Annotated in this window: 109 protein-coding genes and 2 tRNA genes (2 of these 111 only partly in view); 45 read left to right on the forward strand and 66 right to left on the reverse strand. The window is 66.5% G+C overall.

The annotated features are described in order from the left end of the window. The 8 genes from mbhE to ACTF4R_RS14575 all read left to right on the forward strand — a co-directional run. On the forward strand, window positions 1-395 hold the end of the coding sequence (gene mbhE / locus ACTF4R_RS14540; RefSeq protein WP_440008599.1) for a hydrogen gas-evolving membrane-bound hydrogenase subunit E. The gene continues 1,993 nt to the left of window position 1, outside the view; the window shows 395 of its 2,388 coding nt (coding positions 1,994-2,388); its start codon lies beyond the left edge, outside the window; the stop codon is at window positions 393-395. After that, on the forward strand, window positions 392-856 hold the full coding sequence (locus ACTF4R_RS14545) for an MnhB domain-containing protein (RefSeq protein WP_433633887.1): 465 nt from the start codon (window positions 392-394) through the stop codon (window positions 854-856). The genes mbhE and ACTF4R_RS14545 overlap by 4 nt, the downstream gene beginning before the upstream one ends. Continuing rightward, a complete protein-coding gene (locus tag ACTF4R_RS14550) occupies window positions 853-1,206 on the forward strand; it encodes a sodium:proton antiporter (protein ID WP_440008601.1) in 354 nt (117 codons plus the stop codon). The genes ACTF4R_RS14545 and ACTF4R_RS14550 overlap by 4 nt, the downstream gene beginning before the upstream one ends. Next, window positions 1,203-2,786 (forward strand): complex I subunit 5 family protein, encoded by a 1,584-nt coding sequence (locus ACTF4R_RS14555; RefSeq protein ID WP_440008603.1) that lies wholly within the window; start codon window positions 1,203-1,205, stop codon window positions 2,784-2,786. The genes ACTF4R_RS14550 and ACTF4R_RS14555 overlap by 4 nt, the downstream gene beginning before the upstream one ends. Continuing rightward, complete coding sequence (locus tag ACTF4R_RS14560; RefSeq protein ID WP_440008604.1) at window positions 2,783-3,409, forward strand: Na+/H+ antiporter subunit E; 627 nt, start codon at window positions 2,783-2,785, stop codon at window positions 3,407-3,409. Before ACTF4R_RS14555 ends, ACTF4R_RS14560 begins: the two co-directional genes overlap by 4 nt. A gap of 47 nt (window positions 3,410-3,456) precedes the next feature. Further along, complete coding sequence (locus ACTF4R_RS14565; protein ID WP_440008606.1) at window positions 3,457-3,744, forward strand: MrpF/PhaF family protein; 288 nt, start codon at window positions 3,457-3,459, stop codon at window positions 3,742-3,744. Beyond that, complete coding sequence (gene mnhG, locus ACTF4R_RS14570) at window positions 3,741-4,064, forward strand: monovalent cation/H(+) antiporter subunit G (RefSeq protein WP_440008607.1); 324 nt, start codon at window positions 3,741-3,743, stop codon at window positions 4,062-4,064. The genes ACTF4R_RS14565 and mnhG overlap by 4 nt, the downstream gene beginning before the upstream one ends. An 86-nt stretch (window positions 4,065-4,150) precedes the next feature. Then, window positions 4,151-4,438, forward strand: a complete 288-nt coding sequence (locus tag ACTF4R_RS14575; protein WP_440008608.1) for a hypothetical protein — start codon at window positions 4,151-4,153, stop codon at window positions 4,436-4,438. Here the strand turns inward: ACTF4R_RS14575 and ACTF4R_RS14580 are convergent, their stop codons facing one another. Next, window positions 4,439-4,840 carry an NUDIX hydrolase gene (locus tag ACTF4R_RS14580; protein ID WP_440008610.1) on the reverse strand — a complete coding sequence of 134 codons (402 nt, stop codon included), beginning with the start codon at window positions 4,838-4,840 and terminating at the stop codon, window positions 4,439-4,441. Beyond that, a complete protein-coding gene (gene mutS, locus ACTF4R_RS14585) occupies window positions 4,837-7,560 on the reverse strand; it encodes a DNA mismatch repair protein MutS (protein WP_440008612.1) in 2,724 nt (907 codons plus the stop codon). Before mutS ends, ACTF4R_RS14580 begins: the two co-directional genes overlap by 4 nt. A 323-nt stretch (window positions 7,561-7,883) precedes the next feature. Here mutS and artA point away from each other — a divergent pair, with 323 nt between their 5' ends. Then, window positions 7,884-8,813, forward strand: coding sequence for an archaeosortase A (gene artA / locus ACTF4R_RS14590; protein ID WP_440008613.1), 930 nt, complete (start codon window positions 7,884-7,886; stop codon window positions 8,811-8,813). Then, window positions 8,800-9,525 carry a metallophosphoesterase gene (locus ACTF4R_RS14595; RefSeq protein ID WP_440008614.1) on the forward strand — a complete coding sequence of 242 codons (726 nt, stop codon included), beginning with the start codon at window positions 8,800-8,802 and terminating at the stop codon, window positions 9,523-9,525. Before artA ends, ACTF4R_RS14595 begins: the two co-directional genes overlap by 14 nt. Before the next feature lie 2 nt (window positions 9,526-9,527). Here ACTF4R_RS14595 and ACTF4R_RS14600 read toward each other — a convergent pair whose 3' ends face one another. Next, a complete protein-coding gene (locus ACTF4R_RS14600) occupies window positions 9,528-10,811 on the reverse strand; it encodes an NAD(P)/FAD-dependent oxidoreductase (RefSeq protein ID WP_440008616.1) in 1,284 nt (427 codons plus the stop codon). A 383-nt stretch (window positions 10,812-11,194) separates the two neighbouring features. Then, complete coding sequence (locus ACTF4R_RS14605) at window positions 11,195-12,166, reverse strand: phosphoadenosine phosphosulfate reductase family protein (RefSeq protein ID WP_433633907.1); 972 nt, start codon at window positions 12,164-12,166, stop codon at window positions 11,195-11,197. A gap of 373 nt (window positions 12,167-12,539) precedes the next feature. Here ACTF4R_RS14605 and ACTF4R_RS14610 point away from each other — a divergent pair, with 373 nt between their 5' ends. Beyond that, entirely contained in the window at window positions 12,540-13,046 is a 507-nt protein-coding gene (locus ACTF4R_RS14610) for a DUF5797 family protein (RefSeq protein ID WP_433633926.1), read from the forward strand. Here ACTF4R_RS14610 and ACTF4R_RS14615 read toward each other — a convergent pair. Beyond that, window positions 13,043-14,056, reverse strand: coding sequence for a DUF5787 family protein (locus ACTF4R_RS14615; RefSeq protein ID WP_440008617.1), 1,014 nt, complete (start codon window positions 14,054-14,056; stop codon window positions 13,043-13,045). The genes ACTF4R_RS14610 and ACTF4R_RS14615 overlap by 4 nt on opposite strands. 243 nt (window positions 14,057-14,299) lie before the next feature. On the opposite strand from ACTF4R_RS14615, the gene ACTF4R_RS14620 reads away from it, so the two are divergent. Continuing rightward, window positions 14,300-14,857, forward strand: a complete 558-nt coding sequence (locus ACTF4R_RS14620) for a DUF7827 domain-containing protein (RefSeq protein WP_440008618.1) — start codon at window positions 14,300-14,302, stop codon at window positions 14,855-14,857. A gap of 22 nt (window positions 14,858-14,879) precedes the next feature. Here the strand turns inward: ACTF4R_RS14620 and ACTF4R_RS14625 are convergent, their stop codons facing one another. Further along, the gene (locus ACTF4R_RS14625; protein WP_113277321.1) at window positions 14,880-15,308 is read right to left on the reverse strand and encodes a bis(5'-nucleosyl)-tetraphosphatase; all 429 of its coding nucleotides are present in this window, start codon (window positions 15,306-15,308) and stop codon (window positions 14,880-14,882) included. A 195-nt stretch (window positions 15,309-15,503) separates the two neighbouring features. On the opposite strand from ACTF4R_RS14625, the gene ACTF4R_RS14630 reads away from it, so the two are divergent. Next, window positions 15,504-15,836, forward strand: a complete 333-nt coding sequence (locus ACTF4R_RS14630) for a 30S ribosomal protein S10 (protein WP_440008619.1) — start codon at window positions 15,504-15,506, stop codon at window positions 15,834-15,836. A 104-nt stretch (window positions 15,837-15,940) separates the two neighbouring features. Here ACTF4R_RS14630 and ACTF4R_RS14635 read toward each other — a convergent pair whose 3' ends face one another. The 3 genes from ACTF4R_RS14635 to ACTF4R_RS14645 all read right to left on the reverse strand — a co-directional run bounded on the left by ACTF4R_RS14635 (window position 15,941) and on the right by ACTF4R_RS14645 (window position 18,461). Then, a complete protein-coding gene (locus ACTF4R_RS14635) occupies window positions 15,941-16,429 on the reverse strand; it encodes a twin-arginine translocation signal domain-containing protein (RefSeq protein WP_440008620.1) in 489 nt (162 codons plus the stop codon). Window positions 16,430-16,650: 221 nt separating this feature from the next. Continuing rightward, the gene (locus tag ACTF4R_RS14640; protein WP_440008622.1) at window positions 16,651-16,911 is read right to left on the reverse strand and encodes a DUF7513 family protein; all 261 of its coding nucleotides are present in this window, start codon (window positions 16,909-16,911) and stop codon (window positions 16,651-16,653) included. Further along, on the reverse strand, window positions 16,908-18,461 hold the full coding sequence (locus tag ACTF4R_RS14645; protein WP_440008623.1) for a Na+/H+ antiporter NhaC family protein: 1,554 nt from the start codon (window positions 18,459-18,461) through the stop codon (window positions 16,908-16,910). The genes ACTF4R_RS14640 and ACTF4R_RS14645 overlap by 4 nt, the downstream gene beginning before the upstream one ends. Before the next feature lie 230 nt (window positions 18,462-18,691). On the opposite strand from ACTF4R_RS14645, the gene ACTF4R_RS14650 reads away from it, so the two are divergent. Next, complete coding sequence (locus ACTF4R_RS14650; RefSeq protein WP_440008624.1) at window positions 18,692-19,972, forward strand: amidohydrolase; 1,281 nt, start codon at window positions 18,692-18,694, stop codon at window positions 19,970-19,972. A gap of 205 nt (window positions 19,973-20,177) precedes the next feature. On the opposite strand, the gene rpl12p is transcribed toward ACTF4R_RS14650, so the two are convergent. Genes rpl12p through ACTF4R_RS14665 form a run of 3 tightly spaced genes read right to left on the reverse strand, consistent with a single transcriptional unit; the run spans window position 20,178 to window position 22,227 of the window. Continuing rightward, window positions 20,178-20,525 (reverse strand): 50S ribosomal protein P1, encoded by a 348-nt coding sequence (rpl12p, locus tag ACTF4R_RS14655; protein WP_433628494.1) that lies wholly within the window; start codon window positions 20,523-20,525, stop codon window positions 20,178-20,180. A gap of 15 nt (window positions 20,526-20,540) precedes the next feature. Next, the gene (locus ACTF4R_RS14660) at window positions 20,541-21,587 is read right to left on the reverse strand and encodes a 50S ribosomal protein L10 (protein WP_433628491.1); all 1,047 of its coding nucleotides are present in this window, start codon (window positions 21,585-21,587) and stop codon (window positions 20,541-20,543) included. A gap of 1 nt (window position 21,588) precedes the next feature. Beyond that, on the reverse strand, window positions 21,589-22,227 hold the full coding sequence (locus ACTF4R_RS14665; protein WP_113277329.1) for a 50S ribosomal protein L1: 639 nt from the start codon (window positions 22,225-22,227) through the stop codon (window positions 21,589-21,591). A 194-nt stretch (window positions 22,228-22,421) separates the two neighbouring features. Here ACTF4R_RS14665 and ACTF4R_RS14670 point away from each other — a divergent pair, with 194 nt between their 5' ends. Continuing rightward, window positions 22,422-23,168, forward strand: a complete 747-nt coding sequence (locus ACTF4R_RS14670) for a hypothetical protein (protein WP_440008627.1) — start codon at window positions 22,422-22,424, stop codon at window positions 23,166-23,168. On the opposite strand, the gene ACTF4R_RS14675 is transcribed toward ACTF4R_RS14670, so the two are convergent. Next, window positions 23,165-23,716 carry a CinA family protein gene (locus ACTF4R_RS14675; RefSeq protein ID WP_440008628.1) on the reverse strand — a complete coding sequence of 184 codons (552 nt, stop codon included), beginning with the start codon at window positions 23,714-23,716 and terminating at the stop codon, window positions 23,165-23,167. The genes ACTF4R_RS14670 and ACTF4R_RS14675 overlap by 4 nt on opposite strands. Before the next feature lie 85 nt (window positions 23,717-23,801). Between ACTF4R_RS14675 and ACTF4R_RS14680 the strand changes: the two genes are divergently transcribed. Then, complete coding sequence (locus ACTF4R_RS14680; RefSeq protein ID WP_440008629.1) at window positions 23,802-24,434, forward strand: 2,5-diamino-6-(ribosylamino)-4(3H)-pyrimidinone 5'-phosphate reductase; 633 nt, start codon at window positions 23,802-23,804, stop codon at window positions 24,432-24,434. A 97-nt stretch (window positions 24,435-24,531) separates the two neighbouring features. After that, window positions 24,532-25,767 (forward strand): cytochrome P450, encoded by a 1,236-nt coding sequence (locus tag ACTF4R_RS14685; protein ID WP_440008630.1) that lies wholly within the window; start codon window positions 24,532-24,534, stop codon window positions 25,765-25,767. A 326-nt stretch (window positions 25,768-26,093) separates the two neighbouring features. Here ACTF4R_RS14685 and ACTF4R_RS14690 read toward each other — a convergent pair whose 3' ends face one another. The 6 genes from ACTF4R_RS14690 to ACTF4R_RS14715 all read right to left on the reverse strand — a co-directional run bounded on the left by ACTF4R_RS14690 (window position 26,094) and on the right by ACTF4R_RS14715 (window position 33,716). Further along, entirely contained in the window at window positions 26,094-28,163 is a 2,070-nt protein-coding gene (locus ACTF4R_RS14690) for an oxidoreductase (RefSeq protein ID WP_440008631.1), read from the reverse strand. Between the two features lie 29 nt (window positions 28,164-28,192). Further along, complete coding sequence (locus ACTF4R_RS14695; protein ID WP_440008632.1) at window positions 28,193-29,836, reverse strand: sodium:solute symporter family transporter; 1,644 nt, start codon at window positions 29,834-29,836, stop codon at window positions 28,193-28,195. Between the two features lie 3 nt (window positions 29,837-29,839). Continuing rightward, entirely contained in the window at window positions 29,840-30,022 is a 183-nt protein-coding gene (locus ACTF4R_RS14700) for a hypothetical protein (protein WP_440008633.1), read from the reverse strand. Window positions 30,023-30,346: 324 nt separating this feature from the next. Beyond that, window positions 30,347-31,315, reverse strand: coding sequence for a WD40/YVTN/BNR-like repeat-containing protein (locus tag ACTF4R_RS14705; RefSeq protein WP_440008634.1), 969 nt, complete (start codon window positions 31,313-31,315; stop codon window positions 30,347-30,349). 157 nt (window positions 31,316-31,472) lie between these two features. Continuing rightward, window positions 31,473-32,657: an MFS transporter gene (locus tag ACTF4R_RS14710; protein ID WP_440008636.1), complete on the reverse strand. Its 1,185-nt coding sequence runs from the start codon at window positions 32,655-32,657 to the stop codon at window positions 31,473-31,475. A 72-nt stretch (window positions 32,658-32,729) separates the two neighbouring features. Then, window positions 32,730-33,716, reverse strand: coding sequence for an ArsR/SmtB family transcription factor (locus ACTF4R_RS14715; RefSeq protein ID WP_440008638.1), 987 nt, complete (start codon window positions 33,714-33,716; stop codon window positions 32,730-32,732). A 122-nt stretch (window positions 33,717-33,838) separates the two neighbouring features. On the opposite strand from ACTF4R_RS14715, the gene ACTF4R_RS14720 reads away from it, so the two are divergent. Together ACTF4R_RS14720 and ACTF4R_RS14725 are read left to right on the forward strand one after the other, a co-directional pair. Further along, window positions 33,839-34,480 carry a helix-turn-helix domain-containing protein gene (locus ACTF4R_RS14720; RefSeq protein ID WP_440008640.1) on the forward strand — a complete coding sequence of 214 codons (642 nt, stop codon included), beginning with the start codon at window positions 33,839-33,841 and terminating at the stop codon, window positions 34,478-34,480. Window positions 34,481-34,812: 332 nt separating this feature from the next. Then, complete coding sequence (locus tag ACTF4R_RS14725) at window positions 34,813-35,181, forward strand: DoxX family protein (RefSeq protein ID WP_440008641.1); 369 nt, start codon at window positions 34,813-34,815, stop codon at window positions 35,179-35,181. Window positions 35,182-35,359: 178 nt separating this feature from the next. On the opposite strand, the gene ACTF4R_RS14730 is transcribed toward ACTF4R_RS14725, so the two are convergent. Further along, entirely contained in the window at window positions 35,360-36,025 is a 666-nt protein-coding gene (locus ACTF4R_RS14730; RefSeq protein WP_440008643.1) for an HD domain-containing protein, read from the reverse strand. Between the two features lie 334 nt (window positions 36,026-36,359). On the opposite strand from ACTF4R_RS14730, the gene ACTF4R_RS14735 reads away from it, so the two are divergent. The 3 genes from ACTF4R_RS14735 to ACTF4R_RS14745 all read left to right on the forward strand — a co-directional run bounded on the left by ACTF4R_RS14735 (window position 36,360) and on the right by ACTF4R_RS14745 (window position 40,549). Beyond that, window positions 36,360-37,151 carry an alpha/beta fold hydrolase gene (locus ACTF4R_RS14735; protein WP_440008644.1) on the forward strand — a complete coding sequence of 264 codons (792 nt, stop codon included), beginning with the start codon at window positions 36,360-36,362 and terminating at the stop codon, window positions 37,149-37,151. Between the two features lie 629 nt (window positions 37,152-37,780). Next, complete coding sequence (locus ACTF4R_RS14740) at window positions 37,781-38,863, forward strand: SAM-dependent methyltransferase (protein ID WP_440008646.1); 1,083 nt, start codon at window positions 37,781-37,783, stop codon at window positions 38,861-38,863. 444 nt (window positions 38,864-39,307) lie between these two features. Continuing rightward, window positions 39,308-40,549: an MFS transporter gene (locus tag ACTF4R_RS14745; RefSeq protein WP_440008647.1), complete on the forward strand. Its 1,242-nt coding sequence runs from the start codon at window positions 39,308-39,310 to the stop codon at window positions 40,547-40,549. A gap of 7 nt (window positions 40,550-40,556) precedes the next feature. Here ACTF4R_RS14745 and ACTF4R_RS14750 read toward each other — a convergent pair whose 3' ends face one another. The 7 genes from ACTF4R_RS14750 to ACTF4R_RS14780 form a co-directional block, all read right to left on the reverse strand. Beyond that, entirely contained in the window at window positions 40,557-40,742 is a 186-nt protein-coding gene (locus tag ACTF4R_RS14750; protein ID WP_440008648.1) for a hypothetical protein, read from the reverse strand. A gap of 274 nt (window positions 40,743-41,016) precedes the next feature. Next, window positions 41,017-41,508 (reverse strand): hypothetical protein, encoded by a 492-nt coding sequence (locus tag ACTF4R_RS14755; RefSeq protein WP_440008649.1) that lies wholly within the window; start codon window positions 41,506-41,508, stop codon window positions 41,017-41,019. After that, on the reverse strand, window positions 41,501-42,493 hold the full coding sequence (locus tag ACTF4R_RS14760; protein ID WP_440008651.1) for an ABC transporter ATP-binding protein: 993 nt from the start codon (window positions 42,491-42,493) through the stop codon (window positions 41,501-41,503). Before ACTF4R_RS14760 ends, ACTF4R_RS14755 begins: the two co-directional genes overlap by 8 nt. After that, the gene (locus ACTF4R_RS14765; protein WP_440008652.1) at window positions 42,490-43,554 is read right to left on the reverse strand and encodes an ABC transporter ATP-binding protein; all 1,065 of its coding nucleotides are present in this window, start codon (window positions 43,552-43,554) and stop codon (window positions 42,490-42,492) included. Before ACTF4R_RS14765 ends, ACTF4R_RS14760 begins: the two co-directional genes overlap by 4 nt. Next, window positions 43,551-44,507: a nickel transporter permease gene (nikC, locus tag ACTF4R_RS14770; RefSeq protein WP_440008654.1), complete on the reverse strand. Its 957-nt coding sequence runs from the start codon at window positions 44,505-44,507 to the stop codon at window positions 43,551-43,553. The genes ACTF4R_RS14765 and nikC overlap by 4 nt, the downstream gene beginning before the upstream one ends. After that, window positions 44,504-45,451 (reverse strand): nickel ABC transporter permease, encoded by a 948-nt coding sequence (gene nikB / locus ACTF4R_RS14775; RefSeq protein WP_440008655.1) that lies wholly within the window; start codon window positions 45,449-45,451, stop codon window positions 44,504-44,506. Before nikB ends, nikC begins: the two co-directional genes overlap by 4 nt. 22 nt (window positions 45,452-45,473) lie before the next feature. Further along, window positions 45,474-46,910 (reverse strand): ABC transporter substrate-binding protein, encoded by a 1,437-nt coding sequence (locus ACTF4R_RS14780; protein WP_440008656.1) that lies wholly within the window; start codon window positions 46,908-46,910, stop codon window positions 45,474-45,476. 703 nt (window positions 46,911-47,613) lie between these two features. Between ACTF4R_RS14780 and ACTF4R_RS14785 the strand changes: the two genes are divergently transcribed. Further along, window positions 47,614-47,958: a HesB/IscA family protein gene (locus tag ACTF4R_RS14785; protein WP_440008657.1), complete on the forward strand. Its 345-nt coding sequence runs from the start codon at window positions 47,614-47,616 to the stop codon at window positions 47,956-47,958. A gap of 301 nt (window positions 47,959-48,259) precedes the next feature. Then, window positions 48,260-48,457, forward strand: coding sequence for a heavy-metal-associated domain-containing protein (locus ACTF4R_RS14790; RefSeq protein WP_440008658.1), 198 nt, complete (start codon window positions 48,260-48,262; stop codon window positions 48,455-48,457). A gap of 496 nt (window positions 48,458-48,953) precedes the next feature. Here ACTF4R_RS14790 and ACTF4R_RS14795 read toward each other — a convergent pair. The 3 genes from ACTF4R_RS14795 to ACTF4R_RS14805 all read right to left on the reverse strand — a co-directional run bounded on the left by ACTF4R_RS14795 (window position 48,954) and on the right by ACTF4R_RS14805 (window position 51,539). Continuing rightward, a tRNA-Glu gene (locus ACTF4R_RS14795) sits at window positions 48,954-49,028 on the reverse strand. 132 nt (window positions 49,029-49,160) lie between these two features. Beyond that, a complete protein-coding gene (locus tag ACTF4R_RS14800) occupies window positions 49,161-50,333 on the reverse strand; it encodes a helix-turn-helix transcriptional regulator (protein ID WP_440008659.1) in 1,173 nt (390 codons plus the stop codon). A gap of 51 nt (window positions 50,334-50,384) precedes the next feature. Next, window positions 50,385-51,539: a metal-dependent hydrolase family protein gene (locus ACTF4R_RS14805; RefSeq protein ID WP_440008660.1), complete on the reverse strand. Its 1,155-nt coding sequence runs from the start codon at window positions 51,537-51,539 to the stop codon at window positions 50,385-50,387. 100 nt (window positions 51,540-51,639) lie between these two features. On the opposite strand from ACTF4R_RS14805, the gene ACTF4R_RS14810 reads away from it, so the two are divergent. The 3 genes from ACTF4R_RS14810 (at window position 51,640) to ACTF4R_RS14820 (ending at window position 55,007) form a co-directional block, all read left to right on the forward strand. Then, window positions 51,640-52,830, forward strand: a complete 1,191-nt coding sequence (locus ACTF4R_RS14810) for a cystathionine gamma-synthase (RefSeq protein ID WP_440008661.1) — start codon at window positions 51,640-51,642, stop codon at window positions 52,828-52,830. 67 nt (window positions 52,831-52,897) lie between these two features. Continuing rightward, a complete protein-coding gene (locus ACTF4R_RS14815; RefSeq protein ID WP_440008662.1) occupies window positions 52,898-53,527 on the forward strand; it encodes a VOC family protein in 630 nt (209 codons plus the stop codon). Window positions 53,528-53,570: 43 nt separating this feature from the next. Next, on the forward strand, window positions 53,571-55,007 hold the full coding sequence (locus ACTF4R_RS14820; protein WP_440008663.1) for a hypothetical protein: 1,437 nt from the start codon (window positions 53,571-53,573) through the stop codon (window positions 55,005-55,007). Window positions 55,008-55,016: 9 nt separating this feature from the next. On the opposite strand, the gene ACTF4R_RS14825 is transcribed toward ACTF4R_RS14820, so the two are convergent. From ACTF4R_RS14825 to ACTF4R_RS14835, 3 genes are all read right to left on the reverse strand, one after another. Continuing rightward, on the reverse strand, window positions 55,017-55,283 hold the full coding sequence (locus ACTF4R_RS14825; protein WP_113277355.1) for an elongation factor 1-beta: 267 nt from the start codon (window positions 55,281-55,283) through the stop codon (window positions 55,017-55,019). Window positions 55,284-55,285: 2 nt separating this feature from the next. After that, entirely contained in the window at window positions 55,286-55,462 is a 177-nt protein-coding gene (locus tag ACTF4R_RS14830; RefSeq protein ID WP_113277356.1) for an HVO_2753 family zinc finger protein, read from the reverse strand. A gap of 99 nt (window positions 55,463-55,561) precedes the next feature. Beyond that, entirely contained in the window at window positions 55,562-55,954 is a 393-nt protein-coding gene (locus tag ACTF4R_RS14835) for an OsmC family protein (protein ID WP_440008664.1), read from the reverse strand. A 171-nt stretch (window positions 55,955-56,125) separates the two neighbouring features. Between ACTF4R_RS14835 and nreA the strand changes: the two genes are divergently transcribed. Then, window positions 56,126-57,436 carry a DNA repair protein NreA gene (gene nreA / locus ACTF4R_RS14840; protein ID WP_440008665.1) on the forward strand — a complete coding sequence of 437 codons (1,311 nt, stop codon included), beginning with the start codon at window positions 56,126-56,128 and terminating at the stop codon, window positions 57,434-57,436. Between the two features lie 24 nt (window positions 57,437-57,460). Here nreA and ACTF4R_RS14845 read toward each other — a convergent pair whose 3' ends face one another. Then, window positions 57,461-58,702, reverse strand: coding sequence for a tripartite tricarboxylate transporter permease (locus ACTF4R_RS14845; protein WP_440008666.1), 1,242 nt, complete (start codon window positions 58,700-58,702; stop codon window positions 57,461-57,463). A 119-nt stretch (window positions 58,703-58,821) separates the two neighbouring features. Between ACTF4R_RS14845 and ACTF4R_RS14850 the strand changes: the two genes are divergently transcribed. From ACTF4R_RS14850 to queC, 3 genes are read left to right on the forward strand one after another with little or no spacing between them, the layout of a single operon-like run. Further along, complete coding sequence (locus ACTF4R_RS14850) at window positions 58,822-59,262, forward strand: 6-pyruvoyl trahydropterin synthase family protein (protein ID WP_440008667.1); 441 nt, start codon at window positions 58,822-58,824, stop codon at window positions 59,260-59,262. Window position 59,263: 1 nt separating this feature from the next. Then, complete coding sequence (locus ACTF4R_RS14855) at window positions 59,264-60,040, forward strand: 7-carboxy-7-deazaguanine synthase QueE (RefSeq protein ID WP_440008668.1); 777 nt, start codon at window positions 59,264-59,266, stop codon at window positions 60,038-60,040. Window positions 60,041-60,042: 2 nt separating this feature from the next. Beyond that, window positions 60,043-60,768, forward strand: a complete 726-nt coding sequence (gene queC, locus ACTF4R_RS14860) for a 7-cyano-7-deazaguanine synthase QueC (protein WP_440008669.1) — start codon at window positions 60,043-60,045, stop codon at window positions 60,766-60,768. Between the two features lie 21 nt (window positions 60,769-60,789). On the opposite strand, the gene ACTF4R_RS14865 is transcribed toward queC, so the two are convergent. From ACTF4R_RS14865 to ACTF4R_RS14890, 6 genes are all read right to left on the reverse strand, one after another. Continuing rightward, entirely contained in the window at window positions 60,790-61,788 is a 999-nt protein-coding gene (locus ACTF4R_RS14865; protein ID WP_440008670.1) for a DMT family transporter, read from the reverse strand. A 137-nt stretch (window positions 61,789-61,925) separates the two neighbouring features. Continuing rightward, window positions 61,926-62,936 (reverse strand): presenilin family intramembrane aspartyl protease PSH, encoded by a 1,011-nt coding sequence (locus tag ACTF4R_RS14870; protein ID WP_440008671.1) that lies wholly within the window; start codon window positions 62,934-62,936, stop codon window positions 61,926-61,928. Between the two features lie 93 nt (window positions 62,937-63,029). Then, window positions 63,030-65,402, reverse strand: a complete 2,373-nt coding sequence (gene mutL / locus ACTF4R_RS14875; RefSeq protein WP_440008673.1) for a DNA mismatch repair endonuclease MutL — start codon at window positions 65,400-65,402, stop codon at window positions 63,030-63,032. A gap of 53 nt (window positions 65,403-65,455) precedes the next feature. Next, complete coding sequence (locus ACTF4R_RS14880) at window positions 65,456-65,866, reverse strand: CoA-binding protein (RefSeq protein WP_440008675.1); 411 nt, start codon at window positions 65,864-65,866, stop codon at window positions 65,456-65,458. Window positions 65,867-65,979: 113 nt separating this feature from the next. Next, on the reverse strand, window positions 65,980-66,621 hold the full coding sequence (locus tag ACTF4R_RS14885; RefSeq protein WP_440008677.1) for an RAD55 family ATPase: 642 nt from the start codon (window positions 66,619-66,621) through the stop codon (window positions 65,980-65,982). A gap of 134 nt (window positions 66,622-66,755) precedes the next feature. Beyond that, a complete protein-coding gene (locus ACTF4R_RS14890) occupies window positions 66,756-67,607 on the reverse strand; it encodes a geranylgeranylglycerol-phosphate geranylgeranyltransferase (protein WP_440008679.1) in 852 nt (283 codons plus the stop codon). Between the two features lie 100 nt (window positions 67,608-67,707). Between ACTF4R_RS14890 and ACTF4R_RS14895 the strand changes: the two genes are divergently transcribed. Then, a tRNA-Arg gene (locus ACTF4R_RS14895) sits at window positions 67,708-67,782 on the forward strand. Window positions 67,783-68,459: 677 nt separating this feature from the next. On the opposite strand, the gene ACTF4R_RS14900 is transcribed toward ACTF4R_RS14895, so the two are convergent. Both ACTF4R_RS14900 and ACTF4R_RS14905 read right to left on the reverse strand, forming a co-directional pair. Then, window positions 68,460-69,014 (reverse strand): GNAT family N-acetyltransferase, encoded by a 555-nt coding sequence (locus tag ACTF4R_RS14900; protein WP_440008681.1) that lies wholly within the window; start codon window positions 69,012-69,014, stop codon window positions 68,460-68,462. A 137-nt stretch (window positions 69,015-69,151) separates the two neighbouring features. Beyond that, the gene (locus ACTF4R_RS14905) at window positions 69,152-69,640 is read right to left on the reverse strand and encodes a DUF6789 family protein (protein ID WP_440008682.1); all 489 of its coding nucleotides are present in this window, start codon (window positions 69,638-69,640) and stop codon (window positions 69,152-69,154) included. Between the two features lie 512 nt (window positions 69,641-70,152). Here ACTF4R_RS14905 and ACTF4R_RS14910 point away from each other — a divergent pair. Then, on the forward strand, window positions 70,153-70,821 hold the full coding sequence (locus tag ACTF4R_RS14910; RefSeq protein ID WP_440008683.1) for a DUF998 domain-containing protein: 669 nt from the start codon (window positions 70,153-70,155) through the stop codon (window positions 70,819-70,821). 237 nt (window positions 70,822-71,058) lie between these two features. Continuing rightward, entirely contained in the window at window positions 71,059-71,931 is an 873-nt protein-coding gene (locus ACTF4R_RS14915; protein ID WP_440008684.1) for a CPBP family intramembrane glutamic endopeptidase, read from the forward strand. 78 nt (window positions 71,932-72,009) lie between these two features. On the opposite strand, the gene ACTF4R_RS14920 is transcribed toward ACTF4R_RS14915, so the two are convergent. From ACTF4R_RS14920 to cobT, 3 genes are all read right to left on the reverse strand, one after another. Continuing rightward, window positions 72,010-73,041 carry a PAS domain S-box protein gene (locus ACTF4R_RS14920; RefSeq protein ID WP_440008685.1) on the reverse strand — a complete coding sequence of 344 codons (1,032 nt, stop codon included), beginning with the start codon at window positions 73,039-73,041 and terminating at the stop codon, window positions 72,010-72,012. 546 nt (window positions 73,042-73,587) lie between these two features. Continuing rightward, window positions 73,588-74,886, reverse strand: coding sequence for a cobyrinic acid a,c-diamide synthase (locus tag ACTF4R_RS14925; protein WP_440008686.1), 1,299 nt, complete (start codon window positions 74,884-74,886; stop codon window positions 73,588-73,590). Beyond that, entirely contained in the window at window positions 74,883-75,890 is a 1,008-nt protein-coding gene (cobT, locus tag ACTF4R_RS14930; protein WP_440008687.1) for a nicotinate mononucleotide-dependent phosphoribosyltransferase CobT, read from the reverse strand. The genes ACTF4R_RS14925 and cobT overlap by 4 nt, the downstream gene beginning before the upstream one ends. A 224-nt stretch (window positions 75,891-76,114) precedes the next feature. Between cobT and cobA the strand changes: the two genes are divergently transcribed. Further along, window positions 76,115-77,125 carry a uroporphyrinogen-III C-methyltransferase gene (gene cobA, locus ACTF4R_RS14935; protein WP_440008688.1) on the forward strand — a complete coding sequence of 337 codons (1,011 nt, stop codon included), beginning with the start codon at window positions 76,115-76,117 and terminating at the stop codon, window positions 77,123-77,125. 352 nt (window positions 77,126-77,477) lie between these two features. Next, window positions 77,478-78,263 carry a CbiX/SirB N-terminal domain-containing protein gene (locus ACTF4R_RS14940; RefSeq protein WP_440008689.1) on the forward strand — a complete coding sequence of 262 codons (786 nt, stop codon included), beginning with the start codon at window positions 77,478-77,480 and terminating at the stop codon, window positions 78,261-78,263. Window positions 78,264-78,272: 9 nt separating this feature from the next. On the opposite strand, the gene ACTF4R_RS14945 is transcribed toward ACTF4R_RS14940, so the two are convergent. Genes ACTF4R_RS14945 through ACTF4R_RS14955 form a run of 3 tightly spaced genes read right to left on the reverse strand, consistent with a single transcriptional unit; the run spans window position 78,273 to window position 83,782 of the window. Beyond that, window positions 78,273-79,028 (reverse strand): cobalt-precorrin-7 (C(5))-methyltransferase, encoded by a 756-nt coding sequence (locus ACTF4R_RS14945; RefSeq protein ID WP_440008690.1) that lies wholly within the window; start codon window positions 79,026-79,028, stop codon window positions 78,273-78,275. Window positions 79,029-79,050: 22 nt separating this feature from the next. Continuing rightward, entirely contained in the window at window positions 79,051-79,794 is a 744-nt protein-coding gene (locus ACTF4R_RS14950; protein WP_440008691.1) for a precorrin-8X methylmutase, read from the reverse strand. After that, window positions 79,784-83,782: a cobaltochelatase subunit CobN gene (locus ACTF4R_RS14955; RefSeq protein ID WP_440008692.1), complete on the reverse strand. Its 3,999-nt coding sequence runs from the start codon at window positions 83,780-83,782 to the stop codon at window positions 79,784-79,786. Before ACTF4R_RS14955 ends, ACTF4R_RS14950 begins: the two co-directional genes overlap by 11 nt. A 34-nt stretch (window positions 83,783-83,816) precedes the next feature. On the opposite strand from ACTF4R_RS14955, the gene ACTF4R_RS14960 reads away from it, so the two are divergent. Together ACTF4R_RS14960 and ACTF4R_RS14965 are read left to right on the forward strand one after the other, a co-directional pair. Then, entirely contained in the window at window positions 83,817-85,958 is a 2,142-nt protein-coding gene (locus ACTF4R_RS14960) for an ATP-binding protein (RefSeq protein WP_440008693.1), read from the forward strand. Further along, window positions 85,955-86,659: a hypothetical protein gene (locus ACTF4R_RS14965; RefSeq protein WP_440008694.1), complete on the forward strand. Its 705-nt coding sequence runs from the start codon at window positions 85,955-85,957 to the stop codon at window positions 86,657-86,659. The genes ACTF4R_RS14960 and ACTF4R_RS14965 overlap by 4 nt, the downstream gene beginning before the upstream one ends. Window positions 86,660-86,690: 31 nt before the next feature. Here the strand turns inward: ACTF4R_RS14965 and ACTF4R_RS14970 are convergent, their stop codons facing one another. Genes ACTF4R_RS14970 through cbiT form a run of 11 tightly spaced genes read right to left on the reverse strand, consistent with a single transcriptional unit; the run spans window position 86,691 to window position 95,678 of the window. Then, window positions 86,691-87,941, reverse strand: coding sequence for an outer membrane protein assembly factor BamB family protein (locus tag ACTF4R_RS14970; protein ID WP_440008695.1), 1,251 nt, complete (start codon window positions 87,939-87,941; stop codon window positions 86,691-86,693). Further along, window positions 87,934-88,305, reverse strand: coding sequence for a DUF3209 family protein (locus ACTF4R_RS14975; RefSeq protein WP_440008696.1), 372 nt, complete (start codon window positions 88,303-88,305; stop codon window positions 87,934-87,936). The genes ACTF4R_RS14970 and ACTF4R_RS14975 overlap by 8 nt, the downstream gene beginning before the upstream one ends. Window positions 88,306-88,307: 2 nt before the next feature. Beyond that, on the reverse strand, window positions 88,308-89,573 hold the full coding sequence (locus tag ACTF4R_RS14980; RefSeq protein ID WP_440008697.1) for a CbiX/SirB N-terminal domain-containing protein: 1,266 nt from the start codon (window positions 89,571-89,573) through the stop codon (window positions 88,308-88,310). Beyond that, window positions 89,570-90,274, reverse strand: coding sequence for a cobalamin biosynthesis protein (locus tag ACTF4R_RS14985; RefSeq protein ID WP_440008698.1), 705 nt, complete (start codon window positions 90,272-90,274; stop codon window positions 89,570-89,572). The genes ACTF4R_RS14980 and ACTF4R_RS14985 overlap by 4 nt, the downstream gene beginning before the upstream one ends. Continuing rightward, entirely contained in the window at window positions 90,274-90,543 is a 270-nt protein-coding gene (locus ACTF4R_RS14990; RefSeq protein ID WP_440008699.1) for a ferredoxin, read from the reverse strand. The genes ACTF4R_RS14985 and ACTF4R_RS14990 overlap by 1 nt, the downstream gene beginning before the upstream one ends. Before the next feature lie 3 nt (window positions 90,544-90,546). After that, complete coding sequence (cobJ, locus tag ACTF4R_RS14995) at window positions 90,547-91,488, reverse strand: precorrin-3B C(17)-methyltransferase (RefSeq protein ID WP_440008700.1); 942 nt, start codon at window positions 91,486-91,488, stop codon at window positions 90,547-90,549. A gap of 2 nt (window positions 91,489-91,490) precedes the next feature. Then, window positions 91,491-92,351, reverse strand: a complete 861-nt coding sequence (locus ACTF4R_RS15000) for a precorrin-3B C(17)-methyltransferase (RefSeq protein ID WP_440008701.1) — start codon at window positions 92,349-92,351, stop codon at window positions 91,491-91,493. Window position 92,352: 1 nt separating this feature from the next. Further along, complete coding sequence (cbiG, locus tag ACTF4R_RS15005; RefSeq protein WP_440008702.1) at window positions 92,353-93,333, reverse strand: cobalt-precorrin 5A hydrolase; 981 nt, start codon at window positions 93,331-93,333, stop codon at window positions 92,353-92,355. 2 nt (window positions 93,334-93,335) lie between these two features. Then, window positions 93,336-94,202 carry a cobalt-precorrin-4/precorrin-4 C(11)-methyltransferase gene (locus ACTF4R_RS15010; RefSeq protein WP_440008703.1) on the reverse strand — a complete coding sequence of 289 codons (867 nt, stop codon included), beginning with the start codon at window positions 94,200-94,202 and terminating at the stop codon, window positions 93,336-93,338. Further along, on the reverse strand, window positions 94,195-94,959 hold the full coding sequence (locus ACTF4R_RS15015; RefSeq protein WP_440008704.1) for a cobalt-factor II C(20)-methyltransferase: 765 nt from the start codon (window positions 94,957-94,959) through the stop codon (window positions 94,195-94,197). The genes ACTF4R_RS15010 and ACTF4R_RS15015 overlap by 8 nt, the downstream gene beginning before the upstream one ends. Further along, complete coding sequence (gene cbiT / locus ACTF4R_RS15020) at window positions 94,956-95,678, reverse strand: precorrin-6Y C5,15-methyltransferase (decarboxylating) subunit CbiT (RefSeq protein WP_440008705.1); 723 nt, start codon at window positions 95,676-95,678, stop codon at window positions 94,956-94,958. The genes ACTF4R_RS15015 and cbiT overlap by 4 nt, the downstream gene beginning before the upstream one ends. A 159-nt stretch (window positions 95,679-95,837) precedes the next feature. Between cbiT and ACTF4R_RS15025 the strand changes: the two genes are divergently transcribed. Beyond that, a complete protein-coding gene (locus ACTF4R_RS15025) occupies window positions 95,838-96,638 on the forward strand; it encodes a DUF7839 domain-containing protein (RefSeq protein ID WP_440008706.1) in 801 nt (266 codons plus the stop codon). 236 nt (window positions 96,639-96,874) lie between these two features. Here the strand turns inward: ACTF4R_RS15025 and ACTF4R_RS15030 are convergent, their stop codons facing one another. From ACTF4R_RS15030 to ACTF4R_RS15040, 3 genes are all read right to left on the reverse strand, one after another. Beyond that, a complete protein-coding gene (locus tag ACTF4R_RS15030) occupies window positions 96,875-98,122 on the reverse strand; it encodes a CaiB/BaiF CoA transferase family protein (RefSeq protein WP_440008707.1) in 1,248 nt (415 codons plus the stop codon). 320 nt (window positions 98,123-98,442) lie between these two features. Continuing rightward, a complete protein-coding gene (lhgO, locus tag ACTF4R_RS15035; RefSeq protein ID WP_440008708.1) occupies window positions 98,443-99,648 on the reverse strand; it encodes an L-2-hydroxyglutarate oxidase in 1,206 nt (401 codons plus the stop codon). Window positions 99,649-100,006: 358 nt separating this feature from the next. Then, a complete protein-coding gene (locus ACTF4R_RS15040; RefSeq protein WP_440008709.1) occupies window positions 100,007-100,393 on the reverse strand; it encodes a DUF302 domain-containing protein in 387 nt (128 codons plus the stop codon). Between the two features lie 391 nt (window positions 100,394-100,784). On the opposite strand from ACTF4R_RS15040, the gene ACTF4R_RS15045 reads away from it, so the two are divergent. The 5 genes from ACTF4R_RS15045 to ACTF4R_RS15065 all read left to right on the forward strand — a co-directional run bounded on the left by ACTF4R_RS15045 (window position 100,785) and on the right by ACTF4R_RS15065 (window position 106,998). Continuing rightward, window positions 100,785-103,025, forward strand: a complete 2,241-nt coding sequence (locus ACTF4R_RS15045; protein WP_440008710.1) for a copper-translocating P-type ATPase — start codon at window positions 100,785-100,787, stop codon at window positions 103,023-103,025. 60 nt (window positions 103,026-103,085) lie between these two features. After that, the gene (locus ACTF4R_RS15050; RefSeq protein WP_440008711.1) at window positions 103,086-103,358 is read left to right on the forward strand and encodes a hypothetical protein; all 273 of its coding nucleotides are present in this window, start codon (window positions 103,086-103,088) and stop codon (window positions 103,356-103,358) included. 181 nt (window positions 103,359-103,539) lie between these two features. Further along, a complete protein-coding gene (locus ACTF4R_RS15055; RefSeq protein WP_433628264.1) occupies window positions 103,540-103,686 on the forward strand; it encodes a DUF7550 family protein in 147 nt (48 codons plus the stop codon). Window positions 103,687-103,842: 156 nt separating this feature from the next. Then, a complete protein-coding gene (locus ACTF4R_RS15060; protein ID WP_433628261.1) occupies window positions 103,843-105,084 on the forward strand; it encodes a mandelate racemase/muconate lactonizing enzyme family protein in 1,242 nt (413 codons plus the stop codon). Between the two features lie 219 nt (window positions 105,085-105,303). Beyond that, entirely contained in the window at window positions 105,304-106,998 is a 1,695-nt protein-coding gene (locus tag ACTF4R_RS15065) for an outer membrane protein assembly factor BamB family protein (protein WP_440008712.1), read from the forward strand. Between the two features lie 52 nt (window positions 106,999-107,050). On the opposite strand, the gene ACTF4R_RS15070 is transcribed toward ACTF4R_RS15065, so the two are convergent. The 3 genes from ACTF4R_RS15070 to ACTF4R_RS15080 all read right to left on the reverse strand — a co-directional run bounded on the left by ACTF4R_RS15070 (window position 107,051) and on the right by ACTF4R_RS15080 (window position 109,088). Further along, window positions 107,051-107,668 carry a hypothetical protein gene (locus ACTF4R_RS15070; RefSeq protein WP_440008713.1) on the reverse strand — a complete coding sequence of 206 codons (618 nt, stop codon included), beginning with the start codon at window positions 107,666-107,668 and terminating at the stop codon, window positions 107,051-107,053. Continuing rightward, window positions 107,661-108,788: a DUF3179 domain-containing protein gene (locus ACTF4R_RS15075; protein WP_440008714.1), complete on the reverse strand. Its 1,128-nt coding sequence runs from the start codon at window positions 108,786-108,788 to the stop codon at window positions 107,661-107,663. The genes ACTF4R_RS15070 and ACTF4R_RS15075 overlap by 8 nt, the downstream gene beginning before the upstream one ends. Window positions 108,789-108,881: 93 nt before the next feature. After that, window positions 108,882-109,088 (reverse strand): hypothetical protein, encoded by a 207-nt coding sequence (locus ACTF4R_RS15080; protein ID WP_440008715.1) that lies wholly within the window; start codon window positions 109,086-109,088, stop codon window positions 108,882-108,884. A 143-nt stretch (window positions 109,089-109,231) separates the two neighbouring features. Between ACTF4R_RS15080 and ACTF4R_RS15085 the strand changes: the two genes are divergently transcribed. After that, window positions 109,232-110,014 carry a DUF7839 domain-containing protein gene (locus ACTF4R_RS15085; RefSeq protein ID WP_433628247.1) on the forward strand — a complete coding sequence of 261 codons (783 nt, stop codon included), beginning with the start codon at window positions 109,232-109,234 and terminating at the stop codon, window positions 110,012-110,014. A 1-nt stretch (window position 110,015) separates the two neighbouring features. Here ACTF4R_RS15085 and ACTF4R_RS15090 read toward each other — a convergent pair whose 3' ends face one another. Then, a protein-coding gene (locus ACTF4R_RS15090; RefSeq protein ID WP_440008716.1) for a J domain-containing protein crosses the window boundary here: on the reverse strand, window positions 110,016-110,359 show its 3' portion. The gene runs 223 nt beyond the window's last position; only the last 344 of its 567 coding nucleotides appear in the window; its start codon lies beyond the right edge, outside the window; it ends in the stop codon at window positions 110,016-110,018.

Genomic DNA, 110,359 nt, shown 5'->3' on the forward strand with positions numbered 1-110,359 from the left:
ACGTGCTGGCGGACGCGCCGGACCTCGCGCTCACCCAGCTCGTCGTCGAGACGCTGACGCTGGTCATCTTCCTGCTCGTGCTCGACCGCCTGCCGGCGTTCTACGGCGAACTGAAGCGGTCCAGGGCGGTCAGGGACGGCGCGCTCTCGCTCGCGGTCGGCGCGACGGTGGCCGTCACCGTGCTCGTCTCGACGGCCGCCCAGCCCGACCTCATCGCGTCGTACTTCATCGACTCGCACAACACCGTCGACGTGGCCGGCGGTCACAACATCGTCAACGTCATCCTGGTGGACTACCGAGCGTTCGACACGATGGGCGAGATATCCGTCGTCGCGATGGCCGCTCTCTCTGTACTGACCCTCGTCGCCATGCGGGAGCGAGGTGGGACGCAATGACGACGGTCATCTCGCGCACCGTCACGCGCACGGTGGTACCGATAATCCTCGTCACCGCCATCGCGCTGATGCTCCAGGGACACAACCTCCCCGGCGGCGGCTTCATCGCGGGCGTGCTGACGACGACAGCGTTCGCGCTCATCTACATCGTCTACGGGCTGAACTACCTGGAGGAGGAACTGTTCGAGCGGGTCGTCCGCGGACCCATCGAACACCTACAGTACGGCATCGTCGAGAACTACCGCGCCCTGTTCGCCGTCGGCCTCGCGCTGGCGGCGGGGAGCGGCATCGTCGCCGTCGCGTTCGGCGACGCGTTCCTCTACCAGACGTTCTGGGTGCTGCACCACGTCCCCGTCTACGGCGAACTGCACGTCGCAAGCGCGCTGGCGTTCGACACGGGGGTCTACCTCGTCGTCGTCGGGGCGCTCCTGACCATCCTCTCGGTGGTGGGAGCCGAATGACCCAGCTCGTCCTCGCCGGCGTCATCGGCGCGCTGTTCGCGCTCGGGACGTTCCTCGTCCTGCGCCGGGACGTCGTCCGGGTCGTCTGGGGCGTCGTCATCATCAGCCAGGCGGCGAACGTCTACCTCGTGACCATGGGCGGCCTCGGCGGGGGCGTCCCGTTCCTGCCGGACGCGCACGGCGGCGGTCACGGCGGGGCGGTGAACGTCACCGACCCACTCGTCCAGGCGCTCGTGCTGACCGCCATCGTCATCAGCTTCGGGACGACGGCGTTCGCGCTCGTGCTGTCGTACCGCGTCTACGAGGAACACGGCACCATCGACATGAACGAACTGGGTGATTCGGCATGAACCAACTCGTCGTCGCGCCGCTGGTCGTGGCGCTCGTGACGGCCATCGGAACGTTGCTCGTGCGCAAACTCCCCCGCCTCCAGCGCGGGGTAAGTCTGCTCGGCGGCGTCGGGTACGCCGTCGCGGTCGCGCTGCTGTGGGGCGAGGTCGACCCTCTCGGGGCGGCCGAGACGATACCGTACCAGCTCTCGGGCTGGCCGGCGCCGTACGGCATCTCCATCGTCGCCGACCCGCTGTCGGCGTTCATGCTCGCGCTGGCGGCGACCGTGTCGCTCGCCGCGCTCGTGTTCTCCGTCCAGTACGTCGACGCGTTCGGCCAGCGGCTCTCGTACCATCCGCTGTACCACTTCATGATGGTCGGCGTCACCGGCTCGTTCCTCACCGGCGACGTGTTCAACCTGTTCGTCTGGTTCGAGGTGATGCTGATGTCGAGCTACGTGCTCGTCGTCTTCTACTCCGGGCCGGAACACACCCGCGCCGCGCTCCACTACGTCGTCCTCAACCTCGTCGGGAGCGCCGTCATGCTCCTGGCCATCGGGGGGCTCTACTCCACGGTCGGCACGCTGAACATGGCCGACCTCGCGCGACGACTGGCGGCTCCCGCGCAGTACGGGGTCGACACGCTGCCCGTCCTCGGCCTGTCGGCGCTCCTCTTCGCGGTCTTCGCGCTCAAGGCCGGCCTCGTTCCGTTCCAGTTCTGGGTGCCGGCGGCGTACCGCGCCGCTCCCGCGCCGGTGTCCGCGATGCTCGCGGGCGTCGTGAAGAAGGTCGGCGTCTACGCCATCGTCCGACTGTACTTCACCGTCTTCTCGGCGCTGTCGCTACAGGGCCTCTCGCTGCCCGGACTCACCGACCCGGTGGGGGTCCCCTCGGCGCTCGCGTTCTTCGGTCCCGTCCTGTTCGTCATGGCGGCCGCGAGCATCCTCGTCGGGGGCCTCGGCGCGGTGAGCCGGGCCGACGTGGACGGCCTGCTGGCGTACTCGTCCATCGGCCAGATCGGGTTCATCGTCCTGCCGCTGGCCATCGGCGCGACCGTCCCGGACGTGCGCGTGCTGGCCGTGACGGCGGCGCTCGTCTACGCGCTCAACCACGCGCTGGCCAAGGGCCTGCTCTTCCTCGTCTCCGGGTCGGTGTACTCCGCGGCGGGGACGATACAGTTCGACGAACTCGGGGGACTGACCCGCGAGAACCCCGTGCTCTCCGGCACCTTCTTCGTCGGAGCGCTGTCGCTCATCGGCATCCCGCCGCTGTCGGGCTTCTTCGGAAAGATGCTCGTGTTCGACGTGGCGGGGCAGGCCCGGGCGACGGCGGCGGTCGCGCTGGCGCTCGTCGGTGCGATGCTCACCATCGCGTACTTATCGCTGGCGTGGAACCGCGGCTTCTGGGGGTCGAAGAGCCTGGCGGTCCGACACGGCAACCCGGCGACGGGCGTCGCCGTCGCCGTCGCGATGGCGGCCGTCGTCGTGGTGGTCGGCGTCGGGTTCGACCCGGTCTTCCGCGCGGCCGAGGCGGCGGCGAACGCGGCCATCGACCGCCAGGGCTACGTCCAGGCCGTCGGTCCGGGAGGTGGGCACGCGTGAGAGTCCGCAAGTGGCCGGTCGTCGGCGTCGTTCTCGCCCTGCTGTGGCTGTTCGTCCGCGGCGTCGACGGCCTCGACACCGTGGTCGGCGAGTTCCTCATCGGCCTCGCCGTCGGCCTCCCCATCGCCTTCGCCTTCCGCCGGTTCTACACGCAGGACACCCAACTCGGCCGGAACGTCCGGGCCGCGCCGTACGCCGGACTGTACGTCGCCGTCTTCCTGAAGGAACTCGCGACGGCGAACGTCGACGTGGCGTACCGCGTGCTCGCTCCCGGGATGCCGATTCGCCCCGGCGTCGTCGTCGTCCCGCTGCGCGTCGAGACGGACGGCGCGATAACCACCATCGCCAACAGCATCACGCTCACGCCGGGAACGCTGACCATGGATTACGACGAGGAGACCAACGTGCTCTACGTGCACAGCATCGACGCCCGCGACCGACAGTCCATCGTCGACCCCATCCGGACGTGGGAGGACTACGCCCTCGTCCTGTTCGACGAGGAGAGCAAACCCCGCGACCCGGTGCCGGAGATGCCCGCCCGCTATCGTGGTCAGGGGGCGGACGAGCGCGAGCCACGTCGCGTGGAACGACGAAACGACGGAGGTGAGCGCGATGCGAAGTGAGCGCGAGCCGCGTCGTGCAGGAGCGCGGAACGACGGAGGTGAGAAGCGTGGCGTCTGACCCGGAACTCCTCCGTCTCGCCGTGAACGGCGGCCTGATTCTGGCCAGCGCGCTCACGCTGCTGGCCGGCTACCGGGTCATCCGCGGACCGACGGTCCCCGACCGGGTCGTCGCGCTCGACACCATCGCGACGAACGTCGTCGCCATCGCGGTCCTGTTCGCGCTCCAGACGGGCGAGGGCCTGTTCGTCACGGTGAGCCTCGTGCTCGCTATCATCGGGTTCATCAGCACCATCGCGGTCAGCCAGTACGTCATCGAGGGGGACATCATCAAATGAATCTCCAGCACATCGTCGTCGTCGCGCTCGTCGTCGTCGGGAGCTTCTTCCTCGCGGTCGGTACCATCGGCCTCCTGCGACTCCCCGACGTGTACAACCGGTTGCACGCCACCAGCAAGTCCACCACGCTCGGGGCGGCCTCGCTCTTCCTGGCGGGGTTCGTCTACTACGGCGGTGCGGGGGCGGGCCTGACCTCGCTCGTCGGCATCGCCTTCCTGTTCATCACCGCGCCGACCGGCGCGCACATGATATCGCGGTCCGCCCACCGGATGGGCATCGATTTCCACGGCCAGGACGCCGAGTGGCCCGAGGAGGAGTAGCGACGCGAACGGTCGCCGCCCGGTTCCGACGTGCCGACGGGCGGGGCCAGCACACTTACGCACGCCCGTCGCGTGAGTTCGTGACCATGGCATCGTTCACCGAAACGCTGGACGAACTCCTGCCGGGCCACGACCTCACGATAACGCTCGACGACGGAACGACGATGGAGGGACGCGCCAGTCCGGTCCGCTACGTTCCCGACGACCGGTTCCGCATCGAGATCGACCCTGCGGACGAGTCCATCCGCCGCTGCGAGGTCAGTTCCGAGTACGTCGACGGCGCGTGGGAGCCCCCGCAGGTTCGCCACTACGCCCTCGGGGACGACGACTGGACGGTCGTCGGCGAGGCAGAGAACCTGCAGATAAGCCGGTAGTCAGCGTCCGTCGATCTCGGCCGCGCGCTCGACCCCGATTCGCTGGGCCTCGTTCAGGCGTTCCTCCGTCGCGCCCGGCGAGCACCACACGGCCTCTACGTGCTCGTCGCTGAGCGTCACGACCCGCGATTCGACGTGACACCGGTAGACGACGGAGTATCGCCCGTCGTCGTCGTGATTCTGCCACGCGGCCGTGTACACCGGCCACCCCACCTCCGCGTCCAGCCCCGTCTCCTCCCGTATCTCGCGGCGGAGCGCGTCTTCGGTCACCTCGCCGCGTTCGATGCGACCGCCGGGGAGCTCCCAGCTCTCGTCGTCCGTCCGGAGCACGAGCACGTCGCCCTCCGGTTCGAACAGCGCCGCTTTCTGGCTGATGGTCGCCCGGAGATGCGGGTCGGTCATCGGTCCCCCGCTCCGCGTTCGTCGGCGAGTCGCTCCTGCCACTCGTTGACCCGTTCCATCAGCTCCAGCGGCGACGTGTCGGCAACCTCGACGTCCGCGAGTTCGTCCAGCACGTCCGCGGTGGCCGGGTCGAGCGACGCCGAACCGCTCCCGTCGCCCGCCGTCTCGGCCGTCGCCGGTGCGCTCGCCGTGCGTTCGCCCGCCTCGGGCGACGACGCGTCGGGCGACGCGCCGTTCTGGAAGCTCTCCGACCCGAGGTCGAAGACGGCCTGGACCGTCTCGTCGGACTCAGAACCGCGAGCCTCGATGGCCTTCTCGTCGCGCAGTCGCTCCAGCACCTCGCGCGACCGGTCGACGACAGGGGCGGGCACTCCCGCGAGGTCCGCGACGTGGATGCCGTACGAGCGGTCCGTCGGCCCGTCCCGAACGGTGCGGAGGAAGGTCACGTCGCCGTCCGACTCGTCCGCCGCGACGTGGACGTTCTCGACGCGGGGCAGGTGGTCCGCGAGCGTCGTGAGTTCGTGGTAGTGGGTGGCGAAGAGCGTCTTCGCCCGCACCTCGTTGTGGAGGTACTCCGTGGCGGCCCAGGCGATGGAGATACCGTCGTACGTCGCGGTGCCGCGGCCGACCTCGTCGAGGACGACCAGCGAGTCCTCAGTCGCGGAGTGGAGGATGTTGCTCAGTTCCTGCATCTCGACCATGAAGGTCGAGCGGCCCTGCGCGAGTTCGTCGAGCGCGCCGACGCGGGTGAAGACGGCGTCCACGAGGCCCACCCGCGCCTCGTCGGCGGGGACGAAGCTCCCCACCTGCGCCAGCAGGACGACGAGCGCGGCCTGGCGCATGTACGTCGACTTCCCGCTCATGTTCGGCCCCGTCACGACGAGGAACTCGCGACCGGCGTCGGAACCGGACGTCCCCATCCGCAGGTCGTTCGGCACGAACTCGGTGGTCTGCTCGACGACCGGGTGGCGACCCTGCCGGATTTCGAGCCCGGAGTCCGCGAGTTCGGGGCGCACCCACCCGTTCTCGACGGCGTGGACCGCGAAGCTGGCGAGCACGTCGAGTTCCGCGAGCGCCCGACCGACGTCCTGGAGAAGTTCCGCGCGGGCGGCGACGCGAGCGCGGAGTTCTTCGAACAGTTCGTACTCCAGGTCGCCGCGCCGCTCTTCGAGGCGCAGAATCTCGCGCTCGCGCTCCTGGAGTTCGTCGGTGACGTACCGCTCGGAGTTCTTCAGCGTCTTGATGGCCTCGTACTCCTCGGGCACCTCGTCCGTCTCGGACTGGCCGACCTGGACGTAGTAGCCGTCGGTCTTGTTGCGGTCGACCTGGAGGTGGGTGATGCCGGTGCGGCGCTTCTCTCGCTCCGCCAGGGTGTCTATCCACTCGACGTCCTCCTCGTACTGCTCGACGAGGGCGTCCAGTTCGTCGTCGTACCCCGTCCGGAAGAGGCCGCCCTGCGTGACGGTGCCCGGCGGGTCCTCGGCCAGCGCGTCGGCGAGTTCCGCCCTGAGCGCGTCGGCCGCCTCGCGGTCCGGTCGCTCGACCACGTCGACGAGCGGGGAGTCAGCGAGCGTCGGGTCGGACGCGACGGCGTCGGCGACGTCGGGGAGCACGGCGAGGGCGTCCCGTACCCGGAGCAGGTCGCGGGCGTCGGCGCTTCCGTGGGCCGCCTTGCTCGCCAGCCGTTCGAGGTCGTAGGCGTCGTCCAGGCGCTCCCGCACGCGCTCGCGGGCCAGCGCGGCCTCCGCGAACGCGGCGACGCCGTCCTGGCGCTCGGTGAGCAGGTCCGGCGAGCGACGGGGGCGCTGGAGCCACTCCTTCAGCAGGCGCTTTCCCGGACTGGTGACGGTGTGGTCGACCGTGGCGAACAGCGACCCCTCGCGGTCGCCCTGCATCGTCTCGGTGAGTTCGAGGTTGCGCTGGGTCGTCGCGTCGAGTTCGACGTGGTCCCCCCGCCGGTACTGCTGGAGCCGGGTCATCGACTCCCGCACCCCGGTGCCGGTCGTCTCGACGTAGTCCAGGACCGCGCCCGCCGCCCGGACGGCCGGGGAGTCCCCGGCGTTCGCGTCGAGGCCGACGCTCGACAGCGCCGCTTCGCCGAACTGCTCGCGGGCGACGTGGCGGGCCTTGCCGGGCGCGAAGGCGTTGGCCTCGTGGAGCGACAGCGAGGCGTCCACTCGCTCCCGGAGACGGGAGAGGAACTCGTCGTCGTTGCGCACGTCCGGACCCGGCAGCACCTCCGCGGGCGCGAAGCGGTAGAGTTCCGTCAGCGCGGCGTCCGCGTCCTCGACGTCGGTCACGAGGAACCGACCGGTCGTCACGTCGGCGAACGCGAGGCCGACGTCCTCGTCGCACACGACGGCGGCGAGGTACCGGGCGTCCGTGTCGGTCGTCTCCAGCAGCGTCCCGGGCGTGACCACGCGCGTCACCTCCCGGGCGTGGCCGTCGTCAGTCTCGTGCTGGTCGGCGACGGCGACCCGGTAACCGCGCTCGACGAGGCTCTTGAGATACGGCGTCAGGTCGTCGACGGGAACGCCGGCCATCGGATAGCTGCTCCCGTGGCTCGACTTCTGGGAGACCTTCAGGTCAAGCGCGTCCGCGACGAGTTCCGCGTCCTCGCCGAAGAACTCGTAGAAGTCGCCCACCTGCATCGTCAGCACGTCCGCGTCCGCCTCCTCCTTGAGCGAGAGGAACTCCCCCACGATGCCGCCCTCGCTCACGGTGACATCACCTCGAAGCGGGACCGCAAGCGTGCGAATCGCGTCTGCAGAGTCATACTCTCTTCCAGTCCCGGCGCGACCAAAACGGTGTGGGTTCTCCGCCAACGTCGGCCGATTTCGGGGTTCCGAACAGTTTCCGCGAGCGACGGTTCCGGTGCCGGCGACCCGCCGACCGGGACGGCTCTCTCGGCGTCCGTCTCGCGGCGGTTGCCCCCGGAGTCCGGCGACAGCACCTGACGCTGCTCGCCCGGACGAGGCCGGTGCTTTTTCTGAGCGTGAAAGAGAGCGTCAGGTCTATATTTCGGCGTGCCGAGAGTTAATTCGTGACTGCAGTCGTCCCCGAGTTCCTCCCCGACGTGCTGGCGTGGGTGGTCGTCGCGGCGTTCGTCGCCACGGCGGCCCTCGAACGGTACGACCGCCGGCGGGCCAGGGCCGTCGGTGCGGGCGCGTGGGTCGCCTTCGGCGCGTTCTGGGGCGTCCTCTTCCCGCAGTTCGCCTTCGGCATGAAGAGCTTCGTCGAGGGCGCGCTCAGCCTCGCGGCGGTCCCGCTCTGTCTCTACGCCGGCTACCAGCTGTACGCCGGGCGGGACTCGCTGTTCCTCCTCTCGCGGGCCGTCGGCGCGATGGGACTCATCTACCTTCCGTTCACGACCGTCGAACCCGCCCGGGAGTTCCTCGTGGAGGCGGTGAGCTACCAGACCTACCTCGTCATCGAGGCGCTGGGCTACGACCCCGCGTTCACCGTCGCGAAGGAGAACGGCTACCACAGCGCGTTCATCTTCACCGACGAGACCGGCCACCAGTACTACACCTACCTCGTGCTCGCCTGCACGGGCATCGGGAGCATGAGCATCTTCGGCGGCCTCATCGCCGCGGTCGACGCGTCGCTCGGGCGCAAGCTTCGGGCGTTCGCGCTCGCCGTCGGCGTCATCTGGCTGCTCAACGTCGCCCGGAACGTGTTCATCGCGCTCGCGTTCGGCAACCAGTGGTTCCAGTTCTTCGTCGACCCCATCACGACCCTCGTGGGGTACAGCCAGCCCGGGATGGTCTCCTTCTTCATCGCCGACCGCGTGCTGAGCCAGTTGCTCGCGCTCGTCGCGCTCGTCGGCATCCTGTGGCTCGTCGTCCGCGACGTACCGGAGGTCCTGACCATCGTCGAGGACGTCGCGTACCTCGTCACCGGCAACGAGTACGACCTCCGGCGCACCGTCGTGGCGGACGGCGGAACCAGGCGGGACGATGCCGGTCGGTGACGAGGGGACCGAGGCGCCCGGTCCGGCAGCGAACGCCGAGTTCCGCGACCGGGCGGTCTACCTTCCGGCCGCCGACGCGCTCGTCCTCGCGGACCTCCACGTCGGACGGGACGCCGTCGCGAACGTCGAACTCCCTCTCGGCGAGCGCGCGGACCTGACAGGTCGGCTCGACGCCCTGCTGGACCGGTTCGCCCCCGCCGAAGTCGTCTTCGCCGGCGACGTGCTCCAGGCGTTCGACCACGTTCCGGACGGCGTCGAAGCGACGGTGGCGGCACTCCGTCGACTGGTCGCGGACGCCGGCGCGGACCTCACGGTCGTCCGGGGGAACCACGACGCGATGCTCGGAACGGTCGTCAACCACCGCGACGAGTACCGCCTCGCCGACGACACGCTCGTCTGCCACGGTCACGAGACGCCCGACGGGACGGCGCCGCGCTACGTCGTCGGCCACGACCACCCGGCCATCGAGATAGAGGGCAGGAAGCGGCCGTGCTACCTCTGGGGACCGGACGTCTACGCCGGCAGCGACGTGCTCGTCCTTCCGGCGTTCACCCGCCTCGCCGCCGGCGTGGTCGTGAACCGGCTGTCCGGGAGCGACTTCGACTCGCCGCTCGTCACCCGAACGAACGACTTCCGGCCCATCGTCCGCGACGAGGACGGCGACGAGACGTACCGGTTCCCGCCGCTCGGCGAGTTCCGGCGACTGCTGTAGGGTTACAGGTCCTCGTACACCGCCCGGGCCACCTTTCGACCGCTCTCCATCGCCGCGTTGAGCGACGACGCCTCGGTGTAGTCGCCCGCGAGGTAGACGCCCTCTTCGTCCGGCGCCCGGTTGTCCGGCAGCGCGTCGAAGATGTTGGGTGGCTGGGCAAACTGCGCGAACGGCATCCGGGCGGTGTGCAGGAGTTCGAGGTCCCCGAACCGGCGCTCGGGATACCACGCCGCGAGCGTCTCCCGGACCGACTCGGCGAGGTCGTCGTCGGTCTCGTCCGGCGCGCCGAGGAACGTCGCGCTCAGCAGTTCGCGGTCGTCGGGCGCGTACTCCGGCGCGACGGTCGAGAGGGGGACGACCTCGTTCGGCGCGGTACCGGGTTCGCCGCCCGGCCCGTCCCTCCGGTCGCCCGCGTTCAGCAGGATGCGCTTGCCGGCTCCCAGGGGTTCGTCGACCGCGAAGTACTGGGTGACACAGCCGCGCTCGCCGGTCGGTATCGCGAAGACGTCGGTCAGGTCGCGGGCCGACTTCGGGTCGGTCGCGACGACGACCGCGTCCGCCGACAGCGTCTCGCCGCCGAGCGAGAGTCCGGGGTCGTCGCCGCCCGCGACCGCCGTCACCGTCTCGCCGAGACGGATCTCCGCTCCCGCGTCGCGGGCCGCGTCGGCGAGCTGTTCGGGAATCGCCCCCATCCCGTCGGCCGGCACGGCGATGCGCCCGCGCGTCAGCATCTTGAACGTGAACTCGAACACCTTCTTCGAGGTCGACAGCGTCCGGTCGAGCGTGATGCCGCCGTAGAACGGCGCGGCGAAGTTCTGGACGAACTTCGCGGAGAACCCCAGGTCGTCGAGGTACTCAGCGATGGACGCGTCCTCGCCCGCGAAGATGTCGCGGTTCGGCTTGTCGGCGAGTTCCCGTCGGAGCCTGAGCGTCCGGAGTTTGTCGCCCACCGTCACGTCGCGGTTCGCCGCGGACTCCAGCAGGGCCGTCGGGTCGCGCAGCGGGTCGGCGAGCACGGAGCGGTGGTTCTCCCGGGCGACGACCGCGCCGGGTTTGAAGTACCGCAGGTCGAGGGCGTCGTAGTCGAGTTCTCGTTGCGCCGCGGGGTAGGCGGTGAACAGCACCTGGAATCCGCGGTCGAAGACGAATCCGTCCTCTCGCGTCGAGCGCACGCGACCGCCGACCGCCTCCTCGCGCTCGAACACTGCCACGTCGACGCCCAGGTCGGCGAGACGCCGGGCGGCCACGAGGCCGGCGACACCGGCCCCCACGACGGCGACGGTCACGACCGTCCTCCCGCCGGTCGCCGCGGGTCGCCCGTCGATTCGGCGTCGCTCCCGGAGTCGGCGAGGGCTGACAGCGCTGACTCGGAGTTCATGACCGACAGTTCGGTCGGTAGACATATGAAAGAACGGGGACGGCGAGACCGCCGAGCCTGCTGGTACTCCGTCGCCGGACGCCCCAATCCGGGGCGAGCGGTGCGAGGCGCTACGCGCCGGGAAACGCGCGGACGGTGAAACCGTGAGAGAGGAGAGAGAGAGCGCGCGGCGGCCAAGCGGACCGACGCCCGAACGGAACGAAGTGGTGCGAAAGAGAGATGCTTTCGATGAACCCCTTATAAGGGGTCGTCGTCAGTACGTGCTGACGACCGTGGGCGTCCTAACGGGTTCTACATGTAGCCGAGGTCGCGCAGGCGCTCCATCAGGTCCTCTTTGTCCTGGGCGCGGCCCGCGCGCTCGGTCGTGTTCTCCATGTCCTGCAGCCACGCCGGTTCCTGGGCGCTCTTCTCGGTGGAGACCTCGCTACCGAGCGAGCGGAAGCCGGCGAAGTACTTCGGCGAAACCGGGATGTCGTCCTGCGTGAGGTCGTTCGGCAGGTCGTCGGCGGACTCGGGGACGTAGCCGTCGTCGGGGTACTCGTCGACGGTGTCCGGAACGACGAAGTTCCAGAAGGCGTCCCAGACGGCGGCCTCGTCGAACTGGAGGATCGGCTGAATGCGGTCGTGGGGCGGGTAGATGTCGGGGTCGTGACGCGGGCTGAAGAACGTCTCGTCGGCGCGAGCCTCCTGTTCGTCCCAGCGGACGCCGGAGATGACGCCGTCGACGTCGTACTCTTCGAGCGCGTCGTTCAGCGCGACCGTCTTCAGCAGGTGGTTGCCGACGTAGGTGTCGAGCAGGAACGGGAACGTGTCCTCCTCGTACTCCAGCAGGTCGCGGATGTGGTGCTGGTTGTGCTCGTCGAGCTCCGAGACGGGGATGTCGTCGCCGGGTTCGAGGTCGTGTTCCTCGGCGTACTCGCCCACGTCCTCGTTGCGGGCGTAGATGACCTCCAGGTCCCACTCGTCGGCCCACTTCTCGACGAAGTCGTGGATGGCGTCGAAGTGCTGGTAGTGGTCGATGAACACCGCAGGCGGGACTTCGAGGTCGAACCGCTCGGCGACCTCCTTGATGAAGTACAGCGTGAGCGTGGAGTCCTTGCCGCCGGTCCACATGACGGCCGGGTTCTCGTACTGTTCGAGGCCCTCGCGCGTGACCTCGATGGCCTTCTCGATCTTGTCCTCGAGCGAAGGGTAGTCGGCCGGATCTTCGCCTTCGCCGGCGTCGTAGTCGACGTCCAGGTAGTCGGGGAAGTTCTGCGGCATGAGTCGTAATTAGATATAATTATGGGAGTGAAGTGCTTTTCGGCTTCGATAGACCGCGGTACGGTATCACGTGGTCACGAGTCGAGTCGCCGGGAGTCACGCGAGCATCGCGAGCGTGACGTCGGCGAGGGAACGAACGACTGCCGGGAACGAAGCGACCGGCAGGAAGTGAGTGGACTCGCCGGGAGTCGACGAGTCGTCTCTCCTGCCCGGCGGGGCCGGTTCCGACCAGAGACGTCGCGTCGGCCGCTCTGGCGCCGGTCCCGCGCCGGTCGACCGCCCGGCGGAGGCGCGAACGGGCGACGCGCCATCGCGGGGACGCGACGAGCGTCTTCGGAAGGTGCAAATAACCCGGACGCCGAACCCCGGAACGATGACGCTGTCCGAGGAGGTCCGGGAACGACTCGCCGACCTGGTCGAACTGCAACCGACGAAGAACAGCGAACTCCAGGAGCGGTGGGGGTTAGAGAGCGGCAGCGAGGTCCACCAGTATCTCGAGAACGAACTCGGGGAGTACTACTACCGCGACGAGGACAGCTACATCCGCGCGACCGCGGAGGCAAACGACCTCGTCGACGTCGAACCCGGCGTGGAGGCCGAAGAGGGCGAGGACGTGCCGAGCGTCGTCCGCGTCCCGGACCTCCAGCGCCGCGTGTTCGAGGTGCTGGCCGGTCCCGACGAGCGCTCCCAGAGCGTCGTCTCGGTCCTGCACGACCTCCGCGAGGCGTTCGATATCGACCCGAGCGCCGACGAGGTGCGGTCGGCGCTCCAGGCGCTCAAGCGGAAGGGCGTCGTCGAGGTCGTCTACCGGACCGTACCGACGTTCAAACTCGCCGCTCCGCGCGAGGACATCGAGGTCGAGACGGCACAGAAGAACTAGGGTCGCTCGCGCTCGCGCCGCCGCTCCAGCAGTCGCCGGATGCCCTTCCCTGGGCCGCCCTCGATGGGCCAGCCGCGCTGTCGCCAGGTCGGCGGTTCGGGCTCGAACTGCGAACAGGACTGCGAGCACTCAGCGGCGGTCTGACACCGTCCCTTCGCCGCACAGTACGGCAGCATCGTCGCGCCCTCGTGGCGCAGTTCGAAGTGTCGGCAGTCGGGCCGCATCGTCTCCGCGTACGACCGCCAGCCGCGCTCGTAGGCGCGCTCGGCGATGGCGAGGCGCTTCTCGCGCTTCCACTCGGTGTCGGCGTACTCGAAGCGCGCCGCCGACCGGTCGTACGTTCCGCCCTCCGGTCGTTCGAGGATGCGCGTACCGGGTGCGTCCACGTCCAGCGACCGGGGGAACCACGCCACTTCGGCGTCGTCGTCTTCGAAGGTGAGGATGCCGACCTCGACGGGCATGGCCTCCAGCAGCGCGGGTTCGACCCGGTCGCCCGTCGCGCGCGTCGCGACCCAGACCTCGTCCGCGAGCGCCAGCGCGACGTCCCGTTCGACCTGGCCGCGGAGGGCGCGGGCCGCGCTCGCGTCGAGGTCGGGCTTGTTCTCCACGGCGACGATGCGTTCGACCCAGTCCGGATACCGGTAGCGTCGCCGTACCTGGAGGCGGTTCCGCCGCTTGCGAACGTCGAGGATTCCGCGGTCGTCCGCACGGTGGATGGTCTCGCGGACGTACCGCCACGGGTATCCGGGGTCGGGGAGCGCGTTCTGGTACCACGCCCACTCTTCGGGCGCGTTGCGGACGACGTGGAGCAGGTCCGAGTCGAGTCGACGGCGACCGAACTGCTCGCGTCGCGCCAGCGCGTCGGCGTCCACCTCGACGACGACGGTGTCCCAGCGGCGGCGCTTCGTCCCGAGTTGTCGGGCGACGAGGGCATCGCAGTCGCCGTCGGGATGCCACGCTCGCTCGGCCCACCGACACGTCCGTAGTTCGAAGACGAACTCGGGCTCCATAGTCGTCCCAGCAGTCCCGCCCCGGTAAACCATTCGAATACGCTTAGATATCAGAAAACATTTACAACCAGCTGTCAGATTTTACGTGCGGAGTTTTGTCAATCCAAACTGCGAACTACCATGAACGTACGTACTATACTCGTCGCACTGGTGCTTACCTCGCTAGTGGTCGGATCCGCAGTCGCACAGCCCCCCAACGCAGTGAACGCGGACGCAGAGCCCGAGGCGGTGTCGCCCGCTTCCATGCAGCCGGCGCCTAACGGAAGCGCGACGCTCGGGTCGTCCATCGTCGACGTACAGAACGGTGAGAAAGCGACGATCAACCTCAGCCTCGACGGTACGAGCGAGGCCCACGTCCTGATCGGCGGCGGCGCCGCGAAGTACAGGGTCAACACCTCCGTCGTGGACGAGAACGGTGACGGCCAGATATCCCTCGTGTTCGACACGTCGAAGGCGAGCGACCCCAGCTCGGCGATGAGCGCGAAGGGCGACGACTCGGTCAGCGTCCTGTCGTCGACGTCGACCGACTCGTTCGAACCTCGGATGTACGGCATCGACGTCCGCCTCTACAACGGATCTGCGTGGCTTTCGCAGGTCAAGGGTGGGATGAACGTGCAGGGTGAGACGACGACCACGACGACCACGACCGACGGTTCCTCGGACGACGGCACGACGACGACGACGTCCGACACGACGACCCACTCCGGGACGACGACCGACAGCGGCGGTCAACCCGGCTTCGGCGCGGGCGTCGCGGCGGTCGCGCTCGCGGCGGTCGCGCTGCTGGCCCGTCGTTCGTAATCGGTCGAAGAACTTTTTCGAGTCAGTTCTCGTCGCGGTCCTGCAGGAACTCGTGTGCGTCCCGGAGGATGTTGCGGGGACCGTCCTGCGTGATGGTGTTGATAGCCTGTTCGTAGTCGCGCCACTGGAGGTCCCTGTGCTCGTGGGACAGTTCCGCACTCGCCTCGAACGACTTCGCGACGAACAGGTGGACGGTCTTGTGAATCGTCTTGCCGTTCGCTTCGAAGACGTAGCTGTAATCGTCACGGAACCCGTCGAGGAGGCGGAAGTCGTCGATGCCCGCCTCCTCTTTCACCTCCCTGATAGCGGTTTGCTGTAGCTCTTCGTCCCCCTCCACGCCGCCCTTCGGAAACTCCCAGTCGCCCGGGCGACTTTTGAGGAGGAGGTATTCCTTGCGACCGCGGGTATCCCTGTACAGGATAGCACCCGCGCTCGTAGCTTGAACTGCCATTGCGTTCACGTATGCGGCCGGCCATTAAATGGATGTCGGAGCGCTACAGATTATCTTCGGCGCGCTCCGCCGGCGACGTTGAATCCGTCGGCGGAGGAGGGGATTGAACGCCGTTCTCGGCCGGAAACTACGGTCGGCGTCCGGCAAAACACGCCCTTTACGTACCAGGACGGTATACCTCCATCAGAACCAGCCATGACCTTCGTGACGAAGATACTTCTCCAGAGCGGCGATCGACACGCCCTCGACGGCGTCGTCTCGAACATCCGGTCGATAGCCGAGCGAAAGGGAGCGGAGTTGAAAGGTCCCCACTCCGACCCGCCGGACCACAAACGCGTCCCCCAGTACAAGTCGGTCTCCGGCGAGGAGAACCGTCAGTTCAAGAGCTGGGAGTACACCGTCTACACGCGAAAGATGGAGATAGTCGGCCACAACGAGGTCGCCCGGCGCGTCGCCGACCTGGAGTTCCCGCAAGGCGTCCGCGTCGAGGTCGAACTCGAACAGATAGAGGGGATGGGCCTGGCCTGACTCCGCAGTCGCGACTCCGCCCGTCGGGCCGAAGAAAGCGAGTCCTCACGCTGAGCGGTCTACTTCTGGGTCAAAAAATAGCCGAGTCCTCGTTCGAGGCGGATTTATCCGCCGCCGCCTCCGCCACCGCCGCCACCCTGGCTGGCGGACGTGCTAACGAGGCTGAGTTGGCTGCTGAACACGTTCGCGCTCGTCCCGAACCGGAACTGGTTGTCGGTGTTGAGCGATGAGCGGGTGAACAGGTACGTGGCTCCCGCCGCCCTGTCGTTCTGGCCGGTCGTGGGCCGGATGACGTAGGCGTTGTAGTCGTCGGGCTGGCTGATCTCCGGCACCGTATTGCCGTTTGGGAGCGAGAGCAGGGTCACCGTGATGTCCTGCGGTAGCTGGGCGATTGCCCGGAACGACTGGCCCGGCTGGTAGTCGTCGAAGTACGTCAGCACGTCCTGTTGCTGCTGTGCCGCGGCGGTGTTCGATCCCGAGACGCCGAGCGCGACCGCGCCGGTCGCCAGCGCGCCCTTCTTGAGGAACGTACGCCTCGATTCGTCCGTCGGTTCGTCGGTTGTCTGTTCGCTGGTCGGTTGTTCTCTCTCCATGGTCAACACCCCATCTGGTGCGTTCGAAGCAACGACGATTCCACCTATAAATGTGGGCTATTGTGAAAGTTACCTGGTTACCTGTCGAACAGTTCGTCGGCGGCTCTATTCCAGATTTCGAGCCAGTAACCGCCGATACCTCCGATAAGAAGAAGTTGTGAATTCGGTTATCGCATTCCTACCTGCACGACTCGCGGGGGCGAGTCGAGGGGCCGACGCCGTCAGAACGTCTGGTCGCCGACGACTTCGAGCAACGACGCCTGACCGTCGTGGTCGTTGTCGTCGAACTCCTCGACCCGCAGGCGAACTCGCTTGTCGAGCGCGTCCCGCGGTGCATCCGGTATCCGGAGGACAGTGTCGCCGACGCGAGCGACGGCGGCGTCGCCCTCGTACCCGGTGACGTACACCTCTATCTCCTCCCCCGGTTCGAACACGGGGCGGTTGGTTCGGAATCCGACTCCCTTGAGGAACTGCTCCATCATACGCGAGCCACCTCCTCGGAGCGGCGGTCGGAGGTGTACTCCAGTCCGAACCCGGTCAGCGCGGCGACGACGAACACGCCGAACAGGAACCAGCCGTGGAAGACGAATGGCCACACCTGAACCGGACTGACGACCATCTCCGGCGTGAACCAGTCGAACTGCTGGGGCATCTGTTCGATCTGGGCGTACCCGACGAGGACGCCGCCGCCCCACGGGAAGATGTAGCCCATCGCGGAGGTGTTGGCGTCGAGGATGTTCGCCCGACGGTAGCCGTTGACGTTGAAACGCTTGCCGATGCGGGAGATGTACGGCGCGATGGCGATCTCGGCCGCGGTGTTGATCGTAATCATCGCGTTGACCATCGCCGTACCGAACACCATCGTCGTCTCGGCGCGCCGGACGGACGTCGCGACCTTGGACAGCAGGAACTCCTGGATGGCCTCGAATCCGCCGCCGCGAATCATGATGCGGGCACCCGAGACGATGAGCAGCGTGAGCACGATGAGCGGGAAGAAGCCCGACGCACCGGTGTAGAGGCTCCCGGAGACGCCGACCTGGTCGGCGTTCTGGACGATCTCGACGAACGGCAGGAACGAGAGTCCGGACAGCGGCGCGTCCGGCGGTGCCTTGAACAACAGCATCGTTCCCACCGAGGCGAGACCGAAGACGAGGTTGAACACCATGGCCGCTATCAACCCCCACGAGATGGCCTCGACGATGTGACGGCCTCGTATCGCCGTCGCGATGACGATACCCATCGATACGAGGTGGACCAGTCCGAGCGGGTCGCCCTGCAGGACGTTCTGGCTCGAAACCGGATTGCCACTCATCGACGACCCGGCGAGGATGTAGCCGGCGAACGCGAGCACTGCCGCGACGATGGCGTACTTGAACCGGGAGGAGACGACGCCGCCGATGTCCGAGTCCTGCGTGACCGCGCTGACGATGGTCGTGTCGCTGACCGGTGCGAGGTTGTCCCCGAACACCGCGCCCGAGAGGATGGACCCGAACATCAGTACGGGGCTCGCGCCGATGAGCACGCCCGCCGGGAAGAACAGACCGGCGAACGCGACCGTCGTCCCGTACCCGGTACCGATGCCGGTCGCCAGCAGCGCCGCGAGGATGAACGTGGCGGCGGGGAACAGCGCCGCACCCACGCTCAGCGCGTCCGCGGCCCAGACGAGTCCGGTGACGAACCCGCCGTCCTGGAGCACCTGCGCGAACATGCCGGCCCACAGCCAGGCGACGATGGCCGTCGCGGCGACGCGCTGTGTCATCCCTTCGAAGATGGTGTTGGCGTACCGCTTCCAGTCGCCCTTCGCGAAGAACATCCCCACGACGAGCGCGACGAGCATGCCGATGGCGAGCCCGGTCGTGTCGCTGATTCGAAGCAGCGCGCTCTGGACGATCGCCCAGACGATGAAGAACAGGATCGGTATCGTGCTCATCCACTTGCCGCCGTGGAATTGGATGTGGCTCTCGCTACGAGCACGCTCCGCTTCGGCCAGTTCCTCAGATACCTCGTCGTGTTCGTCCCCTGACGAACTCATTTAGGTCACCTCTGGCATGGATTGGCATGTGTGTGGGAGGAATATAAATCATCGTTTATCTAAATTGATGCCTAGGTATAAGTTCGGCCGAGCTGCCATTTCCGGCGACGACGCACGTGAGCCTTGGACGTTCTGAGACGAGACGTCCGTCGGTCGAGGACCGAGCCCCGGCCTGTCTCGGCATCGCCGGTTCTCGAGCACTTAAGACGGGTCGCTCCGTCTCCCCGGCCATGAGCCAGCAGACTCACCGCGACCGACTGGTCGAACTACGACGGGCGTTCCACCGCCACCCGGAGCCGGCGTGGCGCGAGTTCTGGACCACCTGCCGCATCGTCGACGAACTCGAAACCATCGGCGTCGACGGACTGTACGTCGGCCCGGAGGTGCTCGCCGACGGGGAGCGCATGGCGGTCCCCGACGACGACGAACTCGACCGCTGGTACGAGCAGGCCCGCGAAGCGGGCGCGCGCGAGGACGTCCTCGAGCGACTGGACGGCGGCTACACCGGCGCGATGGCGGTGCTCGACCGCGGCGAGGGACCGACGGTCGCACTGCGCGTCGACATCGACGGGCTGCTGCGAGAGGAGTCGACCGACGAGGACCACGTTCCCGCCGCCGAGGGGTTCCGTTCGGAGACCGACGCGATGCACGCCTGCGGTCACGACGCCCACGCGACCGTCGGCCTCGGCGTCCTCGAAGCCGTCGCGGACAGCGACTTCGAGGGGACCTTGAAGGTCCTCTTCCAGCCCGGCGAGGAGATGATAGCCGGCGGCAAACCGATGGCGAAGAGCGGCCACCTGGACGACGTGGACTACCTGCTCGCGCTCCACGTCGGTCTCGACCACCCCACGGGCGAGGTGGTCGCGGGCATCGACGGCTTCCTCGCCGTGAGCCACTTCCGCGCGGAGTTCTCCGGGTCGCCCTCCCACGCCGGCGGGAAGCCGAACGCGGGAGACAACGCGGTCCACGCGATGGCGACCGCGGTCGAGAACCTCTACGGCATCGCCCGTCACGAGGACGGCGCGACCCGCGTCAACGCCGGCAAGGTCGGCGGCGGCACCGCGACGAACATCATCCCCGAGGAGGCGTTCGTCGAGGGCGAGGTGCGCGGCGAGACGACCGAGCTGAAAGATTACATGAAAGAGCGCGCCGGCGAGGTCGTAGACAGCGCAGCGTCGATGCACGGTTGCGAGGTCGAGCGGTCGACCGAGGGCGAGGCCCCGAGCGCCGAGAGCGACGAGGAACTCGTCGCCGTCGTCCACGACGTCGCCACCGAAACGCGGGGCGTCGACGAACCGCTCCGGCGCGACGAACTCGGCGGCAGCGAGGACGCGACCTTCCTGATGCGGGAAGTCCAGCGCAACGGCGGCCTGGCCGCCTACGTCGGCGTCGGCACCGACCACCCGGGCGGCCATCACACCGCGACGTTCGACGTGGACGAGGACACGCTCCCCATCGCCGTGAACCTGCTCTCCCGGTCGATTCGGGAAATCGCGGAGAAACGCCCCTGAGACGCCACTCGCCCTGTCGATAGCGGCGACCGAGACGCGCTCGCCCTGTCGATAGCGGCGACCGAGACGCGCTCGCCCGCTCCTCGTCAGCGACGTTTCTCGACCGTTCGACGCTCTGGCGGTCGCCGCTCGACTGGTCACCCGGCGCTCGCAGTAGCGACTGGGCGGTCGTCAGCGAAAGAAAGAACGGAACTGTTGGACCGACTTAGCCGAAGAGTTCGCCGAGGCCTTCGCCGCTGGCGTCGTCTTCTTCGTCGTCGTCGCCGGCTTCCTCTTCTTCGGCGGCCTCCTCCTCTTCGGCCGCTTCCTCTTCGCCGCCTTCCTCGGCGCCGCCCTCTGCGGCACCGGCAGCACCGCCGGCACCGCCGGCGGGGACTGCAGCGGCCTGCTCGACGGCCTCTTCGATGTCGACGTCCTCCAGCGCGGCGACGAGCGCCTTGACGCGGGATTCCTCGACGTCGACGCCCGCAGCGTCGAGCACGTCCGTCAGGTTGTCTTCGTTGATCTCTTCGCCCGATTCGTTCAGGATGAGTGCAGCGTAAACGTATTCCATTGTTGTAATCCTCCGTTATCCGAACATCTCTCCGAGACCCTCGCCGGCGCTGTCGTCGTCATCGTCCTCGTCTTCGTCGGCGTCTTCGGGCTCGGCTTCGGTGTCTTCTTCGTCGCTCGATTCGTCGTCGGCGTCTTCCTCGGTCGCGCCGCCGGCCACCGGAGCTTCGACGTCACGAAGCTCCTCCGGGAGCGCGTCCTCGTCGTCGATCTGGGCCGCGAGGGCGCGCACCTGCGCGTCGGCCTTGCTCACGAGGTCGTCCGCGAGGTCCGGGCTCTCGACGGCGGCCTGGAGACCGAGGCTCTTGGCCTCGCCGGTCGCCTTCGAGAGCAGCGTGGTCGCGGTCCGGTCGGTCGGGAACACCGCGTTGACCGAGAGGTTCCGGGCACGTGCCACGGCCGTCTCGACGTCGGTGCGGTACTCCTCGACGTCCAGTTCGAGCTCGTCGGGCTCGAACATCACGCCGTCGGCGAAGACGGCGCGGAGGTCGAGACCGACCTCCTTGGGCTCCATGCCGAGTTCGCCGAGCACGTTGGCGAGGTCGGCGGAGACCTCCTCGCCCTCCTCGGCGACGACGCTGTCGTCGGTGACGTGGATGGAGCCGTCCTGGATACGCGCGGCGGCACCGACCTGCTGGAGTTCGCCGACGAACGGACCCGGGTCGACGCCGGTGTCGCCCTCGGGGATGACGATGTCGTTCGGGGCGACCTCGCCGGCCGAAATCGGGGCCGGGCTCTTCGAGGCCTCCAGTTCCTTGAACAGTCCGAACGGGTTGTCGTTCGTGCCGATGAGGCCGACCTGACCCTCGATGTAGTCGGTCAGCTCCTCGAAGCCGGCGTCGACCGCTTCCAGCGCGCGGTGCAGCAGCGTGTTCCGGCTGACGCGGAGTTCCGCGTTCCCGTGCAGGTTGCGCCGCATCGTCTGGAGCTGCCGGCTCGGGATGCCGGCGATGCTGACGACGCCGACGCTCTCGTACTTGTCGATGAAGTCGGTCAGCTCGCCGACCTCCTCCTCTTTCCACTCGGGGAGGTTCTCGGTCTTGCGCTCTGCTTCTGCGGACATGTCAGGCCACCTCCACCGACGGGCCCATCGTCGTCTTCACGTACACCGAGTCGACGTTGAGCGGGCCCTTCTCCAGGTCCGTGTGAAGTCGCCGGAGGATGACGTCGATGTTGCTGGCGATGTCGTCGGCCGTCATGTCCTCCGCGCCGACGCGCGTGTGGAACGTCCGACGGTCGCCACTCCGGAGCTGGACCGTGTTCTTCATCCGGTTGACGACCTCGACGACGTCGTCGTCCGGCTGGAGCGGTTCGGGCATCTTCCCGCGCGGACCGAGGACGGTACCGAGATACCGACCGATGTCTTGCATCATCGACGCTTCGGCGATGAAGAAGTCGGTTTCGCCGGCGAGGTCCTTGGCCGCGTCGTCGTCGTCGCCCAGGTCCTCCAGGTCGTCGCCGTCGAGGACCTCGTCCGCGACGTCCTCTGCACGCAGGGCGGTTTCGCCCTCCGCGAACACGACGATCTTGGTGTCCTGGCCGGTGCCAGACGGGAGTACGATACTTTCGTCGACCCGGTTCGACGGGTCGTTCAAATCAAGGTCGCGCAGGTTTATCGCGAGGTCCACCGTCTCACGGAAGTTCCGCTCCGGTGAGTCCTCGAGTGCGCGAGAGACTGCTTCCTCTATCTCATTATCTGCCATCGTTCACCTCCGTAGTACGCAGGAATGCTCCTACGGGTCAGTGAAACAGGCGATGCCTGTCTCACCGGAGATTGTCCGATGTCGAACTTAAACCCGTCGAACTGGAACCAGTCGACGACCCACGACGGCGCGACGACCGCGTGTCCCGGGCGCGAGCCATCAGCGATTTTCGGCTCGCCGCTCGAAGGTCGGCCATGACCGTCCTCGCGGGAACGCTCGCGGTCGCGCTCGCCGGCATTCACGTCTTCGCGGGTCGCCTCCGGGGGCTGAGCGGCGTCCCCCGTAGCGTCTGGCTCTCGATGGCCGGCGGCGCGTCGGTCGCCTACGTCTTCGTCCACATCCTCCCCGAACTCCACCACCGCGGCGCGGTACTCCAGCGGGTCGGGAACCGGGCCTTCGGGTCCCTGGAACACCACGTCTATCTCGTCGCCCTCCTCGGGTTCACGTTCTTCTACGGCGTCGAGCAGTTCGCGCGCCAGTCCCAGGAGTCGGACGAACACAGCGAAGTCGGCGGTGCGAAGACGAAGACGAAGACGGGCGCTGGCGTCTTCTGGATCCACATCGGCTCCTTTACGGCGTACAACGCGCTCATCGGCTACCTCCTGGTTCACCGCGAACGGCCGGGCGTCGAGAGCCTCCTCCTGTTCGCCACGGCCATGGCGCTGCACTTCGTCGTCAACGACTTCGGCCTCCGGGACCACCACCACGAGGCCTACGACCGCCTCGGTCGCTGGATGCTCGCCGTCGGCGTCGTGGCTGGCTGGGCGCTCGGAAGCGCGACGGCGGTGGGGGAACTCGCCGTGAACACCCTGTTCGCGTTCCTCGCCGGCTCCGTCGTCCTCAACGTCATCAAGGAGGAACTCCCGGAGGACCGCGACAGCCGGGTCTGGTCGTTCGCGCTCGGTGCCGGCGCGTACACCGCCGTGTTGCTCGCCGGCTAGCTCACGGACTCGTCGCCGTCCGCCGACCGAGGCGGCGCTCGCTCCACCGCGTCGAGCAGGTCGGCGAGCGCCCGACGGGCTATCTGTTCCTTTATCTCGATACGGCTGCCGTCGAACTCGTAGCGCTCGACGTCGGCCCAGGTGTCGCCGCCGCCCCACTCGCCGGCGTGGGCGACGCCGACGAACACGGTGCCGACCGGTTTCTCCTCGGTGCCCCCCGTCGGTCCCGCGATGCCCGTCGTCGCGACGCCCCACTGCGTTCCGGCGACGTCGCGGACCCCGCGGGCCATCCGGCGCGCGACCGGTTCGCTGACCGCGCCGTGGTCGTCCAGCGTCTCGCGCGCGACGCCGACGTGCTCCATCTTCGCCTCGTAGGAGTAGGTGACGAACGAGCGGTCGAAGTAGTCGCTCGACCCCGGAACGTCGGTCAGCAGCGAACCGACGAGACCGCCCGTGCAGGACTCGGCGGTGGCGAGCGTGGCGTCGGCCTCCCTGAGCGCGTCGCCCAGTCGCTCCTCTACCGGCGGGTCTTCGGCGAACGTGCGCATACGGAGGGCACGCGGGCGTCGAGCAAGAAGGTAGGGGTCCTCGCGCACCGAAACCGGTTTTCGAGGCCGCTTCCTACTCCGGCGCATGCATGTCGTCGTCAACGCCGCGACGAGCGCGGACGGGAAGCTCTCGACGCGGCGACGCGAACAGGTCGCCATCAGCGGCCCGGAGGACTTCGCGCGCGTGGACGACCTCAGGGTCGAGAGCGACGCCATCGCGGTCGGCGTCGGGACGGTGCTCGCCGACGACCCGTCGCTCACCGCGGACGGGGGAGAGAACCCGCTCCGGGTCGTCGCGGACTCGCGGGCGCGGACGCCGCCCGACGCGGCGGTGCTGGACGACCGCGCGCCGACCGTCGTCTTCGTCGCCGAGCGAGCGCCCGACGAGCGCGCGGCCGCCCTCGAATCGGCCGGGGCCGACGTCGTCGTCGCGGGCGACGAACGCGTCGCGCTCGAGGAGGCGTTCGCGGCGCTCGAAGCCCGGGGGACAGAGCAGGTGATGGTCGAGGGCGGCGGCGAACTCATCTTCTCGCTGTTCGAGGCCGGACTCGTGGACGAACTCCGACTGTTCGTCGGGTCCGTCGTCGTCGGCGGGCGGGACGCGCCGACGCTGGCCGACGGCGACGGGTTCGTCGAGCGCGAGTCGTTCCCCGACCTGTCGCTCGAGAGCGTCGACCGGCTCGACGACGGGGCGTTGCTCCGGTACGCGGTCGGCTGACCCACGGCCCGAGCCGTCGAGAGTCGGGGGCGGGAGCGACCCGACGGCGGAACGACGAGTCCTGACCGTTTAGTCAGTCGAGTCCGTAGTCGCGGGGGTGAGCTCCACTGACCCGCAGGGACTGCAGGCGTTTCCCGACGAGCTAACGACCCGCGAAGAGTGGCTCGAACCGTTCGACTGGTACCGGGAGATGCGCGACGAAGCGCCCGTGCGGTACGACCCCGGCCGGCGGTCCTGGGACGTGTTCCGGTACGACGACGTCAAGACCATCCTCGACGACGACGAGACGTTCTCGGCGAACCCGCGGAAGGCCGACGACTTCGAGGAACCCGAGGGGATGGGACAGGGACTCATCTTCGACACGATGCTGTTCCAGGACCCGCCCCGGCACGACGAACTCCGCGACGTCGTCGACGACGCGTTCCAGCCGCGCGCCCTCGCCGACCTCGAACCGGAGATTCGAGGACTGGCGACCGACCTCCTCGACGACGCCGTCGCCGGCGGCGCCGACCGGATGGACGTCGTCGACGAGTTCGCGTACCCGCTTCCCGTAATCGTCATCGCCCAGCTACTCGGCGTCCCCGCGGACGAGCGCGACCAGTTCAAGGAGTGGTCCGACACGCTCGTCGAGGCTTCGAGCGCCGACGAGGGCGCTCGGGAGTTCGTGGAGCGCCAGCAGGAGACCCAGCAGGAGATGGCGACGTACTTCCTGGAGATGATAGCGGACCGCCGCGAGAACCCGCAGGACGACCTCATGTCCCGCATCGTCACCGCGGAACTGGACGACGGCAGTCGCCTCTCCCAGGAGGAGGTGCTCGGGATGTGCATCCTGCTGCTCATCGCGGGTAACATCACGACGACGAACCTCGTCACGAACGCCGTCCGCTGTTTCGCCGACGCCGACTGCTTCGACGCCCTCCGGGGTGACGAGCGCGCGCTCACGACGGCCATCGAGGAGGTCCTGCGCTACCGCTCGCCCGTCCAGGCGATGACGCGCATCGCCACCGAGGACGTGACGCTGCGGGGCGAGACCATCGAGGCCGGCGACCGCATCGTCGTCTGGATGGGGTCGGCGAACCGCGACGAACGACGGTTCGACGACCCGGACACCTTCCGCCCGGACCGGTCCCCCAACCAGCATCTCGGGTTCGGCCACGGCACCCACTACTGTCTCGGCGCGCCGCTGGCTCGCCTCGAGGCGAAGGTCGCCCTCTCGGAACTGCTCGACCGTCTCGACGGCATCGAACTCGCCGACGCGGAGCTGGAGCCGACGCGGAGTTCGTTCATCTACGGCGTCGAGTCGCTGCCGATAGCGTTCGACGCTGGCGAGTGAGACGGCTCGCTTCGCGGACGACGAGTTCGCGGCAAAGAGGGTAGTCAGCAGTCCACGACCGCACACTGGACGCCTGCCGGCGTCGGCGACTCGGTGAGCATCGAAAACTGCTGCGGTGCGAGGGCCAGCGCTATCGCGGCGCTGGACTGGAACCTGTGCTGGAAGACGACGTGGAGAAACGCCTCGGAAAAGGTGGCGATCAGCGGGAACCGCTGACGGATCGCCGCGAGCTTCCCGTCTTCCCGCCCGTCGAGGAGATGAAATCGCAGTCGACGCTCTCGGAATCCAGGGTCTTCCTGACTGACCCGTGCGAACCGTCGTACGCGCTAGAGGTCCCTCGCTGCACGTTCGCCCTCGTGAATCGCCTCCTTGATCGTACGGGGTGCCATCGCGTCGCCGACGACCGCCATCTCGGAGACGGCGTCGCGAAGCGGTTCCTCGAGGGGGTTCACCGCGCGGTGGAAGCCGGCCAGGACGATGCTGTCGACGTTCTCCAGTCTGACCGCCCGCCCGCGTCGTTCGAGGACCACCTCGGGCCAGCGCACCTCGTCGACCGTGGCGAACGTGTGAATCTCCACCGGATTCTCCGTCGAGAACAGGTCGCGGTGGAGTTTCGCCTTCGTCGGCCCCGTGAGATCGCCGCCGGGGTCGCCGCCAGGCTGTGCGAAGTGAACGCTTCGTCCCTCCTCGGCGAGATACTTCGCGGTGCCGATGCCCTTCCAGTGGTGCTCCCCGTCGTCGACGACGAGGACGCGTTCGCCCGGGTCCCTGTATCTGGCACCCTCGACCTCGTCGGCGAGTACCTCGACGCTCGTGAGGACCGTGGCGTCCTCCCACCCCGGAACGTCCTCCTCGCGGACGCCGAGGCCGTGGTACCCCCGGGGGAACGTCGGCTGTGCCGACCCCGTGGCGAGGACGACGGCGTCAGGAGACGCGTCCTCGACGTATCCCGGCGTCACCTCGACGCCAGTGCGGACGGTCACGTCCTCCCGGTCGAGGGCCTCGCGAAGCCAGAGAATCGACTTCTCGAACTCGTCTTTCTTCGGCACCTCGGTCGCGAAGCGGACCTGTCCGCCGAGGCGGTCGTCCCGCTCGCAGAGCGTGACGTCGTGGCCCGCACGCGAGGCGACTTCGGCGGCCTTCATGCCGGCTGGACCCCCACCGACGACCAGTACGTCCTTCCCGTCGTCGGCGACGTCGAGCGTTCCAGCGCCCAGTTCGTCCTCGAACCCGGTCGCGGGGTTGAGGACGCACCGACAGGCCGCGCCGTCGTAGATGCGGGAGATACAGCCCTGGTTGCAGCCCATACACTCGATGAGTTCGTCGAGACGACCCTCCTTCGCCTTCCGTGCGACGTGGGGGTCGGCGATGTGTCCGCGGGTCATCGAGACGAGGTCGGCGGCGTCCTCGCGGAGTACGCGGTCGGCGGTCCTCGGGTCGGTGATCCGCCCCGTCGTCGCGACGGTGACGTCCGGGTTCTCCTCCCTGACGGCGTTCCGGATGCGCCCGGCCATCGGTGCCAGCAGCGCGCGTTCGCGCTGCATGTCGGGGACGATGTAGTCCTGTTTCTCGTAGGTTCCCGCCTTGACGACGAGGTAGTCCACCTGGTCGGTGGCCGCCAGGCGGCGAGCGACCCCCTCGTACTCCTCGACGCCCATGCCGTGGGGTGCGTCGTCGGTGGCGTTGACCTGCAACCCGACGACGAACTCCTCGCCGACCGCGTCGCGGACCGCGTCGAGCGTCTCGTAGACGATTCGCAGGCGGTTCTCCAGGGACCCGCCGTACTCGTCGGAGCGCTCGTTGGCGTAGGGCGACAGGAACTGCGAGAGGAGGTAGCCGCCGTAGCCGGAGTGGATTTCGACGCCGTCGAAGCCGCCGCGCTGGACGATAGCGGCCGTGTTCGCGTACGCCTCGACGATTTCGCTAATCTCGTCGCGAGTCATCTGCCTGGGCATCTCGCGGTTCACGGGCCCCGGGACGTCGCTCGAGGAGAGCACCGGCTGCTCCGAGACGAGACTCGTGATCTGCCGGCCGTAGTGGAGGTTCTGGCAGATAATCTTCGCACCCGTCTCGTGGACCGCGTCGGTGAGTCGCCGGAGGCCGGGCACGATGTCGTCGTCCCAGCCGTGGATGGCGCTCCCGGAGACGGTCGACGGGTGGTTCGCGAGGTAGGCCATCACGATGAGACCGATGCCGCCCTCGCCGCGTTCGACGTAGTAGTCGATCAGCGTGTCCGTGATCTCTGCGCCCCGGGCGTAGTTCGTCGTGTGCCCGGTCATCATCAGGCGATTGCGGAGGTCGAGTTCGCCGATACTCGTCGGCTCGAACAGCTTCTGGAACTCGTAGTCGTTCGGGTCGTCGTCCTGGAGGATCGCGAAGTCCGTGTCGTCTTGCATTGGTTGAAACGATAGTAGTGATGCGTCGGTTACTCGTCGATACGGTCCGCCCAGTCGTCGGGGAGGTCGGAGTCGTCCGCCTCGGTACCGCCGTCGGCCGCGACCGTTCCCGGGAGGCGACCGCCCTTCAGTCGACCCGTGTCGAGGGCCGCACGAACCGACGGCGCGAGGTCGTCGTACTCGGCCGACGAGGTGACCCACGAGACGGCGACGAACACGACGAGTCCGACGACCTGGGCGACCTGGCCGCCGAAGAAGCCCATCGGCAGCGAGACGTCGAAGTACTGCCCGCCGTAGGCGAGCGCGAGCGTCAGCAGAAGGCCGACGCTACCACCCCAGAGGATACCCTCGGTGGTGGCACCCTTCCAGTTGTACGCGATGGCGACGCCGGGGAAGATGACCGTCGCGAAGATAGCCCACCCCGCTGCGCCGAGGACGAAGATGAGGCCCGGGAAGGTGGCGGCGATGACGCCCGCGACTACCAGTATGGCCGCGGTCGCCAGACGACCGTACAACACCTCCTGATCGTCGGTCATCTCCGCCTCGCGGTACTCCTTCAGGTAGTCGTGCGTGATCGCCGAGGCGCCGACGTTGAGGAAGGCGTTGCTCGACGACATGATGGCGGAGACGATGCCCGTCAGCACGAACGCCGTGACGATGTCGGGGGCGAAGTTGATGAGCGCGACCGGCAACACCGCGTCGGGGCTCTGGAGGCTGGCGACGTCGCCGCGGGCCACGGCCGCTTTGACGTACGGACCGGCCCACCAGTACAGCGTCGTCATCAGGTACGCCGCTCCCGTGATGAACGCTCCCCACTTCAGCAGGGAGACGCGCTTGATCATGTAGAACTTCGTGATGGCGTGGGGCTGTCCCGCGTGCGTCAGGTTGATGATGAGGATGGAGAGCAACACGCCGATGGGGATGCCCGCCTCGCCGAGTAGCGTGAAGTTGAAGAAAGACGGGAACTCCGACTGGACGGTGGTGACCATCTGCCCGACGCCGCCCGGACTCGACGTGACGATGAAGAAGAACGTCAGCACGCCCGACAGCGCCATGATTGCCCCCTGGATGGCGTCGGACCAGATGGCCGCGAGGATGCCGCCGACCACGGTGTAGACGCCGACGACCGCGAGACCGATAACCAGCCCCGTGATGAACCCGACGGGGAAGATGACGGACATGATGATTCCCAGTGCGGCGTACTGTGCGGCGAGATAGCCCATCGACCCGAGGAACACCGCCGTCGCACCGAGCAGGCGGACCCGTTCGTCCTCGAAGCGATGGTACATCGCGTCCGGGACCGTGATGGCGTCGATGGTCGTTCCCAGCACGCGCATCTTCCGACCGAGAAGCCAGTAGGAGATGACGAACGACATGATGATGACCGTCGTCGCGAACATCATGAACTCCATACCGAACGCGTAGACGGTTCCCGCCAGGCCCACGATACCCCATCCGCTCTGGGTCGAGGCGAAGATGGAGAGCGCGACCACGAAGATGCCCGCGCTCCGCCCTGCGACGTAGTAGTCCTCCTCCGACTGCATGTATCGGCTCGCAACGAAGCCGATTCCGAGCATCAGGACCGAAAAGAGGACGAAAAAGACCATCGCCATCGTCGAACTGTACTGTATGCCGAGGTCCTGTCCCCAGGACTGGAGGATGAACCAGTTCATCGGTCAGTCCTCCGTGGTGGCCCCCGGTTCGACGCGCTGTTCACGCCGGTCCTCTCCTTCGATGCCCTCGAAGGGTTCCATGTTTGCCGCGAGGTAGAGCGACGTGACGAGGAACAACAGAACACCGAACAGGAAGAACTCGACCACCGGACTGGGGAATCCCAGCAGCCACAACGGAGTTCCCACCACGTCATTCACCCCCCGTCGACGGTTTCCTGACGCAGTTCCGTGCTTGTACCATCCATGCCGGTTCGGTAAGTGATTGCATGGCGTGATAACGTTAGAATGTCTTTCATATAAATGTATGTACTTTTCCACTTCGCCAGACCGCATGCAAAGTGGCCGGTACGTACGACGACGGCGGTTTTGGGCTCGATTGGCGAGCCGACGGATGCGCTGGTGGCGGAAACGCGGTACCGAGGCCCCGTCCAGATTCCAGAAATCGACAGGTATTGCGGCTCCGCCGGAGGTAGGGAGAACGGGGCTGAACGGACGTCGTCTTCGTGGAGTTCAGTCGTCGAACCACAGCAGGGGCGTGTAGCTCCCCGCGAGCTGGCCGGAAACGGGGAGCGAGCCGGCGACGGTCCAGCCGTCGCGCCGTCGCATCAGTACCGTTCCGCGGTGGGTCGCCGCGACGACGGCTCCGTCGACGGCGGTCATCCCGGTGATCGTCTCGTCGGGGCGCGGATGCTCGACCTGCTCGACGGTCTCGCCGTCACGGAATACGAACAACGCCGGGTCAGCGTCGTCGTCCTCCCAGGTCGCCGTGTGGGCGAGCGCGCCGCCGGCGTAAATCTCGCCGTCGACCGGGAACACCGACCGGAAGTACCGCTGTTCGTGTCCCTGGTCGAGCGGCGTCCACGACCGTCCGGCGTCCGCCGTGCGGAACAGTCCGAATCCGGTCGCGGCGACGAACTCGTCCGGGCCGACCACCCGAAGTTCGTGGACGTCGTCGTCGACCCCCTCGCGGCGCTCCGTCCACGTCTCTCCTCTATCGTCGCTGACGTGGACGCCGCCAACCTCTACGCCGGCGACGACCCGGTCGGGTGCCGCGGGATGTACGTGGAGGTCCCGGACCTGCGCGAGGTTCTCGTGGCGGGGTAACCGCCACTCGTCGCGCGACGGCAGCTCCTGAAATCCGCGGAGTTCCTGCCACTCCAACTCGTGAAGGGAGTCGTCCTCCCCGCTCGCCTGCGCGACGTAGACGTGCGCGGGGCGCGTCCCCGCGTACAGCCTGCCATCGGGGCTCGCGCCGACTGCGTACACCTTCTCCCGAGGAACTGCCAGTTTCGTCCACTCGGTTCCGTCGGGCGAGTGATACAGCCCCGTTTCCGTGGCCGCGAACGCCCCCTCGAACGCTTCGAACTTCCGAACTCGCACGACGGAACCGGCGTCGAGAACGTTCCGTACGGTCGTGTCCCCGGGCCCTTCTATATCGGCTATCTGATGTATCCCGGCGTCGCTTCCTGCGATGAGCATACGTGACTCGTTCGTCGAACTGGGGTGTAAGTGTTTCCTGAAGGACACTATTGTAGCGTTGTTGACGTGCTGCTCTCGCCCCGAGTGGTGACTGCCCTGTACTCCGAGCGTCGACGAATCGGAGGTGAACGAGCCGGTTCGCCGAGTGCGCTGGGCACTACGACGGCGCGGGGTCGGCGGTGGGTTCCCGGACGGGGTGCGTCACGAGCCAGAGGAGTCCGCCGAGAGTTGCGACGGCCACGCCGGTCGCCGAGAGGAACGTCACCGGACCGACGACCGCCGCGACTCGGCCGGCGAGGACGTTCGCGGTGCCGGACGCGAGCGTGAGCGCCATCGAGACGCCCGACAGCACCGTCGCACGACCCACGTCCTCCAGTCGGTCGTTGACGTACTCGTTGCGGACCGGGCGGGTGACTCGCTGGATGCCGCGTCTGAGGAACAGCGCAGGGACCAACAGCAGCGGGACGACGGCGAAACTCGCGTACGCGACCCCGACGACGGGAACGAGCAACAGGAGCACCCCGCGGGTTCCGAGGCGGTCCTGCAACGGTCCGGCCGCACCCGAAGCGACCGCCGAGACCAGCTTGAATCCGGCGTAGAGAACCCCCAGCCCGGTAATGGGGACGCCGACGGCCCGCATAGCGGGCTGTTCGAACACCCGCGTCACCGAGAAGGCGAGGTTGAACAGCGCGGCGTAGACCACGATCCACCGAATCGATGGCTGTGTGAGCTTCGCGCGCAACACGCGGGCGGCCTCTCGGACGCCCATCCGTTCGCCGTCCTCGTCGCCGACTCCTCTCGTCTTCGGAAGCGTCGACAGCAGTGGGAGGCCGAGTGCCGCCAGTCCCGCATTCGCCAGGAACGGGATGGCCGGGTCGATGGTGTACAGAAGGCCGGCGGAAAGCGCCGTTATCGCAGAGACGACTCTCAGGGTCGAGTCGGCGCGGCCGCTGATCCGGGCGTGCTCGTCCTCGGCGTCCCGCTCGGCGAGTAGTTCGTACAGCCACGCGTCAGCCGTCCCCGTTCGGAAGGTCCATCCGACCGCCCACACCGCGTAGACGGCGGTGAACGCCGGCGTCGAGTCGGCGACGGTGAACCCGAGCATCACCGCGACCACGATGCCGTTACCGAGCGCAAGTGCGGTGCGGCGGCCGAGTCGGTCGGCGAGGTAGCCGGTCGGAAGCTCCGAGACGACCATCGAGAACAGGAATGCTCCCTGCACGAACCCGATGTCGGCGAGTCCGAGCCCCTGCGCCTCCATGTAGATCACGGAGACCGGGATGTAAAAGCCGGGAGAGAGCGTTCCACGGTAGAGGTAGTAGCGGCGGACCAGCGAGACCATACCGGCGTTACCTGCGAGGGACACAAATCCGTTCCCGAAAGAACGTTTTTGTAGGACTTCTTACTGTACTGGCTAAGTCGTATCAGGGGCACCGTGTTTCGACACGTCGACTACGTCGAACTCGTCGTCGACGGTCAGGCTGATCGCGTCGCTTTCGGCGGTGAACGTGAATCGTGCCTCGAACGGGTCGGTATCGAGAACGGACTCTTCGTAGTCCATCATCACCGACGAGTACCGGTCGTACGCTGGAGATACGAGATTGATTCCGTGACCGGTCAAGAAGGCTTGCACTTTCGTGTCGTCGAGAAGAGACAGACCGAACGGGACACGCTGGTCGAAAGTACAGTTAGTACAACTGGCGGAGTGCAGGACTGCGTACCGGTTCTCGCATTCGTCGCAACCGTCATCGGCACGCTGGTGGTCCTCACAGACGTTTGTCCACTCCTCGAGCGTTGCCGAACATCGAGGACACGTACCACCGGCAGCCATCAGACGGTCGGAGAGGCTCCACGTCTGTGCGGCCTCGTGTACTTCGGTCGGGGTGCGGTCCGTTATCCCCGCAGGTGGCAAATCCAGGTTGCCGAGAAAGCCGTACTCGTCCGGTATAGCTTCCACTCGATCGCGAATATTGCTGTTTCCGTACGTTCCGGCACACTCCGGACAGTAGGTAGCAACCCGTTCCTGACGGTAGGTCAACTCGATTCGAGCGCCACAGTACTGACAGGTCCGGTCGATCTGTGTCAGTTCCAAGACGGGGTCGTCGGTTACCGCCCCCGAGAGGATAGCCTCGGCCACGCGCTTTCCCGCTGGACGGAACCCGTAGCCGTCGTCGGTCCGCTCTACGAAGTGACCGACCAGTTTGTCGAGGTGGTAGTTGAACTGCGCCGAGTCGATAGTTCCGACGCGGTCACGGAGTTCCGAGAACGCCAGTGGTCTGTTGGCCCTGTCGGCCGCTGCAAGCGTTTCCAGAATTTGAATGCGGGTTTCGTGTCCAATTGCAGTGAACGCGTCGTCGGGCGAAAGGAACGTATCGTCCTCCTCGCTCGCCTCGTTTCCCATGCGAGCCCCTGCAAACGACAGACACATAATTCGTCTCGATTCGGTCAGCCGGGAATCTCGACGCGAGCAGTACCTGACGTTCGTGAAGCATTTCACGATCGACGACTGTTCTCGGTACTAGAATGCGTGAAGCAGAGATTCATATCCCGGATGAAGCGCTCGAGTCACTGGGACTCGGGGATTTCATCTCTCTGTGCCGCGAAGCCCGTCTTCGCGATCTCGTGGAGCTCCAGTGCCGGGGCGACGGTTGTCTGTGGGCCGTGACGGTCGCGTCGTCCATAAGCGAGGAGCGACTGGCAGAGTTGGATGTCGTCGAATGGTGGGAGGAACTCAACGCGTCGGGCGAAGATATCGTATATCTCTGCAAAGTCGGAAACCTAGCTGCCGAGAACTCCATGCAATCGCCTCACGAAATGGAGATTTCCCAGGACGATATCCAGGTCGGGTCAAATGGCATCGACGTCTCACTTATCGGTACACAGAACGACATCTCACGCAGCGTCGACGAACACGAGGATGCAGGCATGAACGTGTTTCTCCGGAGGATTACCGACTACACCGGTCCGGACCACCCCCTCGATTCGCTCACCGACCGCCAGCGAGGGGTGCTGACGACCGCATTCGACATGGGCTACTTCGCCGTTCCGCGGGAGGCGACGACCGAGGACGTTGCCGCCGCGGTTGAACTCGACCCCTCGACAGTCAGGGAACACCTCCAGCGGGCACAGCACAACGTTCTGACGGAACTTCTAGGGTCGGCATAGCGACAGCTACCCTCGAGCGTACGCTTAGAACGCAATATAAACGCACCCACGAATGTGGGGGACAGGCCTACTGCCACGACATGGTTACTGTGACACGCGATGAGCGACGAATCATCGACTGACGATCGAACGAATACCGAAACAGCGTCCTACACCCCCACAGTAGCAGAACAGGGCAGTCGCCCCGAGCGAGCCCGCAAGGATTCCTTCCCCCGGCATAGTAAAGGAAGAGCCCTCGATAGGGGCCTCTGCGCGGTTGTCAAAGATACGCAGAGTCCCCCAGAGCGAGTGATCGTCGAGGAATTCAACTCCGTCCGAGAGGAGGCCTGTGGATGAGTCGCGTAGAACTAGCACTCCTTGCCCTCCAGGGACTGCTCGGCGTCGCGATGGTCGGGGCAGGGGGAACGAAACTCGTCGGCACGGAAACGCACGTCGAGGATTTCGAACGGTTCGGTTATCCACAGTGGTTCCGGGTCGTGACTGGAAGCCTCGAATTTCTCGGAGCCCTCGGCCTGCTCGTGGCCTTCGTCACGACGGACACCTTCGCTCTCGCCGGGGGAATCCTCGTCGTCGTCGTACTGGTCGGAGCGATCGCCACGCACGTCAAAGCTAGCGACTCTCTTCCGGAGGCCCTGCCTGCCACTGCCCTGCTCGTCCTCGCACTCGTCGTCACCTGGAATTATGTCGGTATCGTGTCCTGACGACCCAACGGCCGGAGGGTCGTCAGAAGAGAAAGGCGATAGCGGTAAAATCACGATGTCTCCGCGTTCTAGACGACCCTTCCCCGTACAGAGCGTCTCGTTCGGTGCGCGGGACTCGCTTCCCGGTGATTCACTGCGAAGGTTCGTGTCAGGAGCATCACAGAGCGACTGAAACGAGTTATCTCTCTCCCTCGACCCCTATCTCCTTACTAAACTGTGCGAAGAAATCCTCCATGAAACTCCATCGGGACTTTCCAAGACGACGTCCCGGTGAAGTGTACAACGTATCCAGACGCTCCTTTGCCCAATCTCGAAGGAGAGTGATATCTGGGAGGTCCGATGTGGCCATTCCAGAAACTGATGAGTTATCGATGATAGCGTATTTTTCGCCTGTTCGACCCGATCTCTCGCCGACGATACAGGCCATACGAACGATACCACGTGCTCCAGCAGCTTCCAACTTGTCTGCGTCAAAGAGTAGTTTGGCCTCGGGCGTCGCTGGCTCTGGGGAGCTAGACCGAATGCTGTGTGTTCGGATACAGTGTTTGACGGAATCGATCCGGTCAACTGTCACCTCTTCGGTCTCGAGAAGATTCTCCGCTTCTCCTGCGGCCCACTCGTCGTGATGTTCGATCTCTCCCGACCTTTCCAGTGGACGACCAATGTCGTGTAGCCAGGTCGCTGCAGAAAGAACGTCTCTCTCGACGGTTCTACTCCACTCGTCTGCTAAACGAATCGATAGATTTCGGACTCGGTTGGCATGGAAACTGTCGTGTGCTGGGAGGGCGTCTTCGTAATACGGCAGCGACAGCTTTCGAGCAAGAGGACCTAATTCCTGCGTCATGAAACGTGTGAGAAATCAACTTCCGAGCCGATATAGTAGCTGTGGAGTTCTCTTCCAGCGACATGAAACGAGCGCATTACCTGGTCGAGTAGTCCTTTCGGGAGGGTTCTTGCGACCAGTTACACGGTCCGAATGTGTAGAACTGGGGAGGTGCGGATTTCCATCGGATACGGGTGAAACCGCCCACCCTTCGTGGCCAGCGTCACCGTGACGGCATCAGTCCCGGTGTAATCTGCTTCGGCTAGCGTCTCCCCCAGCGTCCAGCCGCCCCCATTTGTACGGCCCCATCACTGAGAGAACGGCTTAGCCCGGTCGCTCTCGAACGTAGCGATGCATGCAGACGAGACAGTCCGCAGATGGTACGGAGTTATCCTACGAACGACACGGCGACGGTCGGCCGCTGATCCTACTCCACGGGGGGATGGCCCCCCGGGAGTACTGGAACCCGGTCATCCCCCACTTCGAAGAGTACGCCGCTATCGTCCCCCAGCGGCCGGGGTTCGGCACCCGTCTCGACGATCCAGCGGAGACAAGCGCCGACGAGGTGCTGGAACGGGAGACCAGGGACGTACGAACGCTCGTCGACGCCGTTGACGGCGATCCGGTCCTGTTCGGCCACTCCTACGGCGCACTCACTGCAATCGAGGCCGCGACGGATGCAGCGGTCGAGGCGGTCGTCGCGTACGAACCGGCGGTCCTCCCCGACGACTTCCGGGAGGAGGCCGATCTTGCAGACCGCATGGAGGCACTCGTCGAGAAGGACGAACGCCGTGAGGCGGTGAAACGCTACATCGAGCAGGTCCTCCACCCCGAGGGAATCGACGATCTCGACGCGTGGTTGGCAGAGTGGCCAGTCTGGCCGGACTGCGTGGACCTCGCAGAGGAGGTCGTCCGGATGAACCGTGCCGTCGAGCGGTACCAGCTTCCTGACCGTCTCGACGTCGACGCCCCCGTGCTCGTGCTGACCGGTACCGACGGTCCAGACTTCCTCCGCGATAGCGCCCGCGCTGTCCACGAGGCGCTTCCGCATAGCCGACTGGTCGAGTTCGACGGTGTTAGCCACAGTGGCCCCGCCGAAGCGCCGGAGATGGTCTCGGCTGAAGTCGACTCCTTCCTTCGTGAGTAGTCGATAGAGAGCAGATCGACGGTTCCGGTCGACGCCTGAAAGCTGGACACCGACGACGAGGACAAAGACGCGTTGAGGAGCGGGCCGCGGACCCATCGTGCCTGTAACTGATGACCGACGCCTTTGCTGGAGAGGCCCAGTCGTATTCGATTACGTCGACCTCGTTGCCTCGTCGCGTTGCCCGCTCGAACCCCCTTCGGTGCCGTATAGGCAACCACGATTTGCCGGATTTTCCAGGAGGTTGCTAATCTAGAAATATGGTAGACCGCTGAGTATAGAGGGTCTGTTCACTATCGTGGACTTCTTCTACCCCTTGGTTGGTGGAACAAATTCGGACACTGGAGGCAAGGAAACGGGTACTGTCAAATAGAACTCCCAAAATAAATACCATCTTTAATCATGTTTATCTCGGTAGCAGTCGATGGTGTATCTGAAGGTGGGCAGAAGTGGCGCAAGTACACGAGTTCGACCGTGAAGCGGCAGCAGCCGATTGCCGTTCATCATTCGATCGGAAAACGAAAAAGGAGCGGTCGAATTGGCGAAAAACCACGCGCACGACGTCCACGGGAAGGACGACACGGACGAAGAACTCCGAAGTGAACACCTGAAACCCGTGTAGCAACAGAACCATGACAACTGACACCCGAGCGGAAGCAGACCCGATCGACGAAGAGAAACTGACCGAACTCGTGGAAACGTCGCTCGTCGACCTCGGCGCGACGGTCCACGCCGCGCTGGCCGTCATCGGCGACGAACTCGATCTCTATGCGGTACTAGACGACGCCGGGCCGCTCACATCCGTCGAACTGGCCGAGAAAACGGATACCTCGGAACGCTACGTTCGAGAGTGGCTGCGCTCGCAGGCCGCCGGCGGGTACGTGAACTACGATCCCGAACCCGACCGCTACGATCTCTCACCCGAGCAGGCGTACGTTTTAGCCGACAGGGAAAGCCCGGTGTTCATGCCGGGTGCGTTCCAGCTGGTCGCATCGGCGTCCAAGATCGAACCCGAACTCCGCGAGGCGTTTCGAACGGGTGAGGGCATCGGTTGGCACGAACACGACGAGGACGTGTTTCACGGTACTGAACGCTTCTTCGGACCGTCCTACGGGGCCTACCTGCTCGAATGGATCGCTGCACTCGACGGGATAGATGCCGCGCTGAAAGCCGGCGGTCGAATCGCGGACGTGGGCTGTGGGCACGGCGCACCGACGATCCGCATGGCCGAAGCGTACCTCAATTCGAAGGTCGTCGGTATCGACTACCACGAAGCATCGATTGCGGTGGCGCGCGAGCGAGCGGAAACGGCGGGCGTCGCCGACCGCGTCGACTTCGAGGTGGCGACCGCGAGGGAGTACAACGGAACCGACTACGACCTAGTAACCATGTTCAACTGCTTCCACGATATGGGTGATCCCGTCGGTGTGGCGGCCCACGTCCACGAGACGCTCACCGACGACGGGGCGTGGATGATCGTCGAACCCTATGCCGAGGACCGGGTCGAAGACAACCTCTCCCCGTTTGGCCGCCTCGCGTACTCGATCTCGACAGTAGCCTGTACACCGAATTCGCTCAGTCAGGACGTCGGCTACGGTCTCGGTGCACAAGCGGGAGAGGAACGAACCCATGAGGTCGTCACTGAGGGTGGATTTACCCGCTTTCGCCGCGCAGCAGAGACGTCGACCAGTCTGGTCTTCGAAGCGAAGCCATAGTTCGAATCCGAATACGTCCCGGCAGCACTCTTCGAAAAGACGAACAGAACGATGAAAGTGAACGAAGGAATCCCTGCAACTGTCCGACGAATCGAACCGGAGACGGAGTACGAGGATACGGTGTTCGACCAGACAGTTATCGTTGGCCTTCCCAATGGCTCTTCACCGCGCTTCGTATTTCTCGGACGTCGGTCCGGGCGCGACATTACCGACGAGCATGACACCACACGTGTCTTTGCCCTGTAACCGACAGTAGTACTCGTAAATCCCTTCCTGGTCGAATAAGGTGAGCAGGGTCTGTCGTCGAACTGTGGCTTGTCGGCATATCTATCTTCAACGGAGTCAATCGCAGAGAAATGCTCCTCGTCCGTCGTTTCGATATTACGATTCCAGTGTGCGATAATAACGGAATTCAATTGTCGGTGTCCATCAACACGTCTCTCTATGGGCAGTCTCTCTTTCCGACACTGGCCTACGTCGGCTTCCGGAAACGTTCTTAAATACTACCTGTACAAGTCGACGAAGGCAGTCGAGTTCTACCGACCGATTATGTACCTCTTCTTTCTTGCACAGGGACTCGACTTCACCCAGATTGCAATTCTGGAAGCAATCTATAATCTGACGACGGTGTTCGGCGAGATTCCGACGGGCTACATCGGCGACCGCATCGGTCGGCGAGACAGTCTGCTCGTCGGCACGGTACTCATCGCAGCGACCCTCGTCGGAATCGGCCTTGCAAATTCGTTTCACACGCTGGCCATCCTCTATGTCTTCTGGTCGACAGGTTACAATTTCCGGTCGGGAAGTGAGGACGCGTGGCTGTACGATACACTCACGGACGAACTCTCAGAGAGCGAATTTGCCCGCGTTCGAGGACGTGGGGAATCGGCCTCACTGGCGGTCGGCGCTATTGCAGCGGTCGTCGGTGGGTATCTCGGCAGTCTCGACCTCTCACTGCCGTGGTTCGTTGCTGCCGTAGTCACAGGAGTTGGGGCACTCGTTCTCCTCACACTCGACGAACCGGACACTTACGAAAGGGCGGACACCGAGGAACTCGGTCTCGAACGGACACTCGGCATCGTCAAGGAAGCACTCTCGCGACGGAATATTCGAGCACTCATCCTCTATTACTACGTTTTGTACGCTGCAGTGACGTACCTCGTCTTCGTGTTTCTCCAGCCGATATTCGAGACGGTCGTCGTTGATTTGGGCGTCTCTCCTGGACAGGTCGAGTCGCTCCTCGGGTGGTTCTATGCGGCGTACAGTCTCTTCGGCGCGGTTTTGAGTTACTACACCGGTACAATTAGGGAAACCATTGGAATCCGGATGTGGTTTCTAGTCCTGCCGTTCGTCGTCGGGACGGCGCTAATCGGGATGTATTTTGTACCGATTCTTGCATTACCGACGTTTCTGGTTGCTCGAGGATTGGCTGACGTAACGCGGTCGTTTGCCGGGCAGTACGTCAATGACCGCATCGGAACGGTCGGTCGAGCGACAGTGTTGAGTGCGATGGCGATGGTTAGCGGCGTGACTGTGGTTCCATTCCAGCTGGGGAGCGGTGTTATCTCGGACCTCGTATCGCCGCTTTTTGCATTGGCCGTTGCAGGAACCGTCCTCATCGTTGGGTCAGGGGCGATTCTCTTCTGGGAAGTCCCGATATCTGACCGAGTTTCAGAGGCTCGGTAGCCGCCACCTACGGTGAGTATCCCCGAGGCGGTTGACCGTGCGTTTGTTCGTTGACCGACGCCCACGTGCGCCGGATTCCGGTCGTTGACGACGAATCGTCGGCATCATCGCGTTCGACGACCTCGTTCTCCACCTCGCCGGGGAGTGTACGCACGTCTCGGCGCAACTCGATAGCCTCGCCGAGGTCGTCCACGCCGAATCACCACCGAACTGAGGCCCGACAGGAGGAACTCATGGCCGCACGTTCGTATCGAACGTCGTCAAGGCCCTGCGAATCGGCCTCGGATCCCTCTGGACCGCGAGTTGGGCCATCGTCGTGGGGCTGCTCATCACGAACTGGGTGCAGATCTACGTCTCGAAACCCCGGATGGCGCGTGTCCCTGGCGACGAAGATTCAGTGACGCCGAAACCGGCGTCGGGCCACTCGAGGCCGACTGGCCAGCCGGCTGCTCAAGCCCGCCGCGAGGTCAGTCTGGATTCTCCGGGTCGTCGATCCAGTTGTAACAGCGGTAGTGATCGCGGTCCTGCGTGAGCATCGAAAGCGGGACGAAGCCCCGGTCGCCACGGGAGCCGACCACGTCGCTTGCATCGTCGCCGACGAGCATAGCCTTCGCGGAGAGCCGGAACGTCACTTCCAAATCCCCCCGGTCGTCGTCATCCGGGTCGAACGTGACGTCCACGCGCTGGGGCCCGACGCCGAACGTGACGAAACCCTCCGGGGCGGCCACGCCGAGGTCGTGGCTCGCGAGCGCGCCTGCGAGGTCTTCGGCTATCTCGGCCATCTCGTCGTGATCGGTGGACGTCGAAAGATCGAACGCGCCGTCCTCGGCGATCTCGCCGTCATCGAACGTCAGCGTCGGGTAGTTGAGGTCGCTTTCAGGGAGCGAGTGACCTGGGTCGTCGCCCTCCGGGATGTCATCGTCTCCTGGGGCCGACGCGTCGCCGGCGTCGTCACTCACTCGCGTAGACCTCCTCCGCGAAGTGACACCGCGACTCGCCGTCGTCGACCTCGTGGCCGTCCGGGACCTCCCGGGTGCAGCGCTCTTCGGCTGCCGGACAGCGCGTGTGGAACACGCATCCTGACGGCGGGTTCACCGGGCTCGGTGGGTCCTCCTGGAGCACGATGCGGTCGTTCTGTCCCCCGGGCGTGATTTCGGGGATTGCCGAGAGCAGCGACTCGGTGTAGGGGTGACTCGGGTTCTCGAAGAGCTGTTCGGTTGGTGCGACCTCCATGATTTTCCCGAGATACATTACGGCGACGCGGTCCGCGATGTGTTCGACGACGTTGAGGTCGTGCGCGATGAACAGGTAGGTCAGATCGAGTTCATCCTGCAGCTTCATGAGGAGGTTCAGGATCTTCGCCTGGACGCTCACGTCGAGCGCGGACACCGGTTCGTCGAGCACGAGTAGCTTCGGGTCGAGCGCGACGGCCCGCGCGATGGCGACGCGCTGGGCCTGGCCGCCGGACAGTTCGTTGGGGTAGCGGCTGCCGAAGTTCGACTGGAGGTCCACGATGTCCATTAGCTCGTCGACGCGTTCCTCGCGGCGCTCGCGACTCCACCCCGCGGCGTGCATCGGTTCCTTGATGGCTTTCCGGACGGTCACGCGCGGGTCGAGGCTCCCTTTCGGATTCTGGAAGACCATGCCGATGTCGGCTAGGGTGTCCTGCGTGCGGCTGGTCGCCGTCTCGAGCGATTCGCCTTCGAACCGGACGTCGCCCGCCGTCGGTTCGTGGAGGCCCGTGACGAGATTCGCGAGTGTCGACTTGCCGCTGCCGGACTCCCCTACCAGCGCGAGCGTCTCGCCCTTGTCGATGGATAACGAGACGTCCTGAACGGCCTTCAGGTACCCTCGCGTGCCGAGCACGCCGGAGAGGAAGGAGTCGTCGGTCGGGAACTCCTTCGAGAGGCCGTCGATCTCGAGCAATGTGCGGTCTACGCTCACGACGCATCCCCCCTTTCGACGCCCGCGTCACCCTCGATGGCGTCGAGATGACAGCAGGCCACGGAGTGATCGTCACCGCAGTCGATGTGATCGATGTCGTGGCCCACGCAGGCGTCGGTCGCGTGCGGGCACCGTGGTGCGAACATGCAGCCCGGTTCGGGGTCGAGCAGGTTCGGCACCTGGCCGTCGATGATACGCAGCGGCTCCTTCCGAGGCGTGTTCTGTGGCATGCATTCCAGCAAGGCGCGCGTGTACGGGTGCTGTGGGTCGGTGAGCACCTGCTCGGTGCTGCCGGCCTCCATGATTTCGCCGCCGTACATCACGAGAACCTTGTCGCAGATTTCGGCGATGACGCCGAAGTCGTGTGAGATGAGCACGATCGACATTCCAAGGTTCTCGTTGAGTTCCTTGAGGCGGTCGAGGATGGCCGCCTGGATGGTGACGTCCAGCGCCGTCGTCGGCTCGTCGGCGATGAGCAGGTCGGGTTCTCGGGCCAGCGCGATGGCGAGCATCGCACGCTGGCGCATCCCCCCGGAGAACTCGTGGGGGTAGTCGTCGATGCGCTCGCCGGGGTACGGGATGCCCACCTGCTCCATCAGCTCAGTGACACGCTCGCGGCGCTCGGCGCGCTCCGAGCGGTCGCTGAACAGCGGCACGTGGAGGTAGTCGAGCAGCCGCTGGTCGGCCTGGTCGTCGTGGACTTTCAGCGACTCCTCGATCTGTTCGCCCACGGGGAACACGGGGTTCAGCGTCTCCATCGGGTCCTGAAACACCATCGCCATGCCGTCGCCGCGAATCCGCTGGATGGTGCGGTCGTCGGCTTCGGTCATCTCAGTGCCCTTGAATCGGATGGAGCCGTTAGTGATGTGGCCAGGGTCCTCAAGTCGGACGAGCGAGAGCGCGCTGACGGACTTGCCGCTGCCGGACTCCCCGACGATGCCGACGATTTCGCCTTCTTCGACGGTGAACGACACGCCGTCGACGGCGTGGACGGTTCCCTCGCGCGTGTCGAATTTCGTCTGTAGATCCGCGACGTTGAGGAGCGGGTCCGTGTCCGTCATAGACCCTTCCCCTCCACGTTACCGAGGTCGCGGGGGTCTAGCACGTCGCGGAGCCCGTCACCCAGGAGGTTGAATCCGAGTACGAGTATCATGATCGCGAGACCGGGGAAGTTCACGATCCACCACGCGGACGTGACGTAGTCCCGACCGCTGGCGAGCATCGTTCCCCATTCCGGCGTCGGCGGTTGCGCTCCGAGTCCGAGGAACGACAGGCCCGCTGTCCCCAGGATGACGTAGGCGAGGTCCATCGTCGCAAGCACGATGACCGGTGTGACGACGTTCGGGAGGACGTGGCGTACGAGCAGGCGTGGTTTGGACACGCCCATCAGTTGTGCCGCCTTGACGTACTCGTTCTCCTTTACGGATAGCGTCTCGCCTCGGATGACGCGTGCGTACTGGGTCCAGCCGACGACGGCGAGCGCGATCATGATGTTGTTCAGGTTCGGGCCGAGGATGCCAGCGACCACGAGCGCGAGCAGGAGCCCCGGGAAGGCGAGCAGGATGTCGACGATGCGCATCAGTGCTTCGTCAACCCAGCCGCCGACGTAGCCCGCGACGACGCCGACCGTCGTCCCGATCGCGAGGGTCACGGTGACGACGGTGATGGCGATGCGGAGCGAGATCCGGGCCCCGTAGAGGATTCGACTGAAGATGTCGCGCCCGAGTTGGTCGGTCCCCATCGGGTGTTTGAGTGACGGGGCCGCGAGTCGGTTGAACAGGTTCTGTTCGGTCGGCGAGTACGGTGCGAGCGAGAACGGCTGCACAGGCACGCCCATGATTTTGATCGGAGCCGCGAACACCGCGGCGAAGACCACCAGCGAGACGAAGAACAACCCGACGAGGTTCAGCCGGTGTGAGAGGAACTGCTGGGTCTTCCGGGAGTTCTTGAACGACCGCACCATCCCGGGAATTCTACGCGGACTCCACCGCCAGCCGTTTTCTACGTTGCTCATTGGGTATCACCTTCGAAGGAGATACGGGGGTCGACGAACCGGTACGCGATGTCGACAGCGAAGTTCGTCAGCACGAATATCGTGCCGATGACCAGCACCAGCCCTTGCACGACCGGATAATCCCGGCTGAAGATGGAGTCGATGAGGAGATTGCCGAGCCCAGGGCGCTGGAAGACGATTTCGATGACGACGGCACCGTTGAGCACGTAGCCAAACTGGAGGCCAACGATGGTGATGACGGGGATGAGTGCGTTGCGGAGCGCGTGCTTGTACACGACGATGCGTTCGCGCAAGCCCTTCGAGTGCGCCGTCTGGATGTATTCCTTGTCGAGGACTTCCAGCATCGACGACCGCATGAGTCTGGTGATGATGGCGGCCATCCCCGTCCCGAGCGTGATCGCCGGGAGGACCAAGTGGCTCAAGCCGCCGACACCGGCCACGGGGAACATGTCGAGGCGGACCGAGAAAACGATAATGAGCAGGTACCCGAGCCAGAAGTTCGGCATCGAGATACCCAGTAGTGCGCCGAACTGACTGAAGTAGTCGGGGAACTGGCCCTGGTGGACGGCGCTGATGATGCCGGCTGGAATCGAGATGACGAGCGCTACTGCCATGCCAGCGAAGGCGAGTTCGAGCGTCGGTATCGCCCTGTCTAGTATCATCGTGCTCACTTTCGTCTCCTGGAAGTACGATTGCCGGAGGTCGCCGTGTAGCACGTCGGCCACCCAGTTCACGTACTGGACGGGAACCGGCTTGTCGAGCCCGCGTGCTTCCCGGAACTGTTCCACTGCCTCCTGGGAGGGTGTTCGGCCCCCCATCTGCTTGCGGAGAATCGTCTCTGCGGGGTCGCCTGGCGTGACGAACATCAGGCCAAACGTGACGACCGACACCCCGAACAGGACGAGCAACATCGTTGCGGATCGACGAATGAGGAATTGTAACATGAAGAATGGAAGCCAGCGGGAGTTACTGTTTCACGTGCTTGGTGCCGGGCCAGCGCACCATCTCGTTGATGGGGCGAAGGTCGAGACCCTTCACGTCGGTGCGGGAGCCGACGACGTACTGCTGGTAGGTCAACGGTACCACGCAGGCCTCGTCTTTCATGATGATCTGCAGCGCTTTCTCGTACTTCTGTTCTTTCTCTGATTTATCACCCGTCTGGAAGCCATCGGAGATGAGCGTGTCGACTTTCCCACCGGGGTTGTACAGTCCGGTGCCGTTCTGTTTGTAGAGCCGCTCGTTGACGTCGCCCTTCGAGTGGAACGTCTCGTAGATGAGGTAGTCGGCGGCGCCACTGTTGGAACTGGAACTCTCTAGCACCAGGTGGCCGTCGCCCGCCCGGACCGCGTCAGCGAACGCCGCCTCCTCCCTCTGTGAAATCTTGACGTTGACCCCGATCTCGTCGTACCATCCCTGGAGTGCGGTCGCGATTGTTCGGCCACTGGTTGTCCCGTTGCTGACAAGGAACGTCAGTTCCTGACCATTGTAGGCGGACTTCTTGACGAGCTGTTTTGCCTTCCTGACATTCCGGTCGTACGTCGGTAGCTTCTCGTGGGCGGACCAGTAGATGGACTTCGCGATGGGTCCACGTGCAGGGAGGCCGACGCCGTTGAGGATGGACTTGACGAGCTTCGCCTGGGAGGTCCCGTAGTTGAGCGCCTTCCGGAGTTTGGGGTCGCTCGTCGGCTCCTTGTAGTTGTGGAGGCCGACGTACATCGCGCCGGGGGACGTCTGCTTGCTGACCTTCGTGCTATTGTTGTTGGACAGCGACTTGATTTTCGAGGTCGGTGGTGAGTATGCGACGTCGACGTTGTGGTTTTCGAGGGCGAGCGCGCGCGTCGTCGGGTCGGTGATAGCCCGGTACGTGAGTGACTTAATATTCGGCGCGCCCTTCCAGTAGTCCTCGAACGCCTTGGTCTCGACGCGCTGTCCCTTCTTTCGGTCCGTGACTTTGAACGGCCCCGTCCCGATGACTTCCTTGTTCTCGCGACTCCGTTCGGGGTGCTGGATGGCGACCATGTTGTGCGCGATGGTGCCGGGGAACGTCGGAAACACGTCCGTCGTGGTGAACTCGACGGTGCGGTCGTCGAGCACCTTGACGTTCTCTGGTTTGACGTGGAGCCACCCGGGCGCGTACGACCATTCGTTGAGCACGGTCTTGAACGACCAGGCGACGTGCTCGGCGGTGAGTGTGTCTCCATTGTGGAATTTCACGCCGTCGCGGATAGTGAATTCCCAAGTCTTCTCGCCAGTTGATGTCCAGTCGCTCGCGAGCCACGGGACGAGTTTCATGTCATCGCTGACCCAGATGAGGGGTTCTAGGACGTTAGTGTAGTACGGCATCACGCCGCCGTACACTGCCCAGACGCCAGCCGTGGGGTCGGTCGACAGTGCGACCGTCATCTCATCTTTCAGCTGGCTTTCACCGTAGGTCTTCGTTCCCGTACCATCGTTCGGTGACGTGTTCTCGTTAGAACTCCCGCCTGAACAGCCAGCAAGAGTAGCCGTCGTGCCGGCAGCCATGCCCGACAACAGCTGCCTGCGTGATAATCTCTCTCTCATTCTACTATCATGCTGAGAGTCCACATAAAACAATGTTTCTTAACCTTATGGAGGTGTTTTTATAAGTGACAAACCATACGTTTTATATGCTTACTATATTTCTTTATAATTATATCGGCCGCTACCCTGTTCAAGGCTGCCAGACGACCTCTGGCGCTCTTGAGCCAACCCCAACCAATACAATCACTGCGCCCACAGTAACGTAGCCGACCCCAACGACGGGCCTCCCGACCACCCCCCGCTTCGAAGCACACCAACCAGTGGACCTGGCGACACAGACGTTCGAATATAGAAGGGACTTACCCACGACGTGGCCGCACGGATGACCAACCCAGACAATCGTCACGACCGAGCCCTGCTTGGATAGTCGAGTGCATCGGGAGTGAGAGGTGCCTGCCAGTGTGCGCTGACACCACCATCACCTCCTGTGCCGATCTACCCAACAATGAACATCGTGGATGTTGCGACAGCAAAACTATGACCATCGTCCTGTCGCCGGAGCGGCACTACGCTTACTACACCCGAGCGAAAATGTCACGGACACATGCTCGAGGACGCCGACGCGGTTACGCTCACTCGCGACGCCGAAAAGCGCATCCACTCACTCCTGCAGGCCCAGGGATACGATACCGAATCCGCTGGGCTCCGCGTCTCCGTCGAGCGCGGCGGGTGTGCCGGACTCGCCTACCAGTTCGAACTGGCCGCGTCACCCGAACCCGAAGACGTCGTCTGCGAAGACGGCGACGTCGTGGTGTTCGTCGATGGCCCGAGCAAGCAGTACCTCCAGGGGACCGAAGTGACCGTCGAGGAGACTGCACACGGAACTGGGTTCTGTGTCGAGAACCCGAATGCCGACCAGCAGTGCGGTTGCGGACTGTCCTTCCAGTAAGCGGACGCGCGAACGACGATAAATCCACACCACAAGCCGTACAGCGACCGGAGTTCTGAAGGCCACAGACGATACCGGCCAACTCTCGCTGGTCCACTTGGTCATTCAGACTGATCGCCGTTCCCGACGCGGGCGCTGGCAGCAAACTCAACCAGGTCGGTGTCGTACCGGAGTCGAGACCTACGGCCTGACAATGTACAGGACTGGATACAGCTGCGTTCGATTCCAAAACTTTCCGGGGAGAGTATCTGTCTTTCGAAGGGAAAACCCACATAAAATAGGAGTTCTTTTCCTAGAGTGTATGACGACGACCATCACTGTCGAAGGAATGTCCTGTGGACACTGCGAACAGACTGTCGAAGACGCACTCCGCGACACGAACGGCGTAACCGACGCTACCGCCGACCACGAACGCGAAGAGGCCCGCGTCGAGGGTGACGCGGAGGTCACGGCACTCGTCGAAGCCGTCGAAGACGCTGGCTACGATGCCGAAGCCTAACGCGAAGTAGTTACCTCGTACTGGACGTATTTACGAATAATACAACATTTGGTCCTGTGTGGTACAAATATTTCAAATATCCATTGCTATGTGGCTTCTTCCGCACAATCTGGAGAGTGTGCTCAGCGTCAACAGTGGCTTCTAGTTCGATAAGGCGACAACAACCAGGCCTCACGAACCCAACAAACAACCGACCCAAACGAACCTCGGCTCCGCGCAATTGAACTAACGACGACTCGCGGGACGTCATAGTCGATGCGGGGAGTGATTGACTCAACGAAACGGCATCGACCAGCAGACCTGATTCGATCGCCTTCAGCGTGCGCCGGGTCGGATATTTCTGAGTGCCGAATCCGGCGAGTCTCCGTGCCGGACAACTGGCCGGAATCGCATGACTGCGTGACGATGCTGGAATCCGAGTTACGTGATTGCCCTGTGGCGACATGATGATTGTCCTGTGCCACAGCTCGAAACCGGAAGACGGCAGGAGGAGGAGTGCTCCGTCAGGGATTCGAACCCTGGTCCTTGCCGTGAGAGGGCAAGATGATTGGCCGGACTACACCAACGGAGCGTCCTTCGCACTTCCGGGTAGTTCCACTGAACGTTTAACAGTTGCGCTTCAGGGCCGCCCTGTCCCGGTTTGCCATATTAGTCGGGCGATATCTCTCCCCCGACCGAAGCGAGCGCGGGTGAAAAAGGAGGGTTATTCGTCGAGAGGTGACCCGGCAGCGTCGGGTTCGTGACCGTCGAGGCTGATGATGTTCTCCCGGCCGACCCGGAGCTTACTGATGTCGCCCTCGTCTTCCATCTCCGAGAGGAGCATGCTCACCTTGGACTTCGACCACCCCGTCTCCTCGACGATGTTCACCTGCTTCATCCGTCCCCCGTTGTCGTGCAGCAGCTTCTTCACCCGGGCCTCGTCGGTCAGGAGTTCCTCGTCGCTGACCGCGGGCTCTCCGCCGGTGCTACCACCGCTTTCGGGCTGGGTCGGGGGTGGACCGCCGGGGCCGGCGTCCGGTCCCTCGTCGTCGGTCGATAATCCGCCAAGCCCACCCTGTCGCCACGCGAACGCCGCGGCGAGACCGACGATGACGACGACCGCCGCGACGAACAGCATCATCGGCGAGTCTGACGTCGGTTCCTCGCCGTTCTGGCCGGGCGGGGTAGTCCCACTGCTGGTCGTGGTCGTCGTGGCCGAGACGTTCTGGTTCGGCGCTTTGAACTTCACGAGCGGGCGCTGGTCGTTGAACTTCTGCTCGCCGGACCAGGAGACGCTGTCGCTCTCTGCGAGCGTGTCGCCGGTCATGTTCCGCCCCTGGGCCGGTTTCGCAGAGGTGAACGTCATTCCTTTCTTGCCCGGTTCGACGACGAGCGTCTGGTTCTGCCCGAGATACAGTCCGTCCTGAAACACGTCGCCGATTGCGACGTGGCCGTTGTCGCCCATGTACGTGAACGAGGTCCACTTGAACGACATCTCGACGACGCCGAGATTCTTCTCCACTCCGACGCCCTCGAGTCTGGCGTTCTTCGAGAAGTTCTCGGCTCTCATCACGCGGCCAGTCTGGTTCGCTGCGTTCGAGGTGAGTCCGACCGCGTTCTCCTTGAAATTCGTGTACAGCGGAGTGCTGGAGCTGTTGAACTGCTTGGCGAACTGGCGGAACTGCTGTCGTTCACTGTCGTTCTCGAGCGTGCGCTCGTAGTGGAACGTCCACCGTGCGGAACTGTTGTCGTAGACGACGATCCGGAACTCCACGTTGTCGAACTCCTGGGAGGTCGTGATGGTCTGCTTCGTCGCCGTCGTCGATTGACTCCCGAATGCCGGAAGAGAGCCGGCGAGTAGCATGACGACGAGGCCGACAGCCAGGAGCCGTCTCATGTATATACTTGGTCCATGCCTGGATATAAAAGACCTTGTGACGTGGCTTTCTCACCGACAGATGGTCCCAGCTGCCAAGACCCGTGTTGTCGATTCCCACGCCGTCACGTCCTCGCGAGGATTCGAATCGAGGACGAGGAGGTCGGCGCGGTACCCTTCCTCGACCAGTCCCACGTCGTCCAGCCCCAGCAGGTCGGCAGCGTTGACCGTGGCCGCCTCCAGCGCGCTCTGCGGCGAGAGGCCGTACTCGACCATCAGCTGGAGTTCCTCGGGCGCGTCGGCGAGATGGTTGAACGGCGTGCCGGCGTCGGTGCCCATCGCCACGTCGACGCCCGCCTCCAGCGCGTGTTCGAACGCGTCCGCGAACGCGTCGCTCGCTGCCTCCGCCTTCTCGACGGCGAACTCGGGGATACCGCCCTCGGTACCCGCCTCGATGATACCGTCGAGTGCCTTCGCGGTCGGGACCCAGTACGTGCCTTCCTCGGCCATCAGTTCGGCCGCCTCGCGGTCCATGAACGTACCGTGTTCGACGCTGGAGATGCCGGCCCGGACGGCGTTCTTGATGCCCGCCGCGCCGTGGGCGTGCGCGGCGGTCGGCACGCGCTTCGCGTTGGCCGCGTCGACGAGCGCCGTCAGTTCCTCTTCGTCGAGTTCCGGCGCGCCGGTGAGCGCCCCCTCCGTCAGCACGCCCCCGGTCGCCATGCACTTCACCACGTCCGCACCGCGTTTGAGCTGTTCGCGGACCGCCTTCTTGACCTCCGCCGTCCCGTCCGCTTCCCGGCCGAACCAGTGGCCGTGTCCGCCGGTCATGACGACGTTTTCGCCACATGCGAGCACGCGCGGACCTTCCAGAACGCCCGCCTCGACCGCCCGTCCGGCGTCGAGCGCGAGCGTCGTCGGCGCGCCGAGGTCGCGGACAGTCGTCACGCCCGCGTCGAGCGCGTCCGCGAGGTTCGCTGCCGCGCGGTAGGCCAGCATCGTCTCGCTCTCGGCGTTGGTCTCGGCGGGGTCCGGCCGACCGTCCATCATCAGGTGGACGTGCGAGTCTATCAGTCCGGGCGCGACGTACCGGCCGCTGACGTCTATCTCCTCGTCGGCGTCGTCCGGCACGTCACCGACCGCCGCGATCTCGTCGCCGTCGACCGCCACGTCTGCCTCGCGGACGCCGTTCGCGTCCACGACCTCTGCACCGCGAAGTACGAGCATGTCCTTCCCCTCTGTGGCGGACAGCGTAAATCCCTGGGTTCCGGCAGGGGGGCGACCGCGAAGGACAAGAGTAACCTGCCGGGCCTCCGTCCAATCGGACATGACCGAGGAACGCGGAAACGACTCCGACGACGCCGAACCGTTCCGGTTCGAGACCCGGTCCATTCACGCCGGCCAGGAGCCGGACGAGGAGACGGGCGCGCTGATGACGCCCATCTACGCCAACTCGACGTACGTGCAGGACGGTCCGGGCGACCACCGGGGGTACGAGTACTCCCGCACGGGCAACCCGACCCGGACCGACCTGGAGGCGAACCTCGCCAGCCTCGAGGGCGGCGAGTTCGGGCGCGCGTTCTCCAGCGGGATGGGCTCCATCAACACGGTACTGAACCTGCTCGAATCGGGCGACCACGTCGTCGCCAGCGAGGACGTGTACGGGGGGACCCACCGGATCTTCACGCAGGTGTACGAGGACTACGACCTCGAGTTCTCCTTCGTGGACATGACCTCCCCCGACGAGGTCAGCGAGGCCGTCCGCGAGGAGACCGAACTGCTCTGGGTCGAGACGCCGACGAACCCCCTGTTGAACGTCGTCGACATCGCAGCTATGGCGGACCTCGCCGACGACGCCGACGCCATCTGCGCCGTGGACAACACCTTCGCCACGCCGTACCTCCAGCGCCCGCTCGACCTCGGCGCGGACGTCGTCTCCCACTCGCTGACGAAGTACCTCGGCGGCCACTCGGACGTGGTCGGCGGCGCGCTCGTCACCGACGACGCCGACCTCGACGAGCGGTTCGGCTTCTACCAGAACAGCGTCGGCGCGACGCCCGGTCCCCACGACTGCTTCCTCGTCCTCCGCGGGACGAAGACCCTGCCCGTCCGGATGGACCGCCACTGCGACAACGCCCGCGAGATAGCCCGCTGGCTCGACGGCCACGACCGCGTCGAGCGCGTCTACTACCCCGGACTCGAATCGCACCCCGACCACGACCTCGCAAGCGAGCAGATGGACGACTTCGGTGGGATGGTCAGCTTCGAACTCGACGCCTCGCTCGAAGAGACCGCCGACGTGGTGAGCGAGACGCGGGTGTTCACGCTCGCAGAGAGCCTCGGCGGCGTCGAGAGCCTCATCGAACAGCCCGCCACCATGACCCACGCCGCGATTCCGAAGGAAGAACGGGTCGCCGCCGGACTCCGCGACGGCCTGATTCGGGCGAGCGTCGGCATCGAGAACGTCGAGGACCTGAAGGCGGACCTGGAGCGGGCGTTCGACAGCGCGCTTCGATAGCCGTTCGCTCTCGGCGCGGGGTTCCGGGAGGAACAGGTCTAACAGTCCGCTCGCCGTACTCGGGATTATGACAGACGACCGCCGACCCGCCACCGAGTTCGACGTCACGGCAGACCGACCGGACAGCCCCGTCCAGGTCACGGGCACCGACCACATCACGCTGGTCGGCAGCAACGCCGAGGACACCGTCGCGTTCTACCGCGACCTGCTCGGGATGCCCCTCGTCCTCAGGCAACCGAACCTCGACGACCCGTCCCAGACGCACCTCTTCTTCGACACCGGCGACGGCCGCATCCTCACGTTCTTCGTGAGCGACGACCGGCAGTCGAACCCGAACCCGCAGCGCACCGGCGTCGGCGCGGTCCACCACCTCTCTTTCAGCGTCGACCCCGAGCGGTTCGTCGAGGTCCGCGAGGCGCTCGCGGACGCGGGACGAGGGTACAACGAGTTCGACCGGGGCATCTTCCACTCGCTGTACACCCGGGACCACAACGGTCTCGTCGTCGAACTGGCGACCGACAAGTTCGAGGTTCCCGACGACCGACGCGGCGAGGTGCTGGCGACCGCCCAGCGCCTCCGCGAGGAGGACGGCGCGGAATACGCCGAGGAGCGACACCTCGAAGCCGCCCTGGAGGAACTGGGAATCGAGACGACGCGCCACGAACTGCCGGACGCCGAGAGCGGCGTCGGGGAGTAGCGGTCCCGGCAAGCTATTTCATCCCCGCCGACCTGTTACAGGTATGAACGGTCGTCGGGGGCGACTCGTTCTGCTGGTCGCGCTGGTGCTGGTCAGCTGGGGGGCCGTCCCGCCGGGCGTCGCGACCGGAGCCTCCGGCGAAACGGCGAGCGTGGCGACTCCGGGGGCGGCGAACGTATCGACCGCGGGACCGGCGAACGCACAGACCGCGGGGACGACGGACATGGCGACCACCGGGGGAGCGACGGACGCGCCGACCGTCGGAGTCTCGACCGACGCCACGACGACCCGGACTGCGACCGAGTCGCGTCGACCCGGCGACGAGTCGGAGCGCACGACGGCGACCGACGTCGAGGTGACCGGCGGCACGCTGCCGGTCGACGCCGACCGCGTCTGGGAGCGCGTCGACGCCATGCACGGGACGAACGTCGTCCCGCCGGTCGTGTCCGTCGACGACTCGGACCCCAGTCCGACCGAGAAGATGCTGCCGCCGAAGTTCCTGCGGGTGCTCGGCGCGGAGCCGGCACGTCCCAATCCCCCGACGCCCGGCGTCAACGGGCGCGTCTCGCCGCGCGGCCGCGTCACGATGACGTTCGCCGACGCGCCACCGAAGGCGGTCGAACACGTCCTCGCTCACGAGTTCGCGCACGTCGTCCAGCAGTCGGCGGACGTTCTCGAACGCCTGCCGGACGGGAACTACCTGCTCGCCAAGAGCACGATAGAGGGCGGCGCGGAGTACGTCGAGGACGTCTACGCGCGGCGCTACCAGGACCACTCGTCGCTGGCGGCGACGCGCCGCGCGTACCGGAACGGGACCGCGTTCCAGAAGTGGGCCATCGCGCCGTACTACTTCGGCGCGCGGTACGTGCGCTCCCGGGTATCCTCGCCCCGGGAACTGTCGTCGGTGTACGCGAACCCGCCCACGACGACCGAGCAGGTGCTCCACGACTACCCGCCGGGAACGGAACCCGCGAAGTCGCTCTCCGTGACCGTGGGCGAGACCGGCGAGTGGCGAGCGCGCCCGCCCGGTCGGAAGGGCGAACTGTTCGTCCGGGTCGCGCTCACGACCGAACTGGACGAGACGCGCGCGGCCCGGGCCGCCGCCGGCTGGGGGAACGACGCGCTCGTCCAGTTCCGTCGGACGCCGCGGGGACGAGACTCCGGCTACGCCTGGGTGCTCCGGTGGGACGACCGCTCGAACGCCACCCAGTTTCGACGCGCCTTCGAGACGGTGCTCGACCGGCAGGCGACCCGGACGGACGCGGGGTGGCGGCGCGACGACACCGCCTACCGCGTCGAGCGCGTGAGCGACGAGACGGTGGCCGTGTTCGCCGGCCATCCCCAGTTCGTGGCGAACGTCGCCGCCGAAGGGAGCCGCGACGACGTCGGGATAACCGTCGGCTCGAACGAGCGACGGCCCGGCGACGCTCGCGGTGGCTCGGCGTTCGAGAACGACAGCGAGCGACGGCGGACGAAGTAAAAGCGCGGTCTATATGCGACCGACGTTCTCGACTTCGACGCTCTCGACGTCGTCGACGTTCGAGAACTGCTCCTCGACGGCTTCCGTCCCGCCGGTGTCGTCGGGGACGATGACGGTCGGCAGCAGGGCGACGAGACCGAACGCGACCTCGTCACGCTCGAAGCCGTTTATCTTGGCTCCCTCGGGGAGGGAGTTCTCGAGTCGCTCCTGGAGGTCGTCGAGGTCGACCTCGGGGCTCTCCGGCATGACCTTGATTTTGGCAGCTACTTTCCCCATCGTTACGGACCCATGAACCCACAGTCGGGGCACTCGTAGAGGTTGCTCTGTTTGCGACACTTCGCGCAGCGGTAGATGGTCTGCCCGCAGTCCGGACACTTGAACGACGCGGCGTTCGTGCCGGAGATGTTGATCCCGCACGAGACGCACTTGCGCCTCTGTTTCTGCGATTGACTCATACCCCAACGTTGCCCTGCGCGACTTTTATACGCTTCCCTTTCACCTCGGGGAACAGAAAGCGGCGAAGGAAGACGAATCGATGAGAACGACGGGGGCAGTCAGAACGCGCCGGTCTGGACGGAGGCGTCCGCGTGGAGACTGTCCTTGAGCGCGTCGTGGACCTTGCAGAGGTCGAACGCGCGGTCGACGACGCGCTCGGCGGTGTCGTCGTCCACGTCTGCCTCCCACTTGATGTCGAAGTCGACGGACTCCAGTTTGTCGTCGTCGTTGAGTTCGCCGTCGACGTCGATCTCGATCTTGCCGAGGTCGCCGGCGTCGCGCTGTTCGGCGCCGACGCGCAGGGCGGGGACGTAGCAGGAGCCGTACGCCGCCAGCAGCGTCTCGAGCGTGTCCGGCGCTTCCTCGCCCGTCGCGTCGACGGTGAGCGAGAAGTCGCGGACGTCGTTTTCTGCGTTCATTCCCTCGTCGGACGTGGTAGTGACTTGTGGCATTGCATTCGGGGCTGTCGTCGGCGACGCCCCTAAGTATTGTTCTTCCGGACGCTCTCGCCACTGAGAGCAACTGCATCGGCGGGGTGACAGGTCCCGTTCCGGGACGACGCCGACCCGCCGTCGCGGGGTGGGTCCGAACGTTCAAGCCCGTCGCGTTCCAACTTCCGTCGAATGCGGCTGGACGAGTACATCGACGGACTGCAGCAGGACGACGGCGAACGGCGGCGCCGGCTCGCCGAGGAGAAGTCCTACGAAATCCTCGACTACGTCGACGACTTCCAGGACCGCTTCGAGGAGGTGGCGCAGGGAGACACGCTGTTCGGCAGCACCTCCCCCTCCGTGTTCGTCGGGCGGTCGTCGTACCCGAACGTCTCGACCGGCATCCTCTCGCCGGTCGGGGCGGAAGAGAGCGCTTCGGAGTTCGCCACCAGCGGGGACTGGTACAGCCGCGGCCTCGACATCGACAACGTCCTCCAGTACCGGACCGGCCTGTTGAACTCCAATCGGTCCGCGCAGGTGAACGTCGAGGACACCTGGGACGGGTTCGTCGGCGTCCAGCGCGAGATAGCGATCGCCGACCGCCCCGTCGACGTGGAGATCGGTCTCTCCGAGTCGCTCGACCTCGACGTGGACGTGGACGACGTGGCGACCCCGACCGGCCCCTCCGCCCGCGCCGAGTCCGCCGCGCTCGCGGAGAACCCGCACGTCCCCCGGCCCGTGAAGAAGACGCTGGAGGACGACGACTGGCAGGCGCAGGGCGCGATGAACTACCTCTACCGCCGCGGATTCGACGTGTACGACATCAACACCATCCTCTCGGCGGGCGCGCTCGGCCAGGGCGAGAACCGCCGGCTGGTCCCGACGCGCTGGTCCATCACGGCCGTCGACGACACCGTCGGGCAGTATCTCCGGGGGCGCATCCGGGACGCCCCGAGCGTCGACGAGACGCAGGTCTGGGTGAACGAGTACATGGGCAACCGCTACTGGGTCGTGCTCTCGCCCGGCCAGTGGGAGTTCGAACTCGTCGAGATGAAAGCGCCGGGGAGCATCTGGAACCCGAACCCCGACGACGACCTCTGGATGGCGAGCGCCCACGAGGGGTACGAGGGCCGGACGGGGTACGTCGACGAGACGGCCGGCGCGTACTACGCCGCACGCCTCGGCGTCCTCGAACATCTCGCCGACGTCGGTCGGCAGGCGAAGGCGCTCGTCCTCCGGGAGGTCAGCGACGACTACTGGGCCCCTGTCGGCGTCTGGCAGGTCCGCGAGAGCGTCCGGAACGCCTTCGACGGCGTTCCCGGCGGCGCGTCGGACGCGGCACCGGAGAGTCGCGAGTCGCTGGCCGGCGAGTTCGGCGAGGCCGAGTCGTTCCACGACGCCGTCCGAACAATCGTCCCGCAGCTGCCCGTCTCGACGGCCGCCCTGCGCCGGAAGTCGAAGATGGTGTCCGGACTGCAGGTGCGGCTCTCGGACTTCGGATAGCCCGAAACCGCTCTCCTCCGCGGCTCACACCCCCAGCATCAGCGGGCCGAGGAGCACGCCCATCAGGTGGACGCGCCGACAGCCGACCCGGGTCGGTACCAGTCCGACGAGCGCGCTCCCGAAGAAGACGCCGACGCCGACGGCGCCCGCGAAGGCGAACGACACCGCGACCAGCAGCGCCAGCACGCCGACCGAGAGGTAGGTGTAGTCCAGCCGTCCCACGGTCCGCAGGTAGCGGTCGCCGAGCAGGAGGACGAGCGCGAACCCGGCGGCGCTGGCGATGCCGGCGCTGGCGAGCAGGAGGGGAAGCGCGACGGGCGCGTTCGCCTCCCGGAGCGCGACCATCACACCGGTCCGCGGGGAGCCGAGCGACGCGAGCGCGAACAGGGCGAACACGGTGTTGGCCGTGTTGACGCCGCTGGTCGCCACGACGAACCCCCGGGCCTCGGTGCGCCCCGGGACGGCTGCCAGCGCTATCACGGCCGCGACGGCGCTGGAGACGCCGGGGAGGTAGCCGACGACCGCCCCCGCGAACGCGCCCGCCAGCGCGGTGACCCCGACCGACCAGGGCGGCGCGGCGAGGGCGGGGTCGGCCTGTTCGGGGACGCCGGCACCGCCGACGGCCTCGACGAGCACGGGCGCACCGAACAGGCCGGCAAAGAGCGGCGCGAGCACGCCGTCCGCGGGCAGGGGCGCGGCCGGAGAGAGGTCCAGCGTCGCCCAGCCGAGCGCGGCGCTGACAGCGAACGCACCCAGTCCAGCGACGCGCCCGCGCCAGGTCGGCTCCGTGGCGACGAGGAAACACACGACCGCCCCGAGGACGACCGGCAGGTGTGCCCGGACCGTCGGATAGGCGGTCGTCATCGCCTTCGTCACCGGCACGGCGAGGGGGACGGCCAGGAGAACGGCGAGGCCGCTCCCGAGCGCCGAGAGCCGGACCGCCTCCCGGCCCCGCCCCTCGATGACGAGCCGGTGTCCGGGCAGCGCCGACGCGGCCATCGCCGGGTCGGGCACGCCGAGCGCGAGCGCGGGCACCACGTCGAGGAACGAGTGGACGACGCCGGCCGCTAAGATGGCCGCGCCGACGAGCCGCGGCGGACCGGGAATCGCGGGTGCGACAGACGCCAGCAGCAGCGCGAGGTTGTTGACGTGGAGGCCGGGCACCAGACCGCTGGTCGTCCCGAGCACGACGCCGCCGAGGACGAAGCCGAGCGCCGTCGCCGCGGCCGCCGGTGCGAGCACGACCTGGGTACCGAACGCCTCCATCGGGCGGGAGTGGTCCCGTCCTCCGGTTTAAACGTTCGCCGGGAGCGTCCTCCGCGACCCCCGGCGCGGGGCGGCAGCGACTTGCGTACGTTTAAGTGTTCGTCGGATAATCCTCGGGTATGGCTGGAATCGTACCCGAATCGTCGTCCGAGCGCGTCCTCCACGTCGGCCGCGACCGCCCGATTCGCATCAGCAGCGGGCATCGAATCCTGCACCACGACGGGAAATGCAGCCGTCCGCACGGACACAACTACGAGATAGCGGTGACGGTCGTCGGCGAGTTGACCGAGGAGGGCTGGGTCGTCGACAAAGGAGAGATTACCTCGGTAATATCGGAGTGGGACCACCGGTTCCTGCTCGAAGCCGACGACCCGCTGGTCGAGGCGTTCGAGGCGAGCGGCGACGGCGACGCCGTGGTCGTGCTCGACGCGCCCCCGACCGCGGAGGTGATGAGCGTCGAACTGGAGCGTCGCCTCGACGAACGACTGCCCGACACCGTCTCGGACGTTCGGGTCCAGGTGTCCGAGACGGCCGAGCTCTGCGGCGGGAGCCCGCTCTGAGATGCCGGTGAGCAGCGACGCAGTGGCGCGCGAGGGAGACGGGGACGGACCCGACGAGCCGACCCTCCCCGTGAACGAGCTGTTCTACTCGCTCCAGGGCGAGGGGACGCTCGCCGGCACGCCCAGCGTCTTCGTCCGGACCAGCGGCTGTAACCTCCGGTGCTGGTTCTGTGACTCCTATCACACCTCGTGGGAGCCGACCCACGCACGGATGACGGTCGACGAGGTCGTCGCAGAGGTCGCGTCGCACGACGCCGACCACGTCGTCGTCACCGGCGGCGAACCGCTGGTCCACGACGAGATAGCGGTGCTCCTCGACCGTCTCGACGCGGCCGGATACCACACGACCGTCGAGACGAACGGCACGGTGTACCGCGACGTTCCCATCGACCTCGCCAGCGTCAGCCCGAAACTCGCCGGGTCGACGCCGACCGCCGAGAAGGACCCGGCGGGCGAGGGCGAGTGGGCCGAGCGCCACGAGGAGCGACGCATCGACCTCGACGCGCTGGCGGCGCTCGTCGAGAACTACGACCACCAGTTGAAGTTCGTCGTCACCGACGAGGCTGACGTCCGCGAGGTCGAGGAGCTCCTGGGTCGAATCCGGGACGCGGCGAACGTCGCCGTCCCGGACGACGCCGTCCTGCTGATGCCGGAGGGCGCGACCCGCGAGCGACTCGACGAGACGCGCCCCCGCGTCGCCGAACTGGCGATGGAGTACGGCTACCGATACACGCCCCGACTGCACGTGAACCTCTGGAACGACGCCCCCGAAACCTGACGATGTCACCGACCGACACCCACGACGCATCCGACGCCGACGCATCGACCGAGAGACGAGCCGTCGTCCTCGCCTCCGGCGGGATGGACAGCGCGACCGCCGCCTGGGAGGCCCGCGAGCGCGGCTTCGCCCCCGTCTTCCTGCACACCTCCTACGGCCAGCGCACCGAGGACAGGGAGTTCGACTGCGCGAGACGGCAGGCCGACATCCTCGACGCGCCGTTCCTCCGCGTCGAGACGAGCCACCTCGCCGATATCGGCGGGTCGAGTCTCACCGACGACTCGATGGCGGTCGAGGACGCCGACATGGAGAGCGACGAGGTGCCGGACACGTACGTCCCGTTCCGGAACGCGAACCTCCTCTCGATGGCCGTCTCGGCCGCGGAAGCCAACGACTGCGACGCCGTGTTCGTCGGCGCGCACAGCGAGGACTTCTCCGGATACCCCGACTGCCGCCCCGCGTTCTTCGAGGCGTTCCAGTCCGTCGTCGACGTGGGGACGAAACCCGACACGGACATCGACGTGGTCGCGCCGTTCGTCGAGTGGTCGAAGACCGACATCGCCGAGCGCGGGACGGAACTCGGCGTCCCCTACGAGCACACCTGGAGCTGTTACCGCGAGGAATCGCCGGCCTGCGGCACCTGCGACGCCTGCGCGTACCGCCTCCAGGCGTTCCGGAACGTCGGCGTGCGAGACCCCGTCGACTACGAGCAACGACCGGAGTACTGACCCGTCGTTTCGACCGGCGGGCTAGCCGGCCCCCGACGCCGTCGAAGTGACGTAGATGCCCGCGAGCACGACCGCACCGCCGGCGACGGTCGCCGTGCCGGGCACCTGGCCGAGCAGGACGAGCGCGAGCAGGGTGCTGCCGACGGGTTCGCCTAGCAGCGAGACGCTGACGACGCTGGACTCGACGTACTTCAGCGCCCAGTTGATGACGGTGTGGCCGAAGATGCCCGGTCCGACAGCCATCCCGAGGAAGAGCAGCCACTCCACCGGCGGGTAGGCGGTGAGCGCGAGGTCGGCCGCGCCGACCTGGGCGAGCGCGACGCCGAACAGGACGACGGTGCAGACGCCGTAGACGACGGTGACGTAGGGGACGAGCGAGACGCGCTGGCGGATGGACCGCCCGGCGAGGACGTACCCGGCCGCCGCGATGGCACCCGCGACCGCCAGGGCGTTGCCGTACAGCGGTCTCGGGCTGGCGCCGGCGCTCGCCGACTCGCTGTCGAGTATCGCTCCCGTGAGCAGTTCGTCCCACAGTGCGCCCGAGAGCAACCCCTGGAGTTCCGCGCCCGAGAGCACGCCGCCGAGCGACATCGCCGCCATCCCGACGAACGCGACGAGGATGCCGGCGACGGTCCGGCGCGTGACGCGCTCGTCGAGCAGCGCCCACGCGCCGACGGCGACGAACAGCGGCTGGGACTGGACCAGCGTCACCGAGGCCGCCACCGTCGTCCACTCCAGGCTCTCGAACCACGTGATGAAGTGGACCGCCAGCGCCCCGCCCGTGACGACCGCGGCCAGCAGGTCCCGTCCGGCGAACGCCGCGAGGTCGCTCCGGTAGCGCGTCGCCGCGAACGGCGCGAGCAACAGGGTGGTGAAGAGGACGCGGTAGAACGCCTTGACGATGCTCGGCGCGTCGCTGAACTCGATGAGGATGGCGCTCGTGCTGACGGCGACGATGGCGACGGCGAGGGCGACCATCGGCGGCACCTCTCGTTCGGCCCAGTCGACGACGTGAAACATCGCTCTCGCTCGACGTTGGTTCCGGCACGCGATTCAAAGTTCGGGTCCCGGCGAAGGGCGACGTCCCGGGAGAGAGCGCGGACGATGGACGGCGAACCCCGCGAGAGCGCGTCGACGGACCGCGTGGCGACGCGGCCCTACAGACCCAGGGCGGTCGTGAGCGACAGTCCGCTGGCGAGCGCGCCGACGAGGTAGCCGCCGATGGCGCCGCCGTTGAGCAGCGGCAGGCCCGCGTGCGCTCGCCCCTTCAGCACCAGCCACAGCAGGACGACGAGGCCGCCCATCGTCCCGACCATCGACGTCAGCGCGGGGAGGTTCAGGGCGATGCCCGAGACGAGCGGTTCGACCGGCGCGAAGAAGGCGGCGCTGGCGACCATCACCGTCGGCATGACGGCGTCGCCGAGGCCGATGAAGAACACGTCGCGCTCGGACGCCCCCGGGCCGTGGCCGGACGCCGCCCCGTCGTTCGCGCCGCCGTCGCCCAGTCGCTCGTCCGCCGAGACGGCCCCCTCCGGCGTCGCCTGCGCCGTCTCCTCCAGGTAGGAGTACGACAGCGTCAGCGGGATGACGAGCACGACGGGAATCTTGAGGTCCATCACGCCCGACGCGAGCGTGAGCATGTGTTCGGTACCGTAGACGCTGATGGCGTCGTAGACGGCGAGCACGGAGAGCAGGACGATGGCCGGCAGCAGGCCGAAACTGATGCCGAAGAGGCCGGCCGCGCCGGCACCCATCACGACGCCCGCCGCGTCGATGACGTACCACTCGGGGTACACCGCGAGTGCGAGCGCGACGAGCGCGGCGGCGACCCACGCCAGCACGTTGAACTGCGCCCCGCCGAGCGTGACCACCAGGGCAGCCGGTATCACGACGCTGAAGACGTACAGCGAGAGCAGACCGCTCGTGGCGATGATGACGACCCGGAGAATCCACTCCACGCCGAGTTTCATCACTGCGAGCATCCCCGCCGTAAATACGAGGATGATGCCGATGTAGACCAGACTGTTGGTGGGGTCCGAGGGGTCCTCGACGGTCTGGAAACCGGCCGACTGGAACGGCTCGACCAGCGCCAGCGCGCCGAGCTGGACGAGGAGGAAGATGGCGACCGTCAGCCCGGCGGCCCCGAGAACGCGCGTTCGCTGTTCCATGTCCGGACCATCGAAGTCACAGGTCTTTGGGGTTTCGGGTTCCCACTCGGCGGACTGCGAGCGGTCCGGCGCTCCGCCCGGCGTCCGCGCCGGTCACTCCGGGCGCCGCCGGGCGTGGCCGGGATAGTCTCGCTCGAACCGCTCTTCTATCTCCCGTTCGCTGAACTCGACGACGACGGGCCGGCCGTGCGGGCAGGCGTACGGGTTCTCGCAGTCGTCCAGTTCGGCCAGCAGCGACACCACGTCGCCCTCCTTCAGCGACGTGTTACCGGTGATGGAGGGGTAACACGCCAGGTCGGAGATGAGCGCGTCCGCGGTCGTCGTCGCGGCGTCGTCGGTCTCGTCTCCGTCCGTCGAGACGAACTCGCTCAGCACGTCGCGGAGTAGCTCCGGGTCGAGCGTCTCGTCGAGCACCGCCGGAACGGTCGTCACCTCGACGCTGCGGCTCACCGCCGACGCGTCGCCCTCGTCGTCCGATTCGTTCCCCTCCGGGTCCTCCGGCACGCGCCCGGCGTGGAACCCGAGCTGGGCCAGCGCGTCGCGGTACTCGTCGAACAGCGCTGCCTCCCGCGCGGTGAGTTCGAGTTCGACCGGCTCCGCGAGGACCTGCGTCGTCGTCTCGCCCGCGAACTGCTCGCAGAGCCGCTCGTAGTTCACGCGCTCGTCGGCGGCGTGCTGGTCGACGAGAACGAGTCCGTCCCTCGTCTCCGCGACGACGTACGTGTCGTGCAACTGCCCGAGGACGGACATCGCCGGCAGGCGGTCGAACTCCCGCTCCGGGGCGTCCCCGAGCGTCCCCGCCTCCGTCGCCGGCCGGAACTTGCGCTCGGCGGACCTCGGAACCTCCGACCCGCCGGTCGTCGCTCCGCCGTCGTCCCCGTCCCGCGCGTCGTCCCTCGACGCGCTCGCCTCGTCGCCGCGGCGGCGTCCCGTCCGCCGGTTCGCCGGCGTTCGACTCCCTGTCGGGCTCGACCCGCCACTCTCGGCCCCGCGCGAGGACTCGCCGACCTCGGTCGCCGTACCGGCGTCGTCCGTCGAGGCGGGTGCCCGGCCGGAGCCCGGTGCGGAACCTGACTCGCGCCCGTCCGCCGACGACCGGGACGACTCTCGGGTCGCCCTCGACGCTTCGGACGGCTCCGTCGTCGAGGCGGACGACTGCCGCGTCGGGGCGTCGGTCCGCTGCGGGCCACCGTCGTCGGCGTCGTCGCCCGCGCCGACGTCCGCGGGGCCGCCCGAAGCGCCGAGTTCCGACTGCTCGCGTGGCGGTCCGTCGCGGTCGACGTCTCCCCGCACCGGGTCGACGTCGGTCTCCGCGGGGGTCGAGCGTCCCCGCGGCGCTGACGAGCGGACCAGTCCGTGGTCCAGCAGCGCCGACTCGACGGTCTCGCGGACCGTCTCCCTGACCGTCGCCTCGTCCCCGAACCGGACCTCCATCTTCCGCGGATGGGCGTTCACGTCCACCGCGTCCCCCGGCAGGTCGAGGAAGAGCACGGCGAAGGGGTAGCGGTCGGGCGCGAGCTGGTCGCCGTACGCGTCCAGCACGGCCTCCCGAACCGTCGACGAGCGCACGTAGCGCCCGTTGACGTAGGTCGAGACGTACTCGCGGCTGCTCCGCGTCGTCTCCGGATGGCTGACGTATCCCGAGACGTCGACCGAACTCTCCCCGTCCCCCGATGCAGCGGACTCGTCCCCGTCGCCCGGCTCTACAGATTCGTCCCCGTCTCTCGACCTCGCGGACTCCTCCCCACCACTCGACTCGACGGGAATCATCGCCTCGGCGACCTCGCGGCCGTACACCGAGAGGATGGCCGACCGGAGGTCGCCGCGGCCGGTCGTCGAGAACACCTCGCGGCCGTCGTGGGTCAGCGAGACGGCGACGTCCGGATTCGCCAGCGCGTAGCGCGTGACCACGCGGTTGACGTGCGAGAACTCGGTCGCCTCGGTCTTCAGGTACTTCTCGCGCGCCGGCGTGTTGAAGAAGAGGTCCGCGACCTCGACCGTCGTCCCCTCGGGACAGCCGGCGGGCCCGACGGCCTCGACCTCGCCGCCGACCAGTCGGAGTTCGGTCCCGCGGTCGCCGTCCCGTGGCTTCGTCCGGATGGTCGTCCGGGACACCGCGCCGATGGTGTACAGTGCCTCGCCGCGGAACCCGAGGGTCCCCACGCCCGATTCGAGGTCGTCGATGTCCCGTATCTTGCTCGTCGTGTGCTCCCGGACGGCGGCGCGAGCGTCCGCTTCCGTCATCCCGACGCCGTCGTCGCTGACGGCGATGCGCTCGGTGCCGCCCGCCTCCACCGTCACGTCGACGCGCGACGCGTCGGCGTCGAGGCTGTTCTCCACGAGCTCCTTGACGGCGCTCGCGGGCCGTTCGACCACCTCACCGGCCGCTATCTGCTGGACCGTCCGTTCGTCCAGTTCGCGGATGGTCGTGTCCCGGGCGTTCGCGTCGTCGTCCCCCTCGTTCATCCCTCTCACCGTGTCCTCGCGGCGCCTTCAACGTTGTCACCGCCGACGGACCGTCACCCCATCAGCCGCTGATGTTCGACCTTCATGCAGTGGTCCTGGACGACGCGCTTGCCGGCGTTCTCGGCGCGCTCGGCCGCCTCGTCGTCGCGGATGCCGAGTTGCGTCCAGATGACGCCCGCGTCGTCGCGCTCGACCGCGGCGTCGACGATACCTCCGACCTCGTCGCTCGGCCGGAACACGTCCACGACGTCGACGTCCTCCTCGACGTCGGCCAGCGAGTCGTACGCCCGACGGCCGAATATCTCGTCGGCGTACGGGTTCACCGGAATCACGTCGTAGCCGTGTTCCTGGAGGTACTTCGGAATCTCGTGGGCGTCTTTGCCTTCCGTCGTCGAACAGCCGACGACCGCGACGGTGTCGAGTTCGAGTATCTGACGGAGTTCGTCGTCGCTCTCGACTGGCATACCTGTGTATCACGGGGCGCGCCAGCAAAAACGTGCTGCCGAAGACCGACGTACTGCAGAGAAACGGCGTGCTGGAGAACGGCCCGCAGAAGCGGTCGACCGCTCGACTCCGCTCAGACGGTCTGCCACTCCGTCGTCTCGCCGACGCCTTTCAGTCGAAGCTCCGACCGGTCGGCGTCGCTCTCTCGCACCTCTATCTCGCCGTCGAACAGCTGTCGGAGCGTGCTCATCGTCTGGTCGTCGTGTGCCGTCGAGTCGACGACGAACAGGCCAAGGGCGTCTGCGCTCTGGACGCGACCCGTGAAGACGTGGAGGAACCGGAACACGGTCTGGAGGTTCGAGTACATCAGCAGCGTCGACAGCGAGTCGAGCAGGATGCGGTTCTCGCGGACGCCGCGCTCGTAGAACCGCTCCAGAAACTCCGAGAGTTCGATACCGATGCCGGTCATGTCGACCGGCGAGGACGCGTAGGCCACCCTGTCGGTGGGCGTCGGACTCCCTCCCTGCTGCTTGGAGACGCAGTCGACGACGCCCACTGTCGGAACGGCCCCGTCGAAGCGGTCCTCGTACGCCCGGAGGACCTCGTCGCCACTGTCCTGCGTCGTGACGACGATCGCACCGTCGCCCCGACGACTCCCGTGGGTCAGTACGTCGAGACCGAGGGCACGCTTGCCAGTCATCGGCGGGCCAGCGATCAGCAGGTTCGTCCCCGGTTCACATTCGGTGGCCGAGCACGCGTCACCGAGTTCATACATGACGTCCCTCACGGCGGTGTGGCGGGAGAACGCCAGCCGTCGACCACGGCCGACCCTCTCCTCTGTCTCATCGTAGATAAAGATAGGTACTTTTACTTATATTCTTTTTGATTGGTATCTGTTCCGTCACTTCGCTAGAGAAGGGTGGCGACGCGACCGACGACGAACGCCGCCGCGGCGAGGAACATGCCGTACTTGAGGTGTGACTGGCCCGCAGTCGGGTCCTCGAAACTCTCGTAGGCAGCGTACAGCATCACCGCGTCGGCGGGCGCGACCGCCGCGAGGTACACCGCGCCGAACGCCGTCCAGAAGTACGGGAGCGGACTGGCGGCGACTGCGATCACGAGCAACGCCGCCCCGACGGCGAGCGCCGGCCGCGCACCGATGGCCAGCGGGAGCGTGTTCAGCCCCTCCTCGCGGTCGCCCGCCATGTCCTCCACGTCTTTGACGATTTCGCGCGTCAGCGTCGACAGTGCGGCCAGCACGAAGAGGACGCCCGATTCGGCGATGCTGCCGACGGCCGCACCCCCGAACAGGAACGTGCTCCCGCCGAGGTAGGCGACGACGGCGTTACCGACGCCCGGCAGTCCCTTGAACCACTCCGTGTACAGGAGCAGCGCGAGGAGGTTCACCAGCGCGATGGCGATGGCCAACGGCGGCAGGGTGAGCGTCGCCAGGACCGCACCGACGAACAGCGCCGCGCTGAACCACAGCGCCTCCCGCGGCGTCACTGCTCCGCGGGGAATCGGTCTGCCCGGCGCGTTGATGGCGTCTATCTCCCGGTCGAAGTAGTCGTTGATGGAGTTGCCGGCGGCGGTAGCGAGCCACGTCGCCGCGACCGCGGCCGTGACGTTGCCGACCGGATCCGCGACCGACTGGTCGGTGATACCGGCGACGAACGCCCCGATGAGGGTCAGAACGCCAGCGGCGAACGTGTTCCCGGGCCGGGTGAGTTCGAACAGCCCCCGGGCACGTCCGTCGTCCATACCCCGGCTACTCGTCCGACCCGGTATAAATGAATCGGACGTGTCCCGGTCCGGGAGAAACCACGGCGCTTAAAAGGAGTCGTGCAGTACGTGTGACCGAGGGCGCTTAGCTCAGTCTGGACAGAGTACTTGGCTTCGGACCAAGCTGTCGCGGGTTCAAATCCTGCAGCGCCCATTCGTTTTCCGAACGATTAAAATCCGACAGATAGCGACGGGTTACTTATAAACCGCCTTTGGCTGCCGAATTTGATTTCGTTCGATGGTCCGGGGTACAGCGGCCGGTCCTTCTTGCTCTATGGGGGCTCGTGGTCGGTTTCGCAATCATCTTCACGTGGCTATACAACAGCACCGGCGGGAGCATCCTCCTATCGATGGTGCTTCACGACGGCATCAATGCAGCATCTGGTCTTGGGGGTGCCTTCGTCGATAATCCGTCGAGAATCGGTGTCCACGTCTTGGCCGCTTACGGGGTCCCGATTTCGATTCTTCCGGAGTGCTGATACTACGGTGCGGCCGTGAAACCCTTTCTGCCCTCCCAGCCCTCAACGAGCGTGCAGATGACGTCATTGAGTCTGATCGATCCACGTCAGCCACCAAGGAGACGCTCTGAAACATCCGAGTCGATGTGGTGAGTTCTACTGACTATGACCTCTCGGTCGGCCGAGAACTTCTGGCGGTGAACAGGGAGTTCGGTTAACCGCTAAACACAGGGCGCGTATCGGTCACGGGACGAGGTAGCGTTCGGGGGAGAGAAGGCACTCATCACCACGACAGGAAGGGTCAGAAGTGTATGGCGTCGGAAATTCGGAGGTGACTGGTTCGTGTGACTGATTTGTGGACCCTTGATGGGAGCTATTCGGTATTCTGCCACTCCGACCGGAGGAGCCCATACCAGAGCGTGTCGTAATACTCACCCTGGTACCATGCGGCCTCTCGTTGCGTCCCTTCGTGCTCGAATCCCAGCGATTCCAGCAGCGCGATGGAAGCATCGTTGAAATCTCCGACATGCGCACTCAACCGCCGAAGGTTTCGGTCTGTGAAGGCGTACTCGACTATCAAAGCGGCAGCGTCAGATCCGTATCCCTGACCGTGGTGTTCGGGTGCAATCCAGTACCCTAGTTCCGCAGATCGGGCCCTCGATGTCTCGGTGGGGCCGTACTGGGATTCCGATAACGAAACGTGACCAACCGGGTCGTCGTCGTGACAGACCAAACAGTGAACGTCCCCTTCGGTGGTCAGGACATCTTCGAAAAACTCTGCGGCCAGGTTGTCATTCATCGGATTGATATCGAGTGCTGGACGCCAGACGGTCGGGTCGTTCATCACTCCTTGAATGAACTCGATATCTTCCTCTTCGACTGGTCGAAGGGTTACCGTGTCGCCCTCCAGGAATACTGGTCCAGGCATACCGGAACGTGACGCGAGTATTATGAGTACTTTGGGGACCCATGAGTATTGATAGCGTTCAGGCTGGCTTCCCTGACCCTCCTGCTGACAAGATTGGACCGTCTGTGCGCAATACAGAGTATGGATTGAGCGATGGGCTATTGTCCTGTTGAGGCTCCTGTGAGAAATGTCCGATGTTCAGCGAGTCGGTCATACACACCGCCAAGCACGAACCCATATCCAAGATAGGCGATTAATGTCGCTAGGAGCAACGGGTATGCCTCAGCGGGTGTCTGCTCGCTGAACTCGACCCCGTAGATGATGGCGGTTGCATATCCCAGCCAGAGAACGAGACTAAATACGAGTCCGTGAATAATACCTGATTCACCCGGCAGTCCCCACGTGAATCCAGCGAAAAACAACGGCCATGCGACCACAAACAGCAGAACGTACATGAAATACGTGAGCAGGGTCGCCGTGGAACTCTCAGCGAGACACACCGGCGGTCCAATGGCACAGAGATTCTCTACGGTAGCGAAGACCAAGAGGTCGTACCCACCCAATAGCAGGTCGCCAATCAGTAAAAGAATAGTCAACACAGCAGTCGCAACGACACCACCCCCGAGACTACTCCTAACGGGTTCCATGACGGTACGACTACACCAGCACCAGCAATAAAACGGAAGGTGAGCAGAAGCAAGCGATAAGTTCGCACCACTAACTGAACAGGGTCGGATGACTGGTGCGCAATCTAGAGGATGAATTGCTCAAATGTGGTAGAACCCCCTCAGAGGAGACCATCCCACGTCTCGCTCACCGTGTTCGACGTTGTGAGAGGCCACTCCAACTCGCCACACGCAACCAACCAGTCCGTCGTAACTCCGCCCACCAATCACCGGCCTGTACCACCACGACCAACTCTGCACGGTCTTTGAAGACGAGCGAATAGTTCACCGTGTCGCTAGCGTACGCTCGGTGGTATGACCACTGAACGTACCGACATCGGGATGACTGCCCGACAACTCGCACGGACAGACGTGGTCAGCGTCACGCCAGACACGCCAATTACCGAAACTGCCCAGACGATGTAATCAGCAGGACAGTGCCGATTCCACGTCCAAACACTACTTGACTGAGACGAACGTATGTCCCGTTGTCCATGAGCGATTCTCATAGTGGTGGGATTTCAGCTCGACTCGGGTATTCGGATTCGTCGATTGCGGGATTCAACATGGTTCTGGCGGGATTCATCGCCTTCATGGGAATCATCACGGCAGAAGTCCTCTATCCGAATTATTCGACGAGACAGGAGATCAGTGATCTCGGGTCAACCGTGCCACCGAATCCGATTATCCACCAGCCTTCCGCAACGATCTTCAACAGCACGATGCTGATAACGGGGGCACTCGTACTGGTTTCAGCCTACTTTGTCTACCGCGCTCTGGATCGTCGTGGGTTCCCGCTCGCGCTCGCTATTTTTGGGTTCGGCGCATTTGCCGTCGGAGTTTTTCCAGGCAATGTGACACCCTGGCATGGGTTGTTCGCTCTCCTCACCTTCTTCAGTGGTGGTGTCACGGTTGTTCTCTCTTCCCGGGTTATCTCCCGACCGTTTTCCTTTCTTTGTGGCCTCTTCGGTGGAATCTCTCTTCTTGTCCTGATTAGCGTCTTTTTCTACGGACTAGTCGTCGGTGGCCCAAGCCCACTGGAGTTCCTCGGATCCGGTGGGATAGAGCGCTGGGTGGCCTATCCTCTCATCCTTTGGCTGCTCGCTTTTGGGGGCTATCTGCTGGGAAACACCGGTAAAGATAGTAGCCGCTCCGATTCGTGAACGATACGCGCCCTGTATTAAGCACGCCACTTCAGATACCCGTTCGGTAGGTGACTTCAAACCGTGCAAGGGACAGTGGTCGGATGCAGTACGCTGGACGAGTTCTGTTCGAAGGTGGAAAGCTACGAAGCGCTTCGGTGAGCGTCTATGTCGGAGGCTGGGTCACCCAGATCCTCGCACCACGGTGGTTCCGTGAATATCGCATCCTGTTAAGCATGTGGCGGTAGTAAGTGAGGTGTGCAAGAGACCTCACGTCGAACGTTCGGCAATACGTCTATCTCTGCCGGAAATCCCTGGCTGTTCTTTGGCGTGACGTACGCCATAACGTGGGGCTGTTGGCTGGCAGCGATCGCCCTCGAGGTGAGTTTCGACAGTGTTGAAGGACTCGTATTGCTATTACTGGGACTCCTCGGCCCCGGTGCCGCCGGTATCGGGTTCGTGTATCTCGTCTACGATGAACGAGGGCGGACGGATTTCTGGAATCGCATCAAGCAGGTTCGCCGAATCGGCGTTCGGTGGTTCCTCGTCATACTTCTGGTCCCCGTGGTCGTGACTATCGTCGCTGCGTTAGTAGATACGCTATTTGGTGGCCCAGGCGCAACGGTAGGCGAATGGGTGCAGGAAGTTGGCACTAATCCCCTTGCGTTCCTTCCGACGTTGTTCTTTGCAACGCTTCCGCCGATCCTCGAAGAGCTAGGATGGCGAGGGTATGCGTTGGACCGGCTTCAACTGAACTGGTCTGCGTTGGGTGCCAGCCTGATCTTGGGCGTCGTCTGGGCGGCCTGGCACCTCCCGTTGTTCTTTATCGAAGGGTCGTTTCAGCGCGAGGAAGTTGGGTTCGCCACGTCGGCGTTCTGGCTGTTCATGATCGGGACTGTCGCGCTCTCAGTGGTATTCACGTGGGTTTACAATCATACATCGCGCAGCATCCTCGGCATCATCCTGTTGCATGGGTGGGTGAACTTCGTCTCCCAATCCTTCGAGGTGGCGGACGCATCGTACTACGCTCACTGGGTGCTGCTGGCCATTCTAATTACGGCAATCTGGGGAGCGAAGACCCTGACGAAGGCCGAACGAGTCCCCCATCCACCCCTTCCTACTAAACAGTAGTTCAGCTGTAGATTATCTTACGTTCGTTCGCCACCTCCGAGATATCCACACAAGTACTCCGACGCTCCGGCGATTCGGTCAGTTCGAGCGAGTGACGTTCGTGAACTCGAATCGGGCACCGCCTTCGTCGCTCTCCCCGATGACGTAGTCCCATCCGTACGCGTCCGCGAGCTCGGCCACGAACGTCAGTCCGAGTCCGATTCCGTCGTCGTCCGTGGTGTAGCCTGCTTCCACCACCGCCTCGCGCTCGGCTTCGGGGATGCCTCGACCCGTATCTTCGACGTAGAAGCCGCCGTCGAGCGCGCCGACCCGTACCGTGACCGCTCCATCGTTGTGCCTGATCGCGTTTCGAAACAGGTTCTCGAACACGTGCCGGAGATGCGAAGGGTTCGCCGTGATCTGCTGTGTACCCACGAGCGTCAGGTCCACTTCGTCGGTCGCCGTCTCAGGCCACGCCTCCGCGGCGACGCTCTGCATCTCGACGGTCTCCAGGCCATCGACCTCGCTCTCGTCACGGGCCAACACTAGCAGTACCTCGATGATCTCGTCGATACGTTGGAGGGCGTCTGCAATCTGACTGATGGTCGCCGTGTTCTCTTCGTCGTCGATGAAATCGAGATAGGACTGAGCCACGTACAGCGGATTGCGGAGTTCGTGCGCGAGCATGCTGGCGAAGCGGTCGAGACGTTCGTTCTGCCGTTCGAGTTTCCGTTCGACGTCCTTGCGGACCGAGATATCGCGGAACGTCCCCACGAAATACTGTTCGCCATCCCGGGTGAAGTCGTTGAACGAGATAGCCAACGGTACCTCGTGACCGTCTTTGTGTTGTCCCGGCAGTTCGACGTACGTCCAGTCGATGTGTTTCTCGCCGGTTTCCAGATAGCGCTGAAAGGCCTCCATGTGGACTTCTCTGAGGCGTTCGGGAATGATCGTCATCTTCGACCCCCCGACGATCTCCTCGGAGGGATACCCGAGGATGCGCTCGACGGCGGGGTTGGCGTACTGGATGACGCTCTCCTCGTCGAGCATGATGATGCCGTCGGCGGACGCCTCCGCAAGCGCATCGAACGCTTGCCGCCGCGGTGATAGAGCGGCTGACGGGTCTCCCATAGCGATTTTTCCGACCCACGGGGCGTTAAAGATGCGGTTTGATACTGCAAGCTACCGAGGCAGGGACAGACGTCCCGACGGGCGGTGAACAAACCGCCACCGGCGAGCCGCGTCTTCGTGGACCTCCGAATCGACGGCACCGTTGGTTCTGTCTGGAGGGTTCTGTTGCACTTTTCGTTGGACCTCCTTCGAGAACGAACGGTTCTACCGAGCGCTCTCGGTATTCATGCTGGCGAGCGTGCGGGAGGTTCTTCACCGACGCCGGATAGAAGCCGCGGACGACTCAGGTTCGGCGAGGAGGAGCGCGGAAAAGCACCAGGGGGTGGTGCTAGGGGCTGTCGAACTGTTCGTGACGAGGCCGGACTGCTGATGGCGGCAGACCGGGTAGGTCAGAGGCAACCTCGTCAACAGGGTGGCTGACCGGATTCGATAAATGCTTTGTGGGTCCGTAGAGTCGATAATCCGGTCGAAACGAGTCCGTTCGGCCCGTACTGCCTGGAACGCCACGGTCACCGTCGGGCCGACGTCCGAATCGTCCCGGAGACGCTAGAGAGCGTCGACGAATCGGTCGAACGCACCGCTTTCGGCGTGGACGTGCGCGTAAGTGCCGAGCGTCCGGTACTCCGTGAGACCGTCGCGGTCACCGTCGATACCCGACCCCCGCTCTACGTCGAAGGCGAACCGGGCGTCGGAGCCGACGTCGGCGCTGGAGTAGTGGAACTCGTGGCCGCGGACGGAGTCGTTCGCCCCGGCGGTGAGCGTCGGTTCGCGAGCACGGAGTTCGACGTGGTCCAGGGCCTGATACCTGTCGTGCATCCGGACGTCGGCGGGCAGGACGCCCGCCATCTCGTACGAGTCCCCGTCGGCGGTCGTCAGCGACTCGCCTAGGACCATCATCCCACCGCACTCTCCCAGAACCGGGACGCCCTCGCTCGCGTACCGACGGAGCGACGAGAGTGCCGGTCCACCAGCGAGCGCGCCAGCGTGCAGTTCCGGATACCCGCCGGGAAGGTAGACGCCGTCGGCGTCCGGAACGTCGTCCCCGTCCGTCGGTGCGAACGTCACGACCTCGGCTCGCGACCGCAGTCGTTCGAGGACGCCCGGATAGACGAATCTAAAGGCGTCGTCGCGCGGTACGGCGACTCGCCGGTCACGGGTCGGCTTTCGGTCGTCAGGCTCGGGGCGCGGCGGTTCGCTGGCGGTCGCGACGAGTCGTTCGGTGTCGACGTGTTCGGCGACCTCGTCGAGCGTCTCCCGGTCGAGGGGAGCCTCGTCGCCCATGTGGAGGCCGAGGTGGCGATCCGGGATTTCGAGGTCGGAGTGGGGCGGAATGCGACCGAAGTACGTCAACTCGTCGGGAAGGGCGTCCGCTATCCCCGCTTCGTGGCGGCCGCCGTGAGCACGCTGTGCGATGACGCCAGCGACGTCGATGTCGCGTCCCGCGTCGGCGGCGTACTCGCGGAAGCCGACCGCGGTCGCAGCGACGCTCTCCATTCCGGCGCTCGCATCGACGACGAGCACTACTGGAAGGTCGAGAGCCTCGGCGACCATCGCCGTACTGGACCCGTCGCCGTCGTAGAGTCCCATGACGCCTTCGACGACACAGACGTCGCCGTCGCCGCGGTAGTAGTTCCGCCGCAGTCCGACTTCGCCTTCGAGCCAGACGTCGAGGGTACGCGATGGGCGGCCGGCGACGGTAGCGTGGTGGCTGGGGTCGATGAAGTCGGGGCCGGCCTTCGCGGGCTGGACCGAGTGGCCCGCCGCTTCGAGGGCCCGGAGTACGGCGAGCGTGGCGACCGTCTTTCCCACGCCCGAGCGCGTCCCGCCGACGACGACGCCCCTCACGGTTTCACCGCCGGTTCCGCTTCCGTGGTCCGTTCGTACACGTCGACGACGCGGTCGCGCACTGCCGCCATCGAAACCCCCGCCCGGTCGGCCAGCGCCAGTGCGCCACCCATCCCGACGCCCTCTTTCGCTTCGCCGGCGACGTACGCGTCCATCGCCGGGTAGTCTCCGTCGGCGAACTCCGGGTCGGTCACGGTCAACGTCAGGTCGAGGTCGGCGGCCGACTTCTCTATCGCGGCGGTCTCGTCGGTCGCGACGAACGAGGTCGTGGCGAGCGATATCGGGTCGTCGACGCCCGCGTGTCGAACGAGGGCCGCGGCGGCGGCCAGTTGGGTGCCGCCGGCCAGCGTCACGTCGGTGCCGGATTCGAGCGCTCCGATGGTCGTCCCCGCGACGCCGGCCAGAACCGGATCGCCGACGCGACTCACCGCCGCTATCGGTTCGCCCGCCGCATCGCCCTTCGACAGGTCGCTCGCCGTCAAGGCGTCGTTCACTACGTCTCGCTTGAGGGCGAGGGGGTTTTCGGGGAGCGACGAGGAGACGGTCGTTCGCTCGCCGAGCGCGGTCAGGACGCCGAGTGCGGTCGTCGTTCCGCCGGGAATCGTCTCGCCGACGACGATCTCGTCGTCGGGAAGCGCGCGTCCGAGACGTGTGGCGTTCTCGAACACCTCTTCGGCATCTGGTACGGGCCGTGACCGTCGGACGTCCTCGCCGCTCTCCTCGCCGACCGTGACCGTCGGCGCACACGTCGGACTGCCGAGGCCGGCGTCGACGCCAAGCGTCTCGAACCCGAGCAGTTCCCGCACGGCGCGAGAAACGACCGCCGGAGTCGGACAGCCCGTGGGACTGACGGGGACGACGGGAGACGAGGTCGGTTTCCCGTATTCGAGAATTTCGAGGTCGGCGCTCGGAGTGTGTACCATTACGTCCGTGTCGGCCCCGGCGGCGCTGATGCCGTCGATTTCGGCCGTGCGGGTGCATCCGGCGACGAGAACGAATCTCATCGTATCGGCGGCCCCCACGTCGAGTTTCCCTCCCGGCACCGTCGGTCGAAGTCACCTTGTCCCGTACTCATGCTCTGCGATTACCCATCTATTTTGTAGTTAGTGAAAGTAGGCTTTAATCGTTTGGTGCGGCCCGGTGGGCCACAGTGGAGGCAAGTGAGGTTGTCGTTCCCACCCATTTAATACAAGCAAGATTGAAGTATGACAACTGTGTTTGCGTTCGCATGGACGAAGATACGACCGAGCGTACCCGACCGGACTCCGGGGAGACGGACCGAATCGAGGAGTCGTCCGTCCCCTCTCGAGGGCCGCTTTCCGGGGAACGGGACGCGGCGAGTCGACGGACGCACGTTCGGGAACAGGCGACCGGGAACGGGCCGACGGACGACGAACGGACGAAAGGGGAAGAACAGTTCTCAGGCGACGTGTCGAAATCCGATAACCGAGGTCGGTCGGCAGAACGAACTGACCGAAAGGAAGAGACGGGCACGGTGTTCTTGGTCGGGTCCGGCCCGGGAGATCCGGAACTGCTCACGAGGCGGGCGTGGCGGCGGCTGCGGGAATCGGACGTCGTCCTCCACGACTCGTTGACCGGTGACCGAATCGTCGACCAACTCCCCGAATCGGCGGAGCTCATCGACGTCGGAAAACGCCCGCCACAGCGAACGACGCAGGACGATATCAACGATTTGATGGTCGAACGGGCCCGAAAAGCGGAGGACGTCGTTCGTCTCAAGGGCGGGGATCCGAACGTTTTCGGCCGGGGAGGGGAGGAGGCGGAACACCTGGCGTCCGAAGACGTCCCCTTCGAAATAGTCCCCGGGGTCTCGAGCGTCCTGGCCGCGCCGAGCGTGAGCGGAATCCCGCTGACGCACAGGGACCGTTCCTCCAGTCTCACCGTCGTAACGGGACACCAGACGCCAGACAAGGACGAAAGCGCCGTAGACTGGGGCGCGCTCGCCGATTCCGTCGAGGCGGGAGGGACGCTCGTCATCCTGATGGGCGTGAACCGGTTGCCGAACAACGTTCGGGCGCTCCGAAATCACGGGGTATCGTGCGAGACGCCCGCGGCGATGGTGCAGAAAGCGACGTGGTGCGACGAGAAGACCGTCTCGGGAACGGTCGGCGATATCGTCGCGAAGAGCCGAGATGCGGAGATAGAGTCCCCTGCGGTTACGATAATCGGTGACGTCGTCTCCGTGCGAGGCGACGTCGAAGAGTGGCTCCTCCGGTAGCGAAGGCGCAACTCGCCCGATTCCGCCTCTCCACGGTTCCGAGAGCGAGAAGGTGCTACTCGTCGACGGAGGAACCGTCGCCCTTCGGACCGCCCGCCGATTCGCCGACGTGGAGTCATCGCACCCACCGGCGAAGACGAGTGTTCTCTCCGGTCCTCTACGGTAGTCCTCGTATTCGCTGGAAATCGTGAAACCGTCGGACGCGGGTCCGGTTGGTAGAGTACCCGATGGTTACCGCCGTCGGAAGTTTTTCGCCAGCGTCCAAAACTTATTAGACGGTCGCTGCCCCAGGTGGAAATCAAGCAAGCTTGGTATAATTAAATCCAGCTTGTATATCGGCGGGATTCCAATAATGACAAACGAAGCAATCCTACTCGTCGGCCGGAAAGCCCCGCACGCTCGCGAAGTGTACGAGACCCACGCGAACCGGCTCGGACGCCGAGCCAGCGTCGGCGACGTGCACGTCGCGACGTACGGAAACGAACCGGTGCGCGAACTCCGCGAGACGTTCGCCGAAATCGAAGGCGACCGGGTCTACGCCGTACCCATGACCACGGCGCACACGTTCGATACGACCGACGGCGTTCCCGCCGCGCTCTCGTACGTCCCCGGCGAAGTGCGCTACTGCGAACCGGTCGGCCGGAGCCCTGCCGTCACCGACGTCCTCGTCCAACGAGCCTCGGAAGTACTGCGAGCGGACGACGACGCCTCGCTCGTACTCGTGGGGTTCGGAAGCAGTTCGAAACCGTACCAGCGCCAGACGACCGAGTACCACGCGGCACGCCTGAGCGACCAGTCGGACTACGGTGAGGTCCTCACCTGTTACCTCCTGCAGAATCCGACGGTCGAATGCGTGCGCTACAACACCTCGAACAGTCGTACCGTCGCCGTTCCGTTGTTTCTGACCCGGTCCGAAGCGACGACGGAGGAGATTCCGGCGAAACTCGAACTCGAGCGCGGCGGAATCGAGTACGCCGACCCGCTCGGCGACCACGCGCGAGTGACCGACGCGATTCACGCGGAGGTCGAAAAGCAACGCGTACTCGCAACGAGCGAAGACGACCCGGCGTCGTTCGAAACCCGACTCGCCCGGAATCGCCGCCCCGTTGCGACCGACGGGGAGGGAATACGGCGGTAGCAGCGTCGGTCAGTCCGCCCGAACGGCCAGCACGGACAGGTCCGAGAACGGCGTGTCTTCCGGTTTCGTCCCGCCCGCGTGCGTTCCGAGTTCGCCCAGCGTCGACCGGGTGACCTCCTCGTCGTCGTGCGTCAACCGTTCGAGGACGAGCGCGTCGCGCGACCGAGACGCACCCGCATCGAGGAGGTCGGCGGCGACGTCTCCCGGCATCCAGTCGTACGGTCGCGGTAGTACGAGCAGGTGACGGTCGCCGACGGCGTCGCGGAGGCGCTGGAGATTCGGAGCGACGTCGCCGCTCTTGTGGAGCGTCACGAACGTCGTCTCCTCCATGGGCGTTCGCGCACGACTGGCAGCCATCTGGAGCGACGAGATACCCGGAACCACGCGCACCGTTCGGTCGACTGCGGCCTGGACCTTGCCGACGAACTGGTAGCCCGAGTGGTTCGGGTCGCCCATCAGCACGGCAGTCCCGTCCGCACCGTCGCCGACCCGCCGGGCGAACGTCTCGAGCGCGTCGGCTTCGTCGGCGTAACCGCAGGACAGTAGTTCGGCGTCGGTCTTCTCGCGGACGAAGTCGACGACCGTCTCGAATCCGACGACGACGTCCGCCTCGCGAATCGCTCGCTCCCCCCGAGGGGTCAGGTACTCCGGATTTCCCGGACCGATTCCGACCGCGTACACCGGGTTCTCCGCGGGCGCTTCCGGTGCGGACGCCGCGACCGTCGCCGGGTCGGGACCGGCTTCCAAATCGTGTGGGTCGCTCATGTCGGGTCGGCGTCTCCTCGTCTCATCGGTCGCTCCGCTCTTCGTTCGGCTTTTCCGGGGGTTCCAGCGAAACCTCGCCGTCCCGTGCGTCGCTCGCGACGTGCACGAGTTCGTTCGTCAGCCCGGCCGCGAGTCCGCTTCCGCCGCGGCGACCGACGTTCGTGACGGCGGGGACGCCGTACTCGCGGGCGACTTCGCGGACGCGCTCGCGGCTCTCGGCGGCCTTCACGAACCCCACGGGGGTGGCGACGACGACAGCGGGACGGGTTCCGTCTTCGATGCAGTCGGCCAGGGCCAGCGCCGCGGTCGGTGCGTTCCCGACCACGGCGACCGCTCCGTCGTAGACGCCTCGACGGTCGAGTTCGAGCACGGACGCGGCGGTTCGCGTCATCCCCGTCCGCTCCGCGAGGTCGGTGCCGTTGCCGATGGCCTTGCGAACCGAACAGCCGTGGCCACGCCCGGTGATTCCCGACTTCACCATCGTGATGTCGGTGACGATGGGTCGCTCGTCGAGCACCGCCTTCGCGCCCGCCCGGACGGGGTCGCCCTCGAAGCGCATCAGATGCTGGAACTCCGGGTCGCCGGTGGCGTGGACCGACTTCTGGCGGATTCTGTCGCGGAGCGTCTCGTCGGGGACGAGTTCGCGTACGCGGTCCATGCTCGTCTCGGCGATGTGCATGGCGTTCTCGGTGGTCGCGCCGAGGTCGGCGTACGCTTCGGCTTCGTCGTCGCCTGCCGAGGCGTCGACGTCGGCGTCAGTCGTCATCGCTCGTCACCTCCGCGGCGTCCGTCCCGTCGGCGCGCGCTTCGATGTCACCGTCGACTCGGAGATTGACGTCGCGGATGCGGTCCGCCGTCTCGTCGTCGGCGTCCCACAGTCCGCGGTCGATGGCCTCGAGGAGCGTGTCGGTGATGCTCTCCAGCGCCCACGGGTTCACGTCTCGCATCCACTCCCGACGGTCCTCGTCGAACGCGTACTTCTCGGCGACGTCGTCCCAGAGCGCGTCGCTCACGACGCCGGTCGTGGCGTCCCACCCGAGGACGACGTCGACCGTCGTGGAGAGGTCGCCCGCGCCCTTGTACTCGTGGTCCTCCATGCTGTCGAGCCAGTCCGGGTTGAGAACCCGAGCGCGCATCGCCTTCCGGACCTTCTCCTCGTTGGTGTAGACGTCGACGTTGTCGGGGTCGGCAGAGTCGCCGACGTACGAGGCGGGTTCCTCGCCGGCGATTTCCGAGACGGCGGTGATGAAGCCGCCGTGGAACGCGTACCAGTCCGAGCTGTCGAACTCGTCCTGCTCGGCGGTGTCCTCGATCTTCACCGTAGCCTCGACGCTGCCGAGCCGGCGCTGGAAGGCGTCGCGTGCTTCGGAGACGCGACCGCGCTTGCCCAGCGCGTAGCCGCCCCACTGGACGTACACGTCCGCGAGGTCGGCGCGGTCGTCCCAGTTGCCCTCGTCGACGGCCTTGTTCGTCCCCGCGCCGTAGCCCCCCGGTCGCGTGGTGAACACGCGATGGGTCGCCGCGTTCCGCGCGTCGGACTCGTCCATCCCGTCCGATTTCAGGCGCTCGGTCTCCTCCTCGACGTGCTTCCTGACGTAGTTCCACTCCGGCGGCTCGTCGAGGTCGACCACGGCGTCGACGGCGTCGTGAACGACGCCGGCGGCCTGCGGAAACGCGTCGCGGAACAGACCGGAGACGCGCGTCGTCACGTCGATCCGCGGCCGCCCCAGTTCCTCCAACGGAATCGGGGTCACGTCGTCGACTCGTCCGGCGTCGGTCCACTCCGGCTCGACGCCCATCAGCGCCAGCACCTGCGCGACTGTCTCCCCGCGAGTACGCACCGTCGGCGTCCCCCACGCGACGACGCCGATCTCCTCCGGGTACTCGCCCCGTTCGTCACGATGACGGTCCGCGACGCCGTCGGCGACCTCCCGTCCGACCTGCCAGGCGCTCTTCGCCGGCACCTTCCGCGGGTCGAGGGTGTAGAAGTTGCGGGCGGTGGGGAGGAGGTCGACGCCGCCGCGAGTCGGAGCGCCGCTCCCGCCCGGCGGGACGTACTCGCCGGCCAGCGCGTCCGCAGTCCGGGGAATCTCGTCCTCGGCTCCCTCGACGCGCGGTGCCGCTTCCTCGCAGACGAACGCCAGCGCCTTGCGGAGTTCGTCGTGGGCACCCGCCTTCGCGCGGGCGTCGCCCAACGGGTCGACGTCGACGACGAGCAGATTCATGTTCACCTCCGCGTCCGAGTCGGTTTCCGCTTCGGACGCGGGGACGTCGAACCCCTGTTCGGCCAGCGTCTCCACGAGCGCGAGGCTCGTCTCGTACACCCCGTCGGCAGCCTCGGCGTAGGTCATCCCGAGCGTCTCGTCGTACGTCCCCGGTTCGTCGAGCATCCGCTGGTAGTCGACGCCGAGCACGCCGGCGACGCTCTCCCGGAGGCTCGGCGCGCCAGGGTTCTCCAGTCGGGTGAGCGCGACGAGGTACTCGACGAGGCGTTCGTCGGCGGGCGGTTCGCTCATCGTGTGGAGCCCCATCCGAATCTGGGTGGTCTTCACGTCGGTGAGGTACTCGTGAATCCGCTCGACGAGTTCGTCGACGGTGAGGTCGTCGCCCGCCACGCTCCCCTCGGCGAGCGTCGTCCCGGCCTCCTCTCGCGGCTCGCTTCGCTCGCCGCTCCGTCCTTCCGAGGCGTTTTGCGCCTCGCTCTCTGGGCCGCGGACGTCCACCTTCTCGTCGACGCGCCCATCGATGCCGAGTTCGACTGCGAGGTCGAGTTCGTCGACCGTCTGGCGGATGAGTCGTTCGAGGTGTTCGCCGTCGTCGGTCCGGGCGTCCTCCATGCCCGCCTCGCGATACCTGTCCGCGAGCTCCTCCAGTTCGGAGAGTTCGTCGTACGTCCCCGCGTTTCGCATCACCGGCGTGAGGTAGTCGACGATGGCCGCGTACGAACGACGCTTGGCCTGGGTCCCTTCCCCGGGGTTGTTGATGATGTACGGGTAGACGTTCGGGAGGTCGCCGATTAGCTGGTCCGGCGCGCTCTCGCCGTTCAACCCCACCGTCTTGCCAGGGAGCCACTCCAGGCTGCCGTGCGTGCCGAGGTGCACGACGGCGTCGGCCTCGAAGGCGTTCCGGAGCCACGAGTAGAACGCCACGTAGTCGTGGGGTGGCTGGAGGTCCGAGTCGTGGTACACCTTCGAGGGGTCCGCGCCGAATCCCCGCGGCGGTTGCACGGTCACGAGGACGTTCCCGAACTCGACGCCCGGGATGGCGAAGGGACGTTCCGGCGGTTCGCCCCACTCCGCCACGACGTTCTCGCGGAAGCGCTCGTCGGTGGCCTCGAACCACCGTCCGTACTGGTCCGGTGAGACCACGTCGACGCTCAAATCGCGTACGTCCCCGGGGGCCACCCAACGGTCGTCGAGCGTGAGTTGTGCGGTCAGTCGGTCGACGAGGGTCTGGCCGCTGTTCGGTAGTTCACCGCCGAGGTCGTAACCTCGACCCTGCAACTCTTCGAGGAGGTTGACGGTGCTCTCGGGGCTGTCGAGTCCGAAGGCCGTCCCGATGCCGTCGTCGCTCGGCGGGTAGTTGTGCAGGACGACCGCCACGCGCTTGTCCTCGTTGGGGAGGTGTCGGAGGCGCGCCCAGTTGACGGCGAGGCGTGCCGCGTGGTCGACCCGGTCGTCGATGGGGAAGTGCTGTTTCGGAGCGCTTCCGATGCCGGCGGCGTCCTCCGTGCGCTCTTTCCCGCTGATCGGGTGGGTGATGACGTTCCCGTCGAACTCCGGGAGCGCGACCGACAGCGCGAGTTCGAAGCCCATCACGCCGGTGTCGCTGCTCTCGTACCGCGAGCGCGACCGCATCGTCGTAATCGTCTGGAGGATCGGGACGCCCAGTCGGTCCAGAAACACGTCCTCCGCGCTCTCGCCCTCGTCGCTCGCGTCCCGCCCCCGCTCGTCCATCGACAGCGAGAACATGAACGACGAGAGGACGGCGTCCACGACCGGTTCGCCGTCCTCGTCGAGCAACCAGTTGTCGACGACCCACTCGGCGTCCTCCTGTTCGTCGGCGTCGGTCGCCGGGTTGCAGAAGATGGGGAGCGCGTCCGCGCCGTTCGCTTCGAGCGCTCGCACGAGAGCGTCCACGTACCGGGTGTTCTCGTGGGTCCAGTGGGACTCGTAGAACCACACCGCGACGGTCGGCGTCTCGTCACGCTCTGCGTTACGAGGCTCGTCGGCGCTTCGCTCCGGCGACGTTTCGGAGTCGATTCTGGCGCGCAGGTCTTCGTATTCGGCGCCTGGAACGTCGGGGTGATACACCCCCTCGGTCGGGAGCGCCACCGGACCGTCGTACTCGCGGTCCTCGTCGGCGTAGGCGTCGACCAGGAAGCGGACGCAGTTAGCGACGTTGGCGGTTCCCCCGCGGTCCAGGTACTCGTAGACTGCCTCGCGGTCCTCCGTGCCGACCGTCGTGTCTTCGAGGGCGTACGCGTCGCCGGTCGACTTCACGACGAGCGGGACCCCTTCCTCGGCGAGACGGTCGACGGCGCGTTCGTAGCCGGGCATGCTCTCCTCCGCACCGTGGAGCCAGAACACGGCCGCGGTCGCGTCGACCGCCTCCTCGAGGAACGCTTCGACGTCCGTCCGTTCGTCGAGGTCCCCCTCCGAGCGGACGACGAGGTCGACGTCGACGCGCTCAGCCGCGGCCTGGACGGCTCCGAGTTCGTTCTCCGTGGCTGTGTACAGGGCAACTTTAGGCATAACTCTATTAAACCTCTGTTGTACTATTGCAAGTATGATTGATTTAGGAGAGGCCAAAAAAGTGTCGCAGCCCTCCCGGTCGACGGTGCCGTTCCCCGCCGTCGTGGGCCAAGAGGAGCTGAAAGAAGCGCTTCTCGTCGCCGGGGCGAACGACGAACTCGACGGGCTACTGGTCCGCGGCGAGAAGGGAACGGCGAAATCGACGGCGGCACGCGCACTTACGGACCTGCTGCCCGACCAGCGCGTCGTCGCCGACTGTCCGTACGGCTGTCCCCCCGGCGACGAATCCGCGCAGTGCAGCGAGTGCCGGGCGCGGGACGATCCGCCCGTCGAAACCAGGTCGGTCCCCTTCGTGACGTTGCCGCTCGGCGCGTCCCGGGAGCGCGTCGTCGGCTCCCTGTCGGTTGCAAAAGCCCTGGACGGGGCGACGGAGTTCAACCCAGGTTTACTCGCCCGGGCGAACCGGGGCGTCCTCTACGTCGACGAGGTGAACCTCCTCGACGACCACCTCGTCGACGTCCTGCTCGACGCCGCAGCCAGCGGCGTCAATCGCGTCGAACGCGACGGCGTCAGCGTCACCCATCCTGCCGACTTCACGCTCGTCGGAACGATGAACCCCGAGGAGGGCGACCTCCGCCCGCAGTTCCGCGACCGATTCGCACTCCAGGTCGAAGTGACCGGCGTGCACGACCTCGACCAGCGGGTCGCGGTCGTCGAACGCGCCCTTTCGGGGTTCGACGACGACTACGACGACGAAACCGCGACCGTTCGCGAGCGCCTCCGCGAGGCGCGCGAGCGTCTCCCGGACGTGACGATTCCGGATTCGCTCGCCCGCGAGGTGGTGGAACTCTGCCGGGACGCGGGCGTCGAAGGGCATCGAGCGGACATCGCCACGGCGCGGGGTGCGCGTACCCTGGCCGCCCTCGACGCGAGAGACAGGGTCATCGAGACGGACGTTCGCCGCGCCGCCGAACTCGCACTGCCCCACCGTCTCCAGAGCCGACCCTTCGAAGACGCTCCCGATTCCGGGGACGTCGTCGCCGACCACTTTGCAGACGGAGGGGAGGACGTTCGAGATGGCGAGGATAGCGCCGAAGATGGCCGCGACCAGTCCGAACGCGACCACACGGAATCGGGGGACCCTCCCGAATCCGACGAGAGCGGTTCGGACGCGGGACGGGATGGCAATCACGGCGAATCCGAGGAGGGAGGCGACGACGGCGACGAGCCGGTCGACCCGCGAGAACCGCGGTCCGGCCCCCGTGACGGGTCCGAACGGGGAAGTACCGACGACGCGCCGACCGAAAGCGGCGGAGTCGACTCCTCGAACGGCGACGGGAGCGACGGCGACGAGGAAGCGACGCCGCTCGTTCCCGGTCAGCCACCCGCCGAAGCGGTCGAACCCGGTGACGGGATGGCTCCTGACCTGAGTGCGCCGACGGCAGAGCGTGCCGACGGGAGCGGACGGGCCGGGGCGCGTCCGAGCGAACGCGGTCGCGGAACGCGGATTCGGACGGAGCGTGCCGGACTGGACGACGCCGTCGACGCGGCGGCGTCCGTTCGCGCTGCCGCGGTTCGCGGCGGCGACCGCGTCGAGTCGCGGGACCTCCGTCGCTCAGTCCGCGAGGGCGAGAGTTCGACGCTCGTCGTGTTCGCGATGGACGCCAGTGCCTCGATGCGCGGCCCGATGCGGGCCGCGAAAGGCGTCGCCCTCGACCTCCTCCGGGACGCGTACGAATGCCGTGACGAAGTAGCGGTCGTCACGTTCGCCGGCGAGAGCGCCGACGTGGTCCTCCCGCCGACCGACAGCGTCGACCTCGCGGCGCGTCACCTCAAGTCGTTACCGACGGGCGAACGCACTCCGCTCCCGGACGGTCTTCGGGCTGCTGGCGAGGTACTCGCGCGGGCGGACCCCGGCGAGGCCGTGGTCGTCCTCGTCACGGACGGGCGGGCGAACGCCGGCAGCGACTCTCCGACGGCGGACACGCGGACGGCCGCGTCTGCCCTCGCCGAACGCGGAGCGCACGTCATGGTCGTCGACGCCAGTGACGGCGGGCGGACGAATCTGGTGGCGGACGTCGTTTCCGCCGCCGACGGTGAACGCGTCCCCCTCGCAGCTCTCACGCCGGAGCGCGTCGCGGACGCGCTCCAGCGGACCGATGGAGGAGACCGATGATAGACGTCTCCGGCGTCGGCGTTCTCGCCGCCGCAGCAGTACTCGGGATAACGCACGGATTCGAGCCGGACCACGCCGCCGGTATCTCCGCGATGACGACCGACGCCCACGGGCGGACCCACGCGGCGTTCGTCGGGGGCAGCTTCGCAGTGGGGCACGTCGTGGTCGTCCTCGCCTGGGTCGCGGTTCTCATCGCCATCGGTCGCGTCGCGACGGCACCGCCCGCCGTGTTCGACACCGTCGGGACGACTCTGGCGGGTCTCGTTCTCTTCGGCGTCGCGTGCGTGTTGGCCGCGAAAGGCACGCGCCGGGTTCGCGGACTCCCTGTTCACTCCGCCCCGGCCGCCATCTCCGGTCCGGTCGGGCAGACGGTGTCCCACGCCCACCTCCATCTGCATCACTCACACGACAGCTACGCGGACTACCTCCGGACGGGCGTCATCGGGTCGCTGTTCGCGCTGTCACCACCGGTGAGCATGCTCGCGCTCGTCTCGACGGTCGTTCCGACGAGCGGTCTCCGCGGTGCGCTCGTGGCCGTCGCGGTCTACGCGCTCGCCATCACCTCGACCATGTCGGTCATGGGCGGTGGCATCGGCGAGTTGTTCTCGGTCGTCCAGGGGCGAGGCAAGCGAGTCCACGCGGCGTTCGAACTCGTGACGAGCGTCGTCGTTCTCGGGTTCGCGCTTCGTCTCCTCCTCTGACTTCCGGGACGATTTCGGGAAGAAGGGAAAATCAGCGGTGGAGTCGGTACGAGCCCCGAACGTCGTCCCCGTCGTGGTAGGCGACGGGTTCCTCCACGGCCGCGAATCGACCGTCCTCGACTGCGGCCGCGGTGACGACGCCCGACGTCGGCCGCGTCGTCGTTCGGCCCTCGACGACGTCGAACCCGTGAAGCGCGTGCGCGTCAGGGTCCCGCTCCCGGAAGTGTTGCGCCGAAGGGACGGCGAGACCGTCGCCGTCGGTCGCCACCCCGTGGACGAACCCGCCGACCGACGACTCCCAGCGAACCTCGCCGCCCGGCCCGACCCCGACGGCCGCGTGTTCGGTCGGGTGGCGAGCGCTCGCCTCCCGTCCGTCCTGGGGATAGGTGTTTCCGGTGACGAAGACGACGCCATCGCCGGTGGCGTGTACGTGGTTCGGATAGGCGTAGACCGTCTCCTCGCCCCGTTCGACGGGTCGACCCAGGTCGACCGCCCAGCGGACGCCCTCGCCGTCGAGGAGGTAGCCCCGATAGTCGGCGTGGCTGGCCACCGCGATACCGTCCTCGGTGAGCGAGACGTCGCCGACGCGGCGCTCCCCACCGCCGGGCGGATTCCAGCGGCGACGCACCGCTCCGATGTCGGCGTCGAGGACGACGAGGCCGCCGGAATCGGTCCCCGGACAGCGGTTGCAGCCGACGGCGACGTTCCCGTTCCGGACGTCGAGGGAAATCGGCGAGGCGTCGGTCTCGTAGCGCCACGCCACGGCGCCGTCGGCCGCGAAGGCGTACACGACGCTCTCGAAGGCCCGGTCGCCGTCCGGTCCTCGGTGGTAGCGGCGAGCGGCCGCGTACGCCCGCCGGTCGTCCGCGACCGCGTCCACGACGAACGGCTGGAAGAAACGGGTCCGCTTCGTCGGGCCACCGACGTCGTCCGCGGAGCGATAGCCCCACCGTTCCGTCCCGGAGTCGGCGTCGAGCAGTCGGAGTGCGCCGCCGGGGCCGCGCTCACCGACGAGGACCCCGTCCGCGAACGGGGCCAGCGAGACGACACTTCCCGAGACGCCGTCGGACGGGGCGTCCGACGAGCCCCGGTTCGCTTCGCTCTCCGGGTCGCCGTCGTTCCGCCAGCGTTCGTCGAGGGAATCGGCGTCGAACGCGACGACCGACCCGTCGGCGAGGCCGGCGACGACGGCGTCGTCGTGGAGGCAGACGCTGGACCGGCGACCGAGTTGCCGGGACCCGGCGGGGTCGACGCTCCCCAGGTCGACCGTCCGGTTAGTCATCGACGGGGAACGCCTCGTGGAGGACGTCGTGGGACGTCCCGAAGTCGTCCAGCAGCGAGTCGCCGTGGTCGGTCAACCGGGCGAGCGACTGCTCGGCGTCGCGGACCGCGACGAGACGCCCCCTGAGGTAGTCGTACTCGGGGACGCTCTCGTCGGCGGTTGCGATCTGTTCCTCCAGGTCGACGAGGGCCGCGTCGAGGTGCCGCCGGAGTTCCGACAGGCTCTCGGCGTTCGCCAACCCCTCTATCGGACCCTCCAGGTGCCCCTCCAGTTCTTTCTCGGCGTGCTCCCGGACGCTCCGGTCGCTCGTGCCGAGGACGTTCATCAATCCGAGTCGCAGCGCTTCGATCTCGTGACAGCTCATGGTTACAGCGTTTGGTCGACGATGTCCGAAACGATTCGATCCCGGTCGAGGTGGGACGAGACGATACGCTCCGCGTCGTTTTCGTCGACGCCGCCGTACCAGACGCCGTCCGGGTAGACGGCGACCATCGGCCCGTCGCCGCACCGTCCGAGACACGACGAGCGCGTGACGCGCGCGTCGCACTCCTCGGAGTCCCGGACCGACTGGCGCAGGCGTTCGAGAATAGCCGGCGCGCCGTCCGCCGCGCAGGTCTGGTTCGTGCAGACGGCGACGTGCTTCTCCGGCGCGTCGTGGGCGTGCGGGTCGTCGTCCACGGAGTCGCGGTCGGCGTATGACTCCTGGTGAGTCAGCGCCCGCAGCATGGCCCGCGCACCGCCGACGTCCTCCTCGTACCCGTCGAGTTCGACCTTGTACTTGCAGGTGTCACACGACATGCGGACGCTGTCCGTGCGCGCCTCCTGCCATCTGTCGCCGAGTACGTCCAGGAGCCGTGAGTCCGTCCCGAGGGGGTCTCCGGCCGCGGCGTCCACGTACGGGTACTCGTCGTCGAACTCTGCGGTCCGGTCGCGGACGCGCCGGGTCAGTACGCCGTCGCCCAGCATGTACGGGAGCACGACGACGGCGTCCGGACGATGCTTCGCCACGTCGTGAAGCGCGTCCCGCAAGCGGGGTTCCGTGACCCCGACGAAACAGGATTCGGTGCGGTCGAACGCGCGGCCCTCGTACAGGAGCCGAGCCAGCTTGCGTACGTCGCCGTTGGCGTCCGGGTCGCTCGACCCGCGCGCACAGAGGACGACCGCGACGTCGTCCGCCTCGCGGTCGACGCCCAGTTCCGCCTCCACCGCGGCGGCGCGGTCGTCCAGCAGGTCGACGATTGCGGGGTGGACGCCGAGGTGGGACCCGTTGTGGAGCGTCAGGTCCGAACACTCCGACCGCGCCCGCTGGACGGCCAGCGGGACGTCGTTTTTGACGTGGCTCGCGGCGAACAGCGATAGCGGGACCACGGTTATCTCGGACACCGCGGGCGCGAGACTGCCGATGGCCTGCGATATCGTCGGTGCCGCGAGTTCGAGAAATCCCACGTCGACCGGGACGCCCAGTCGCTCCTCCAGGCCGGCGGCGAGTTCGCGGACCTGCTCGTTCGACTTCTCTCGGCGCGAACCGTGACCGACGAGCAACACCGCCTCGTCGTCGAACGCACCGCCCGCGTCCACCGAACGGGCCGCCTCGTCGCGGCCGGACTCGTCGCCGTCGGTACTCCGGCTCATCGCTCTCCGGCGCGTTCGAGACTCTTCAGTAACTTCCGTCTTCGCGTCGGGGCGAACAGTCCGCTCTCCTCGCAGTTCTCGTACAGCCACGGGCCGACCGTCGGGACTGCCTCGTCGCTCACGCCGAACCAGTGGCCGCCGGAGGACGTCTCCTCGATGCCGCCCGTGGGTGCGTCCGGTGGAACGCTCGCGAGGAGCGCCTGGACGCGTTCGAGGAGGTGTCTGTCCTCGTGGACGAACGAGACGCCGACGGAGCCGCCGGTCGAACCGTCCGCGGAGACGCCGGCCGTCTCGGAGGAACTCTTGAAACAGACCGTGCCGCACCCCTCGAGTAGTCCGCGGAGAAGCTGGCGCTCGTACCTGTCGAAGGCGTCCAGGCGATACCCGCCGGGGTCGCCGTTCAACGGAAGCCCGAACGCCGCGGCCGCCCGATGCGCCACGTCGCCGAAGAGCTGTATCGCGTACTCGTCCTCCGTGCGAGTGATAGCCGTGTCGTGGGCGTACTCGCGCTCGACGATGCGGTGGTCGACCCGTTCGTCGCCCGCGATGGCCGCGAGCCGGCGGGCGGCCGTCTCGTCGTTCGCGCGGACCGTCAGACAGCCCTCGTCCAGGTCGCCATCGCCGACGGCTCGCCCCCAGAAGTACGCCGTCTCCGGGTGGCTCGCGAGCAAATCCGTGGGGGCGCCGGTCTCTACCGACATCAGTACTCCTCCACGGTAATCGCGCCCGGCGGACAGGCGGCGGCCGCCTGCCGCGCCTCGTCGGCCCGGTCGTCTTCGAACTCGGCGACTATCCGCCCGTCATCCTCGCGGACGCGACCCTCGTCGCTCCCGCTCGGCGGGACCGGGTCCGCCGCCGGGTCGACCGTGGCCAGTCCGTCCTCGCCCTCGACGAAGCGCGGGTCGCGGGTGAGGCAGGCGAAGATGCCCTCGCAGGCGTCCTCGTCGACGATTACTCGGTAGCCTGTCATGGTTCAGTAGTCGTACTTGCTCTCGTAGCCGCGCGGAGTGACCATCCGGTCGTCCCAGACGTACGTGTCCTCGTTGCCGACGAGAATCGTGGTCGTCATGTCGACGAGGTCGGTCTCGCCGAGGGATTCGAGGTCGCCGAGTTCGACGATTTCGACCCGCTCGTCCTCGCGGCCGGCCCCGTGGACGATGCCGACCGGCGTCCCGGGGTCGCGATGCTCCAGCAGAATCTCACAGCACTTCTCGAAGTTGTCCCTGCGCTTGCGACTCCACGGGTTGTAGATGGTGATGGTGAACCCCTCCTTGGCGGCGGCGTGGAGGCGCGACTCGATGGTCGGCATCGGCGTCAGGTGGTCCGACAGGGAGATGCTGACCGTGTCGTTCACGAGCGGTGCGCCGACCCGCGCCGCGCAGGACTGGGCCGCGGGCACGCCCGGAACGACCTCGAAGTCGAGCGCGCTGGCGGTCGCGCCCTTCGACTCCACGATTTCGAGCGCGAGACCGCCGAGCGCGTACACGTTCGGGTCGCCGCTCCCGACGATGGCGACGTGATTTCCCGCGAGCGCGCGGTCGACGGCCTCCTCGGTACGGGAGACCTCGCCGCACATCGGGGTGTCGTACAGTTCGTCGGCAGCGTCGGTGATCTCGTCGGGCAGGAGGTCGATGTACGTCGTGTAGCCGACGATGTGTTCGGCCTCCTGCAGCGCCGCGTGGGCGCGTCGGGTCATCCCGTCCGCGTGGCCGGGACCCAACCCGACCGCGACGAGACGACCAGGGTCGGCGTCGAAGTCGTCGACGGTCGCGCCGACCTTCTCTTCGGTCGACGCGTCCGCCGACCCGCCGCAGTTCGAACTCGACGACGAACCGCTCGACGCGCCGCAGTTCGACTCGCTCGTCTCCGTCTTCGATGCTCCGCACTTGGATTCGGTGGTGTCGTCAGTGCTCATCGTTAGAAGTCGTCGACGTCACGCCCGCCGCGCGGGGTGACGAGATGCTTTCCGCGTTCGTTCTCCCAGACGTTCGTCTCGTGATTGCCGACGAGGATGGAGGTTCCCATCCCGCCGACCTCGTCGTCGTGGTCGTCGGCCGCCCGCAGCGTCGTGATGGTGTGGGTCTCGCCGTCCTGATTGCGACCGGTATCGCCGCGGCTGGCGTCGTTGAAGATGGCGACCGGGACGTCGTCGGCGCGCTCTTCGCGGACGACGTCTATCGCGCGCTGGTAGTCCCGCCAGCAGTTGTAGAGGACGATGACGAAGCCGCTGATCGCGGCCGCGCGCAACTTCTCCTCTATCTCGTCCCAGCCGCGCCACTTGTCCGACAGCGATATCGTACAGAAGTCGTTCGACAGCGGTGCGCCGAGGTTCGCCGCGCCGCCGAGCGCCGCGGTCACGCCGGGTACGACCTCGATGGGGACGTCGTACGCCTCGTCTTCCTCCGCCACGAGGAACAGGAGGTCGCTCTTCCCGTACACGTTCGGATCGCCGCCCGAGACGTGGGCGACGTCCTCCCCGTCGCGGACGCGTTCGAAGGCCTCGCGGGCGAGTTCGGTCTGTCGGCCCATCGTCGACCGGACGACGTCCTGTTCCGGTCGACCGCCGGCCGAGGCGGTGGCCGTCCCGCCGTCTGTCGCGGTCTCCGGCGGAAGCGTCCCGTCGCGCCGCAGGAACTCCTGGTAGAGGTTCGAGGCGATGACGCAGTCGGCGTTGGCGATGACGTCCTTCGCCCGCTGGGTCATCGCGTGGGGTAGCCCCGGACCGATACCGACGACGTGGAGGGTACCCGTGTCGCCCCTGGTCTGGTCGTCGCTCATCTTATCGCCCCACCGCGACCGTCACCGCGTCCTCGAACCGCTCTTTCTCCCGCGCCAGTTCGTGTTCGCGACCCCCTGCGATGGCCGACGCTTCCGCGATGCCCGGCCACCCGATGAGTTCCTTCGACCGCGACGGGGAGGGTCCCTCGAACCCCTCCAGGGTCTCCTTTTCGAAGAAGACCACGCCGACATCGGCTTCCCGTGCGGCCTCGTAGATGCCCTCCTCGCCCTCCTTCCTGGTGCCGGTGGCGACGAAGTCCACGTCCTCGAAGCCGAGTCCGAGGTCGCCCAGTGCGGCGTCCCACGCGTCGAGTACCCGCTCCGACTCCACGCCCGAGACGGTGCCCGTCCCGAGGACCACGCCGTCGTCCCCGTTCCGCTCGATAACGGTCACGTCGTCGTCGACGAGCACCGCCCGCGGCCCGTCGAGTCGGGTGACGGGACCGAGTTCGTCGTTCAGGACGGCGAGGTTGGTCGCGACCGTCGAGTCGCCGTTGACGACGTGGGCGTCGAGCGCCTTCGCCTTGCTCTCGACTCCCTGCTCGCCCGCGGCTTCGCTCGCCGTGGTCATCGTCGGGACCGCACCCATCTCCGAGAGGTCGTGGGCGACCTGGTTGGCCCCGTGGTGGCCGCCAGTGATGGGGATGGCCCACGTGAGTTCCTCGTCGACGACGACGATGGCGGGGTCGTCCCACTTGTCGTCGAGGAGGGGTGCCGTCTTCCGCATCGCGATGCCCGACGCCATCAGCCCGACGAAGCAGTCGTACTCGCCCCAGTGCTCCGCGAACACGTCGCCGTGATACTCGACGACGTCCACGCGGTCGTACTCGTCGCCGATACCGTCCTTTATCTCGCGGGCGGTGTCGAGCTTGCGCTCGAAGCTGACGATAGCTATCTCCTCGGCCACCTCTCCGTCGGAGTCCGGCGTGGAGCAGTGGCCGCCCGATTCGTCCGATTCCGTCTCGTCTGTTTCGGTACTCATGGTCAGTCGTCCGCCTCGCTTTCGTTCGAACTCCCGTTCGCCCAGTCGCCGTACAGGTAGGAGCGCTCGTACTCCGTCCCCTGCGCCGCGTCGCCGATGATGACGAGCGCGGAGGCGCGGTAACCGGCCGCCTCCACCTGCTCACCGATGGTGGCGATGGTCCCCTCGACGACGTCCTCGTCGGGCCAGGACGCGTGGTAGACCGCGGTGACCGGCGTGTCCGGGTCGTGTCCCGCGGCTAGCAACCGGTCCATCGTCTCCCCGACCGCGTGCGTCCCGAGGTAGATACAGGTCGTCACGTCGCCCATCTCGACGAACTCGCCGATGTGGTCGTCGTCGGGGTCGAGTGTCTTGCCCTGGGGCCGAGTGAAGGCGACGTGGTTCGCCACGCCGTTCAGGGTGAGTTGCGTTCGAAGCGTGGCGCTCGCCGCGAACGCCGCGGTCACGCCCGGTACGAGGTAGGTCGGAACGCCCTCGTGTTCCAGCGCGTCCATCTGCTCCAGCGCCGCACCGTACACCGCGGGGTCGCCGCTGTGGAGGCGAACGACGTCGCGTCCCTCCTCGTGGGCGTCCCGCAGCAGCGGAACCAGTTCCTCCAGGTCCTTGCCGACGCTCGACACCTGCTCGGCGTCCGCGCAGTACTCCTCGAGGAGTTCGCTGTTCACGAGCGACCCCGCGTGAACGACGAGGTCAGCCGCTTCGACCAGCTCGCGACCCGTGACCGTCAGCAGGCCCGGGTCTCCGGGGCCTGCGCCGATGAACGGAATCCCCTCCCGAACCTCGCCGGCGGTTCGTTCGGCGATTCGGGCGTCGCGCCGTCGTGTCCGGGCGTCCGCCTCCGCCTCGATGGCGTCCTGCGGGTCAGTCATCCGACGCCACCTCCGGGGGTTCGTCGCCGTGAGCCTCGCCTTCGGCGCGTTCCCGCATCGTCACGTCGTCCGTCGTTTCGAACCTCGCAGTGGCCGGTTCGTGCTCGACGTCGCGCTTCTCCGCGTAGGCCAGCGTGTAGTAGTCCCGCTGGGCAATTGCCTCCGGGTCCTCGGTCACGACGGTCTCGCCCTGCTCCATGAACAACCGGCGACCGTACAGCACGTCGTACCCGGCTTCGACGAGTTTCTCGTGCGTCGTCGGAGCGTCCGTGACCTTGAACAGGATCATCCGGTCCGGACCGGTCGGGGCCGCACCCCGGGCGGCCTCGTGGAGCGCGAGGCTCGCCCCCGACGAGATTTCGACGCCGAGGGCGGTCGCGAACGCGGTGACCGCGCTGACGCCGGGGACGATTTCGACGTCGACGTCCGGATGGAACGCGGATATCGTGCGTCGAAGGTGGCCGAACGTCGAGTAGACGTTCGGGTCGCCCAGGGTGACGAACGCCGCAGTTTCGTCACGCGCTCGCGGTGCGATTTCGTCGGCGGCCTCTCTCCAGGCCCGTCGAAGCTCGTCCTCGTCGCGCGTCATGGGGAAGTCGACGTCGCCGATGCGGTCTTCCGGTACGTGGTCGGTGGCGACCGACCGGGAGAGTCGCCCCGGCGAGTAAACGACGTCGGCCTCTTCGAGGACGCGTCGACCCCTGACGGTGACGAGGTCGGCGTCGCCCGGACCGAGGCCGACTCCGTACAGGCTCATCGTCGTCTCCCGTCGGAATCGCGTTCCGGCGACGTTCGAGGTTCACGCGACCCATCGCTCCCGTCGGAGTTCTGCTCCGACGACGTTCCCGGCCCGTCGGACCGATTGCTCCCGTCGGCGTCTCGCTTCGCGGACGTTCGCTTCACGTCGGTCGGCTCGCCGCCGTCCGCGGCAACTTCGTTCGGGCTCCCGACCAGCATGTACACCGGATTGTCCGAGTCGAAGCTGGTCGCACCGGCCAGCTGGTAGCCGTGGCTCACCTGGAACTGGACGACTTCGTCGAGGAGATTCCGCTCGCGGAACGCCTCGGTCGCCGCACCGGCGACTTCGAGCCTGGAGACGTTCATCACGACGCGGTCGACGCCGGTTTCGACCGCGTGGTCGAGCACCGACTCGTAGTTCCTGCTCCCGCCGATGAACAGCGCGTCGGCGTCCTCCGGCAGTCCGTCTGGCGCCTCCGCCTCCCGGAGCGTGACGTCCGTGGTGACGTCGTTCGCCGCCAGGTTCTTCCGACTGACCGCCAACCGTTCCGGTTTCCGTTCTATCGCAGTGACCCGCCCGGCGCGGCGCGCAGCCTCGATGGTGACCGCGCCCGTGCAGGGACCGACCTCGGCGAAGTGGTCGTTCGGCGCCAGGTCGAGTTTGCCGTGAAGGACGGCCCGAACCTCGGGTTTGGTCGGGCCCGCCTTCGCGTCGTGAGGAAGTGCTGTGCGTGCCATCACCGGAGACAACTTGCGTGGGGCCTAAAACAATTTTGGTTGATTTACTCCAAGTCAATTTTTACTACGGCGCTCGTTCCGGCTTCGAAGACAAGCTCATCGACACTAAGGCAAAGATACTTGAGTTGTCGGTGTTCACAGTCGCCAACGACAGAACAAATGGACACGTCCGACGATGCAGGTGTTCTGCGGAGCAAGCGGAACGCCACGAGATACCAGATCCTGGTTCAAATCGCGGAACGACAGCCGGCGGTGAGCCAGCAGGAAATCGCGGACGTGATCGGAATCACTTCGCAGGCCGTGAGCGATTATCTCCGGGACCTGATCGAGCACGGGTGCGTTCGGAAGCACGGCCGCGGACGCTACGAGATCACCAAGGAAGGCGTGGACTGGCTCATCTCTCAGACCGACGAACTCCGCGATTTCGTCCGACACGTCTCCGAGGACGTCATCGGCCAGGTCGAGATCGAAACCGCGTTCGCGACGACGGCAATCGACGAAGGGCAGACGGTGTCGCTCTCGATGCGGGACGGCGTTCTCCGAGCGACGCCGGGTGAAACCGCAAACGCAACTGCAGTTGCAGTCACGGACGCGGAGAAGGGACGGGACGTCGGCGTCACCGATTTCGAAGGCGTCCTCGACTACGAGGTGGGGAGAGTGACTGCAATCTCGGTTCCGCGGGTTCAGGACGGAGGAAGTACGGTGGTCGACTGTGCGACGGTTTCCGATTGCGCCGAAGCACACGACCTGCTCGTGACGTCCGGCACCGAAGCGCTGGCGGTGGTCGAGTCGACGGACCACGAGCCGGACGTTCGCTTCGGGACTCCCCTCGCGGTACAGGAAGCCGCCACGAAGGGGCTGGACGTGCTGTTGCTCGCGGTCGCGAACGAGCTTTCGACGCACACGGACGAACTCCGGGAACGGAACATCAGCTACGAGGTCGTCGACGCTGCCGAGTAGTCCGGTCGGAGACCTCCATCGAACGCGGTTCCACACGTGAAGGCGACGGCGTCCCTCCATACGACCGCCGAGTTCGCAGAGCGACGGCGGTCGAATCGTCGGGAATCGAATCCCGCATCTGGCGGGTCGGTGACGGTGTCGAAGGTACGCGGTCGCACCTGCTAGTCGCTCCCGTGACCGCTCGCTTCACCGCCGTCTCCGCTTCGAGTTGCTCCCTGCAGTCGAGGGACGACGGCTCAACCGTCCTCGAATCTCTCTCCGAGCACGTCGGAGTCGTAGAGCGATTCGATCTCCCGGCGATTGTAGCCGTGTTCCCGGAGGATTTCGTCGGTGTGCTCGCCGAGTCGAGGCGGATACCGGCGAACGCTCGCGGGGGTTCGCGAGAGATGCATCGGAGAGCCGGGCATCTCCACTTCCCCGGCGGTAGGGTGAGCGATGGAGGCACGCATACCACGCGCCCGGACCTGGTCGCTTTCGAACACCTCCTCCATATTCTTGACGTCGCTCGCCGGAACGTCGTGGTCGCCGAACGCGGAGAGCAGTTCCGCGGTCGTCCGCTCGGCGAACTCCGGTCGGAGTTCCGCGTCGAGGGCCTCGCGGTGCTCGACGCGTCGCGGATTCGTCTCGAACCGGTCGTCGGCGACGAGGTCGGGGCGGTCGAGCGCCTCGCAGAACCGGGGCCAGACGTGTTCCGACGCCACCGCGACGACGACGTAGCCGTCGGCGGTTTCGTAGGCCTGGTACGGGGCGATGGTCGGATGTTTGCTCCCCATCCGGCCGGGTGGGTCGCCGGTCGCGAAGTAGTTCGTCGCCATGTAGCTCATCCACGCGGCCTGGCCGTCGAGGAGGCTGACGTCGACTTTCTGTCCGACGCCATCGCCGAGTTCGCGCTCGAAGAGCGCCGCGAGAATCGCCTGCGTCGCGTACATGCCGGCACCGATGTCGGCGATGGCGACGCCGACGCGAACGGGACTCCCGTTCTCTTCGCCGGTGATGCTCATGAGTCCGCCCTCGGCCTGCATCATGACGTCGTAGGCCGGTCGGTCCCTGTCCGGCCCCCACTCGCCGTAGCCGGACAGCCCGCAGTACACGAGTTCAGGGTTGTCCTCTCGGAGTCGCTCGTAGCCGAGGTTCCACTCTTCCATCTTCCCGACGCGGAAGTTCTCGACGAGGACGTCCGCGTCGCGGGCGAGGTCCCGGAACACCTCCTGACCTGCTTGCGAGGCGAGGTCGAGCGTCATCGACCGCTTGTTGCGGTTGACGCTCATGTAGTAGGCGCTCTCCTCGGCGTCGCCGTACCGCGGCGGATGCCACTCGCGGGTCTGGTCTCCGGTCCCGGGCCGTTCGACTTTGAGTACGTCCGCGCCGAGGTCACCCAACTGCATGGTGCAGAACGGCCCGACGAGCACGCGGGAGGCGTCGAGCACCGTAACTCCGTCCAGCGGACCGGTATCGGTCTCGGGATTCTGCGCTTCACCAGTCATCGGTTTGCTCGTCGACGGGAAGACCAGTCAGGTCTTCGCTTGGCATCGGGGCGTAAATCGCGGTGCCCTCGCAGGCGTGACGGCCTCCACGCCGGCGGCGTGGCGCGTCGGGGGTATCGGTAGCGACGCCGTCGCCGCCGGACTCGCGCGTTCCGCGGGCGACGCGGGACCGGTCGCGGGCCGTCCGGACGCCGTCGTGTCCGGCCGTCGAGCCGTGCCGGATGCGCACGTCGCCGCGCTCTTCCGGTTCCGCGAACTGGTGGGCGAGCGACGAAGCGGCCGAACCGTTCGGTCGGGCACGGACCGATACTCCGGTAGCGTCACTCCGCGAGAGCGTCGAGCACCTCGTCGGCGAGATACTCCCCGAACGGAAGCGAGGACGTGAGTCCGGGCGAAACGGCGTTGAGCACGTGCAGCGAGTCGGGACCCCGTTCGAACACCGGCTCCTTCACGAGCCGACCGTCGTCGCGCACCACCTGTGCACGGATGCCGGCGTAGCTCCGGCGGAAGTCCGCTCCGCGGGCCTCGGGGACGAGTCGCCGGGCTGCTTCGACGAAGGCCCTCTTCCGGTACGACTTGTGGAGCTCCGCCAACGCTACGCGGACCATCTTCGGACTGCCGAGCAGTTTCCAGAGCCCGCCGTACCGCAGCGTCTCGGCCAGTTCCGAGAGGTCGAAGTCGGTGTTCCGGTAGGCCTCGCGCCCGAACGCGAGCACCGCGTTCGGTCCGACGATCACCTTGTCGTCCGTTCTGCGCGTGTAGTGGACGCCCAGGAACGGAAGACCGGGGTCCGGCGTCGGGTAAATCATCGACTCGCAGAGATGGCGGCGCTCGGGCGTGAGTTCGTAGTACTCGCCGCGGAAGGGGACGACCTGGTACTCCTCGCCGACGCCGACGTCGTGGGCGATCGTGTCCGCGTGGAGACCGGCGGCGTTCACGACGTAATCGGCTTCGATTCGACCCTTGTTCGTCTCGACGAGATAGCCGTCTCCGCTGCGATGGAGCCCCTCCACCTCGTATCCCATGTAGAAGTCGACGCCCATGTCCTCCGCGTCGGATGCGAGCGCGTAGACGTACTTCTGGGAGTCGATGGACGCGGCCTCCGGGCAGTAGAGCGCCGCTCGTCCGTCGGCGTGCGGCTCGCGTTCGGAGAGCTCCGCGGCGCCAATCACCTCCGTCTCGACACCGTTCGCGTCTGCCTGCGCCTTCAGGTCGTCGAGACGCGCTACCTCGGCGTCGTTCCGCGCGACGACGACGACGCCCGTCTCGTCCAGCGGTACGTCGTGGTCCGCGGCGAACGCCTTCATCCGCATCGTCCCCTCCGTGGCGAACCGCGCCTTGAGCGACCCCGGCGGGTAGTTGAACCCCGGATGGAGGACGCCCGAGTTGCGACCGCTCTGGTGGACCGCCAGGTGGTGCTCTTTCTCCAGGACGCACACGTCGAGGGCGGACCGTTCGACCAGGTGGGCCGCGACCGAACACCCGACGCATCCGCCGCCGACGACGGCGACGTCGTGGCGAACCATGCCGAAGGGTAAAAACGGGTCCACAAAGAGGCTGCTGTTCGTCGAGTACCGCCGCGGCTAGAGACCGGAGCACGACGACCGGCGAAACTCACATTCGCGCTCGCCGACTAGCTTCGACTAATGACGATCGAAATCCAGAGCTGACGGCGGCGTCTCCGCCGTCCCGGTAGCGGCGTTCGACGACTCGTTTTTCCTGGCAGACTGGGAGGCACCACAGAAGTCGAACGTCGGCGGCGATTTCGTCGCCATCGAAGGCCGTAACGAGGACGGGTGAAGGACGGGGGGAACTCGCCGGAAGCGCGTGAACGTTGGTTCCCGTTCGCGTGACGGCCGACGCCGACGGGAGGCGACCGGTCGCTTACAGCGCGTCGAGGACGCGCTCGAACCGTTCGGACACGTCCTCGGCGATGGGGTCGAGGTCGGCGTTGTCGGTGATGCCGACGAGCTGTTTCGGGTCGACGGCGCTCACGGCGACCTCGCCCTCGTCGGTCTCGTAGACGATGACGTTACACGGCAGGAGCGCGCCCAGTTCGATCTCGTCTTCGAGACCCTGGTACGCGAGCCCCGGATTACAGGCGCCGAGGATGCGGTACTGCCGGAACTCCTCGTCGAGTTTCTCCGCGAACGTCGCCTGGACGTCGATGTCACAGAGGACGCCGAACCCCTCGTCTTCGAGGGCGTTCGTCGTCTTCTCGACGACCGCGTCGAAGTCACCGTCGACGTCTGTCTGCATCGTATAGTCCATATTTCACAATCACGGTCCAGCCGCTTAGTACTATCGTGTCGGAGCGACGCGAGTACGACGGACGACGTCGCTGTCCCTCGGCGGTCGGGGACGCTCGACGTCGTCCCCTCGGCAGCGTTCTCCGACGCTCTTCCGCCCATCGCCGGCGTAGAATTGTGGGAAATCAGCAATACCACTCCGGCGGAGACGGGTGAGCACCGACCGTGGCGCTCGAACGCGATGTCCGGCGGACCGGGGAACGATTCGGCGAGTCGAACGTCGGTGTCGCCCGCGTCTCCTCGCCCCGGGAGCGCGTCGTCGCTGCCGTCGCGGCGATACGGACGGGTGCTCGACGCGAGTCGCGGAACACCCATCACCCTCGATACCGTACCCCGTCCAGGAGGAGGACGCCATGGACGACCATCGCCACTCGACCGACGACGACGGAACCGACGACCGCGGTCGGTCAGACGCGACGCGCGACGACGGAGCGACGGACAGCGCGGACGCGGAGGCCGAACCGCGAACCGAACAGTCGCTCCTCGAAGACGAGGCCGACGCCGACGAAGCCGAGGCACGCGTCGAACGGCACGGAAACCACGGGGGAGACGACCGCGACCACGGCGACCACGGAGGAATGCACGAGGGACACGAGGAGATGTTCCGCCGCCGATTCTTCGTCTCGACGCTCCTCTCGATTCCGGTGCTCCTCTACAGCGAGACGCTGCAGGACTGGCTCGGATTCTCGGTCCCGGCGTTCCCCGGGAGCGAGTGGATAAATCCCGTCTTCGCGGTTCTCGTCTTCGCGTACGGTGGCGTCCCGTTCCTTCGGATGGCCGTGCCCGAGGTCCGGAACCGCTCGCCGGGGATGATGACGCTCATCTCGATGGCCATCACCGTCGCCTTCGTCTACAGCCTGGCCAGCGTGGTCTTCCCGACGACATCGGCGTTCTTCTGGGAGCTCGTGACGCTCGTCGACGTCATGCTCCTCGGTCACTGGATCGAGATGCGGAGCGTCCGCCGGGCGTCCAGTGCCCTCGACGAACTCGCCGAGTTACTTCCCGACACCGCCGAGCGCATCACGGACGGGGGAGACACGGAGGAGGTACCGGTGAACGACCTCGAAGAGGACGACCTCGTCCTCGTTCGTCCCGGTGCCAACGTGCCCGCCGACGGCGTGGTCGAGGAGGGCGACTCGGACGTGAACGAGGCGATGATAACGGGGGAGTCCCGGCCGGTCTCGAAGGAGCCGGGCGACGAGGTCATCGGCGGCACCGTCAACGGCGACGGCAGCCTTCGGGTCCGCATCACCGCCACCGGCGACGAGACGGCCCTCGCCGGCATTATGCGACTCGTCGAAGAGGCCCAGCAGAGCAAATCCCAGACGCAGGTGCTGGCGGACCGCGCCGCGGGCTGGCTGTTCTACGTGGCGGTCGCGTCGGCCGCCGTCACCGCCGTCGCGTGGGCGGTCGCCACCTCGTCCGGCGCCGCCGTCATCGAGCGCGCGGTCACCGTGCTGGTCATCGCGTGCCCGCACGCGCTCGGACTCGCCATCCCGCTGGTCGTCGCCATCAACACGTCGCTTGCGGCCCAGAACGGGATGCTCGTCCGGGACCGCATCGGCATGGAGCAGGCCCGAGAAATCGACACGGTGATATTCGACAAGACGGGGACGCTGACGGAGGGCGAGCAAGGCGTCGTGGACGTGGCGACCGTCGACGGCCTCAACGAGGACGACGCGTTCGCGCTGGCCGCCGCCGTCGAGGGCGACTCCGAGCACATGATCGCCGAGGCCATCCGTGAGGCGGCCGACGAGCGCGGCGTAGCGGCGCGGGACGCCGCCGACTTCGAGGCGCTCAAGGGTCGCGGCGTGCGCGCGACCGTCGACGGGGAGACGACCTACGTCGGCGGACCGAACCTCCTCTCGCAACTCGACGGCGACACCCCGTCGGTGCTCGCGGACTTCGCGGAGCGAGCAGGAGAGAACGCCCGGACCGTCGTCTATCTCGTCCGGGACGACGAACCGGTGGCCGCCTTCGCGCTCGCCGACGTGATACGAGACGAGAGCTATCGGGTCGTCGACGCGCTCCACGAGTTGGACGTCGAGGTAGCGATGCTGACCGGCGACTCCGAGGACGTCGCCCGCGCGGTCGCGGAGGAACTCGGCATCGACACCGTCTTCGCCGAGGTGCTCCCGGAGGACAAAGACGAGAAGGTCACCGAGCTACAGAACCAGGGAAAGCTCGTGGCGATGGTCGGTGACGGCGTCAACGACGCCCCCGCGCTCACGCGCGCGGACATCGGTATCGCCATCGGGAGCGGGACGGACGTCGCCGTGCAGTCAGCGGACATCATCCTCGTGCAGAACAACCCGCTCGACGTGGTGCGGCTCGTCAAGCTGAGCCGGGCGAGCTACCGGAAGATGCAGGAGAATCTCGTCTGGGCCGCCGGGTACAACGTCTTCGCCATCCCGCTGGCCGCGGGCGTGCTCGCGCCGGTCGGAATCCTCCTCTCGCCAGCGGTCGGCGCGCTGTTGATGTCGCTGAGCACGGTCATCGTCGCCATCAACGCCCAGTTCCTGCGGCGGATAGACCTGGAACTCCCGACGTTACCCGGCCTCCCGTCGAGCGCCGAGCCCAGTCCGAGCGACTGATCGGCTTCGGGCTCGCTCCGACGTCGAACGCTTATCCGTGACGACGCCCTACGTCGGACGATGAGCGCTCCGAAACAGGACTTCCAGACCGCGGTCGACAAGACGCCGAGTCGCGACGAACGCGAAGACGCCATCGACGCGCTCGTCGACGCCGGCGAGTGCGAGAAACTCGCCATCCTCGTCCAGATGGACGGGCTGGACGGCCCCTTCCGGCGACGGGCGCTGAACGGGATGGCGCAGGCGGAGTGTTCCGACCTGCTTCGCACGATAGTCGAGAACGGCGGGCTGGAGGAGTCCCTGCAGTCCGACGGCCGGGAACTCCTCGAACGGTAGTCGGAAGGCCGTCGCACGACAGCCGCGAGGTCGGAGCCGACGCGCGCTACGGCCGGGACGGTCGCCCGGTGGAGCGTTCGCGCCGGTCGACCGGTCGCTCTACGCTCCACCCTCCTCGTCGGCGGTTCGTGGATGCTGCGGGACCGACACACCGAAGTACCGGGCAGTACGACCACCAGCCATGAGCGGACACGAACACCAACCGGGAGAGAGGGACCGCGTGACGGCACCGCAGCAGGAGTACTCGATGCGCGACGTGGGCATTGGCCTCGTCGTCTTCGTCGTCGGGCTCGTCGTCACGTTCGGCGTCCCCCTCGCACTGTTCTGACGTCTCTGGGGGTTCCGAGAACCCCGGACCGGCCTCGCAGTCCCCGAGAGACGCGTCTTCGCGACTCGTACCCGAAGCACGGGGGCGAGCGCGTGCGACCGAATCCCGTCGTTCGATACCGGCCAAACTTTTACTACGGGCAGAGTACCCCGGAGCATGGTGCGTAACTACGCGGAGTTGCACGATCCCAACGCGGAGTACACGATGCGCAATCTGTCCAGCGAGACGATGGGCCTCACCGGCGACCGCGGCGGCGGCCCACGCGACCTGGAGATAACGGACGTCCAGACGACGATGATAGACGGCAACTTCCCGTGGACGCTCGTCCGGATATACACCGACGCTGGTGTCGTCGGCACCGGCGAGGCCTACTGGGGCGCGGGCGTTCCGGAGCTCATCCAGCGCATGCGGCCGTTCCTCGTCGGCGAGAACCCGCTGGACATCGACCGCCTGTTCGAGCACCTCGTCCAGAAGATGTCCGGCGAGGGCTCCATCGAGGGCGTCACCGTTACCGCTATCTCCGGCATCGAGATAGCGCTCCACGACCTCGCGGGGAAGGTCATGGACGTACCGGCCTACCAGCTTCTCGGCGGCAAGTACCGCGACGAGGTTCGCGTGTACTGCGACTGCCACGCCGGCGACGAGGCGAATCCCGAGTCGAACGCCGACGAGGCCGAGCGCGTCGTCGAGGAACTGGGGTACGACGCCCTGAAGTTCGACCTCGACGTGCCCTCGGGCCACGAGAAGGACCGCGCGAACCGCCACCTCCGCAACCCCGAAATCCAGCACAAGGTCGACATCGTCGAGGCCGTCACGGAGCGCGTCGGCGACCGCGCGGACGTCTCCTTCGACTGTCACTGGACGTTCTCCGGCGGGAGCGCCAAGCGCCTGGCGCACGCGCTCGAAGAGTACGACGTCTGGTGGCTCGAAGACCCCGTCCCGCCGGAGAACCACGACGTGCAGCGCGAGGTCACCCAGAGCACCACGACGCCCATCGCGGCCGGCGAGAACGTCTATCGCAAGCACGGCCACCGCCGCCTCATCGAGGAGCAGGCCGTCGACGTCATCGCGCCCGACCTGCCGAAGGTCGGCGGCATGCGCGAGACCCGGAAGATAGCGGACATGGCCGACACCTACTACACGCCCGTCGCGATGCACAACGTCTCCTCGCCCGTGGCGACGATGGCGAGCGCCCACGTCGGCACCGCCATCCCGAACTCCCTCGCCGTCGAGTTCCACTCCTACCAGCTCGGCTGGTGGGAGGACCTCGTCGAAGAGGACGTCATCCAGGAGGGGTACATCGAGATCCCCGAGAAGCCCGGCCTCGGCATCACGCTCGACATGGACGTCGTCGAGGAGAAGATGGTCGCCGGCGAGACGCTGTTCGACGAGGCGTAAGTTCGCCGAGCGCGGGGGTCCGAGTCTTCCGCCGTTCGACGGGCCGTAGCCGGCGTCGAGCCGGCGGACCTCCCGCCCGTCCCGTTCGACTCGGGGCCACACCGAATCCGTCGCCCCTCCGTTCGACCGAGGAAAGCACCGATTTCGTACATGTCCAGCCCTAGCGATGTTTATTTCTCCTACAAAATTCTTATTTCACGCCGGCAACCGAATCTTAGTATGACTCGGCTCCGTCGACGAGATTTCCTGACGGCGGCGGTCGCCGGCACCACGGCCGCGGTCGTTCCCGTCGCTTCCCGGACGACGAACGACGCGGGAAGTCCTTCGGCGAGCGGCTGGACGACGCACCGCGGGAACGCGGGCCGGACCGGGGCGACGGACGCGGCCGGTCCGGGGCCCGACGTCGGGACCGAGTGGTCGACGGACCCTGGCGGCAGCGTGGCCGAACCGGCGGTCGCCGACGGCACGCTCTACCTCGGAATCACGACGGCGCACACCCCCTCGGCCAGCGAGGGGTACGTCGCCGCTTACGACCCGGCGACCGGCGAGGAGCGATGGCGGAAGGGGGGTATCTCCCGTCCGGGGACCCTCACGGTCGGCGACGGGACCGTCTACGTCGCCACCCACGGGACCGAGGACTCCGACGGGTCCGGATTCTTCGCGCTGGACGCCGGCACGGGCGAAACGAGGTGGCATCGGCCGGCCTCGTTCGGACTGGAGGATGTGGTGTTCGCCGACGGCCGACTGTACGGCGAAGCGGGTAGCGACGCCTGCGCGCTCGACGCCGGGACGGGCGAGGTTCGCTGGCGGACCGAAGGCGTCGGCGGCGGCACCTGCTACGCCGACGGCACCGTGTACTACGGTACGGGGGTCGCGCTGGACGCCGCCGACGGGAACAGCCGCTGGAACGTCTCCGGCGACGTCGGTAACCAGTGGAGCGACGACGTGGTGCAGACGGTCGGCGGCGGCACCACGTACGGTACCCTGTCCGGACAGGACGTGCCGACCGAGGTCCAGGCGCGGTCGGCGGCCGACGGGTCGCTCCGGTGGTCCTACTCGCCCGGTTCCGGGAGCTACTGGCGGTTCGACCGGCTCGCGGTCGCAAACGGTCGGGTCGTCTGCCTGTTCGACGACACGGTACACGCGCTCGACGCCGCGACGGGCGAGGAGGCGTGGACGTACGAGGCCGACGTACAGCTCACCAGCAGCCCGACGATGGCGAGCGGGACGGTCTACGTCGGCGGGCGGACGGACCCCGAGTCCGAATCCGGCGACGCGGCCGTGGTCGCGCTCGACGCGACCTCCGGCGAGCGCGCGTGGCGGCACGTCTTCGGAAGCTGGGAGTTCGAGGACTACGGCCCCGCCGCCGCGACCCCCGTCGTCGTCGGTGGGAACGTCTTCGCGGCGACGTATCCGGAGGGGTCGGCGATAGATTACGAGTACACCGAGCACGCCGACTTCCACGTCCTCGGCTCCGGCGGCGGAGGGGACGGCGAGACGACCACGACCACGTCCGAGCCATCGACCACCACCTCCGAGGGAACCACGACCACTTCCGGGACCACGACTGGCTCCCGAACCACGACCGGTCCCCGGACGACAACCGGCTCCCGGACGACAACCGGCTCCCGGACCACGACGGAACCGCCGGCGACCACCTCCGAGACGGCGACCGCGACCGATTCGACGTCGTCCGCGTCGAAACCGACCGCGACGACCACGAACGCGAAGACCGGGGCGGCGCAGTCCACGACGACCGACGGACTGCAGACGACGACCACGGCCGGTTCGACGAGTTCCGGAACCGGAACGACCGCCACCGACGGCCAGACGGGGTTCGGCGTGCTGTCCGCGCTCGGCGGTCTGGCCGGCGTCGGTGCCTACATCCGGTCGCGCCTCGACGAGGAGGACTGAATCGCCCGCGCTGACGGTCGAACCGGGCGACGTGCTCGAAGTCGGACCACCGCTACACTGCGCCGGGGTCGACCTGCCGGCCGACCCACAGCAGGCTGGCGACGAGGAGGACCGCGGCGAGCGGGACCAGGGCGGAGAAAGCCGTCAGCAGGACGCCGGAGGCCTGGACGCCGAGTACGACGAGCACGACGGGACCGCAGCACGCAGCACCCGACAACAGGGCGGGAACGGCGGCGAGCGCACCGGACGAGGAGCGCGCTAACCCGCACGCTTTCGGCTGTCGCCAGGCGAGGTAGGTGACGGCGAGGTTCGCCCCCACCAGCACCGCGAGACCCAGGCCGACAAGGAGGTCCAGCGGCGAGACGAGCAGCGTGGCGAACGGGAGTCCGAGCCGGGCGACCGGTTCCCAGGTGAGCGTCCCGGTCGGCTCGACCATCCGGGAGAGGGGGTCGCTCACGACGAGCAGTTCGACTCCGTCTCCGCCCGGCGTCAGGTGGCCGAGGGCGTAGAGGTAGGCCAGCAGGTAGCCCAGGGTCACCCCGAGGAGCATGAGGCGGGCGTCGGTCCGGGCGAGCACGGCCCGGACCGCGAACGCCGTCCGCGAGACCGTCCTCCCGACCGACCCCAGGCGTGCGCCCTCGGCGGTCGGCTCGCCGTCCGTCTCACTCATGGACGGACGTCTCCGGGTAGATACCCGCCCACGCGAACCACATCGCGTCGTAGGCGTACTGGCGCTCCAGCGGCAGGTCGGCGGGCGCGCTGGGAGTTCCGTCCGGACCGACGACATCGCCGTCGCGGAACGCGAACGACCGCTCGTCCGGGTTGCGATAGACGTACGCGGTGTCGAGGTCGGGGTCGTAGGCCGCGAGCAGCGGCGTGCCCGCGAGTTCGCCGTCGAGGAGCTTCTCCGTCCGGAGCGCGTCCTTCGGGAACGCGGCGGCCCCCTCGGACGACCGCGTCCCGACGACGACCGCCTTGCCGTCCAGGCGGTCGTCAGTTCGGAGCGGCGGGAACAGCGGGTCGCCGCCGGCGTAGTAGCCGTCTCTCGGATTGTACGAGCCGTAGGGGTCGTCGTCGTAGTCGCGGACGTACCCGGTCTCCTCCGAGAGCACCCGGGTGTCGGGGTGGGTGTCGCGCCAGCGCGCCCACGTCGTCCAGACGAGGCGGAACTCGCGGAGCGAGCGTTCGGCAAACCGCCCCTCTATGGCGGTGGCGAGCATCTGGGGCCACCGACTGTCGGTCGCCCGGTCGTACATCACGAGGTTGTCGTTGAGCAGGTCGCCGGAGACGCCGAACGTCGTCGCGCCGCGGTCGAACCCCATCGCCGTCCCCGTCAGCGGGCAGTAGGTGACGCTGACCGGCGTGCCGTCCAGCGTGTCGTTGCATATCTCGTGCCAGACGAGCACGTTCTGCGGGTACGCTTTCGCGTCGCTCCCGCGGACGACCCCGAACACGACGTCGCCGTCGTCGAGGTGGTCGTTCGCTGCGCTCGCGTCCGTAAAGGTCGGTTCGTCGATGGACGGGATACCGTCCTTCGGCGGGCCACCGGAGACGACCCCGGACCGGAGTCGTTCGAACGGGTACTGGACCGTCAGCGCGGCGTCGGCGAGCGGCGGTTCCCCGTCGGACGCGGTCGCGGACTCCGAGGGCGACCCGGTGGTCGTCTCGGTCGTCGTCGTGCCGTCGCCGTCCTGCCCCCCGCGGACGCTACCGCCGAGACAGCCGGCCGTCGCCGCCGTCCCCCCGACGGCCGACGCCGCCAGAAACGCGCGTCGTGAACAGCGCTGCATACCTCCGCTAGGTCTCCAGCGTGGATAACGGTTCCACGGGCGTGCACGCGAGGTGCACGACCGGACGGCACCGCGAGAGAATCAGACCGTCGCTTACGCGCTGTCGGTGTCCTCGTCGACGTCGACGTGGCGCTCGTCGGCGCGCTCGGTCGACTCCTCGTCGTCGGGCAGCCCCTCGGCGTCGGACTGTTCGAGTTCCGCGGAGTCCATCTCCTCGTCGACCCGTTCGAGTTCCTTCTCGACCTCCTGTTCGCGCTCGCTCTGCATCTCCCGTTCTCGATCGCGGTCGTCTTCGGCCATGGGGCGGACTTGTTCGCACTCGCACTTGGCAATGATGGCCCCCTCACCGTCCGCCGGGGACCACCGACGCGTGGCCGCCGGGACGTCGCGCCTCGAAGACGCGCACCGCTGGAATTTTTACACCGCCCGCCGACGGTCCCCACATGGCCGACGTGCTGGAGGACAAACGCGCCGCGACCCGCTTTCGCATCCTCGCCGAGATAGCCGACCGCCAGCCGGCGGTGAGCCAGGGCGAGATAGCGGACGCCGTCGGCGTCACGAGCCAGGCCGTCAGCGAGTACATCCGGGGGCTCGTCGACGACGGCCTCGTCGAGAAGGAGGGTCGTTCGCGCTACAGCGTCACCAAGGAGGGCGTTGACTGGCTGCTCCGGGAGGCGACCGACGTCCGGCGGTTCGCCGACCGCATCACCGAGGACATCCTCGGAAGCGTCGGCGAGGACGCCGCGATAGCGACCGCCGACGTCGAGGAGGGCGAGGAGGTCATCCTCACCGTCCGGGACGGACTGTTGCACGCCTCGCCCGAGGGCGACGGCCCCGCGACCGGGGTCGCCACGACCGACGCGGACGAAGGCGAGGACGTCGGCGTCACCGGCTTCGAGGGCATCATCGACCTCGACCCCGGTTCGGTGACCGTCTACCAGGTACCGCCCGTCCGCTCCGGCGGGAGTCGCGCCGTCGACGTGGACGCCCTCGGTGACGCCGCCCGGGACGCGGCGGTGCTCGCCGCCACGGGCGTCGAGGCGGTCGTCGCGCTCCGCTCGGCGAACGTCGAACCGGACACCACGTTCGCGACCGGCGAGGTGGCCGCCGACGCCGCGACGCGCGGACTGGACGCGGTCGTCGTCGCCACCGCCGACAGCGTCGGTCGGGTGACCGACGCGCTCCGCGAGGCCGGCGTCGCCTACGAGGTCGCCGACGTGAGCTGAACTAGTTCGCGTGCTTTTTCGCCGTGGTGTAGGCCTCGCGGACCCGCTGGAACTCCTCCCGACTCCCGCCGTGGTCCGGATGGACGTCCTTGACCCGGTCGCGGTACGCCGATTTCACGTCCGAGAGGGTCGCGCCCGTCGACAGTCCGAGGATGGCGAACGCGGCCTGGGTCGTGTCGACTCCCTCGCCGTCGTCGAGTTCCGGCGTCTCGAACGGGAGGCGGTCGCCGAGGTGGATGCCCGGCATCTCGTGTTCGACGAGGACGCCGTACGTCGGCGACTTCTCGATGCGGAAGAACGCCCTCGCGTCGAAGGTTATCGCCACGTCGCGCTCGGGCAGGTAGA

It is taken from the genome of Halomicrococcus pelagicus (assembly GCF_051917725.1).
Taxonomy (GTDB): domain Archaea; phylum Halobacteriota; class Halobacteria; order Halobacteriales; family Haladaptataceae; genus Halomicrococcus.

Coding starts and splice junctions, on each gene's coding strand:
- ACTF4R_RS14970 (WP_440008695.1), bottom strand. CDS start 87,941: ATGACTAACCGGACGGTCGACCTGGGGAGCGTCGACCCCGCCGGGTCC.
- cbiG (WP_440008702.1), bottom strand. CDS start 93,333: ATGAGTACCGAAACAGACGAGACGGAATCGGACGAATCGGGCGGCCAC.
- ACTF4R_RS15075 (WP_440008714.1), bottom strand. CDS start 108,788: ATGCAGCGCTGTTCACGACGCGCGTTTCTGGCGGCGTCGGCCGTCGGG.
- ACTF4R_RS14635 (WP_440008620.1), bottom strand. CDS start 16,429: ATGGAGAGAGAACAACCGACCAGCGAACAGACAACCGACGAACCGACG.
- ACTF4R_RS14715 (WP_440008638.1), bottom strand. CDS start 33,716: ATGGGAAACGAGGCGAGCGAGGAGGACGATACGTTCCTTTCGCCCGAC.
- cobT (WP_440008687.1), bottom strand. CDS start 75,890: ATGAGATTCGTTCTCGTCGCCGGATGCACCCGCACGGCCGAAATCGAC.
- ACTF4R_RS14690 (WP_440008631.1), bottom strand. CDS start 28,163: ATGCAAGACGACACGGACTTCGCGATCCTCCAGGACGACGACCCGAAC.
- ACTF4R_RS14975 (WP_440008696.1), bottom strand. CDS start 88,305: ATGAGCTGTCACGAGATCGAAGCGCTGCGACTCGGATTGATGAACGTC.
- ACTF4R_RS14605 (WP_433633907.1), bottom strand. CDS start 12,166: ATGCCGCAGAACTTCCCCGACTACCTGGACGTCGACTACGACGCCGGC.
- ACTF4R_RS14575 (WP_440008608.1), top strand. CDS start 4,151: ATGGCATCGTTCACCGAAACGCTGGACGAACTCCTGCCGGGCCACGAC.
- ACTF4R_RS14735 (WP_440008644.1), top strand. CDS start 36,360: ATGCAGACGAGACAGTCCGCAGATGGTACGGAGTTATCCTACGAACGA.
- ACTF4R_RS14920 (WP_440008685.1), bottom strand. CDS start 73,041: ATGGGAGACCCGTCAGCCGCTCTATCACCGCGGCGGCAAGCGTTCGAT.
- ACTF4R_RS14960 (WP_440008693.1), top strand. CDS start 83,817: ATGATTGATTTAGGAGAGGCCAAAAAAGTGTCGCAGCCCTCCCGGTCG.
- ACTF4R_RS14640 (WP_440008622.1), bottom strand. CDS start 16,911: ATGATGGAGCAGTTCCTCAAGGGAGTCGGATTCCGAACCAACCGCCCC.
- ACTF4R_RS14850 (WP_440008667.1), top strand. CDS start 58,822: ATGGCTGGAATCGTACCCGAATCGTCGTCCGAGCGCGTCCTCCACGTC.
- ACTF4R_RS15055 (WP_433628264.1), top strand. CDS start 103,540: ATGAGCGGACACGAACACCAACCGGGAGAGAGGGACCGCGTGACGGCA.
- ACTF4R_RS14725 (WP_440008641.1), top strand. CDS start 34,813: ATGAGTCGCGTAGAACTAGCACTCCTTGCCCTCCAGGGACTGCTCGGC.
- ACTF4R_RS14745 (WP_440008647.1), top strand. CDS start 39,308: ATGGGCAGTCTCTCTTTCCGACACTGGCCTACGTCGGCTTCCGGAAAC.
- ACTF4R_RS15080 (WP_440008715.1), bottom strand. CDS start 109,088: ATGGCCGAAGACGACCGCGATCGAGAACGGGAGATGCAGAGCGAGCGC.
- ACTF4R_RS14955 (WP_440008692.1), bottom strand. CDS start 83,782: ATGCCTAAAGTTGCCCTGTACACAGCCACGGAGAACGAACTCGGAGCC.
- ACTF4R_RS15060 (WP_433628261.1), top strand. CDS start 103,843: ATGGTGCGTAACTACGCGGAGTTGCACGATCCCAACGCGGAGTACACG.
- ACTF4R_RS14785 (WP_440008657.1), top strand. CDS start 47,614: ATGCTCGAGGACGCCGACGCGGTTACGCTCACTCGCGACGCCGAAAAG.
- lhgO (WP_440008708.1), bottom strand. CDS start 99,648: ATGGTTCGCCACGACGTCGCCGTCGTCGGCGGCGGATGCGTCGGGTGT.
- ACTF4R_RS14545 (WP_433633887.1), top strand. CDS start 392: ATGACGACGGTCATCTCGCGCACCGTCACGCGCACGGTGGTACCGATA.
- ACTF4R_RS14650 (WP_440008624.1), top strand. CDS start 18,692: ATGAGCCAGCAGACTCACCGCGACCGACTGGTCGAACTACGACGGGCG.
- ACTF4R_RS14885 (WP_440008677.1), bottom strand. CDS start 66,621: ATGTATGAACTCGGTGACGCGTGCTCGGCCACCGAATGTGAACCGGGG.
- ACTF4R_RS14855 (WP_440008668.1), top strand. CDS start 59,264: ATGCCGGTGAGCAGCGACGCAGTGGCGCGCGAGGGAGACGGGGACGGA.
- ACTF4R_RS14990 (WP_440008699.1), bottom strand. CDS start 90,543: ATGACAGGCTACCGAGTAATCGTCGACGAGGACGCCTGCGAGGGCATC.
- ACTF4R_RS15000 (WP_440008701.1), bottom strand. CDS start 92,351: ATGAGCGACGACCAGACCAGGGGCGACACGGGTACCCTCCACGTCGTC.
- ACTF4R_RS14610 (WP_433633926.1), top strand. CDS start 12,540: ATGACGCTGTCCGAGGAGGTCCGGGAACGACTCGCCGACCTGGTCGAA.
- ACTF4R_RS14780 (WP_440008656.1), bottom strand. CDS start 46,910: ATGACGGTCGCACTGTCGACCGACCCCACGGCTGGCGTCTGGGCAGTG.
- ACTF4R_RS14695 (WP_440008632.1), bottom strand. CDS start 29,836: ATGAACTGGTTCATCCTCCAGTCCTGGGGACAGGACCTCGGCATACAG.
- ACTF4R_RS15015 (WP_440008704.1), bottom strand. CDS start 94,959: ATGAGCCTGTACGGAGTCGGCCTCGGTCCGGGCGACGCCGACCTCGTC.
- ACTF4R_RS14550 (WP_440008601.1), top strand. CDS start 853: ATGACCCAGCTCGTCCTCGCCGGCGTCATCGGCGCGCTGTTCGCGCTC.
- ACTF4R_RS14800 (WP_440008659.1), bottom strand. CDS start 50,333: ATGAGACGGCTCCTGGCTGTCGGCCTCGTCGTCATGCTACTCGCCGGC.
- ACTF4R_RS14660 (WP_433628491.1), bottom strand. CDS start 21,587: ATGTCCGCAGAAGCAGAGCGCAAGACCGAGAACCTCCCCGAGTGGAAA.
- ACTF4R_RS15010 (WP_440008703.1), bottom strand. CDS start 94,202: ATGACTGACCCGCAGGACGCCATCGAGGCGGAGGCGGACGCCCGGACA.
- ACTF4R_RS15050 (WP_440008711.1), top strand. CDS start 103,086: ATGAGCGCTCCGAAACAGGACTTCCAGACCGCGGTCGACAAGACGCCG.
- ACTF4R_RS14900 (WP_440008681.1), bottom strand. CDS start 69,014: ATGCCTGGACCAGTATTCCTGGAGGGCGACACGGTAACCCTTCGACCA.
- ACTF4R_RS14830 (WP_113277356.1), bottom strand. CDS start 55,462: ATGAGTCAATCGCAGAAACAGAGGCGCAAGTGCGTCTCGTGCGGGATC.
- ACTF4R_RS14790 (WP_440008658.1), top strand. CDS start 48,260: ATGACGACGACCATCACTGTCGAAGGAATGTCCTGTGGACACTGCGAA.
- queC (WP_440008669.1), top strand. CDS start 60,043: ATGTCACCGACCGACACCCACGACGCATCCGACGCCGACGCATCGACC.
- ACTF4R_RS14870 (WP_440008671.1), bottom strand. CDS start 62,936: ATGGAACAGCGAACGCGCGTTCTCGGGGCCGCCGGGCTGACGGTCGCC.
- ACTF4R_RS15045 (WP_440008710.1), top strand. CDS start 100,785: ATGGACGACCATCGCCACTCGACCGACGACGACGGAACCGACGACCGC.
- cobA (WP_440008688.1), top strand. CDS start 76,115: ATGGACGAAGATACGACCGAGCGTACCCGACCGGACTCCGGGGAGACG.
- ACTF4R_RS14985 (WP_440008698.1), bottom strand. CDS start 90,274: ATGTCGGTAGAGACCGGCGCCCCCACGGATTTGCTCGCGAGCCACCCG.
- ACTF4R_RS14555 (WP_440008603.1), top strand. CDS start 1,203: ATGAACCAACTCGTCGTCGCGCCGCTGGTCGTGGCGCTCGTGACGGCC.
- ACTF4R_RS14595 (WP_440008614.1), top strand. CDS start 8,800: ATGCCGGTCGGTGACGAGGGGACCGAGGCGCCCGGTCCGGCAGCGAAC.
- ACTF4R_RS14845 (WP_440008666.1), bottom strand. CDS start 58,702: ATGGAGGCGTTCGGTACCCAGGTCGTGCTCGCACCGGCGGCCGCGGCG.
- ACTF4R_RS14810 (WP_440008661.1), top strand. CDS start 51,640: ATGACCGAGGAACGCGGAAACGACTCCGACGACGCCGAACCGTTCCGG.
- mnhG (WP_440008607.1), top strand. CDS start 3,741: ATGAATCTCCAGCACATCGTCGTCGTCGCGCTCGTCGTCGTCGGGAGC.
- ACTF4R_RS14940 (WP_440008689.1), top strand. CDS start 77,478: ATGACAAACGAAGCAATCCTACTCGTCGGCCGGAAAGCCCCGCACGCT.
- ACTF4R_RS14980 (WP_440008697.1), bottom strand. CDS start 89,573: ATGAGCCGGAGTACCGACGGCGACGAGTCCGGCCGCGACGAGGCGGCC.
- ACTF4R_RS15070 (WP_440008713.1), bottom strand. CDS start 107,668: ATGAGTGAGACGGACGGCGAGCCGACCGCCGAGGGCGCACGCCTGGGG.
- ACTF4R_RS14705 (WP_440008634.1), bottom strand. CDS start 31,315: ATGCTCATCGCAGGAAGCGACGCCGGGATACATCAGATAGCCGATATA.
- ACTF4R_RS14805 (WP_440008660.1), bottom strand. CDS start 51,539: ATGCTCGTACTTCGCGGTGCAGAGGTCGTGGACGCGAACGGCGTCCGC.
- cbiT (WP_440008705.1), bottom strand. CDS start 95,678: ATGGCACGCACAGCACTTCCTCACGACGCGAAGGCGGGCCCGACCAAA.
- ACTF4R_RS14580 (WP_440008610.1), bottom strand. CDS start 4,840: ATGACCGACCCGCATCTCCGGGCGACCATCAGCCAGAAAGCGGCGCTG.
- ACTF4R_RS14625 (WP_113277321.1), bottom strand. CDS start 15,308: ATGGCAGTTCAAGCTACGAGCGCGGGTGCTATCCTGTACAGGGATACC.
- ACTF4R_RS14680 (WP_440008629.1), top strand. CDS start 23,802: ATGCATGTCGTCGTCAACGCCGCGACGAGCGCGGACGGGAAGCTCTCG.
- ACTF4R_RS14815 (WP_440008662.1), top strand. CDS start 52,898: ATGACAGACGACCGCCGACCCGCCACCGAGTTCGACGTCACGGCAGAC.
- ACTF4R_RS14835 (WP_440008664.1), bottom strand. CDS start 55,954: ATGCCACAAGTCACTACCACGTCCGACGAGGGAATGAACGCAGAAAAC.
- ACTF4R_RS14945 (WP_440008690.1), bottom strand. CDS start 79,028: ATGAGCGACCCACACGATTTGGAAGCCGGTCCCGACCCGGCGACGGTC.
- ACTF4R_RS15025 (WP_440008706.1), top strand. CDS start 95,838: ATGGACACGTCCGACGATGCAGGTGTTCTGCGGAGCAAGCGGAACGCC.
- ACTF4R_RS14730 (WP_440008643.1), bottom strand. CDS start 36,025: ATGACGCAGGAATTAGGTCCTCTTGCTCGAAAGCTGTCGCTGCCGTAT.
- ACTF4R_RS15065 (WP_440008712.1), top strand. CDS start 105,304: ATGACTCGGCTCCGTCGACGAGATTTCCTGACGGCGGCGGTCGCCGGC.
- rpl12p (WP_433628494.1), bottom strand. CDS start 20,525: ATGGAATACGTTTACGCTGCACTCATCCTGAACGAATCGGGCGAAGAG.
- ACTF4R_RS14825 (WP_113277355.1), bottom strand. CDS start 55,283: ATGGGGAAAGTAGCTGCCAAAATCAAGGTCATGCCGGAGAGCCCCGAG.
- ACTF4R_RS15085 (WP_433628247.1), top strand. CDS start 109,232: ATGGCCGACGTGCTGGAGGACAAACGCGCCGCGACCCGCTTTCGCATC.
- ACTF4R_RS14950 (WP_440008691.1), bottom strand. CDS start 79,794: ATGACGACTGACGCCGACGTCGACGCCTCGGCAGGCGACGACGAAGCC.
- ACTF4R_RS14615 (WP_440008617.1), bottom strand. CDS start 14,056: ATGGAGCCCGAGTTCGTCTTCGAACTACGGACGTGTCGGTGGGCCGAG.
- ACTF4R_RS14665 (WP_113277329.1), bottom strand. CDS start 22,227: ATGGCAGATAATGAGATAGAGGAAGCAGTCTCTCGCGCACTCGAGGAC.
- ACTF4R_RS14820 (WP_440008663.1), top strand. CDS start 53,571: ATGAACGGTCGTCGGGGGCGACTCGTTCTGCTGGTCGCGCTGGTGCTG.
- ACTF4R_RS14670 (WP_440008627.1), top strand. CDS start 22,422: ATGACCGTCCTCGCGGGAACGCTCGCGGTCGCGCTCGCCGGCATTCAC.
- ACTF4R_RS14620 (WP_440008618.1), top strand. CDS start 14,300: ATGCAGCCGGCGCCTAACGGAAGCGCGACGCTCGGGTCGTCCATCGTC.
- cobJ (WP_440008700.1), bottom strand. CDS start 91,488: ATGAGCACTGACGACACCACCGAATCCAAGTGCGGAGCATCGAAGACG.
- ACTF4R_RS14710 (WP_440008636.1), bottom strand. CDS start 32,657: ATGGTCTCGCTGGTCCGCCGCTACTACCTCTACCGTGGAACGCTCTCT.
- ACTF4R_RS15040 (WP_440008709.1), bottom strand. CDS start 100,393: ATGGACTATACGATGCAGACAGACGTCGACGGTGACTTCGACGCGGTC.
- ACTF4R_RS14645 (WP_440008623.1), bottom strand. CDS start 18,461: ATGAGTTCGTCAGGGGACGAACACGACGAGGTATCTGAGGAACTGGCC.
- ACTF4R_RS14880 (WP_440008675.1), bottom strand. CDS start 65,866: ATGCCAGTCGAGAGCGACGACGAACTCCGTCAGATACTCGAACTCGAC.
- ACTF4R_RS14720 (WP_440008640.1), top strand. CDS start 33,839: ATGCGTGAAGCAGAGATTCATATCCCGGATGAAGCGCTCGAGTCACTG.
- nreA (WP_440008665.1), top strand. CDS start 56,126: ATGCGGCTGGACGAGTACATCGACGGACTGCAGCAGGACGACGGCGAA.
- ACTF4R_RS14765 (WP_440008652.1), bottom strand. CDS start 43,554: ATGACGGACACGGACCCGCTCCTCAACGTCGCGGATCTACAGACGAAA.
- ACTF4R_RS14740 (WP_440008646.1), top strand. CDS start 37,781: ATGACAACTGACACCCGAGCGGAAGCAGACCCGATCGACGAAGAGAAA.
- ACTF4R_RS14865 (WP_440008670.1), bottom strand. CDS start 61,788: ATGTTTCACGTCGTCGACTGGGCCGAACGAGAGGTGCCGCCGATGGTC.
- nikB (WP_440008655.1), bottom strand. CDS start 45,451: ATGTTACAATTCCTCATTCGTCGATCCGCAACGATGTTGCTCGTCCTG.
- ACTF4R_RS14675 (WP_440008628.1), bottom strand. CDS start 23,716: ATGCGCACGTTCGCCGAAGACCCGCCGGTAGAGGAGCGACTGGGCGAC.
- ACTF4R_RS14630 (WP_440008619.1), top strand. CDS start 15,504: ATGACCTTCGTGACGAAGATACTTCTCCAGAGCGGCGATCGACACGCC.
- ACTF4R_RS15030 (WP_440008707.1), bottom strand. CDS start 98,122: ATGACTGGTGAAGCGCAGAATCCCGAGACCGATACCGGTCCGCTGGAC.
- mutL (WP_440008673.1), bottom strand. CDS start 65,402: ATGAACGAGGGGGACGACGACGCGAACGCCCGGGACACGACCATCCGC.
- ACTF4R_RS14965 (WP_440008694.1), top strand. CDS start 85,955: ATGATAGACGTCTCCGGCGTCGGCGTTCTCGCCGCCGCAGCAGTACTC.
- ACTF4R_RS14910 (WP_440008683.1), top strand. CDS start 70,153: ATGAGCGATTCTCATAGTGGTGGGATTTCAGCTCGACTCGGGTATTCG.
- ACTF4R_RS14905 (WP_440008682.1), bottom strand. CDS start 69,640: ATGGAACCCGTTAGGAGTAGTCTCGGGGGTGGTGTCGTTGCGACTGCT.
- ACTF4R_RS14890 (WP_440008679.1), bottom strand. CDS start 67,607: ATGGACGACGGACGTGCCCGGGGGCTGTTCGAACTCACCCGGCCCGGG.
- nikC (WP_440008654.1), bottom strand. CDS start 44,507: ATGAGCAACGTAGAAAACGGCTGGCGGTGGAGTCCGCGTAGAATTCCC.